Genomic DNA, 110,369 nt, shown 5'->3' on the forward strand with positions numbered 1-110,369 from the left:
GGCCAGTCCGGATCGAACGATTGGATTCGGATGGCAGTTGGAATTAGCCCACAGGTGGAATTAGCCCACAGATCGGCCAGAGACGAGACACCATGACGTCTGCGAGACGAGATTCCGCGACGAATGACTGGGCGGGATGTCGAGAGAAACAAATTGTTAAATTGAGAGGTGATTCTCGAATCGCGACGACTGCAGTGTCTCGGATTCACATCGACGAGAGGAGGTGACACTGGAGCACTCGCCACGACAGAGTGGTGAGTGTGACACATGGTCACGGTAGAAATCCCCAACCCCCGCATTTCGGGTCGAACTCGACCCGCCGTGACCACCCCCACCCCTTTGTTTCGAGTGGAACGGCGAAAACCCCGTGTCCACGCGATCGGCCGAACGTCTAGTGTGACCCGCCGATTTAGCCGATTTCGCGGGGAATAAACGGATGAGGATAAAGATATAGGCAATTCAGCTATCGAAGTCAATGATCGGTCAGCCGCGGTCGATCATCCTGGAACCTCTCACGAAACCAGCGCTAGAATCCTGGTCTTCTAGAGTCTAGATCCGATCGACTAGCGTGCTCTAGATAACAGTCCGCTGTCCGGGAGTAGCTCTGCAACTACTCCCCATTACGGGTTTGGTCTGAGTTGTGTCTGTATAAACCCATCGCTCTAAAAAACCACCTTCGCTTCGAGTGGATGCGCGACCACGCCGAATACACGTTCCACTCGAAATGAAGGGGTGGGGGTGTTGGCGGGTTCGTCGACAGTCGGGGTCCCCGCCGGTGAGTCTCGATCGAGCCGACGCTAGCGATGGACGGCCGATTCGACTTGTATCCATCTCCTCGCGACTATTCCACTGTGCGAGGGTCTCTCAGACATCGCCTACCGAACAGAAATCATCATCCGGACCTGACGGTGACGATCGTTCCAGTTGAAACAGGGGGGTTCGGGGTTGTGAGGCCCTCTCCAATTATATTTTTCGATCGTTTCTATGGAATTATCTCGTCTCCCTGTGGCGGGCGGACCTCGTCGAGACACACACTGCGTCGTCACCCCTGTGGGAGCGGTCGGAGCATCTATCCCGACCCGAACAGGGAGCGACGAAATAGCGTGATATGGTGGAGTAGTAGCCTCGAACCGATCGATCTCTCCGGTGGGTCGGCGTCGGTCGACCGAATCTGTCGCCGTGTGGGTGACAATTCGTCGTGTCGGTGACGAACGTCGGATTCATCTCCACGATATAATGTTGACACTACATTTCGGTTTGACCGGTGGTGGGGTGGCAGTCGCTGACCGCAACTATTAAGTGATTCACACGCCCCGTTTCGGGTGCTTCAACTGGAATCGGTCACGACCACTTTCCGCCCATATCCGCCTCTCTGAGGCTCAATACGGCAGGAAATTAGTTGTGGTGGCCCGATTCCACTCGAAAATGAGGGGTAATCTATGGACAGGGACGACCACACTTCAATCGACGAAACGGACCAGAGCGCGAGCGACGAGCCGTCCGATCCGGTCCGGCCCGGAGGGATGACAGTCATCGAAAGCGTTGGCGACGCCGAGGACGAGTCCGACGGGTTGTTCGACGATCTGATCAGCGGCGAGCCGATCTTCGACACGAAAGACGTCCTGCAACCATCCTACACGCCGAAGACGTTGCCCCATCGCGAAGAACAGATCAACACCATGGCGACCATCCTGGTGACGGCGCTCCGGGGGGATACGCCGTCGAACATATTGATCTACGGGAAGACGGGCACGGGCAAGACCGCGAGCGCGAAGTTCGTCAGCGACGAACTGGAGACGACCTCCCAGAAGTACGAGGTGCCGTGTGAGGTCGAGTACATCAACTGCGAGGTGACCGACACGCAGTACCGCGTTCTCGCCCAGCTCGCGAACAAGTTCATCCGGAAAAACCAGGCCGTCGTTGCCGACCGGATCGACCGACTCGACGCTCATCGCGACGCCGTCGCTGCTGGAGAGGATGTTCCCGAGGACGTCCCACAGACGATGTCGGAGTTCGAGGCCAAGATCGACCGTCTCGAAGCCGATCAGGAGCGCTTCGAGGAAGTGCCGATGACCGGGTGGCCGACCGATCGGGTGTACGACGCCTTCTTCGAGGCCGTCGACTACACCGAACGCGTCGTCATCATCATGCTCGACGAGATCGACAAACTCGTCGAGAAGTCGGGCGACGACACGCTGTACAATCTCTCGCGGATGAACTCCGAACTCGAACGCTCCCGGGTGTCGATCATGGGCATCTCGAACGATCTAAAGTTCACCGACTTCCTCGACCCCCGCGTGAAATCCAGTCTCGGTGAAGAAGAGATCGTCTTTCCACCGTACGACGCCACCCAACTCCGGGACATCCTCGAAGCGCGCGCCCGCGAAGCGTTCGTCGAGAGCGCGCTGAGCGACGACGTGATCCCGTTGTGTGCGGCGTTCGCTGCCCAGGAACACGGCGACGCCCGGCGGGCGCTCGACCTCCTCCGGACGGCGGGCGAACTCGCAGAACGAGACAAGACCGATCGCGTCACCGAAGACCACGTCCGTCAGGCCCAGGAGAAGATCGAACTCGATCGCGTCATCGAGGTGGTCCGAACGCTCCCCACACAGTCGAAGATCGTGCTCTTTGCGATCACCCTCCTCGATCGGAACAACGTCAACAACATCAACACCGGCGAGGTCTACAACATCTACAAGCGGTTGTGCGAGGAGATCGACGCCGACATTCTCACACAGCGACGCGTCACCGATCTCATCAGCGAACTCGATATGCTCGGTATCGTCAACGCCGTCGTCGTCTCGAAGGGTCGGTACGGTCGCACCAAGGAGATCAACCTCTCGGTCCCGCGTGAAGAGACCGAGGCCGTCCTGCAGTCCGACTCTCGACTGGGCGACATCGAAGACGCCCAACCGTTCGTGCAGGCGCGATTCGATCAGTAGACCGTGCACTGCGGCACTGAGCGAACGACCACGAGTCTCCGCGCCGGTCCACACACGGCTCCCCGCCAGTCTACGCTACGCTCCAACGAACTCGCGTCCGAGGGCGTTCGCGCGAAGTCGAATCTTTCCGAGGTGTGGAATTTTCCCCATCGCACGGCCGACGACCCATTCGGGCTTGACGACCGTACTGAGGCTGCTCGGTGATTTCTGATCGTAATACCCGTTGCTGTCGCCCCCCGTGATGAATCCGTCGTGCGGTGCCGGACAGGTCGAGAGGTCTTCACACCCGTCGGCGCCTCCAATCCAGGATCCGTTGGCCCGGTCGTACCAGTTCTCACCCTCCTCGACATACATCATCGCTCGGTGGATGATCGGTGTCTTCTCGGCGTTGCCGTTGGGCTGGTAGACGATCACGTCTCCCGATCGCTGGAACGACCGGTAGTCGCCCTCCTGGCCGGTCTCGTGGGTGACGACGCCGGTCCCGGCGACGGCGTTCTCACCGGGGAAGCGACTCTCTTCCATGACGAAAGCGAGATCACCTTTCTGAATGTGTGGGCTCATGCTCCCGCTCTCGATGGCCACCAACGGTGGCCAGATGCCGCTGATCGCGAGCAAAAAGGCCACGACGAACACGACGATCCCGACTGCACTGAAGAGATCGTAAACCAAGAGTGCCGTTTCCTTCAACAGACTATGATCGTCGGAGTCGCCCTCTGTCATCGACAAAGTAGTTGGGGGCGGGTGGATTTAATAGATTCGCCCCGGCGCTCGATCGGGTTCGAATCCAAAATACCACAGAGCACAGTGGAACCGCCCGGATTCGAACCGGAGGAAACCTCGCGCTGCTCGGTTTCCAGGGCTCGAATCCGACAACCGCACAACACAGTGGGGCCGCCCGGATTCGAACCGTAATCGACCGTGCTCGCGATGCTGCGCGCTCGATAGGGTTCGAATCCGACAACCGCACAACACAGTGGGGCCGCCCGGATTCGAACCGGGGTTACGGCCACCCAAAGGCCGAAGGATACCAGGCTACCCCACGGCCCCACAGGACTCGCTTCGAGAGGGCTTGGTGAAACTCTTTCGGGACGACCGGACCGATCGGCCCACTTTTCCTGATGGGTCTCCCAGTTCGGCACACGATGACGCTCGCACTCGAATCCGACGCGCCCGGGGTCGCCACCCGTGGCGTGTGGCTCACCTGTATCGACTGTGGGGAACAGTTCGCCCCGTTCGAAGCCGTGCGGTACACCTGTGACGACTGTGGGAGCCTGCTCGAAGTCCGCTACGACGAGTATCCGACGTTCGATGCCTTCGAGGGATCGGGCGTCTGGCGCTATTCCGCGGCGCTGCCTTTCGAGGAAGGCGTCACGCTCCCCGAGGGGTCGACGCCGCTGCACGCAGTCCCGCGTCTCGAAGCGGAGATCGGGGTGAACAACCTCCGAGTGAAACACGAGGGCATGAATCCGACGGGCAGTTTCAAGGATCGCGGCATGACCGTCGGCGTGCGGGTCGCCCAGGAGATCGGCGTCGACCGCCTGGCGTGTGCCTCGACGGGCAACACCTCGGCGGCGCTGTCGGCGTACGGCGCGCGCGCAGACATGGAGACGCTCGTGCTCCTCCCCGCGGGGAAGGTCGCGGCGGGGAAAGTCGCCCAGGCGAGTCTCCACGGCGCGCGCATCCTCGAAGTCGACGGCAACTTCGATCGCTGTCTCGACATCGTCCAGGACCTGACCGATCGCGGCGAGGCGTACCTGCTCAACTCGCTCAATCCGTTCCGTCTGGAGGGCCAGAAGACGATCGGCCTGGAGATGTTCGAGCAGTTCGAACGCGAAGAGGGGACGCTGCCCGATCGGATCGTCCTCCCGGTCGGCAACGCGGGCAACACCGCGGCGCTGTACAAGTGCGTCCGGGAGTTGCGCCGGAGCGGCGCGATCGCAGAGCACGAGGTCCCGAAACTCACGGGCGTCCAGGCCGAAGGCTCCGCGCCAATGGTCGAGGCCATCGAGAACGGCTGGGACCACATCGAGCGCTGGGACGACGTCGAGACGATCGCGACCGCGATCCGCATCGGCAATCCCGTCAACGCCCCGAAGGCGTTGCCGGGGATTCGCGAGACCGGCGGGACGGCGGTCGCGGTCTCGGACGAACAGATCACGACCGCCCAGCGCGATCTCGCGGAGGAGGGCATCGGCGTCGAACCCGCTTCGGCGGCGTCGATCGCGGGCCTGCGAAAACTCCGCCGCGAGGGCGTCGTGAGCGACGACGAGGACGTGGCCTGCCTGACGACCGGCCACCTGCTCAAAGACCCGGATGCGGCCGCCGCGGCGGGCAGCGACCCCGAACCGGTCCCCGCCGACACCGAGGCCGTGCTGGATCATCTCGGGGCCTGATCAGGGCCTGCCAGAAAATCACGGCTGATAGTGCCCCGTCACGTTGATTTTCTCTCCGGGCCTATCTCGACGTCCGATGTATCGCGAGGATTTCTCGGTCCGAACGCGGACGGGCGACCGGGGCCGACCCGTCGTCGCGATCGAGTACGACGGCCCCCGCGAGCGACTGCTCGCCCGCGTCGAGGGCGTGACCGCCACGCCGATCGGGCCGGACGACCTCGAAGTTGCGATCCGGCCCGCGCCCGCGACGAAAGGCGCTGCCGTCCTCGCGATCACAGGCACCACGACCGGGGCCTACCTGCTCGAAACGCCGGTCGATCTCGACGCGATCGTGGCCGTGACGACGTCCGCGCGCGAGCGCGGAGTCGAGACCGTCGCGGTCGTCGTCAGGCCGATCGAGGGAGATCCGATCGAGTTCGACACCCGGACGATCCTGTTGTACGACGAATCGGGCCAGATTCGACGCGATCGGAGCCTCGTCCCCGGTGGCGTCCAGCCCTGAACCCGTCCGGCGAGCGCTCGCCCCGGCGGTGGTCGCCGCGGGCGGGGATTTTATGCGCGCGGCCGGCGACCCAGGCGGTATGCGACTGCACGAGTACCAGGCCAAAGACCAGTTCGCGGACGCCGGCATTCCCGTCCCGGACGGTCGACTGGCCGAGACACCGGCGGCGGCGCGCGAGGCCGCCGAATCGATCGGCGGGCGCGTCGCCGTCAAAGCACAGGTCCACGTCGGGGGGCGCGGGAAAGCGGGCGGGATCGAGGTCGTCGACGACCCTGCGGCCGCCGAAGACGCCGCCGAGACCATCCTCGGCATGGATCTCAAGGGCCACCACGTCGAGAGCGTCCTCGTCGAGGCCGCCGTCGACTTCACGAACGAACTGTACGTCGGCGTGACGATGGATCGCTCCCGGAAGCGCCCGGTGATCATGGTCTCGACGCGCGGCGGTGTCGACATCGAGGCTGTCGCCGCCGAGGAGCCCGACGCGATCGCGCGCGAACACGTCGACCCGCATCTCGGCGTCTACCCCTACCAGGCCCGCCGCGTCGTCGAGCGCGCGGGCGTCGACCCCGCGGTCGCGGGCGAGGTCGCGAGCGTCGTCGCCACGCTGTACGATCTGTGGGCCGACAGCGACGCCAGCGAGGTCGAGATCAACCCGCTGATGGTCACCGAGTCGGGTGTCGTCGCCGCCGACGCGGTGTTCAACGTCGAGGACGACGCCCTGTTCCGCCAGGACGCGCTGGCCGCCCTCGACACCGAGGAGAGCGACGATTCGCTGGAATCGCAGGCGGACGCGGCGGGACTTGACTACGTCCGCCTGGAGGGGTCGGTCGGCATCATCGGCAACGGCGCGGGCCTGGTGATGGCGACACTGGATCTGGTCGATCACTTCGGGGGCGCGCCCGCGAACTTCCTCGACATCGGTGGTGGGGCCGACGCCGAGCGCGTCCGGGCCGCTCTGGAACTGCTCTTTGCCGACGACAACGTCGAAGCGGTCGTGTTCAACGTCTTCGGCGGGATCACCCGCGGTGACGAAGTCGCCCAGGGGATCGTCGACGCGCTGGACGCGCTGGGCGAGGTGCCCAAACCCGTCGTCGTCCGACTCGCGGGCACGAACGCGAGCGAGGGGATGGCGATTCTGGGTGATCGCGTCGAGACCCAGTCCACGCTCGAAGACGCCGTGCGTCGTGGGGTCGAGTTCGCGGAGGGGTCGGCATGAGTGTCCTCGTCGATGCGGACACGCGCGTGCTCGTCCAGGGCCTGACCGGCGACGAGGGCCGGTTCCACGCCAGACTCATGGACGAATACGGGACTCGCGTCGTCGGTGGCGTCGTCCCCGGCCGCGGCGGCGAATCGGTCGAGGGCCTGCCCGTCTACGGCACGGTCGACCGCGCGGTCGCAGAGACCGGTGCCGACGCCTCGGTCGTGTTCGTCCCGCCAGCCTTTGCCGAGGACGCGCTGATGGAGGCGCTCGATTCCGATCTCGACCTCGTCGTCGCGATCACCGAGGGGATCCCCGTCCAGGACATGAGTCGGGTGTACGCCCGCGCGCGACGCGTCGACACCACGCTCGTCGGGCCGAACTGCCCCGGCGTGATCACGCCGGGCGAAGCGAAACTCGGCATCCTCCCGGGAGACATCTTCGCGGCCGGATCGGTCGGCCTGGTCTCCCGATCCGGAACGCTGACCTACCAGATCGTCGATTCGCTCACCGAGCGCGGTCTGGGCCAGTCGACGGCGATCGGCATCGGTGGCGATCCGATCGTCGGCACCTCGTTCGTCGACGCGCTCGACGCGTTCGAACGCGATCCCGACACGGAGATCGCCGTCCTGACCGGTGAGATCGGTGGCGAAGACGAACAGCGCGCCGCCGAGTTCGTCGCCAGCGAGATGGACACGCCCGTCGTCGCCTTCATCGCGGGGCGGACCGCGCCCGAGGGAACCCGGATGGGCCACGCGGGCGCGATCGTCTCGGGTGACGGTGCGGGCACCGCGAGCGCGAAGATCGCGGCGTTCGAGGACCGGGGCGTCCCGGTCGGGGAGACCCCTGGTGAGGTCGCCCGCCTCGTCGACGAGCAGCTCTGATCGGCCCACGACGCTCTCCCGCCGGTCGTGTGAGACTGCGTCAAACGTGATACCGAATAAATAGCTATTTGGTGATCCACGGTGATGGTGAGCCGTGAGCGATCGAATCGACGGGGTGCCTATCGGGCACCTCGACATCGACGGGGGGATCGTCCAGTCGGCGGACGATCGGGCGACTGCGTTGTTGGGGACGGAGCCGACAGGGACGGCGTTCGCGGCGACGATTCACGAGACTGACCGTGGGGCGATCGACGCCCTGCTCGACGCCGAGTTGGCGCGCGCGGTCGCCGTGGACTGTCGACCTGCCGCCGACGACGGTGTCGAGTGGATGCGGTGCTGGCTCGCGCCCGCGGCGGCGGGCGTCGAGGCCGTGATCGTCGACCGGACTCGCGACCACCGGGCCGACGTGCTGGCCGAGTACGACAGCGCGATGGCCCACGACCTCCGCAACCCGCTGAACGTCATCGACGGGCGACTCGAACTGCTCGACGCGTCGGGTGAACACCGCGACGCGATCGAACGGTCGACGACCGGGATTGCCGACCGCATCACGGCGTTGCGCGAACTCGCGGCGGCGGCCCGGCCGGTCGTCGGGCCCGACCTCCTCGCCGTCTCGGACCTGATCGCTGAGGCGGCGGCGCGCGGGCCGATTACCGTCGATATACCCGACACCGACCGTCACGTCGTCGGAGATGCCGATCGGCTGACAGCAGCGCTACTCGAACTGTTCGAGAACGCGGCCACCCACGGCGACGCCGACTGCGTCGTCGTCACGGTCGAGGGGTCGACGCTGCGCGTCGAAGACGACGGATCGGGCGCGTTCGACCCGGATCGCGTGCTCGACGCGGGCTACACGACCGACCCCGACCGGCCGGGCTATGGGCTGACGGCGGTCGACTGGACGGCGCGCGCCCACGGCTGGTCGGTCGACGTCGCGGAGAATGCGGGGTTGGCGGTCGACATCTCGATCGGTGCGCCACTGCTCGCGTGAGTGACGCGTCGGTGACGCGGCCGACCTACATGTAGCCCAGATCGCGCAGGCGCTCCATCAGGTCCTCTTTGTCCTGGGCGCGGCCCGCGCGCTCGGTCGTGTTCGCCATGTCCTGCAGCCAGGCGGGTTCGTCGGCCGATTTGTCGGTCGAGACCTGGCTGCCGAGCGAACGGAATCCCGCGAAGTACTTCGGTGAGACCGGAACGTCCTCCATGTCGAGGCCCTCGGGCAGGTCCTCGGTGCTCTCGGGGACGTAGCCCTCGTCGGGATAGGCCTCGACCGTGTCCGGCACCGCGAAGTTCCAGTAGGCGTCCCAGACGGCGGCCTCCTCGAACTGCAGAATCGGCTGGACGCGGTCGTGGGGCGGGTAGATGTCGGGATCGTGCCGCGGCGAGAAGAAGGTCTCGTCCGCGCGAGCCTCCTGTTCGTCCCACCGCACGCCACTGATTACGCCGTCGATGTCGTGTGCTTCGAGGGCGTCGTTGAGCGCGACGGTCTTCAGCAGGTGGTTGCCCACGTAGGTATCCAGCAGGAACGGGAACGTGTCCTCCTCGTATTCGAGGATCTCTCGAATGTGGTGTTGGTTGTGCTCGGAGAGTGCGTCGACGGGGATGTCGTCGCCGGGTTCGAGGCCCTCGCGGTCGACGTAGTCGCCCACGTCCGTGTTGCGCGCCCAGATGACCTCCAGGTCCCACTCGTCGGCCCAGTGCTCGACGAACTCGATCAGTTCGTCGAAGTGCTGGTAGTGGTCGATAAAGACGACCGGGGGCACCTCCAGGTCGAACTGCTCTGCGACCTGCTTGACGACATAGAGCGTGAGCGTCGAGTCTTTCCCGCCGGTCCACATCACCGCGGGCGTGTCGTACTGTTCGAGACCCTCGCGGGTGACCTCGATGGCCTTTTCGAGTTTCTGGTCGACACTCGGGTAGTCGGCGGGGTCCTCACCCGATCCGTCGTCGTAGTCCACCGCAACGTACTCGGGGAAGTTCTCTGTCGCTGGCATGGTAATGAGATATAATTACCCCTCGGTCCGAAAGCGTTTCGGTGCCGGCCAGTCCCATCCGGGGCGGAGCGTGGGCCGGTCGGTGTCGACGAGCGATTAGATGAACTCGTTGTTCCGCCAGTTCACCCCGTCTTCGTCGTCGTGGTCGGGCGGGTCCTCGTCGACGCTGATCGAGGCGGGTTTGCGCTCGCTGTCCTCGACGCGGATGGCCTGGAGGTCGCCGTCGCTCGCGATGATCGCGGTCAACTGGCCTTTCTCGGCTTCCAGTGCGATGTCGACGAGCACCTCGAACATCGGGAACTGCAGCGCGGAGTTCTGGAGGACGGTCTCCCGATCCCCCTTGAAGCAGGCGTACTCGACGAGTTCGGACTCGATCTCCTCTTCTTCGTCTTCGAGGGCCCCCCACTGTGGGCCGCCCCCCATGCGATTCGGTGGGTGCTCGTCGGGGTCTTCCTCGTACACCCGATTTTCGGTGACGCTGGCTTTCAGTTGTGCCGTCGGGGTGTACTTGCTGATGCTGTCGGTCGCCGGTTCCGCGCTCAAAATGAGCGTGTTGTTCCGGCGTGTGATGTCCACGGCAGCGATGTCCTCGGGGAGGTCCGGATCGTCGAAGTGATCGTACACGTCCTCGAGGGGCAGTTCGAGCGTCGAGTGGAGTCTGTATACACGGCGTGACATGGTTCGGAGATGGCCGGCGGACCGGCGGGCGTACGGCAAAGTAGGGCCCCCACTCATTTAGGGCCTACTTTTCGTGCACCTGTGTCACGAACGATGTCCTGACGACGACGGTGGCCGCCGCTCGGACGGGATGAGCGTCGCTGCTCCCCGATCACCCGGTCGCGTTCTCGGTCAGACAGGACCCTTCGGGGATCGGTCGCTCGTGGGCGATCCGGTGCCACTCGTCGCGGTCGAGGGCCCCCGACCCGTCGGAGTAGTTCGTCGTCTCGTAGAGGCCGTTGTAGTTCATCACGCTGGGATACTCGTCGATCGCGAAGGTGTGATCGTCGACGCCGGGTTCGTCCTCGTCGATGCCGAACATGTGCCCGAGTTCGTGGGCGATCAGCGACGCGGTCTCGTTGGGGTCGTCGTAGGCTTCGACCGCGCCCACGCCGGACCGGGCCACCCCCGAGAAGTACGGATCGCCCCGGGCCTGCACCTCGTCGGTCACCACCAGGTAGTAGTACCGATCGTCGTCGTGATCCATGAACTGCCGGCGGTAGTCGTGAACGTCGTTCAACTCGCCCGGTCGCGAATCGCCAGAGATCGGGCCCTCGACCGGCAGGGCCGCGTCGCTGCGCCGGAGGTGCAGATCGATCCCGCGGTAGCCGACGGGGTCTCGGATCTCCGCCGACGCGTACGTCGACTCGACGGCCCGGAGCGCCTCCTCGCTGACGGTGACGCCCTCGACCGAATCGACCTCGACGTAGATGTCGTGTTCGAGGAGGTCCGCCTCGGGATAGGTCTCCGAACAGACCAACTCTTCGACGTCTCCGAGGCCGTCACCGTCGATGTCGCTCGTCGAGGCCTGCCACTCGACCGACTGGACGGTCGGATCCCTCCCGGGGTCGCTCGGTGCTCGAATCCGCTCGGTCGGATCGAACACGTGAATCGACCCCGGGCCGACGTCGGCCTCCATCCCCACCCGCCGATCGGGTGTCGTCTGCTGGCCCGTCGGCAGGGGAACGTACTCCACGGCGATCGGCGCGAGCGCGACCGTGATCACGACGGCGACGATCACCAGCACGCGTCGCCGGCGCGTCCGTCTCGGTGGCCCGGATCGATCCCCAGTGGGGGATGTTCCCATCGAGCAGTCTCTACCGAGGCCGACACCATAATTTTACTCACTTCGATCGCGAATCGCCCGACGGGAACGCGATCAGTCGTCCGCCGCGGCGACCGTCTCGGTCGCGTCCCCTTCGATACTCGGGGGGTATTTCCCGCGGTCGAGGACGAGATCCGAGGCGGGGCGGGCCATACAGGTAAGCGCGTACTCCCCGCGCTCCTCGTCGGTGAGCCCACGGGCGGCCGGCTGTTCGACCTCGCCCTCGACGATCTTGGCGGTACAGGCCAGGCACATCCCCACCCGACAGGAGTACTCCTGGGCGATGCCCTCGTCGATACAGCGCTGGAGGATGGTGTCTGTGTCCTCGACTTCGATCGTCTCACCGCTGGCGAACTCGACGGTGTAAGTGGCCATAGCACGCGTTCGAGCGGTCTCCCCAAAGGTCTTTCCGAGTGCGAACCCCGGTGTCAGTCCGTCCGTCGCCCCGTTCGGAACTCCTAACAGCGACGCCCTCACACGAACGATAATGAGTGACCGATCGACGGCACGTGAGGTCGTCGTCGTGGGGGCCGGCACCGCCGGCTGTTACGCCGCGGCGACACTCGCCCGCGAGGGCGTCGACGTGGTCGTCCTCGATCGCAAGTCCGCCGAGGAGGCGGGCCACATCGCCTGTGGCGACGCGATCAAGGGCGCGGCCGAACTGCCCGACGCGATCCCGAAATCCGACCTCGAAGGAGCGATCACCAACCAGACCGTCGACCACGGGCGCTTCGAGATCCCGACCGAGGACACCGTCCTCGACATCCCCGTCCCGGGCGAACTCGGCGTGCTCGACCGGTTCGCGTACGGCCGACGACTGATCGAGGCCGCCGAGAACGCCGGCGTGGCGTTCCACTACGACACCGTCGTCCAGGACGTCGTCCAGGACGGATCGCGCGTCACGGGCGTCCGGGCGATCAGTTCGGGCGAGCCAGTCACCTACGAGGCCGAGGTCGTCGTCGACGCCGCGGGCGCACTGTCGATCCTCCAGCAGGAGGCCGACCTCACCGAGACGAGTTTCGACACGTCGGTCCGATACTCGCAGTTCTGCTCGGCGTATCGCGAGATCATCACCGTCGACGAACCGGTCGAGTGGTCCGACGCGCTGGTCTTCAAGCCGACCGAGCGCGCGGCGGGCTATCTGTGGTATTTCCCCCGCACCCCGACCGAGATCAACGCCGGCGTCGGCTTCCAGATGACCGAAGAACCGATGCAACTCGTCGACGCGCTGAAACGCGATCTGCGATCCCGACCGGAGTTCGAGGGGGCGACCGTCGAGGACAAACTCGGCGCGGCGCTGCCCACCCGGCGACCCTACGACTCGGCGGTCGCGCCGGGCTTCGTCGCCGTCGGTGACGCCGCCGGTCACGTCAACCCGACCACGGGCGGCGGCATCGCGGGCGCCGCCTACGGCGGGGCGTACGCCGCCGAGTCGGTCCTGGAGGCCCTCGACACGGGCCGAGTCGACGAGTCGACGCTCTGGGAATACAATCGGCAGGTGATGGATCACTTCGGCGCGCGCTACGCCGCCCTCGACGTGTACAACATCTTCACGACCGGTGCGGACGTCGACGATCTGATGGCGCTGCTGGCGCGCCTGCCGGTCGAACCGGTCTCGGAGGCACTCTACTCGGGGTCGGCGGACCTGGGCTGGGGGCTGAAAGCCAAGATGGCTCTCAAGAGCGTCGGCCACTGGCGGACGGTGCTCGACGCCTACCGGACGAAAGGCTGTGCGGAAGACCTCCTCGACCACTACGAGACGTATCCCGAAACTCCGGACGGCCTCGCGGCCTGGCAGACCGAGCGCGATCGGATCCTCGACCGCGTCTATCAGGTCACCGGCGCGGACCCGAAATACTAGTCCGCCGGCGACCACTCGTCGTCGACGGTGCCACAGGTCGTCCCCGCCGTGGGCCCGCCGACCACGCGGTCGGTGAAGTTCTCGAAGATCCGGGTCGCCCGCTGGGCGCGCTCGTAGTTCGATCGCGTGATCGAGTCGAGCGCGGCCTGGCGCTTTGCGGCTGGCAACTCGTCTTTCTGTCGGGTGACGAGCGCGGCGGTCCGTGGGTCGTACTCGGGGTGGAACTGCACCGTCCGGGCCGACCCGCACGCGAACCCGTGGTTGCCGTAGTCGTTTTCGGCGATCGGGTGTGCGCCAGGGGGGAGTTCGGTCACGCGATCGCTGTGGGTCGTAAAGACCAGGAACTCGCTGTCGAGGCCCGCGAGCAGGTCCGACTCCTCGATACGCTCGACCGTCCGGTAGCCGATCTCGTACTCGCCGATCGGTTCGACCCGACCGCCGAGAGCGTCCGCGACGATCTGGTGGCCGAAACAGACGCCGAGCGTCGGGAGGCCGCTCGCGACGGCGTCGGCGATCCAGTCGGCCAGCGGGTCGATCCAGGGCTCGTCCCAGTACACCGAGGCGCGCGATCCCGTGACGACACAGCCGTCGATCCCGTCGGTCGCAGGCAACTCCTGATCGGTGACCTGGTACTCCAGGATCTCACCGGGCAGTTCACGTCGGAAGTTCCGACTCGTGTGCGTGCCGGTGTCGGCAGCGTTGAGCACGGCGATGCGCGGCGCGGTCATGACTAATTTTCAGGCGGTCGAGGGCCTTAAGTCTGGCAGTCCACCTCAGAAATCGCCCGAACGACGGTCGGACTCGCGATCGCTGTGTGCGGTCAGCCAGTCGACCGCGACGTCAGCCACCGCCCGCCCGCGGGCGACCGGAAACAGGTGGCCACCGGCGAATTCGCGGTACTCGCCACGCGGCAGATCCGCCGCGAGATCGCCGACGGCGTCGGCGGGGGCGACCCGATCGGCCACCGCACCGCCGAGCAGCGCCGGCGTCGTGATCTCGTAGGGATCGGCGAGTGTCGCCGCCTCCCAGGCCTCGCGATACTGGTCGGCGGCCCCTTCCTCGGCGTCGTCCGCGGCCCGCCACGCGACGATGCGGTCGAGCCAGTCTGCGGGTGGGTCGGTCCCGAGGTGCGCCCGCGTCGCCGCCGCGAGCGCCTCGGGGTCGTCCGGCGGGGCCCAGAGGTCGTCGAGGTTCGGATCGAGTGCCGTCCCGAGCGCGATCACCGACTGGACGCGATCCTCTCGCCGGGCGGCCTCCAGGGCGACGACACCGCCGAGGCCAGCGCCGATCAGGTGGGCCTGCTCGGCCCCGCTCTCGCGCAGCACGGTCGCGAGGTCCTTTCGCAACGTCGCGATCGAGATCGGGCCCACGTCGCTCTCTCCGACGCCCGGCCCGTCCCAGACGACGGTCTGGTAGGGCCCGGTCAGTTTCCCCTGGACCGCACTCCAGAGCCACGCACCCAGCCCCGCATCACCGACGAACGCGACCGTCGGCCCCGCTCCCGCGGTGGCGAAGCGGATCGTGCGTCCGTCGCGTGTCGTCGTCGGCACAGTCGAATTAGGAGAGACAGTCTCAAGCGCGTTATGGTCGAATCGTGAGTCGTGGTGTCAAATTCCACTCGCGGTCCGTCGCCTGCCGACAGCCGTCGCTGGCAGGCGATCGAATCCTGTCGAGCGAGACGCTGGGTGGTCAGTCCGGTGACTGGGCAGCGATCTGCTCGTCGAGAATGTCGGGCACCGAATCCAGCGCGTCGTCCAGCGCGTCGGCGTCGGGGCCGCCGCCCTGTGCGAACGCGGGCGGGCCACCGCCACCGCCGCCGACGCGGTCGGCCAGCGCGCCGACGACGCTGCCCGCGTCGATCGCACTCCCCTCGGGCCGCGCGACGACGAACTGTGCGCCGTCGGCCCCGGAGCCCACCACCGCCACGTCGCCGTCGTCGACGATGGCGTTCGCCGTCGCGCGGAGTGCGTCCATGTCGGCGTCCATCCGCCGGACGACCGCGCGTTCGTCACCGACCTCGACGATATCGCCCTCCGATCCGCCGCTCGCTCGTGCGGTCGCGAGGTCTTCTTTCAGGCGGTCGATCTCCTTGCCGCGCTGTTTCCACTCCTCGAAGAACCGTTCGGCCGTCTCGGGAACGCTCTCGGGGGCGACGTCGAACGTGTCGGCGGCGTCCCGCAGCGCCCGATCTGCGTCCTGGTGCGCGTCGATCGCCGCCCGGCCGGCCGAGAACGTCACCCGGACGACGCCGTCCTGGACGCGCTCGGTCGACCGGATGACGATCGCGCCGACGTCGCCGGTGCGGGCGACGTGCGTGCCGCCACACGCCTGGACGTCCTCACAGACCTGGACGGTCCGGATCTCCTCGCCCGCGGGGATCCCGCCCTGGTAGAGGTCGAACCCGTGTTCGTCCTCGGCGGCGTGGCGGTCGACCCAGTTGATCTCGACGATCGCGTTCTCCCGGACGATCTCGTTGGCGCGGTGTTCGATCGCGCGCCGATCGTCGGCGTCGACGGCCTCGTAGTGCCGCAGGTCGATCCGCGAGGATTCGACGCCTTTCTGGGCGCCGGCCTGGCGGACGTGTTCGCCCAGCACGTCACGCGCGGCGTGGATGATCGCGTGGGTCGCGGTGTGATGGGCCATCAGCGCCTCGCGGCGGTCGCGTTCGACCTGCCCGCGGACGAACTCACCCGTCCCGGGGTCGGCGTCGCAGGTGTGCACGACGACGCCGTCCTGGATCTGGACGTCGGTGACCGAGACGGTCCGGTCGTCGGTCGCGAGCGTGCCGTGATCGGCGGGCTGGCCACCGCCCTCGGGGTAAAACCGGGTCTGATCGAGGACGACGTCGAACCGATCTTCGTCTGCGTCGTCCTCGTGTTCGAAGACTTCCAGGACGACCGCCTCGAACTCCAGGCGCTGCTGGTCCTCGTAGTACAGCCGATCGGTGTCGGGCAGTTCCCCGAGTCGGTCGGCGTACGGCAGGCCCGACTCCTGGCGGTCGGCGGTGGCCTGTTCGTGCCGATCCGCGACGCGCGCGTAGAAGTCCTCGGGCACGTCGACGGCGACATCCAGCTCGGCGGCGATCGCCTCGACGGTGTCGGGCTGGATGCCGTGGCTGTCGTACAACTCGATCAGTTCGCCGGCGGGGATCGGCTCGTCGCGGTCGGCGTACTCCTCGGCAATCTGGCGCACCCGTCGGCCGCCACGGTCGAGTGTCTCGCGATACTTCCCGACCTCGCTGGTCACCATCTCACGGATGGTCTCGCGATCGCTGTAGCCCAGGCGGCGGGCCTGCTGAGCCACGAGATCGTCCAGATCCGCCGCGAGGTCGATCTCGTCGGCCAGGCGGACGGTGCGCCGGAGCACCATCCGCGCGAGATAGCCCGTCCCGACGTTCGAGGGGACGATTCCGTCACCGAACATGTAGGCGAGCGTCCGGCAGTGGTCGGCGATGGCGTACGCCGCCTCCAGGGGTTCGAGCAGGTCACGCAGACGCTCGACGTCGACGCCGATCTCCGCGGCGATGTCCGCCCGCGCCGCTTCGATGTCTTCGGCCTCGTCGATGTCCATCTCGCCCGCGAGCGCCGCCGCCCGGTGGACGATCCGTTCCTCGTCGTCGCTCATCTCGATCGCCGCCGCGTCGCGAATCGTCGCGATGGCGTCGGGGTAGATCGCTTCGTAGACGGTCGGTGTGCCCTGGCTCATCCAGGTCCACCGTTCGAGCCCGTAGCCCGTGTCGACGACGTAGGTGTCCATCGGGCTGTAGGAGTTCCCGTCTTTCATCTCGACATCGCCGTCGGGGTCTTGCTCGAACTGCATGAAGACGAGCGTCGCCAGCTCCGCGCCCTGGTAGATCACCTCGAAGGCGGGCCCGGCGTTGCCCCCGCCGACCCAGGGGTCCTCGATGAGCGTGACCTCGTCCATGTCTGCGCCCAACTCCTCCAGCAACTCCACGCAGTACCGGACGGTGTCCTCTTTCCAGTAGACTTCGCCCGAATAGGCGTACTGCTCGCCGACCTCCTCGCGAGCGTTGAACGCGTGGTGGGCCATCATCTCGAAGGCCATCGTGTGCCGGCCCGTCACGCCGACGTTGTCGATGTCCTGCATCCGAATGCAGGGCTGGGAGATCGTCAGCGGGTTCGCCGGCGGCGGCGTCTCACCCGACGTGACCAGCGGCTGGAAGTCGTAGATCGACGCCTGGGTGAGCAGGACGTCGTCGCGCCAGCGATTCGCCGCGACGGGATACGGGTCGATGCGATCGTGATCGCGCTCTTCGAAAAAGGCGAGGAAGCGCTCGCGCATCTCGTTCAGTTCGAACGATTCGTCGAATCCGGGGTCGTCGATGAAGCTGTAGGCGTCACACGGCGGCTCCCCACAGGTCTCGCGGTCGTCGTCGAGCGTCCAGAAGTGGGCCCCACACTCCGTACACTCCCGCCGGACGAACCCCCGATCCTCGAAGTACGACAGTCGATACTCTTCTTCGAGGTCACTCATTGCCATGACGTGGCCGAGGATCGACCAAAACAGTTCCGAAGGGGGGATCGACGGTGCGCAGGCGTCCAACAGCGTCTCTCCGGCCCGCTGGGCCGATCTGGGCGGTCAGCCGGCGGCGGCCGGCCCACCCATCACTCCCGATCGAGCCACCGGTCGAGTGTTACCCCGACGACCGACCCGACGAGGACCTGACCGAGCACGTAGATCGCGATCGTCAGGAGCATCTCGGGCGGAACGGCCGCGATCGGCCCCTGGAAGACGACGATCATGGCGATCCAGGCCAGGACCGTGGCGATTCCGCCCCCGAGAACTCCGATTCCGACCGCATAGCCGTACGATCCCGAGCGCCAGCCACCGACGAGGCCGCCGACGACCGGCCCACCCGGGGCCACGGAGAGCACCGTCGTGATCAGGGCGACCAGCGCCGTCGGCCCCGCGATACGCGGCGGTGAGGACGGTCGACGCTCGTCGGTGGCCGCTCGCTCGCTCATATGGCCGGTCTCGATCGTGTCGAACAACTGTATTCTGGTTCGCTCGCGGTCGAGGGCCCGTCAGTCCGCGCCGCTCGCCGTGATCGATCGCACCGCTCGCGCGGCGACCAGCGCGATCAGGACTTCCAGGCCGCCCGCGACGAGGAAGGCCGGGACGTAACCCGCTGCGGCGGTGACGACCCCACCGATCAGAAAGCCCGCGAGCATGCCCAGACTGCCGAAGACGTTGAACCCGCCCATCGCCGCGCCGCGCTCGCTCGCGGGCACGACGTCGGTGACGAGCGCCATCGTCGTCGGCGCGACGAGCGCGCCACACCCGCCGACGAGCACGAGCGCGAGCACGGCGATCGGGAACGTGGGGGCGAGCAACACGCCCACGATCGCGACCCCATAGAGGAGCGATCCGCCGACGACCGGGCGATACCGGCCGATCCGATCGGAGAGTGCTCCGACGGGGTACTGGAAGACGGCGAAGGGGACGAAAAACGCCGCGAGCGCGAGGCCAGCGGTGCCGGCGTCGACCTCGAAGGTGTCCCGGAGGTAGGCGACGCCGGTGAGCGCGAAAAAGCCCGCCGTCAGGCGGTCGACGAAGCCGAAGGCGTACGGCGCGAGCAGTTGCGGACGCGTGCGGACGCCCGCGAGGACGTCTCCGGCAGGAAGCCCGCCCGCGCTCCGATCGGGGACCGTCGCGGCGAGTACGCCGGCGGCGGTGAGGAGGGCGGCCCCGCCGACCAGCGGCGCGAGGGGGTCGACGGTCGCGAGGCGGCCGCCGACGACCGCGCCGAGCGCCGCGCCCAGGCCGATCGCCGTCCCCGCCGCGCCCATGTTCGTGCCGTGGCCGCCCGCGAGGTCCATGAGTTGCGTGATCGCCAGCGAAAAGGCGCCGATCGTCGCCGCGCCGCCGAGGACGCGGATCGCGAGGACGGCCCCGAACGGGAGGCCGAGCGTGGGCGCGGCCGCGACGAGTCCGTAGGTCGCCGCGCCGCCGAGCGCGCCGGCGACGACCAAGGGGGTGCGCCGCCCGAGCGCGTCGCTCGCGACGCCCCACGCGACGGCAAAGGTGACGAACGCGCCGAACTCCGCGACCAGAAACCACATCCCGTCGAGGACGCCGCTGCCACCGAGCGCCGTGACGGTCTCCGCGAGGCCGGGATACAGAAACACCTGCGAGACGAGGACGCTCCAGACGACGAGCGCCAACCGGGCCCGCTCACCGGGGATCACCGATCGATACGCTGTGGCCACACCCGATCGCTGGGGGCCCGCGCCCGTATACCCACCGCCCGCGTCACCGTCCGATCGACCTTCGCCGCTCGCGATCAGTGGTCGTCCTCGCGCCACTTGTGCCCACACTCGGTGCAGGTGAAAAATCGCGTCTCGCTCTCGTCGGCCGCACGGATCTGTTTCAACTCCCAGCGCGCGCGATCGTTGTCACACTCGGGACACTGAGCGTCGGTCGTCGGGCCGACTTCCTCGTCGATCTCGCTGGTGTCGACGATCTCGCTGTCCTCCTGGTCGGTAGTCGTGACCATCCCCTCGTCGTCACCCCGGGCCTGTTCGGCCCCGCAACTCGAACAGACCCAGACACCGTCCTCGGATTTCATCATCGACCCGCAATCGTCACAGAACTGCATGTCCGCGGGTGAGTCGATCCCGAAACTTAAGTCTCTGGGTCGGGCGGGCGGTAGTGTTCAGATAAGGGTTCGAATTTGCTGGATCTTCTCTGAAAGCCCTCGCCAGTTCCGGTCCCGCGACTCGCTGCGCGCTTCGGGCGCCATGCGCCCTGCAGTGCTTACTTCGTCGGGGTTCCCGGAACTGGCTCGCCCTTTCGATCCACCAGGATTTGGCCTATTTGCGGCGTGAAACAAGCCCTTTGGACGGTGCTTATCTGAACACCGCCGGGCGGGCCGAGTCGACCGCTCCGACGCCGGACTCCGACCGCGAACGAGCGCGGTGGGGCCCCAACGGTCGGACCGCCGGGAATATTTCGCCCTCGAATCCCACGAATAATACGGCTGGAGAGCGTACTGCGGGTCATGCAGGTGGACTCTCTCGCCGTGGGAACGCTCCTGATCACGCTGGGGGCGGTGGGATCGGTCGCCCGGGCCGTCGAGGCCGTGGGCCCGGTCACACTCGCGGTCGGGACCGCGGCGCTGACGGTGGGGATCCTCCTCGTCGCGCTCTCGGATCGCGGGGCTCAGTCGGTCTGACCGGCGAGGTCGCGGAGTCGATCGGCGCCCGATCGCGTTCCTTTCGCGAGGAGGACGTCGCCGGCGACAAGCGGCGTGTCCGCGTCCGGTGAGACGACCCAGTCCGGTTCGTCGTCGGTCCCCCGAGCGCCGGCCGTCCGGACCGCGATGACGCGCATGCCGGTCTCGGTTTTCACCTCGCGGTCTCCGAGTGTCGTCCCGTCGAGTGCGCTGTCGGGGCCGACGACGACGCGCGCGATCACCTCGTCGGAATCCTCGACCGCGGCGGCGACGACCGGGTGGGCGTCGATCCCACGCAGGACGCCCTCGCTGATCTGGAGGGCGGCGTCGCTGATCGCCTCGCTCGAATTGGCGATCTGGACCAACCCCCGGAGTTCGATCGGATTCTCGACCCGGGCGGCGGCCCGGAGCGTCCAGGCCACCAGGCGGGACTGTAGCGCGTCCACCTCGGCTTCGAGTTCGAGCACCTCGCGGGCGACTTCCTCGTCGTCGAAGAGGACGGCGCCGTACGCCAGGTCGACGGCGAGTTCGCTGACGTTTTTCATGAGGACGAGCGTGTCCATCGCCCGCTGGAGGTCCTCGGTCGTCTGGTCGTCGACGACGGGCGGGGCGTAGGCCTCGCCGGTCGCCTCGGGGTAGACCGCGTCGAGTCCGTCTTCGGGCCCGCGGAAGAGGACGGCGTCGCCCGGCCGCAGTCGGGTCTCGGCACCGGGGTCGAGATGCCAGGAGCCGTCGCGTTCGAGCGCAATCACGCGAACGCCCGCGTCTGTTTCGAGGTTGCGCTCACCGAGTGTCGGCCCGACGAGCGCGGCCCCGGGCGCGATCTCGGCGCGGACGATCGACTCGACGGCCTCGGGGAGTGATCCGCGCATGCCCGGCGGGAGGCCCACCTCTTCGAGGACGACGCTCGCGATGTCGCCCGCGGCGTTCGCGATGGTCTCGGTCGCGCCGACGACGCCGAGCACGGGCGCGAGTTGCCGGGCGTCCTCGGGGTTGCGCGCCGCGACGAGCAGGCTCATCCGGGCTTGCATCCCGAGCACGTCGAGTTCGTCTTCCAGATCGAGGACGACGCCTGCGATCGCCTCGCTGTCCAGCAAGACTGCCGAGTAGGACAGATCGATCAGTAGCTCCGCGGTGTCTTTGAGCTCCGTGAGCACCTCCCGGACGCTGATCGGTTCGTAGGCGACGCCCTCGTCGGCCATGACCGGGGTTCGCTGGCCCGCCTCAAAAGCGTTCGGCAGAGCGCCCCGGGGCGCAGGTCGCGACGCGGGCGACCGTCCGACGGGCGTCGGACACGGCGGGTGGCTTTTTGAGTGTCCCGGGCGTAGGCCCACATATGAAATCCGTCCGGAAGGGCCTGCGGGCCGGCGAAATCGAGAAAGACACCTACGAGCGCCTGACCTGTACGGCCTGTGAGGAACAACTCGCGACCGAGAACGACCCCGACGAGGTCGGTGCCGTCCGGGTCTGTCCCGAGTGTGGCCGGAAGTGGAAGAAAGTCGGCTAGCGGGGGCGGGCGGCACTCACTCCACGTCGAGTTCGAACTGATCGTGTTCTTTGACGGGGTTGAGCACCACACTGGTATTCGACTCCACGATGGCGGGGTCGGTCAACAGCCCCTTGATCTGCTCGTTCATGTCGTCGGTGTCTTCGAACTTCCCGATCGCGATCACGTCGTAGTCGCCGGTCACCTCGTAGACGCTGATGACCTGTTCGAGATCCGAGAGCGTCTCGGTCACCTCGGGGATGGCCGACCCCTCGGTTTTCAACTGCAAGATTGCGGTCACGTCGTACCCCAGTTCGTCGTAGTCGAGTTTCGGGGTGTATCGGCGGACGACGCCGCGGTCTTCGAGTTCCGAGAGGTGATTCGAGACCGTCGTCACCGACACGTCGAGGTCTTCGGCCAGGCTTCGGAGGGAGGCCCGCCCGTCACCGAGCAGGGCGTTGATCAGTTTTTCGTCCAGATGTTCGTACGTCATTGCGGATCGGTTTGGGTCCCTCAAATTAGTGCTTTACGAATATCCAATTCCGACCCCGATCGGTACAATTGCGTATAGCGGCAAGGTTTTTGTACCCCAGTTCCACGCTTTGGCTGTCGAAGAATATGACAAACTCAAACGCTACAGACGGCGGCCTGTCGGCGGAGGCACAGGACGTGCTGGACGAAATCGACGCGAAGAACGTCGATTTCCTCCGACTCCAGTTCACTGACATTCTCGGGACAGTCAAGAACGTCTCCATCACGGCCGATCAGGCCGAGAAGGCCTTCACCGAGGGCATCTATTTCGACGGGTCCTCGATCGACGGGTTCGTGCGCATCCAGGAATCGGACATGCGCCTCGATCCGGACCCCTCGACGTTCGCAGTCCTCCCCTGGCGGAACAGCGACGAGAGCGCCGCCGCTCGCCTCATCTGTGACGTGATCAACACCTCGACCGGCGAACCGTTCGAGGGCGACCCGCGCGGCATTCTGAAAGACGCCATCGACCGCGCCAACGATCTGGGCTACGAGGTCAACGTCGCGCCCGAACCCGAGTTCTTCCTGTTCGAGGAAGACGAGGACGGCCGCGCGACGACGACGACCAACGACGTCGGCGGGTACTTCGATCTCGCGCCGAAAGACCTCGCGAGCGACGTGCGTCGTGACATCATCTTTGGCCTCGAAGACATGGGCTTCGACATCGAGGCCTCCCACCACGAGGTCGCAGAGGGCCAACACGAGATCAACTTCACGTACGACGACGCGCTGTCGACGGCCGACAACGTCGCGACCTTCCGGTCGGTCGTCCGTGCGATCGCGGCCGAACACGACCTGCACGCGACGTTCATGCCCAAGCCCATCCCGAAGATCAACGGGTCGGGCATGCACACCCACATCTCGCTGTTCACCGAGGGCGGCGAGAACGCGTTCCACGACGGCGACGACGAGTTCGACCTCTCGGAGACGGCCAAGCAGTTCCTCGCGGGCGTTCTGGAGCACGCCCCGGCGATCACGGCCATCACGAACCCGACCGTCAACAGCTACAAGCGCCTGGTCCCCGGCTACGAGGCGCCCGTCTACGTCGCCTGGTCGGACCGCAACCGCTCGGCGCTGATCCGCAAGCCCGCCGCGCGCGTGCCCGCCGCGAGTCGGATCGAAGCGCGGTTCCCCGACCCGTCGTGTAACCCGTATCTCGCCTTCGCGGCCCTCTTGCACGCCGGTCTGGAGGGCGTCGAGAAGGGCCTCGACAGCCCCGATCCCGTCCGGGAGAACATCTACGAGTTCGACGAACAGAAGCGCGAGGAGTACGGCATCGACACGCTCCCCGAGAACCTCGGCCAGGCACTCGACGCGCTGGAAGACGACGACGTCGTCCTCGACGCGCTGGGTCCCCACACCGGCGAGAAGTTCCTCGAAGCGAAACGCCAGGAACACAAAGAGTACCTGGTCGACGTCTCCCAGTGGGAACTCGACCGCTACCTCGAAACGTTCTAACCCGCTTCGAGAGCGTCTTCGACGGCTTCGACCCGCCCCCCACCGGCCGCACGGTGGCCGCCGTCCTGATCGTCGCGGCCCTTTTCGAGCGTCGATCTGGTTTCTCGCGCCGTCCAGCCCCAGGGTCGATCAGTAGACGCTCAACTTCCGGTAGTGGTCGTCGTAGCGATCGTTCTCGGGGTGGGTGTCCTCGCGGCCCCCCAGGAGAATGCGATCGGCCTTTTTCACGCTGTTCTCCCAGCCCAGATGGGCGAACTCCAGCCGTCGACGGCCCCAGGCTCGCGCGCCCGTCCGGTGGCCGATCGACGACGGGCCCTCCTCGATCGCGGCGCGCAACTCCGCTGCGGAGTCGATCGATCGCTCGAATTCGACCCAGGCGGCCCCGATCGTCCCGGGAAGGTGGGCGTACGAACTCGCGACCGTCGGCAGGTCCACGTCGGCGGCGATCGCCCGGGCCCGGCGGCGATCCCAGGGCCAGAGCTTCGGATTCCGCACCTCGACGGCGTCGATGACGTCGTCGTAGGCGGCGATTTCGGCCCCCGAGAGGCTAACCGTCAGGAACTCGGGATGGGGGGCGATCACGGTCGCATTGCGATCCCGGAGTTCGGTCATCGTCGAATGGAGCGGGAGGAAATCGGGCAACGGCTCCTCGGGGTCGACGGCGAGGACGTGCGTCCGATTCGACCAGTGGCCCGTGAAGTACTCGCGGCCGGGCACGACGAGTAGTTCGTCGGTCGAAAACCGGGCGGCCCGCTCGCGGGCGTCGTCGATGTGCGTGAAATGCGGGGCATAGACCAGCACGTCGAGGCCGGCGTCGATCGCGTGGGAGACGACCTGTTCGTCGAGCACCTTCACGTGAGGGTCGACGCGCGTGCGGTCGCCGGTCATCGTCTGAACCAGTGTGAGCGCGATGGAAGGCGTTTCGATTAGCGAGTCCGTTCGATGGCGCTGCGGGCGGCCCCGAGCCACGCGGTCGTCGTCAGGCCCCACCCGACGATCAACATGAGCGCGTACAGGCCGAGGGTCGACAGCCAGACGACGATCATCGCGAGGATCGTCCAGCCGTTGTACAGATGTGGCGTCTGAAACGCGGCGAGCGTCAGGATCATGCCGTAGAGCAGCACCAGATACGGCCCCCAGTTGCGGGCGTACCCGCGGCGCTGGCGCCAGCGGACGTATCGCTCCAGGCGCCCCTCCAGATCCTCTCGGTCGACGCTCTTGCGGTCGACCCGATCTTCGAGGTCCCGGAGCTGTTCGCGCAGGCGGTGAATCTCCTCGCGCTGATCGCGGATCACCGACTGCCGATCGACGGGCTCGTCGGCTCGGTCGGACCCTGGAGGCGTGTCCGGCTGTTCCGAGTGGTCGTTCGGCCCGTCGTCGGGCGATCCCGTTCCGGTCGATCCGTCGGCGTCTGACTCCTCGCCGGGGCGGTCTCCGGCCGGTTCGTCGTCGGGCCCGTCGCCGTCCGAGGTGGGGTCGCGGTCGCCGTTCTCCGGCGGTGGGTCGTCCTCGGGGTCCCCGCCGTCGGTTCTGATCGGCCACGGGGGCGATCGACCGATGGCGGACGGCCCACTGTGGGACTGACGACCTCCGTTCACGGGCGATCGAACGACGGGGTCCGTGTTGTAACTGCCGATTACGACCGACCGACCGCTCCATGCCCCTTCCCCCATTTTCACGATAGATATTTCTATCGGGTGGGAACGCTGCTCGATCCCCATCGCTGTCAGGCGGTTACAACGGTTCTAGCTCGGATAATAGCGGCGCTGGCGTTTCAGGCCGTGATAGGCGGGGCCAACACGTTATCGCTATCGGTAATTCAAATCCTGAAAGAGCCCGACAAACGCTTTCGGGTCATTCCCGTAGAACACGATGGTACGAATGCACTCCCTCCTCGACGCTGGAGCCGACGACAGCGCTTCCCGCCGTGAGTCGGCGCGTCGAGCACTTTCGCCCGTCATGGGGACGGTGATGATCTTCGCGTTCGTGCTGGTGGCCGTGATGGTGGTGGCGGGGCTGGGGACCAACGCTATGGAGCTGTCCCGTGATGAGGCCGAGACCCAGCAGGTCAGGCTGTCGTTGCAGGAACTGGCCGACAGGAGTGCGTCGGTCGCGGGTGACCCCGGCCGAAGCGCGCAGGTCGCACTGTCGGCGGAGGGCCGTACCGTCGACCCGGAGGCCGGCACCGTTCGGGTGGACGTCAGATCGTCGAGCGGGAACTCCCAGACCGAGCGGACACTCGGGGCGGTGCGGTACGATCGCGACGGTGCAATCGTCGCCTACCAGGGTGGCGGCGTCTGGCAGTCCGAGACCGGGAGCGACAGCGTGAGCGTCGTCTCGGCCCCGCCGGTCGAGTACCGCAATCGGACCGCGCCCACGCTGACGATACCGATCCTCCGGATCGCGGGTGACTCGGGCGTCGGTGACTCGCTGACCGTCGCGTCGTCGGGGTCGGCCACGTCGCTGATCCCGGCGTCGATGGTGCCGCTCCCCCCGGATTCGTCGGTGAACATCACCGTCGAGAGCGAGTTCTATCGCGGCTGGGGGCAGGTGTTCGAAGACCAGCTGCCCAGCGCCTCTGTCTCGTACGATCACACCGCAAACGCAGTGACGATCCGGCTGCTCGGGCCCGAGAGCGCCCCCGCGGCGACGAACGCCGCCCGTGTCGACGGGGCCGTGGTCTCGACCACCGGTGGCCACTTCTCGAACAACGCGACGGTGAACAGCTACAACCCCGCCGGGGTGAGTGGCGGTCCGCTCGGGACGGTCCGGGTCTCAGACGCGATGAACTCCACGCAGTGGACGAGGATCAACGGGCCGCTGCACGTGGACAACGACCTCCGGAGCGACCTGCACTTCTCCGTCGCGGGCGAGACCCGGGTCGCGGGCGATGCGAACTTCACGAACAACAACAGCTACCGCGGCCCGGTTTCAGTCGGTGGAAACCTCGGGAGTGACGCTTCTGACGGCGCAGAGCACATTTCCCTGCACTCGGATTTGCGCGTCGGCGGGTTCGCGGGCTACGAACCGGACGGGCTTCGCCACCTCCAGGTCGACGGCGATTTCGATGTCGGGACCGACGCCGATCTGGGCAGCGAGACGATCGTCGGTGGCACGCTCACGGCGGGCGATTCGGTCCGACTCCAGCACGACAGCACGACCGTCCACGGCGACATCGTCGCCGGTGAGACGGTCAGGGTGGTGAAAGGGCACGTCGAGGGCGACATCGTCGCCGGCGGTGACGTGATCGTCTTCCACAGCGCGACGGTCGAGGGGACGATCGAGGCCGACGGCGACGTGATCGTCCGCCACCGTGATGGGTACACCGCGTCGGCGGTCACGCCCGAGCGCGTCGTGGCCGGCGGCGACATTCGCGTCGAAGACGGCACCTCCCTGCGCCCCGCGGACAACACGCCCGGCGTGAACGAGCGGATGGCGATCGCCGGCGACGACGTGATCGTCGAGGAGGACGGCCTCCTGCAGGCCGCGACGTACGCGAGCAACGGCGACGGCGGCGACGCGGTCGTCCTGCAGGGAAACACCTCGAAACTCGACGGCCACGTCGTCGTGCCGTCGGCGGATCGGGTCGTCGTCGAGAACACTGCCGCCGAGTACACGTGCTCGGACCGCGGCGGCCCGAGCGATCCGACGGATCAGCCGACGGGCGATTCCGGCCGGATCACCGGCTGTGTCGAGGAACAGTCCCCGCCGAGTGAACAGCCGACGATCCCCGAGCCGTCGGCCCCCGCGACGCCGCTCGCCCCGATCATGAACGACGACCGGCCTGCCGCCGCCGACATCGTCGAAGACCACCGTCATCTGCAGGACGATCCCGACAGCTCGCCGCTGATCTCCGACGGCGGGAAGATGCCTGCCTGGGGGACCTGTGACCCCTCGTGTACGCTCGGGGCCGGTAACTACTCGATGAGTCAGATCAGCGTCGGGCCCGACACCGAACTGACATTCGACACCTCCGAGGGCGACATCAACGTCTTCCTGACCGGGTCGTTCGACGTGCTGGACTGGGGTGGATCGATGGCAGATGCCGGTGAGGTCCACGTCGCCGGCGACGGCCGCGTCTCGATCTACCAGACCGGCCGTCCGGCGACCATCCAGATGGGCGGGACGCTCACCACCGAGACCGGCAGTGCCGACCAGTTCTGGCTCTACCAGAAACCCGATCCGTCCGCGTTGGGCCCAGGGTTCACCGTCGGGTCGGGGTCCTCCGAGCAGTACCCTTCGACGTTCACGGGCGTGTTCTACGGCTACGACTCCGACGGGCCGGGTGTCTCCTACCGGGTCGACTCTCACTCCGAGGTCAACGGCGCGCTGGTCGGATCGGTCGACGGCGTCACGAACCACGCGGTGATCTCGTACGACGAGTCGCTGACGAGAGACCCACCCGCCGACGATGAGGACGACGACTCTGGCCCCGGTCTGGCACACGTCGTCTACGTTCAGACCGAAGATCGGTCCGTGACGGTCGGGGCCGGATGAGACGGACGGATCCAGTGGGTCCGGGCGATCGACCACGCGGGGACAGTCGGTTGACTGGCCCCTTTCGCAGCGTTATTAGAACCAAAATCTAGAATACATCGCGGTATACCGTCCATACCCCCTCCTCGATCAGACACGAAGATGGCTTAATTCAACTATATTGCCGATCTAGCGGCGTTTCTCCCCGGTTCAATCGGTGATAACTATATTATTTCGTTATTGATCGTGGGAATACCGGCGGCGAACTTATTCGCTCTGGCCCCCTAGATTTGATCACGCGTGGGGACATGAATAACCATTATAAATTCGCGAGCGGGGACCGCGCCGTTTCGCCAGTTCTCGGCACGGTGTTCGTCTTCGCGTTCGTCGTTCTCGTCGCGGGTGGGATCGTGCTGGCGGGGGCGAGTGCGGTGGACCTCTCGAAAGAGCAGGCCGAGACCAAGCAGGTCCGCCTCTCGATGCAGGAACTCGCGGATTCGGCTTCCTCGGTGGCGGGTGAAGACGGCCGGAGCAGACAGATCGACCTCTCGCGCGCGGGGAGTCGCATCGACGCCACGGACGGGGCGATCCGGATCGCGATCGACAACGGGACCGAAACCTGGTCGGCCGAGCGCACGCTCGGATCGGTCGGCTACGAGCGTTCCGAGACGACGATCGCCTACCAGGGCGGTGGCGTCTGGGAGAAAGCGCCAGACAGCGATAGCGTGAGTGTGGTCTCGCCGCCGCCGATCGACTACCGGACGCGTGGCGAACCGACGCTCTCGGTCCCGGTAATCCGTGTCGTCGGCGGGTCACAGGCCGGCGACTCGCTGACGGTCGAATCCGCGGGGTCGGCGGCCGCGCTGATTCCGTCCTCGAAAGTGCCCCTCGAACCCGGCTCGACGGTGAATTTGACCGTCGAAAGTGCATACTACCGCGGCTGGGGGCAGGTCTTCGAACGCCAACTCGGCAGCGCGCCGGTCAGCTACAACGCGACCGCGAAGACGGTCACGGTCTCGCTCGTCCGCGGTGACGACGTGGCCGATTCCACGATCCGGAGTAGCGTGTACTCCCAGAACGTCACCTCGCTCGGCGGCGTCTCGAATCACGGGGCGGTCGGGAGTTACGACTCTACGGGCGCCACCGGTTCGAACGGCGCAGCCCGCTTCGAGGACGACATCAGCCTGACGAACAACGCACGGATCGGCGGTGAACTCCACATCGACGGCAATCTGACCACCGACAAGGAGTTCTCGGTGACCGGGCCGGCCCGCGTCGGCGGGACCGCACACGTGCAAAACGAGAACACCTTCGAGGACTCGCTGTCGGTCGGTGAGGATCTGATCGTCAGCGGCGGTGGCGCGAACGATCCCCGTGAGTTCCAGGGCCCCGTTCGCGTCGGTGGGACGTTCACCGGCCTGAGCGGTCGGCCGATCACGGACACGCACGCCCACGACGACGTTTCGGTCGCCGCCGGGATGGAGGTCGGCAGTAGCGCCCGGATCGGGGGCACGCTCACCGCCGACGGGACGGTCAGGCTGCTGGCCACCCCGACCTTTGCGGGCGAGACGGTCGGCGGCGACGTGATCGGCGGCAGTGAGGTGTACGTCGACGGCGGGTCGGTCGGCGGGAGCGTCTTCACCGACGGCGACGCCCACGTCGTCGACGGCACCGTCAAGGGAAGCGTCGAGGCGGGCGGTACCGTCCACCTCCACAAGTCCGGGACGGTCGACGGCCCGATCCGGGCCGCTGGCGACGTGATCGTCTACGGTGGCCAGCACAGCACGCTCGACCGGATCGAGGCCGGCGGTGACGTCGTCCTCCACCCGGGCGCGAGCGTGACGCCCAAGGGTGACGAAGTCGGTGTCGAGCGCATCGTCGTGGCCGACAAGGACGTCGTGTTGAAAGAGTCGAGCTCGTACTACGGGACGCGATCCGCGTCGCTGCAAGCCGACGTCTACGCTGCCAACGCCGACGGCTCCTACGCCGTCCACCTCGAAGGGTCGAAGACCCAGATCAAGGGTGACGTCTACGTCCACGACGCCACCAACGTGAAGGTCGGCTACAGCTACGACGACTACCGGTGTACGTCGACGGAGACCACCGACAAGCGGATCACCGGCTGTATTGCCGAGGAAGAGCCCCTGGGCGAGCAGGTCAGCCCCCCGCCGAGTCTGCCCGCCGAGGCGCCCGCCGCGCCCCAGTCACCGACGATCTACTCCGAGAAGCGCTCGGTGAACGACATCGTCGCGGCCCACGAACACCTCCAGACCAACCCCGACACCTCCCCGATCATCCAGGACGGCGAGATCGCGAGCACGAACGGCTGTTCGGGGACCTGTACGCTCACTGCGGGCCAGTACGCCCTGGACCGGATCGACATCGCTGAGGGTGACGAACTCGTGATGGACACGTCCGGGGGCCCGATCGAGATCTACGTCACCGAGGAGATCCAGGTCGGGGCCGGCGACCCCGGTCGCATCCACGTCGCGGGGAACGATCGCGTCACGATCTACCACGAGGGCCACGAGACCCGCCTCCAGGCCAACTCGCGCGTGACGACCGAGTCCGGGAGCGCCCGACAGCTCTGGATCTACCAGACGCCCGATCCCATCGACAACGATCCCGACTTCATGGTCGGCAGTGAGGGCACGAACGCACCCAGTTTCACGGGGGTGTTCTACGGCTACAACCCCGACGGGCCCGACACGCGCTTCCGTCTCGACGACGATGGGACGGTCTACGGCGCGGTGCTCGGAGAGATGGCCGGTATCGTCGAACACGGCGCCGTGTACTACGACGAGACGCTCGCGAGTGCGACCGTCGAGGACGACAGCGACTCCACCAGCGCGGAGGTCGTCTACCTCCAGAGCGAGGACCGGTCGGTCACCGTCGGCTGACGCTCGCGACGAGAGTTTCGACCCCACCGCTGGCGAGAATTCAGGGGTCGACTACAGCAACACGGCGCCGTAGATGATTCCCGACCCGATCATCAAGGCCACGAAAAACAGCGCGATGATCTGTTGACGGTCCATACCGATTCTTCGGGGTCCATTCGGAAGACTGTACCGCCTCGGAGTGCGCCCGTCCCCCGTCCTGCGTTTCGACTGCAGACAGCCACGCAGAACGGCGCCAACCGTAGATTCATCGTTCGTTTTCAGAAAACAATCGGGGTGTGTCGCGCCCTTCGTTTCACCTGGACACCCACTATCTTTATGCACGCGCGGGCGTTAGTTGTCCATAATTAGTTCCTACCATGTACACCCTATTCCGTGATACAATCGGTGGTGATCGCCGCGGGGTCTCTCACGTCCTGGGAGTCGTGCTCCTCGTCGGTATCGTGATGGCCGCAGTGGGGATGATCGCGATGGTGGGGGCGAGTACGATCAACAGCTCCCAGGATCAAGTCGAGTACGAGCGGGCGAAACTCGCGATGGGCGAACTCGCCGACTCGGCCAAAGCCACCGGTGGCGGCGTCAACGGCAGCGTGGACTTCGGGCCACAGGCCGCGAGCAAACTCTCTATCGACGAGTCCGCGGGCACGTTCAACGTCACGAACGTCTACGAGAACGGGTCGGTCAACGAGGCGACGACGAACGGCAAGACCACCCGGACGCTCGGGAAGGTCGTCTACCAGCAGGGGAATCGCGAGGTCGCGATGCAGGGTGGCGGCGTCTTCGTGAAGAGTAGCGATTCGGACGCGTCGGTGTTCGATCAGCGCCCGGCGGTGTCCTACCGATCGAACGTGGGCCAGTACCCCACGCTGTCGATGTCCGTGATTCAGGTCCGGGGTGAGACCCGCAGTGGGAACGTCCGGCTCTCGGGCGGGACCAACATGAGCAACATGCTCGAAGACGCCGAACTGCCCGGTGGGTCGACGCTCAAGATCAACGTCACCAGCGAGTACTACCAGGCGTGGGGCGCGGTGTTCAACGAATCGGCGGGGATTCCCGAGGACCACATCACCTACCACGACGCTGCAAAGACCGTCGAGATCGACCTGACGATTCAGCGGCCCCAGTACACGCCTGTGAGTGGGGCGATCGTTTCCCCGACGGGCGGACTGAATGGCAATTTTGATGGGGATAATATTGTTGGTGCGTATCCCGACGACATGGATGGCAACCCGACGGTTGTGATTGGGCCAGACCCGACCAAAGGCCACGGTTACATATCCTCTGGAGTGATAAAGGGGAACCTTCGGGTCAATGGATCCCTCCAAATTGGTAATCCCTTTGAGGTCAAAAATGAAACTTACGTCGATGGTTATTTGAGCGATGGGGGTGGCGCAACGTTCAATGAGACGGTATACGTATCTGGAAATATATCTGAAATTCAATCAGATTCCACCATGTTCGAGCAGGACTTAGTAGTCGGTGGAGATTTATCGATGGGTGATGACATTACCGAATCGGAGCTGAAAGGAGATCTATATGTACATGGTGATACGAATGGGAATCTTGGTCCTAATGTAACGAATTTAGGAGATGCTAAGGGGGTCAAAACTCCACCTACCGACCCGGAAGATGCGAATTCTGGTCGCCATTTCGTAGAAAAATACTCTCACATCAAAGACCCGGCGAACAACAACAATTCTGACAATTGTCTGGACGCAAGTGGCGAATGGGTTGCTTCTTCAAGTTGCACCTTGGATGCTGGGGACTACTATATGCATGAATCTAATATGATCGATGACGACATTTTGCTCAACACGAGCAATGGCAGCATAAATATCTACATAGAAAATAAAGATTCAAAGACCATTAAGTTCAAAAATAATATCAAACATATAGATGGTGACTCCCCGGTGCACATTTATTACGATGCCTCAACTGCTACCGGAAATAAAGGGATCAATTTCATGAAGCCGACCCACCACCCCGAATCGTTCGTAGGGACTATATCACGAGATGCCCGGTTATTCAAGTTGTATGTTAATGGTTCTGGCGAGTCCAACGCTGATATTCGGTTCAACAATCACAATAACTTCACTGGCCTACTCTATGGCCTTGGTGGGGGTGATGCCAATCCAGCCAATGTCGAAATCGGGGATGATACCGTGATCAACGGAGCAGTATTGGGTAAAGTGACTAAGTATGATTCTGATACTGAACTCCACTACGACCGCCGCCTCGGTGATCTCGGGTTCGGCACACGAGACGCGAGTAGCGGGTCGATCCCGAAGGGCGAAGTGCGGTACGTGTACATCTCCGACGTGCAAGCGTCGGCCTGAGCACTGGGGGCTGTCGAAGCACCACACTCCAGCGCAGATCACGAACCATCGACCCGCTCTGCTGGACGCTCTCGCTTTCGGTCGGGCCAGGAACCGCACCCGAACCGGATCTCCCTTCTGTCGCGAACTGAACTCACGATCCATCGCTTCGGATCGCCTCGGTGACATGGGGCCAGCAGCGGCCCAACAGATTGTGTGCCGGCCCCACCTCGATTCGTCTGGCGACCGACGCTCGTTCGCTGGGTGACGATCACCGCGTCGAACAGCCGACCCTCCACTCGCTGACGATGGCCGACTCCGCGGCGGTCTCCACACCTGGTCATCGTCACCAAAATCGACCCCGGTCGGTGGGCGACACCGAGTGACGAGGCCAGACTCGGTACGAGTGGCTACTGGCCTGGTGGCGTGAATGGCTCTCGATCGGCGGTCATCACGACGTGGCGAAGGAGGTCATCTGAGTACGCGCAACGACGACCGATCACACCGACAGCGAGATGTCGAGCACCACTTCACGGACGATAGCATTCGATGTGCTGATCGTACAATCGACGGTCTCGCCACTCACCGAACAGGAGGCGTCTTCATTGAGCATGCGCCGCCACGCCTCAGCCCGCGCCTCACTCACGGTGTCGATCTCTACCGTGACGCTGCTGGCCGACCCGTTGTGCAGGACCTGGCTGTTCGTCCGGTACAGTTCCACGATGGCCGAGGAGCCACTCACCGAACTCGACCCCGAGGCCGTGGTTTGGACGATCGGGAGGATTACCGGCCCGTCGAGTTTCCACCCGGGCCCACGGAGCATCGACGCGCCGCCGCCACCCTCGTACAGTAGCGCCCCGCCGACGTAGACGTACGTCGCGCCGTTGCCCTCGTAGACTAGCGGCGTCGTCGATGCGTTGATGACCTCGTCGTCCGGATCGGTTCCGTCCACGCTGACTGTGAACGTCACTTCCTCACCGCTCCGCAACGTCCCACCCGCCGTCGAGAGCGGGACGGTCCGCCCTGGGGCCTGGCCCTGGTGGACCTGCTCGCCGGCGTTGGCGACCAGTTCCATGCTCGTCCGGGCGTTGGCCGCGCTGGCCGAGTCCCGCGAGGCTTCGAGACTCCCGACGCCGGCGATCGCGACCGTGCTGATCGTGACGATCACGATCGCGAAGACCAGGATGTACCCCAGCGTCTCGCTGACGGCGCGGTTATCCATTGGTCACCTCCAGGTCGCCACCGCTGTTACTGACCGTGATCGGCCCGCCGGGCAGTTCGTACTCGGCGGCGAGCGAGACGGTCGGTCCGAGGTCGATCGTCGGTGAACGGGGGACTCGGTCCGAGCGGAGGGTGATACTTGCGGGTGAGGTCTCGATATCGATCGTGTAGCTCGTCCCCGCGATGCGGCGGGGCAGGTCACAGGTCTTCTCGTAGGTGGGAGCACTTGCCGAGTCGACCGTCCGCTGGGCGGACTGGAGACAGCCGGCGACTCGCTCGTTGACGACCTCCAGTTGCGTGTTGACCACGCGGTCGCGCTCGTTGTCGAGATACGTCGTCGCGGCGGTAAAGGCCACGACGAGGAGGATCAGCGCGATGGCGATGACCAACGCGTGGGCGAACACCGTCGAGGCCGCACGGTCGTCCATCATGGTTCCTCCACGTTAATCGTGGCCTCGTAGTGGGTCTGTGGGGAGTCGTAGGTGAGTGTTATATCTGCTTCAGAGGGGGTGGCTGTGAAATCGACAGAATCGACATCAAGCCGAATGAATCGGTCACCATGGGCGTACTGCGTCCGGAGTGACGATTCGAGGTCGCCCATTATACTCCCGAACTCTCCTGGAGTTCCTGCCTCCACGATCGCTTCCTGAACCCCGTGCCGGACCTCCTGTTGAATCTGCAAAGCGTCGTCGTCCCGCACGTCGTCGATCCCGTCGATGGAGACGGTATCGGTCGAAATCGCGGCGTTGACGACGAACGCCAGCGAGACGAAGATCACCGCGACGAGCACGGCCGCGAGCAGGATGACCTGCCCGCGCGAATCACTCACCATAGCGTCACCTCCACGGTCACCGTGTTGTAGAAGGCACTTGATCCTGCGCCCGACGCCGCGTCCGGTGCGTAAAACGAGTCGTCGACGCTTTTGACGGTCATGGCACCGGCGCTTCCGTTCGCGTGGATGATCTCGTCGTTGTCCATCAACGCGACGGTCGTGCTCGCGCTCACCGCGCCGGAGGCCGGGGCGCCCTGGTAGACCATGCGCTGGAGTTCGCGCTCACCACCCTCCATGTAGTAGAGGTTGACGTTCACCCGGGCGTTGCCGCTATACTCGTCCAGTATCTCGCCGAGGGCGATTTCCGGAGGCGAGATGTCCTCGTTCGGGTGTGTGTTTCGCCCACCGGCGTAGAAATCTTCGTTCGGCGGGACATAGGGGAAGTTCTCGTCGCTCTCGTTCCAGAACAGCGTCGCCTCTTTCAGCGCGCCCTCTTCTTGAGCGACGTCGAGGATGCCCTCGGCGGTCGCGCGCCGGTCCTCTGCGACCTGTTGGCTACCGAGCGATCCCGACTGGGGCGACACCGAGACGGCCTGCATCGCGAAGATGATCGCGAGGACGATCAGCGCCGCGCCGAACACGCCTTCGAGCGTGTACGTCTGGGCTCGATCCATCTCAGTAGACCTCCACGACGAGGGTGAGTCGTTCGAACGTCGATGAGCCGGTCTGCAGTCGAACCGGTCGCGAGGCGTAGCCTGATCCGGAGACGCTCGCGTCGGGGCCGACGGCGTTCCCGTCGTAGATACTTCCGTCAGGTGACCGAAGTGTGACGTTTACCCGGGTGTTCGGGCCCTCGGTGATGATCTCGTCCCAACTTGGGTCTGCTACGTTTTTCGTGGTGTAACAACTGTCTGTAATGTCTCCACTGCCACTGAAGAATTGATTTGTGCAGTCCTCGTTCAGCGCCGAGACGTGTTCACTATCCTCTTGCAGTTGCCAGGCGAGATTGCTCGCGATGCGTTCGGCGGCGATGTCGTTGGCCTGTCCGCCGCCGGCGATGAAGGGGCTGATCAGCGTCGGGATGAAGATGGCCGCGAAGACGAGCGCCAACAGGAACAGACTCGCGCCGATGGCGAAATCCAGCGCGATCTGCCCGCGCTCGTCGCTCACGGGCGATCACCGTGGAACGTGGCCCCTTCCCATCGCGTCGGTGACTCGATCATGACTGTGTGAGCCCCACTCACTGTCCCCTACGTTGGTGCGGGGCCCCTATGAGTCCACCGCTCAGGACGCGACCGCGCTTTCGAGGTTCAGGCGTGGCGCGATGCCGAGGGCTTTCATCTCGTCGAGCAGGAGTTTGAACGCGTAACTCATCTCGATTTCGTGGACGTCGGTCTCTTCGCCGCAGTTCGGGCAGTAAACCCGATTCTGGTTGATGTCCTCGACGGCGGTCATGCCACACTCCTCGCAGACGTAGAGGAACTCCCGGTCGGACTCGTCGAGCAGGCGCTCTTTGAGCGCGAGCGCCGCGCCGTGCCCGATGAGCACGTCGCGTTCCATCTCGCCCAGGCGCAGGCCACCCTCGCGGGCGCGCCCCTCGGTGGGCTGGCGGGTCAGCACCTGGACGGGGCCGCGCGAGCGCGCGTGAAGTTTGTTCGAGACCATGTGGTACAGCTTGTTGTAGAAGATGTCTCCGACGAAGATCTCGGCCTCGATCTTCTCGCCGCTGACGCCCGAGTACATGACCTCCTTGCCCGAGGACTTGAAGCCGTGCTCTTCGAGGCCCTCGCGCAGACGCTCCTCGTCCTCGCCCGTGAACGGCGTCCCGTCGACGCGTCGTCCTTCGAGAGCGCCGACCTTCCCGCCGAGCATCTCCAGGATGTGCCCGACGGTCATCCGTGAGGGGAGGGCGTGGGGGTTGAGCACCAGGTCCGCGGTGACGCCTTCCTGGGTGAACGGCATGTCTTCCTGGGGGGCGATGTGGCCCAGGATTCCTTTCTGGCCGTGCCGGGAGGCGAACTTGTCGCCGAGTTCGGGTTGGCGCTCGTCGCGCACTTTGACTTTCGCGAGTTTCGAGCCGTCCTCGCTTTCCATCAGCATGACCGTGTCGACGATGCCGTCCTCGCCCGAGCGCATCGTCACGCTGGTCTCGCGGCGCTTCTGGGGGCTGAGCCCGCCCATGTCGTCGGGCTCTTCGAGGAAGCGCGGCGGGGAGGTCTTCCCGAGCAACACGGCGTTGTCGCCGACGCGCTCTTCGGGGTTGATCAGGCCGTCCTCGTCGAGGTGGGTGTAGGCGTCTTCACCGCGCGCGCCACGCACCTCGTCGTCGGGGATCTCGAAGCGGTCCTCCTGTCCACCGGGATAGCGTCGCTCCTCGCCCTCGTAGGTCCGGAAGAAATGCGAGCGGGCGAGCGCGCGCTCGACCGACCCCTGGTTCATGACGAGCGCGTCCTCGATGTTGAACCCCTCGTAGCTCATCACCGCGACGGTGAAGTTCTGGCCCGCGGGGCGCTCGTCGTACCCGATCTGGGTGGTCGATTGGGTCGTGACCATCGACAACTGCGGGTAGTGAAACAGGTGCTGGCGCGTGTCCGGCCGGACGCGGTAGTTCGCGGCGGGCAGGCCCAGCGACTGGCGGAGCATGCGCGACCCCATCGTAATCCGGGGGCTCGCGTTGTGCTCGGGGTAGGGGACCATCCCCGCGCTGATCCCGAAGATCAACTGCGGGTCGATCTCCATGTGGGTGTGATCCTCGGTCAGATCCTCTGGCTCGACGGCGACGAGGATGTCCTCTTCCTCTTCGGCGTCGATGAACTCGACGTAGCCCTGGTCGACGAGGTCCTCGAAATCGACCTCGCCCTCGTGGAGCGCCTCGATCGCTTCCTCGGGGAGCAGCACCTCGCCGTCCTCGACGATCAGCAGGGGTCGCCGCGCCCGACCGGCGTCGGCGTTGATGATCACCTCGTCCGTGCGCTGATCCACGGAGACGTTGACCATCTCGCTGATCTCGCCGGTACGGCGGGAATCGCGGATCTGGTCGGCGAGTTGTTCGGGGTCGGGATGGGTCCCGACCAGGCTACCGTTGACGTACACTTTGGCGTCGCGTCCTTGACTCATTGTTGAAAGGCGGGGGTCCGTCCGAAATCGGCCGGACGGTCAGAGACCGGTGATTCGCGGTCGATGTCAGGGCAACGCGGGCGAGCACCAAATGACTGTCGGGATCGGTCGAACGGGATTCTGTCGCCCCGAACCTCGTCGATCGGAGCGCCGGACCAACATTCACAGTTCAGCACGTTCAACGCGAAACGAAATGCGTCACGCGCCAGTGCAGTGCTCGGGCGACCGCGGACCGAGACCCCTCGCCAATCTTCACCCCCGTGAGCACCGATGAGTGCCGATCGACACGCGCGGTGGCTGATCACCGCGCTCGTCGTGATCGTCACTGTCGGTGCGAGCGGTGCGGTCGCAACGACGGCGACGACAGGGGACGGTCCCGACGCGAACCTCACCTCGGGAGCCACGTACGCGTCGGACACCACGCTGGCCATCACGACCAACGCCTCGGAGACCACCTGGGGAATCTATCGGCTCCCCGAGGGCGAGTCGATCCTGACGCCCGTCGGGGAGGTCTCTATCGGGGCCGACGGGACGGCGGTGATCGATCTCGGGGCGCTCGATTGCCCACCGGGGTCGTACGTCGTCGGCCCGTCGGTGTACCACCACCGGCACTTCGAGGACGGCGTCGCGCGCCCGCTGGGAGGTAACCAGCGCGCGGCCTTCGGGGTCGTCGACCAGTCACTCGACGCCCAGATCGAGACCCAGCGCGTCGACGGGGCGGAGCGCCGCGTTCTGACGGTGCGCTCGAACGTGGCGACGTCAGACATCGTCCTCGCGTCCGAGACGCTGTCGCCCGCACAACTCCACGCGGCGTTCGGTGGGGCCCGGACGGAGGAGGGCGTGGTGCTCGGCGGTGAGCCCAATCGGTCGGTCGTGGCGGATCTCGCGGGGCTCGAACCGGGGCGACACACGATTCGGGTGACGTCGACGGTCGGGCCGGCGACCGACACCGCCGTCCTCGTGATGGACCCGTCGGCGGGTGTCGCGACGTATCGCGCCATCGATCCTCCCACCGACGCGCTCTCGCCCTCGGAAGTCATGGCGGCCCAGGGCGACTATCTCGCCGACGAGATCGATCTCGCGACGGTCGTCGCCGTCCTCCGGACGTACGTTTTCGGATGAGCCGATCAGCTGGTGACCGGTGGTCGGACTCCCGCCCAATGGCGACGTTCGCGCCAGTTGGCAAAAACATCATATAAAGTTTGTGCCGAACAGGCAAGACTCCCTACTTTCACGATTCCGTGATAGGCCACGAAAACGCGTATAGCGGGCGTGATACGCCTGTCTGACTTCCCGGTCGCTGAGAATGCGGTGATCGTTTAGGTCAAACCCGATCGTTTTTTCACTGGGAGGACGGAGACCTCAGACATCATGGACGAGAACGGAACGGACGGCTGGAATATCGTCGTCTGCGTGAAGCAGGTCCCCGACGCGGCCGACGTGTCGATCGACCCCGACACGGGGCGGTTGAATCGCTCGGACGCCGAGGCGGTCATGAACGATCCCGACTACAACTCCGTCGAGGCGGCCCTGGAGTTGCGTGAACAGGTCGGCGGCACCGTGACGGCGCTCTGTATGGGCCCGCCGAACGCCGAGGAGGTGCTCGCGGAGGCGGTCGCGATGGGTGCTGACGACGGCGTCCTCATGACCGACCGGGCCTTTGGCGGATCGGACACCTGGCCGACGAGTCTCGCGCTGGCGAGCGGGGCCGCCGAACTCGACGCCGACGTCGTGCTCGCGGGCGAGGAGACGACCGACTCATCGACGGGGCAGGTCCCGCCCGGGATCGCCGCCCACAACGAGTGGGCCCAACTCACCTACGTCGAGGAGCTGGAGCCCGACCCCGAGAACGACCGCCTGATCGCCCGGCGCGACATCGAGGGCGGGTACGAACGCGTCGCTGCCGACCTGCCGGTGTCGGTCGCGATGAGCTACGGCGAGAACGTGCCCCGGACGGCGGGGCTCCACCGCAAGATCTACGCCGAGACGGAGTTCGACCCCGAGGAGTGGTCGGCCGAAAAGCTGGGCATCGAAGACGAGGTCGGCCTGGCGGTCTCGCCCACGCAGGTCGGCGGGATGGACACCGCCGAGCCCGTGCCACGCGAACAGGAGACCGTCGACAGTGCCGACGAACTCGCCGATCGGATCGCGGAGGTGCTCTAGATGGCCGCCGTTGGCGAGCCAGACGTCGATCTCGACGCCCACACCGACGTCTGGGTCTTCATCGAACAGCACGACGGCGAGGTCGCGGCGGTCTCCTGGGAACTGCTCGGGAAGGGCCGTGACCTGGCCGATCAGAAAGGCGAGGATCTGGTCGCGCTCGTCCTCGGCGAGGACCTCGAGGAGTCGGGCATTCCCGACGAGGCGATCGACCGCGGGGCCGACCGCGTGCTCGTCGCCGACGATCCGGTGTTCGCGCCGTATCGTGCGGACGCCTACGGCCAGCAGTTCCGCCACCTCGTCGAGCAGCGAAAACCCGACATCGTCCTGATCGGCGGGACCCACACCGGGCGGGACTTCGCCGGGCGCGTCGCGGTGCCGACCCACGCGGGTCTGACCGCCGACACGACCGAACTGGAGATCACGCCCGACCAGTACGAGATGCGCCGGCCCGCGTTCGGCGGGGACGCACTCGCGACGATCATCTGTCCGAACCACCGCCCGCAGATGTCGACCGTCCGGCCGGGCGTGTTCGACGAGCCATCGCGTGGTGACGGCGACGGTGCGATCGAGCAGGTCGAGGTCGTCGTCGAGGAGAACGATACGAAAAGCGAGGTGCTCGAACGCGAAGTGGGCGACGTCGCGGACATCACCGACGCCGAAGTGATCGTCGCGGGCGGCATGGGCGTCGAGGGCGAGTTCGGCCCGCTCGAACGCCTCGCAGAGTTGCTCGACGCCGAACTCGCGGGCACGCGCGACGCCGTCGAGGCGGGCTGGATCGATCCGGCCCGGCAGGTCGGCCAGACCGGCAAGACCGTCCGTCCGAAACTGTACGTCGCGGTCGGGATTTCGGGCGCGATCCAGCACGTCGAGGGCATGGACGATAGCGAAACGGTCATCGCGATCAACAACGATCCGAACGCACCGATCTTCGAGAACGCGGACTACGGCATCGTCGGCGACTGTGACGAGGTCCTGCCGCAGTTGATCGAAGCGCTCGAACGACAGGAGGTGGCGGCATGACCGAGACGCCGAACTACGACGACTCGTTCGACGCCATCGTCGTCGGCGGCGGGCTCGCGGGCTCGTCCGCGGCGATCACGCTCGCTCAGCGGGGCTACGACCCGATCGTGATCGAGCGCGGCGACACCCCCGGTGCGAAAAACGTCTTCGGCGGCGTGATGTACACGCCGACGATCCGCGATCTCGTGGACATCGACGACGCGCCCAAAGAGCGCTACGTCGCCCAGAAGGCCTACAGCCTGCTCAGCGAGGAAGGCGACGAGACCCGCCTCACGATGCAACCCCACGACTGGCGCGAGCCACCGCACAACGACTCGTGGATGGTGCTCCGCCGGGATTTCGACGAGTGGTTCGCCCAGCAGGCCGTCGAGGCGGGCGCGACGCTGATCACCGACACGACCGTCACCGACCTGATCGTCGAGGGCGGACAGATCGTCGGCGTCGAGACCGACCGGCCGGACGGCGACCTGCGCGCGCCCGCGGTCGTCCTTGCGGAGGGGGCGAATTCGCTGGTCAGCGAGGCTGCCGGCCTGAAAGAGCCGGATGCACGCGACGACGTCGCCGTCTCCGTCAAGGAGGTTCGCACGTACGACCGCGAGACGATCGAGGAACGCTTCAACCTCGACGGTGAGGCCGGCGCGGCCTACCACTACTTCGGTGACGGCGCGTGTGGCGACACCGTCGGCGGCGGCTTCCTCTACACCAACAAGCGTACGATCGCACTCGGTGTGGTCTACCGGATCGCCGACGCCAACGACGACGAAACCGGGCCCGAGGCCGTCCTCAACCGGTTCAAGTCCCACCCCGCGGTCGCGCCGCTGATCGAGGGCGGCCGGATGGTCGAGTACGCCGCTCACGCCGTCCCCGAGGGCGGGCCCGACGCGGTCCCGGATCTCGTCCACGACGGCGCGGTGATCGCGGGCGACGCCGCGAGCCTCGTCCTCAATTCGGGACTGCACCTCGAAGGGACGAACATGGCGACCGAGAGCGGCCACCTCGCGGGCCGGGCGATCGCCGACGCGCTGGATCAGGGCCGGACCGACGCCGCCGCGCTCCAGCCGTATGCCGACGCGCTCGCCGAGTCGTACGTCATGGAGAACCTCGAAGAGTACGGCTGGGCGATGGAGGCCGCCGCCGACGAACGCGAGTTCGTCTTCGACGACCTGCCGCGAGCGGTCGCCTCGGCCAGCGCCGAGTACTTCCGTGTCGACCGCGTACCGAAAGCCGACCACCTCAAGGCCGCCAAGCAACGGATCCTGCACGCCACCGGTGGCTACACCGGTGCGATCCGGAAGGCCTGGAAGTTCCGTAAAATGTTCTACTAACCATGTCAGCAACCCCTGACGTTCCCGACAGTCCAGATGTCGAGACTCCCTCGATGGAGGACCGCCTGTACACGATCAAATACGAGGACGCGGGCGAATCCCACCTCGACGTGAAGCGGGCGGGCGTCTGCGAGGAGCAATGCACCACCTACGACTGCATCTCGGTCTGTCCCGCCGACGTCTGGCGGACCGAGGGTGACGCCGCGATCCCGTCGATCGCCTACGAGAACTGCCTCGAATGCGGCAGTTGTCGCTGGGCGTGTACGTACGACAACGTCATCTGGGAGTACCCCGAGACCGGCGCGGGCGTCTCGTATAAGTTCGGGTGACGCCACCGCGCGGTGCGACCGTTCTCAGGCCGGACCGAGCAGGCCCGGAAACTCCGCGTCGAGAATCATCACGATCGAATCGACGACCCGTTGGTCGAAACTGATCAGCACCTCGTAGTCGTCGCCGTCGGGGCGGGCGAGAAAGACCGCCCCGGCCGCCCGGGACCCACCGTCGAAACAGACGAAGGCGATGTCGTCGAACGCGCCGTCCGTGTCGACGTACCGGTGTCCGGCCGGGACCGACGTGTCCCGACGCTCGACGACGGTCGTGACGGTGAGTCCGTCCGCGACGAGGCGGTCGGTGGCGCGCCCGATAGCGGCCTCGAACGCGCCCATCTCGGGGAGCAGGGCCGCACAGACCCGCCCGTCGCCCGTGTGGGACGCCCGCCGTCCCACCTCCATCGTCAGCGTGACGAGATCCTCTGGCGATCGGTGGCGGATCAGGCTCACCGGGGCATCGAGCAGTTTTGCGACCTGGGCGTCGGCCGCGGATTCCACCGCCGGCCGGTCGGCCCCCTGGATCCAGGCGTCGTTCAGGCGCTCGACGATCAGTTCGATCGGGATCGTCTCCTCCCGATCGGGCCCCTCCAGTCGACCGACGCCCTCGGCCACCGACCGATCGGTCTCGACGACGACGTGGTGGGCGAGCAGGGTCCCGACGACGGGGTCGATCCGCGATCGATCTGCCGGGCGGATCGTGAGGGACCGACGCGTGCGCTGGAGACATTGGAGGAGGGCATTCATGTGCCGGTCCGGGAGTGCCACTCGCCGGTCCGTTCGTCGTCACGAACCTGAAACTCGCGGCGACCGTCCTCGGTGATACGCGTCTCGACGACGACCGAGGCCAGGCCCAGCAGGCGATTCCGGTCCGGATCGTCCAGGGCGTCGGTGTTCAGCGTCGAAATCGTCACGCCCGCGCCGCCCCGGGTCTGGGTCCGAACGCTCTCCGCGAACTGATAGACCGTCTCGGCGTCGTTGTACATCAACAGGGCCGAGAGGCTGTCGATCAGGACTGGTGGGGCCGGATCCTCGACCGCATCGGTCGCCTGCGCGATGGCGATGCCGATGCCGGTCAGATCGCCCGGCGTCGAGACCGAGTACACCTCCTCAGATCGGTTCGTGACGCCCGCAGTCGCGTCGACGACGCTCAACGCGTCGACCGCGCCGCCCGCCGCGTCGTACTCGGCCTGGACCTGGTCGGCGGGGTCGGTCGTCGAGACAGAGATCGCGTCGCCGTCCTGGGCGACGGCCGCGAGCAGTTCGAGGCCGACATCGAGTTTTCCCGACAACGCCGGGCCGACGATCAGGACGTGCGATCGCTTCTCGCGAAGCGTCGCCGGAGAGAGAAGCGTCTCCAGGCGAACCCCGGATTCGGCCGTCTGCTGTCCTGGTTCAACTGACACGATCGCTCACGACGCAGTGTTCGGCGCGGTCTCATAAGTACCTTCTCGCAGATACACTCGGGACGGACGACGCTCCGGGGGCCGGACGCCCTACAGGCGGTCCTCACCCTCGCGGGTCCACTCCCGTTCGACCGTCCGGTTGTCGGTCCGGACCCGGTCACCGATCCCGACGGCCGCGACCGCGTCGATCGTCGATTCGTCGTCCAGACGGTGCCGGTGACCATGCCCGAGTCCGCGCCCACCAGTCACAAAGCGATTGTGCCGTCCGCGACCGACCGAGCGGCCCGGGCGTTTATGGCGATTTCCGTCCAAGGCCCGACATGGTTCGCGTGCTCGTGGCTGGCGAGGCCCTGATCGACATGTACCCGGCCGAGGAGGCCGACCGCCTCGCTGACGTGGAGCGCTACGCTCGCCGCGCAGGTGGCGCGCCCGCGAACGTCGCCGTCGGACTCGCCGCGCTCGACGAACGCCCCTGGCTCTGGACCCGCGTCGGTGCGGATCCGTTCGGTGAGCACCTCCGTGAGACGCTCGCCGCGTTCGACGTGCCCGACCGGTTCGTGTCGGTCGATCCCGATCGGTCGACCGCCCACACCATCGTCGGCACCGACGAGTCCGGCGATCCGGTCTTCCAGTTCTATCAGGCCGAGACGGCGACGATGTGCCCCGATCCGGCGACCGTCACCGACGCGGCGCTCGCAGAAATCGAGTGGCTCCACGTCGGTGGCGTCTGGCTGGCCGACGAGACGGCGCGAGCGGCACTCCTGGACGTCATCGACCGGGCCGACTGCCCGATCTCGTTCGATCCCAACACGCGGCCGGACCTCTGGGATTCGGAGGCCGAGATCGAACCGACGGTCTCGGCGGCCCTCGAAGCCGTCGACGTGGTGAAAATCGGCGCGGGCGATCTGCCCTGGCTGGCCGCCGAGGACCCGATCCGGGTGGCCGAGCGCGTCCGTGGGTACGGCCCACACACGGTGTTCGTCACCCGCGGGGCCGAGGAGGCGATCGCCGCGAGCGACGGCCGTGCGCCCTGGGGGCCCGCCGAGCACCGCGTGACGCCACCGACCGTCGAGGCCGTCGATCCGACGGGCGCGGGCGACGCGTTCACGGCGGGCGCGATCGCCCATCTCGTCGCCGGAGACGACCTGGCGAGCGCACTCCAATACGGCGCGACCGTCGGCGCGCTCGCGACGACCGAACAGGGCGCGATGGCCGCCATTCCCGACCGCGAGACCGTCGCACAGTATCTGGAGTGAGGCGACGGCGCGCGTCGATTCAGAGTGCGCCCTGGTCGACCCGATAGATCGTCACCGCGTCGAACTGCCCGACCGGTTCCACCGCGTCGAGGCGCTGAATCGTGATCTGTGAGTACTGCTCGCGTTCTTTCGGGCCGACGTAGACGTATTCGACGTCGTACTGCCGGAGGAGTTCGCGCTGGCGGTCCACACCGCCGGTGAACATCACATCGACGTGGCCGGCACGCTCGTAGTAGGCGTCCGGGCCGTGATACCCCGTCTCGTGGACCCAGCCCGCGACCGTCGGGATCCCGGTCAGACTCGACGGGGCGTTGCGCCACTGATAGGGGTCGCGTCCGGGCCGACTCAGCAGTGTCGGCTGGCCCTCGCGCCGATCGAGCCAGGCGATCGCCCTCGCCTCGTCGGGGTGGTCGGTCTCGACGAACGCGAGCGCGTCGAGAGAGGGGTCGTCCGTGCGGTGAGTGGGCGACCCGAAGTGCGCGGGCACCGCGAGCGCGGCGTAGATCGACGTCGAGACCACCAACAGCGCCGCGAGGATTTTGAACCGGCGTCGCCAGGCTGGCCCCGAGAGGCCGAGTCCGGGGCGCTGCTCCGCGATCAGGACGGCGAGCGCGGTGCCCGCGCCGGTCGCGAACAGCACCCAGATCTGCATGTACAGTTTGAACACGGTGTTGTACCGCCCGCCGCCGGCGTTCTCTTCGAGGAAGACGAACTCCGCGAGGACGATCAGGCCCGCGCTCGCGACGACCAACACCGATTCGAACCCCGGGCTGGGCCGGTCGCGAACACTGCCGTCGCGGGCGAGCAGCCAGCCTGCCCCGACCAGCGGCGCGACCACCAGGAGTGCGGACACCCGGAACCGAATCGCCAGGAACCCCGCGACGGCGAGCGCGAGGGCCGCGATCACGGCGTCGGTCGCGCCGATCCGATCGGTGGTTGTCCCGAGTCGACCGACGGCGTATCGCGAATAGTGGAGCCCTGCGATCACCAAAAACGCGCCGTGGACGAGGACGAGCGGCACGATCGGGCTCCGATCGGGGAGGAACCCCATTCCTTCCGAACCGCTCGACACCACCAGCCAGTACGGGAGGACGATCACGACCGAGAGCAGTGCGATCAGCGTCGCACTCCCGAGTGCGACGCCCAACCGCCCGAGTTCGCGATCGATCCAGCCTTGCTGCGGCGGGCGGACCCGATCGGGCAACAGCTCTATCGGGTCGGCCGGCGCGAGCACGATCGTCACGGCGGCGAGGCCGGCGATCGTCGGCATCGACCAGGTGTTGGTCACCGAGACGATCGCTCCGACCGCGGGGAGGCCCACGAACAGGAGTGCGCGCCGCCGCCAGCGCTGGGCGGCGGGCGTCCGATAGTACCCGAAGAGCACGGTCGCGCCCAGCAGGAGAAACGGCGTGCTCATCATGTGGGCGTGAAGGTCGCCGTTGAGCCACGCGAACAGCGGGAACTCGTTGATCGTCCCCCCGATCACTCGGCTCGCCGACCAGTAGCCGAAGCTGCCGATCCCGGTCGCGAGCCCGTCGAGCGGGACGCCGAGGTCGCTCGCGATCGTCTCGACTGTCACCCCGAAGAACGGCACGCGCGCCCCGGTGATCGCGCCGGGTGTCACCAGCCAGAGCAACTGGGCGGCGGGCATGAGGTTGCTCGCGAGGCCGACGAAAAACGCCGCGAACGCCCCCGCGAGCCGGTCGTCGTGGCCGTGAGCCGTCGCGATGTTCCGCGCGAGGCCGACCGCGGCCGTGACGACCATCGCATAAAAGCCCGCGAGCGCGAGATTGTAGGCATATCGCGGGGCCGTCCCCGTCAGCCGGGCGAACAGCGCGGCCAGGAGGTGGCCGCCGTAGTAGTACCGGACGGTCTCGCCCGCGAACCAGACGTCCTGGGGCGGGAGGACCCCACTCCGCAGGAGCGATCGCAACAGTCCGAAATCGAGGAACTTCTCGCCACCGCCGGGGTGGACGGCGGGGTCGACCGCACGGATCGCGATCAGAAATAGGAACGCGGCGGTGAACACCGCGGCGGTCTCCGCGAATGCCCGGCGATCGATCGGGCCCGTTCGGCGGTGAGCGAGCAGCGCCGCGGCGACGACGACGCCGACGCCCAGCCACAGCCCCGCGGTGATCGAGACGCGCCCGACCCAGTAGACGACCAGCCAGATCACCCCCGCCGCGATCGGGAGGCCGACGCCAGCGCCCTCGTCGGAAAGCTGGGGGAGGAGGCTCTTGGCGATCGCCTGTCCGGCCGCCAGGAGTGCGAGGTAGGTCACCAGCCAGACGGCGACGAGACCGAACTCCATTCGGCGCAACGAACGGGACACGCCCATTTAGACCCGTTGGACTGGATCACCGGACAGCCACGCGAGGATCGCCCGTCGCCGCCACGCGACGAGCACTGCACCGACGGCGAGCACGCCCGCGAGCACCGCTGCGCCGCCGTAGTCGGCCCGCGCGGCCCGCGACCCCGCGATCGCGAGCAGGAGATAGCCGGGGAGTCGCCCGACGACGGCGATCGCGACGATGTGGCTGACCGGAATCCGCGTCAGGCCGGCGAGCAGACAGAGCACGTCGTCGGGCAGGCCCGGCAGGACGAACAGAACAAAGAGCGTCACCCGTCCGCGTCGGTCGAGAAGCGAGTCGTACCGGTCGAGCGTCGCTGTAGGGACCGACCGCTCGACGAACGGCCGGCCGACCTGACGGACGATCCCCACCGCGAGCGCCGTTCCGATCGCCCCGCCGAGCAGGCTGAGCGCCGTCCCCCAGACCGGCCCGAACAGATAGCCGCCGACGAACGCGACGACCTGGCCCGGGATCGGCGCGATCAGGACCTGGGTGGCCTGGACGCCGACGTACGCGACTGGAGCGAGCGGGCCGAGGCCAGCGAGCCACTCGCGTAGCGCGGTCGGGTCGATCGCCGCGGGGACCGGGACCAGCACCGCCGCGCTCACGAGCACGCCGACGAGCGCGACCAGCGCGACGATCTGGACGGTCCGCGTCGTCGTCACCGCACGCGCGTTCCGCTTCACGATCGGGCGATCGGTGCGCGCGCTCAAAAACGTTTCACGGCCGGGCGCTGCTTGGAGCAGCGCGCCCACCCCGTCGATCACTCGGCGTCCAACTCGAACTCGTGGCCACACTCGGGACAACTCGCCCGGTCGTGCCGGAGCGCGGTCGAGGACTCGCGGACGTCGCGCATCACCGAGGAGATCCGCTCTTCGGTGTCGAGTTCGTCCTCGACCGAGAGTTCGACGCCCTCGACTTCGAGGAGGAACTTCGCGACCTCGGTCGATTCGTACATCAGATCGTCGAGTTCGTCGGCCGTGAAGAACCCGCTCATCGCGCCGTAGAGGAAGGTCGCACCCGCCGTGCGGACTTTCTTCTCGAAGGAGGCCCGCGCTTCGTTGACCGCCTGCGGGCTGTAGGTGTCGGTCATGAAGGGGACCAACTCGGGCAGGTGCTCACCGATCTTGGTCATCTCGACGCCGGTCTCGGTCCGGAAGTCCGCACAGAGACGGGCGAGCGCCCACTCGCGAGCGGTGATGTACGTTCGATCGCGGAGGAACTCGTTGGCGCGCTCGTAGGTCCCGCCGTCGATCTTCTCGAAGCGGTCGTATTCGGCGACGTCCTCGGGGACGAATTCGGTGGGCTGGTCGGGAGCGTCGACCGACTGGGCGGGCGGGTCCGGGGCCGCACCAGCGTCGTTGGCGTCGTCGCTCTCCTCTGCAGCGGCGTCGCTGGACGGATCGGACGCTGTATCGTCGGAGCGGTCGTCGGACGCGTCCGTGCCGACCCGGTCGAGGTCGACCTGCTCGTGGGGCGAACGCACCGTCTCGCTATCCTCGGACTCGTCGCGATCCTCGGTCATGTCTTCGGGTGCGGTCGGACCGCGAAAAAGCGTGTCGTCGGCCGGGCAGCCCCTCAGGACACGCATGGTTGTCGAACGACCAGCGCTCAAAGCCCCGATCGACCGCCTGCGGATGCCCGGAGACCGACCGCAGGGGGATACCCGGGCATCACCCGTTCCTGGCCGGGTGCTGATCGGTCGTAACGACCGGATCGATTAGTCGTAGAACTCGTCGGTGGCCGCCCGGTCGGCAATGCCGGTGGCACTCACCACCCGCCCGTCGACCGAGACGGAGACGTCGGCCATGCGAGCGAGTTTGGGCCATTTCGTGGCCCAGGCCTCGGCCGTCGACTCTGAGATCGACGCGTCCGACTCGAGGATCCGCAGGAAGGTGGCGGTCGTCTCCTCCCCCGTGAGATCCAGCGCCCGGGCCCGGGCGATCTGGCCGTCGAAGCGCCCCTTCGCCGGCGCGGTCTCTAAATGGGAGGAGTGTTCGCGGCCCGCGATGAACGTCTGCTTGCCGAGCCGTTCGGTGATCAGGGCCACCGGGTCGCTGACCTCGGGGTAGTGCTTCCCGGACCCGGTTTTCGCATCGATAACTCCTTTAAGGCGGTTCCGGGGGTTGCTCCAGCCGTACATCCCGCTTTGGCCGTAGGCCACGGCGCCGTCCCGCACGCCGAATGCAACCTCCTGCTCGTCCTCCAGGTAGACGGTGAACCCGCCGTACTCGCTGGCCTCCTCGAAGTCGCCTTCTTCCTCCAGGGCCCCGGTCAGGTACTCGGCGTCGAGGTCGGTCTCCGCGACGCCTGCCATGTTCATGTCGACGAACGCCTGTACGTCGTCGAAGTCCACGTCCGGCTCGGAGAACGTACCCTCGATGTCGTCTTTAACGTACAGGTAGAAGTACTCCTCGAGGCGGTCCTTGTTGTTGGAAAACGTTTCTCCGTCGATGTAGGCGAAGGGATAGAACTCTCCTACTCCGATGGCCGAGGGTGTCGGCATCCAGTTCGTGTACCCCGGTCTCCCGATACCGCCACCGGGAATGGCGTTCGTGAGGCTCGAACAGCCCGCCAGCGCGGACGCACCGAGCGCGCTTGCCCCGATCAATACCTTACGCCGCGAAATGGATGGTTGAGCCATATGTTCTGTCCCCCGGACGCTCTCGCGTCTTGGGTAGAACACCCCTGGCTGCTGGAAAAAGCGTTACCATATTCGCGAACTGGCCCCAATCGGTCACCCTTGTCGGTGCGGTGTGGGAAAAGTGGGCCGGCGCATATTCGAACCTGACCGAGACTCGCGTCGCTCGCGAGGACGCGGTTACGGCCACCCGAAGGCCGAAGATACAGCTCACCGTCGTTGCGAAGTGGGGTGAAAATGGGCCGGCGCGAATTCGAATCGCGGTTACGGCCACCCGAAGGCCGAAGGATACCAAGCTACCCCACCGGCCCGCGTGTGAACGATAGCGGGCAAGCGAATTTAACCGTTCCGGATGGCGATCAGTAGCGCTCGTAGCCCTCGGTGTCGCCGTAGTTGTGGGCGATCGTGATCGCCTGATCGGCGTGGAGCGCGCGTGGCCCGACGCTCACTCGGGGCGCGTCACCGATCGCGTCGAGATCCGCCTCGGTGAACGAGCGGTGGTCCGAACAGACGATCACGGGGTCGGCGGGCCACTCCACGTCGACGATCGGATCGCCCGATTCGTGACAGACGAGCAGCGTCCCCGCCGCACGGGCGTGATCGAGCGCCGTCGCGCGACCGCCGCGTTCGAGCGTCAGGCCGGGTGCTGGCTCGACCGGGCGCTGGCCGATCAACTGGTCGCGCTCCGCCAGGGCGGTCCGGATCAACGCCGCCGTCGAGCGCTCGTCCGGCCGGAGGTTCCGGACTGCCGATCCGTCGACGGTCAGACAGAGGTCGTCCGCGAGGCTGACCCAGACGGTCGCGTCCTCGCGGATGTCGTGTGAGAGGAGCAACGACGCCGTGATCGCCCGACAGACCAGGTCGAGTCGGCCCGTCCCGGGCAGATCGTCGAGCGCGAAGTCGGGATCGGTCGGGGCGTCGTGAGCGAGCAGGCAGACACCGCGCATGGCCGTCGGTCGGCCGGGCGGGACAAGGCGGCGTCGGTTTGGAGCGCTCGATCGGGGCCCGAACGCGGGGGCACGATCGACTGCACTCGTCCCTCGACCGATCCCGCCGCATCCGCGCGACCACAACCCACTTCGCCGGGGCCACCCGACCGCCGGACGTGGACCCTGGGACCTACACGCTGATCGTCGAACTGGCCCGCGATCGCACGATCACGGTCGGTGCACTCGGTGAGCGACCGTTCCCGGCCGGCGCGTACGCCTACACCGGGAGCGCGTTCGGCCCCGGCGGGTTGGCCCGCGTCGATCGCCACCGTGAGATCGCCAGCGGCGAGCGCGAGACCCGCCACTGGCACGTCGACTACCTGCTGGGCGATGCCGCTGCGACCATCGAGAGCGTCGTCACGGCCCCCGAGGCGGACATCGAGTGTGCGGTCGCACGGTCGATCGACGCCGGCGTCCAGGGGTTCGGCGCGAGTGACTGTGACTGTGAGAGCCACCTCGCGCACGCGGGCGACGTGAGCGCCCTCCGGCGGACGGTCGACGACGCCCACGCCGCTCACCGCTGATATGGCGGCGTTCTCGTCCCGGAAGCGGCGTTTTTATCCGGTGGGAACGCTCCGCCCGGTTAAGTCCCGCTGTGTGTAACGTCCACTGGAGGATTCAGAATGCCCGAAGTCGATCAAAACATCTGCACTGGCTGTCAGATCTGTGCGCAAACTGCCCCCGAAGTCTTCGAGATGAAAGACGACGGTCTCGCTCACGCGATCAGCGACGAGTCCACGCCGGAGGCCGAGCAGGCGGCTCAGCAGTGTCCGGTCGACGCCATCTCGCTGTAGGCGTCTCGCGGTTTCCGATGGGCTCCGGACAGTTCGCTCAGCGGCGCGTCCGTCCCGAGCGGACGTATTCGAGCGCCGTCGAGAGCTGTCCGGGGTCGACGTTCTCGCCCACGACGTGCGCGAAACGGGGGTGGGGCTGGTCGTCCATACAGTTCTACATTGTTTTTCGTGTGTATTATGTGTGGTGGTCGGTACCACGGGCGGGGGGAGGGGAACGTCAGCCGGCACGCTGACGACACCACGATCGCAGCCTCCAAGGTGGCTCCCGCCCGCCCACCGGTATGTACGCCGTCGTCGGCTGTCGGGACTGTGGGGCGTTCTGGGTGATCGAGGAGCGCCCCGAGAGCACCGAGTGCCCCCGGTGTGGGACACGGCACCCGACCGATCGGCTGAAGCGGTTCGTCGAGACCACCGACGCCGACGCCGCCCGGGAGGCCCGCGGCGCGATGCTCGCCGCCGACGCGGGCTTCGAGGAACTGTACGACCGCCTGGCGTCGTTCGACCGCCTCGACGCGGCCGCCGACGCGGCGGGGCCCGACCCGGACGAACTCCTCGCGGCCGCGGGGATCGACCCCGCGACCGCTGCCGACGCCGCGTCGCGCGATCGCTCCTCGCTGGGCCGCCTGGAAGTCGTACAGCGGGCGATCGAGCGGGCCGACCCCGCGACGGAGGCGGCGATCGTCGAGCGCGCGACCGATCACGGCCTCGACGCCGAGACGGTCCACGAGGCGCTGGCGGCGCTGCGCGAACAGGGGACGGTCGTCGTCGCGGACGGTAGCTATCGACTGGTCTGATGGCGGGGCCAGGTCTCTGTGGTCGGGGTCCGACCGGTCGATCGGCCGTGAACCTTGAAATGGGTGCCCGTCGAACGTAGTGCCATGCCAGCGGATCCCGCGGACGAACACCTCGACAAGGTACTCGGCGTCGGCCTGGGCGTGGTCGCGATCGTCTCCGCGTTCCTCGCGCTCGGCTTCGCGATCTGGGGCCTGCCCTCCGGTGATGGCCTGTCGGTCGTGTTGGTCACGACGGGCCTCCTCTCGATCGCGTATCTCGTCGCCGGCGTCTACGATACGGCGTACGCCAAACCCCGACGGGGTGTCTCGAATCTCACCGCGTCCGCGGGGATGGTGTTATCGTTCCTCGCGACGTTTGCGGCCGCTCCACAGCAGTTCATGGCCGCCGGCTTCGTGTTCATGATCGTCGCTGGCGGCGCGCTGATGATCTGTGGATTCCGTCTGAACGTCCTCGACCGTCTCCCGCAGGCGTGAGTCTGCACGTTTATATGTCGACCTCGCCTTTGGGCGAGCGATGACGCTGTCAGTTCGTCGCGGCCTCGCCACGCTCGGGCGGACGGCGACGATCGTCGGCCGGCTCCTCGGGATTCGAGACTCGCCAGTGCCCGACGAGTGGACCCACGTGACGAAGATCGACCCAGAGCGCGGCAAGGACCTCCCGCTGTGCTTTCCGCTGTATCTCCAGCACACCAGTGCCGTCGAGGTCGGCGGGTCGACCGACGTCACCGACGCCAATACCGAGGAGACGCTGGAACTGGTCGCGAACCGTCCGCGTCCGGCGATCCAGGAGCCCTCGGGGGTCAAACAGATCACCGAGCGCACGCGCAGTCTCGCCTCGTTCATGGCGATCCCGGAGGTGCTCAACGGCGACGTCGAGAGTTTGATCGGCACGCTCGGGGCCGGCGTCGAGTACCTCGACGAGGAACTCGCGCCCGAGGCCGTCGAGTCGGCCGCGGGGTGGCTCCCGCCCTGGCTCGCCGATCCCCTCACCGAGGCCGCGGTCGACTGGATCCTCGCGAGTGCGGCCTTCGAGGCGTATATCGTGATGAACCCCGACAGCGCCGCCGCGCGGGAGTCCGGGGTCACCGCCGACGACCTGCTCGACCCCCGGACGGCCAAACGACGTGCGATGGCCGCCGAGCGACACCTCGACAGCGAGATCGTCTATCTCGAATACTCGGGGACGTTCGGTGGGACCGAAGCGACGGCGATCCTCGAAGCCATCTCCGAGGGTGTGAGTCGCCCCCAGATCTGGTACGGTGGCGGCCTGGGCAACCGGGAGGATGCCCGCGCGGTCCTCGATGCGGGGGCGGACGCCGTCGTCGTCGGCAACGTCTTCCACGAGATCGCTGACGAACAGCGCTCGACCGTCCGGCGCGCGCTCACCGCGCTGGATCACGACGCCGACCGCGCGGCGATCGCGTCCTGGATCGACGACGCCGTCGACGTCTCCGCATCGAGTGCCGCGAGCTACCTCTCGACGAATCTGGACGTCGCCCGCCCCACCGAGCGCGCTCGTGAGTACCTGATCACGACGATCGCGACCGCGCTGGCGCTGGAGGCGGTCCGGGCGGAGTTGCCCGCCGATCCGGATCTGGCGGCCGTTGCCGACGCGGTCGCGCGGGCGGACCCGCCGGTACTGGACGAACTCGACGGGGTGGTGGATCGCGACTGGGCCCGCGGCCTGCTGGTCGCGGCGCTGGCCGACAGCCTCGGCATCGAGACCGACCGCCCGGTCCAGCACCTCGCGGCGCCGATCGCGCACTCCTGACGGGGAGAACCCTTTTTGCCCGACCGCGCGAATCTATCCCAATGAGTTCCCTCCGGTCGATTTTCGAGTCGATCACCGCCGACGTCGACGGGGTCTTGCTTTTCTCACCGAGTCAGGATCAGTACGAGGAGGTGACCGCCGATGGAGACGACCCGCCGATCGTCGTCGGCCCCTCCAACGAGGTCGACGCCGCAACCTTTGTCGAACTCCCGCTGGATTTCTCCGATCCGACCGAGCGGATCCGCTTCGGCCTCGAGGGCGCGATCGCGACCGATCTGCTCGCCGGCGACGCCGTGGTGGTCTGTGTCATGGGGATGTTCACCGCCGCTCCGGACACCATCGTGCGCGTGCGCGCCGACGAGTTCAGCCGCTCGGGGGTGTACGACCTGTTCGCGAACTCCCGGGCCGACCCGAGCGTGATTCGCGACGTCTTCGAGGTCGCCGTCGAACTCGGGCGGAAAGGCCAGAAAGGCAAGCCCGTCGGGGCCCTGTTCGTCGTCGGCGACGCCGGCACGGTGATGAACAAGTCTCGCCCACTCTCCTACAACCCCTTCGAGAAGTCCCACGTCCACGTCGGTGACCCCATCGTGAACGTCATGCTCAAGGAGTTCTCCCGCCTGGACGGGGCCTTTGTCATCTCGGATTCGGGCAAAATCGTCTCCGCGTACCGGTATCTCGAACCCGCCGCCGAGGGCGTCGACATCCCGAAAGGATTGGGTGCGCGTCACATGGCCGCGGGCGCGATCACGCGCGACACGGGGTCGATCGCGGTCGTGTTGAGCGAGAGCGACGGCATGGTTCGGGCGTTCAAGGCGGGTGAACTCGTCCTCGAACTGGATCCGGAGGCATACTGATGGCCGCCGTCGGTGTCGCCCTCCCCGACCTGGCGCCGATCGGCGCGGACCTGCTGGTGGTCGCGGTCGCCGCCGCGATCGTCGGGCCGGCGGCGGCGCTGATCGTCCGCTACGTCGCCCGGCGGATCCTGGAGGAGGCGGGGATCGAACAGAGCGTCGAGGGGACGGTCTTCGACCGGTCGATCCGTCGCCTGGGGCTGTCGACGATCGGCTTTTTCGCGCTCCTGCCCGCCCTGTTCATCTACGCGCTGACGGTGCTGGTCGCGTTGAACACCACCCAACTCCTCCGGACGGAACTGTCCGCGAGCGCGACCGCCCTGTTCCCGAACGTCTTCGTCGCCATCGTGTTCGTCGTCGTCGGCCTGATCGCCGGTGACAAGGCCGGGTTGATGCTCGAAGAACGTCTGAAGGGCGTCAAACTCCCGCAGGTTCGGATCGTCGCTGACGGCGTCAAGTGGTCGATTTTCTTCCTCGCGGCACTGCTCGGGTTGACCCAGATCGGTATCGCGACGCTCCCGCTGGTGGTCGTCCTCGCGGGCTATCTGTTCGCCCTCGTCGTCTTCGGCGCGGTCGCCTTTCGCGTGCCGCTGTCGGCGGCCGCCGCCGGCGCGTACCTCCTCTTGAGCGAACCGTACAGTATCGGGGACGAGGTCGTCGTCGACGACCACCGCGGGATCGTCCAGGAGGTCGACCTGTTCGTCACGCACATCGAACGGGACACCGAGGAGTACATCGTCCCGAACCACCGCGTCCTCCGGTCTGGCATCGTTCGCGTTCGGGAGTGAGTCGCCGCGGGGACGCTGAGGGACTCGACCGGCCAGCGCCGGCGACGTCTCGTTCCCGGTGGCGGAACCGAACGCTTATCATTTGTCGTGTGCAGAATTGGGTATACCAAACACAACTATGTCGACACAGACTGGATCCATCTGGAAGGGCTCTCCGAGGCTGGAACGGGTCGTCGAACAGTTCGGTCCGCAGTGGTTCGGATCGACGATGGGGACGGGCGCGCTCGGCGTCGCGCTCTCGATGGTGGCCGCGGCGACCGGCGTGGGGGCCGTGCAGGTCGTCGCCCGGGCGTTCGTCGTGCTGACGGCGCTGTTGACGGTCGCGTTCACGATCCCCTGGCTCGTCCGGACGGTCACGCATCCCGAGCAGGTTCGGGCGGACCTCGCGCATCCGATCCGGAGTCAGTTCTTCCCGACGATGCCGATCACGCTGATCGTCCTGGGACTGGGTATCGCGCGCACGATGGGCGGCGTCCTCTCTCAGGCGATCTTGCGCCCGGCGCTGACACTACTATTCGTGCTGGGGAGCGCCGGGATCGTGGCCTTCGGCTTTCTGTTGGTCGTCTTGCTCTTCACCAACGACGACATCGCGATCGATCACGGCGTGTTCGCGTGGTACATCCCGCCGGTGAGCCACCTCGTCATCCCGCTGTTGGGCTTCTGGCTGGTCGAACAGTATTACGCCGGGACGGCGACCGGGGCGCTCTTTTTCGCCGTCTCGACGATGGCGATCGGGGTGGGAACGTTCATGTTCCTGTTCGTCGGGTCGATCGTCTTCCACCGGTACGCCTACGGGAGTCTCCCGCCGGAGAAACTCGCCCCAACCTTTGTGATCGGCCTCGCGCCGACCGCGATCCTGGTCGTCGCGATCGGTCGCCTGATCGGCGCGCTGGAGGCGGGGGTCGGTCTCTCGATCGCCGTCGAGCCACTCGTCCCCTTCCTGAAACTGCTCGCACTCGGACTCTGGGGGTTCACCGCGTGGTGGTTCGTGTTGACGCTGTCGCTGGTCGCCCACTACGTCGCCCGGCGTGACCACCCGTTCTTTTTCACGTGGTGGGCGTACACGTTCCCCACGGCGGCGGTCGCCATCGCCTCGGGCGTGATGGCCCACCTGTTCGGGACGGTGGTCTTCGAGGCCGCGCTGATCGCGATCACCACGCTGTTGACGGCCGTCTGGATCGTCACCGCGACGCTCACGGGTCGGATGATCCTCCGCGGGCAGGCGTTCCGCCCCGAGGATTAGGGAGCGAGCGTCGGGCAGTCGCTCGCCGTGGTCGCCTCACAGGCTGTCTGGCAGGTCCGGTCGATCTCTCCGTGCATCGCCTCGATCGCCGCGGCGGGCAGCGACCGCCCGACGCGATAGGCCCGCTGGACCGCCATCTCGACGTCGAGGTGGCGCTCGAAATACTGTTCGACGGTACAGCGCCGCCAGAGGATCTCCCGGGCGATTCGCTCGCCGCGATCGGTGAGTTCGACGCCCTCGTAGGGGGTGTACGCGACGAAGCCGCGATCCGCGAACGCCTCGACCATCTCGGTGACGCTCGCCGCACTCACGCCGAGAGAGTCCGCGAGCGCGCCGTTGCTGATCGGCGGGTCGGACCGCAACTGGCGGTCGAGAATCCCGCAGAGGTACCGTCCTTCCCCCGGACTGACGGGCCGATCGTCTGCGTCGAGTGTGGACTTACTCATCGGTGCGCCAGTAGACGATCGTCCGGCCGGTCTTGCGACACTCGCAGTCACCCCGATCGACCAGCGCGTCGAGTTTACTCCGGGCCGACTGGGTGGTGACATCCAGTCGCTGAGCGACGTCGCTGGTCGTCACGGCCGGGCCGTCCACGGCGTCGAACACCGCTCGCACTGCGTCGAGGGTGAGTTCCTCGGTGTATCGGCCCTTTCCGTCGCGCGAGCGCCGACCGCCCCCGCCTCGGTCACCGTGGGGGCCCGTCCCGTCGCAGTTGCCGTCCCGTGGTCCGCCGCGCTTTCGACCGGCAGGCCCCCGGTTCGACGATGGCGATCCGTGGGCGGGTCCACTGGCCACCTTTCCGCCACGCGACTTGCCGGTCCGCGCGCTCGATCGGCCGGTGTCGTGATCGGACATGCCCGATCGTTCACGCCCGACCAGCAAAATCCTTCTGGTGGTGCGGTATTGGTACTGCCAACTGGCTCGGTCGCGTCGAGCGCCCCTCAGAGGTCGATTCGCGATCCCGCACCGACCCGGACGAAGGCCTCCCCGAACCGATCGTCGAGGGCGCGCCGGGCGACCTGCCCGGTGCAGTGGGTCGGCGCGATCCGTTCGATCCGGCCGTCGAGCCAGTCGACGATCGGCGCGATCGCCTCGCGGGAGTCTGCTCGAAGGTGGGTCCCGCCGACGACGGTCCGGACGGGCCGATCGAAGACCGATTCGGCGTACGCGATCGTGTTCCGCAGACCGGCGTGACAGCAGCCCAGTACGAGGCTGACGCCATCGGAACTCTCGACGGCGAGCGACTGGTCGTCACGCACGGGATCGTCGACCAGTTCGCCGTCCTCGCGGATCTCGCCCGTCCGACTGTCGGGGTACTCGCGGGGAATCTCCCCGAGTGCGTGGATTCCGGGCCGGAGTTCGACGGGGTCGGTGTGGGTCTTCACGTCGATCCGCGATTCGAGCCACTCGCGGTCGTAGCGCATCCCGATCGGCTCGTCGCCGTGATATTTACCCTCGAACGCAGCCGGGTGACAGTAGAGGTCGTCGGCGTCGTCGAGGAAGTCGGGCAGTGCGGTCGTGTGGTCGTAGTGCCCGTGGCTCAAGACGATCGTCTCGAACGGGCCCTCGTCGAGCAGTGCGGCGTTGTGGGCCGCGACGCCGGTCTGGCCCGTATCATAGAGGAGGTCGTCGATCGCCGCGGAAAAGCCCCACTCGGCGCGCAGGCCTTTCGGTCGAGAGCCTTTCACTTCGTTGTCCGCGAGGATGGTGACGGTGGGCATGGTGGTGACTTATCTCTCAGTGGGAGTGTCCGTCGCCGTGGTCGTGGTCGTGATCGTGACCGCCGCCGTCGCCATGACCACCGTCGCCGTGGCCCGAACAGTGCGACCCGTCGGGGGTCGCCCGGTCGAGATCGTCGTCCTCGAACGCCTCTACCGCGTCGCGGACGCTTCCCTCGGCTCCACAGTAGACCTCGATGTCGAGCGCGTCGAATCGCTCGACGGCTTTCTGGCCGAGATTCCCACAGACGAGTGCGTCTGCGCCCGTATCGGCCACGATCTGGGGCGGTGAGCCACTCCCGCCGTGGTGGCGCCCGTCGTTGTCGATCACCTCGACGCTGTCGCTGTCGGTGTCGACCAGCGAGTAGTTCGGGGCCCGCCCGAAGTGGCCCGAGACTGGCGCGTCGAGTCCGCCGTCGTCGAGACTCGGCACACAGATCAGCATGGATCGCAACAATCTCCGCTTCCCAGTCGCTTGATGGTTCCGGTCGTCGGGAGTGGACGGCCGGTGAGACGTGATTGATCGGACACTGTGGACAAATCGCTGACTCGGTGTTCGGATCGACCCAACGCTCACCGCTGCGCTGCGAGTGCGACGAACGACCCCTCTCCGTGGCCCGCCTCGACCGGGTCTGGGCCGTCAGCGTCGGCGTCCTCGAACAGCGTCTGCGCGGTCGCCTGCTCGGTGAAGCCAGCATCTTCGAGCGCGTCCAGAATATTTGCCGTCGAGTGAAAAATAGCCTCGCGATAGAACGAGTCGGCCGCCGCTCGCTCTCGATAGCGCCGTCCGAGCGGGCTCTCGCGGTCGATATGGCCGACGAGGATCGTCGCGCCGGGCCGGAGCACCCGGCCGGCTTCGGCGAGCGCCCGATCGAGGTCGTCCAGAAAACAGACCGTCGTCACTACGAGCGCGGTGTCGAACCGATCGCTGGCGACCGGTAGCGACTCGGCGACGCCGACGAGGGGCCGAACGCCGCGCTCGCGGGCCCTCGCGAGCATCGCGACGGACGGATCGACGCCGACGCTCACGCGAAGCGGCGCGGCGAATCGCCCGGTCCCGACGCCGATCGCGAGTCCACGACCGATCGTCGAGGGCGCGACGCGACGGAGCGCGGCGAGTTCGGACCGGTAGACGGCCGCGTGTGTGTCGAACCACGCGTCGTACTCGGCCGCCCGCCGATCGAACGGGTTCTTCGACACGATCGTCCGTTCGGCGTGGGGAACCACCAGCCTTCTGCCGGGGGCACCGACAGCCGAGACGACCGATCGATTGAGGGCGATCCCGCCCCGAGGGTGGGCATGGACCTCGCGTACGGCCCTGTGCCGTCGCGTCGCCTGCACAAGAGTCTCGGGATCAACACGATTCCGCCGACGACCTGTCCGTACGCCTGCGTGTACTGCCAACTCGGACCGACGACGACCAGCGGGACCGACCGGCGGGAGTTCCACTCGCCCGACGAGATCGCGGCGGCGGTCCGCGAGCGCCTCGACGCGGTCCGGTCGGCCGGCGAGTCAGTCGACTACCTCTCGATCGTCCCCGACGGCGAACCGACGCTCGACGCGAACCTCGGCGGGACGATCGACCGCCTGCAGGACTTCGACGTGGACGTGGCGGTCATCTCGAACGGATCTCTGCTCGCGGATCCGGAGGTGCGGGCCGACCTGGCACGCGCGGACTGGGTGTCGATCAAAGTCGACGCGGGCACGGCGACGACCTGGCGACAGGTCGACCGGCCGAACGGCCGGCTGGATTTCGAGGCGATCCAGCGCGGCAAAGAGGCGTTCGCGGCCGATTTCGACGGGACGCTCACGACCGAGACGATGCTCGTCGACGGCGTCAACGACGAGGCCCACCACCTCGATGCGACCGTCGATCGCGTCGCGGCGATCGACCCCGACACGGCCTACATCGCCGTTCCGACGCGTCCACCCGACGAGGACTGGGTTGACCCCGCAACGGAGGCGGCACTCGCCCGTGCGTATTCGATCTTCGACGAGCGGTTGGACACCGTCGAGTACCTCATCGGGGCTGAAGGGCCGGCGTTTGCAGCGACCGGCGATATCCGAGCCGACCTGCTCGGCGTGACGGCGGTCCACCCGATGCGCGAAGCAGATGTCCGGGAGATGCTCGACCGGGACGACGCCGATTGGGCGGTCGTCGAGGACCTCATCGCATCGGGCGCATTGCTCGAACGGGAGTACGGCGGGACGACCTACTATCTCCGCGCGATCCAGACGGAGTGACCGAGGCCAGTCTCACCGATCGCACACGATCGCCGGGCGCTTTTCGCGGTCCTGCCCCTATCACCGCCGATGACCACACCGCGTGTCGCGCTGGTCGACGCCTCGCTTGGCTCGACGCCCGCCGAGCGGAATTTCCGCCGCGAGATCGATCTGCCGATCCGGGTCTGGCCGGTCAGCGAGGGCGATCTCCCGCCGCCGGTCGAGGACTGGGACGGCGACGCCGTGGTCGTGTCTGGCTCCCAGACGGCGGTCGACGACGATCGCGCGTGGATCGATCGCACGGCCGCGTGGGTGGCCGACGCGGTCGCCCGCGACGTGCCCGTTCTGGGCGTCTGCTGGGGCCACCAACTGCTCGCTCGCGCGCTCGGCGGGCGGGTCGAACCGATGGGCGAGTACGAACTCGGGTATACGACGATCGACCGCGTGGCCACGGATCCAGTCCTCGACCTGCCCGACGAGTTCTGTGCGTTCGAGAGTCACAGCGATCGGGTGGTCGATCTCCCGCCGGACGCGGCCGTCGTCGCGACGTCCGACCGCTCGATCCAGGCGTTTCGTGCCGGGTCGGCGCTCGGCGTGCAGTTCCACCCCGAGTACGATATCGAGACGGCCCGCTGGGTCGTCGAGAACAAACGCGAGGAGTTGTCCGACGAGCGCGTGGACGCGCTTCTCGCCGGGATCACGCCCGAGCGTCACGCCGAGACCCAGGCCGCGAAGCAGGTCTTCGAGGGGTTCGAGGAACTCGTTTCCCGCCGCGCTTGAATCAAACGGCCCGCGCCAGCGGATCCGGTCGACGGTTTCGTCGGTCGAGTCGGTCCCCCTGCGGCGGTCCTCGAATACGACAGACTGGGGCAAAATAATAACAATTTTAACGATTCCTTCGAACGATGATGTATGCGACGACGAAGGCTGCTAAAAGGAACGGCGATCGCTGCGACAGGGTCTATTGGCGCTCTCGCCGGGTGTTCCACCGGCACGAGCGGTGAGGTTGTGACGAACGAGTTTGACAACCTCGACGTGAAATCGCACCGCCTCGAAAACACGACTATTCTCGGAACTGAGGCCGTCAACTGCATCGTGACCGCAGAGAACACCGGGAATGAACCCATTGCTCTCGCGCTGAACGTGACGTTGTACGATGGTGATACGATCGTGGCATCCGACGAACCCACCGTTGACGAGACGGTCAGGCCCGGCAATTCCAAGGAAATCTCGGAGGCTCACGAGGGCCGGAAAGAAAACGTGACGCGGTACGAGATAAGTATTACTGAGCAGTCGTTCGGTTTCTGAACTGTCGTCGGTGTCGCGCTTGTGACTACTCGTCTACGAGCGTGAACCACCAGTCGTACTGCTCGTAGCCCTCGCTATCGGCCTCGCTCTCGCGCTCGGCCACGGCCTCGCGACTGCCCGGTGGCGGGAGAAGGACGCGATCACCGAAGCGCTCGTTGTCGGGCCAGTTCGCGGGCGTCGCGACGCCCTCGCTGTCGCTGTGCTGGAGTGCGTCCAGCGACCGCAGGATCTCGTCGACGTTGCGCCCGATCTCCTCGGGATAGTACAGCACCTGCCGGACGATCCCCTCGGGGTCGACGAGGAAGACCGCCCGGACCGTGCTCGTCCCCGAGGCGGACTGGAGCATGCCCAGCCGACCGGCCATCTGGCCGCCCTCGTCGGCGACGATCGGGAACCCGATCTCCACGTCGAGTTCCTCGTCGATCCAGTCGGTCCACTTCAGATGGGAGTGGACGCGATCGACCGAGAGGCCCAGCAGGCTGGCGTTGCGCTCTTCGAAGGCCTCGCGGCGATCCTCGAAGGCGACGAACTCGCTGGTACAGACCGGCGTGAAATCGCCCGGGTGGCTGAACACGACGAGCCACTCGCCCGCGTAGTCGTCGGGCAGCGATCGGTCGCCGTGGGTCGTCTCGACGGTGATCTCGGGAAAGTCGTCGCCGATCAGCGGCATCGACGTCGTGGGGTCGCGCTCTGATACCATTGCATAGTAGGGTGGTAGTTGCACAATATTAAATCGAACGATCCATTCCAGGCAAGATTTGTTTCGGGTGTCGAAATCAAGATTTGATTCGACAGAGACGACCGGATCGATCAGACCATCGCGGCGACGTGCCAGAGGGCGACGATCGCGCCCGCGCCGGCGACCGTACTCGCCACGGCGTGGCGGCGGAGTCGGTCGGCGTCTCGCGAGCACTCGACGCTGCCGTGGCCCGACTCGCTGTGGCTGCCCACGTGAGAACACTCGGGGAGCATGTCGACGGCGACGTGGGCGAACACGCCCGTCGAGACGCCGTAGAAGATCGCCTGCACGACCTCCGAGAGGTCCGGCATCACGAGCGAGACGGGGATCGCCGCGAGTGCGACCGCGGCGGCGGGGACGACCATTACGGTCCGGGGCAGTCCGGCGGTCCGGAGCGATTCGGACCCCGTGAAGCCAGCGGGGAACTTGTGGGCGAGGACGCCGAACCCGAACAGCGCCGAGAGGCCCGGGAGCGACCCGTAGACCACGCCCATGATCGTCCCCGCCGCCAGCGCGTGGACGGTGAGTTCGCTTACCGTCGCGTTCAGCGGCAGGTCGTGGTGGGTCAGGAGGTGCCCGAGTTCGTGGCCCGCGTACCCGAGCAGATAGCCCGCCGCGATGGCGAACCCGCCGTAGGTGGCCGTTTGCGTGGCGAACGCGCCCTGCGGGGCGATGGCCTTCGGCGCGAGCAGGGCCGCCGCGCTCGCGAGCATCGCACCACTCGCCAGACCGTAGGCCCATATCTGTCGCCTGGGCCGGTCGAACTCACCGACGACGCTGATGGCCACGCCAGCGACCATCGCGACGAACCCGAAGGCGACGACGCCGACCAGCGTCGTCCGGCCTCCCCAGAGTCCTACCGCGAGGACCGCCGCGAACGCTATCGCGGTTAGCACACTCACACCGGTCGCGAGTCGCGTGGAGTCGTCGTGCATCGTTCTATCGTTGCCACCGAACAGTATTGTTTGTTTTGGACACAGCTATCACCGGAAGACCGTGCCGAGTTCCGCACTCGACTCGCGGGCGTCGCGGTCGCGTTTGGCCTGTCGGTAGAGTTCGTACCCCCCGGCGACGTTCGTCGCGTCGAACCCGTGCTGGGTGAGGATGCGCGTCGTGATGTACGATCGCAGGCCGGCCTTGCAGTGCGGGACGATCGTCGAGTCCTCGGGCAGTTCGTCGAGTCGTTCGCGCAACTCGCCGAGCGGGATCGTCGTCGCGTTCACGAACGCGCCGTCGTCGTGTCGTTCCTCGATCGGCCGGCAGTCGAGCAGGGTGTACGCGTCGGGATCGAGGTCTTCGAGGTCGTCCCAGTGGAGCACGTCGACGACGCCGGTGACGACGTTCCCGGCGACGAAGCCCGCCATGTTGACGGGGTCTTTGCCCGATCCGTACGGCGGCGCGTAGGCCAGATCCAGTTCCTGGAGGTCGAACACTGTCGCGTCGAAGGCGATCGCGGTCGCGAGCACGTCGATGCGCTTGTCGACGCCTTCGCCGCCGACGATCTGCGCACCGTAGAGGTCGCCCTCGGTGGGATCGAACAGGACCTTGATCCACATCGGCTCCGCGCCGGGGTAGTAACTCGCGTGCGAGTGCGAGTAGGTCACCGAGGTCTCATAGCGGATGTCGGCCGCCCTGAGCGCGTCCTCGTTCGCCCCGGTCGCGGCGACCGTCCGGTCGAACACCTTCGCGATCGCGGTCGCGAGGACGCGCTCCTGGCTGTCCGGTGGCCCGGCGATGACGTTCGCGACGGTGCGGCCCTGCTTGTTCGCGGGGCCGGCCAGCGGGACGTGTGCTGGCTGGCCGGTCACTCGATCGGTCACCTCGATCGCGTCGCCGATGGCGTAGATATCGTCGGCAGCGGTCTCCAGCTGGTCGTCGACGACGATCCCGCCGCGGTCGCCAATCTGCAGGTCGGCGGCCGCCGCGAGATCGGTCCGTGGGCGCACGCCCGTCGCGAGCACGATCACGTCCGCCGGAATCGCGGTCCCGTCGGCCAACTCGACCGTCGTCGGGTCGATCAGGTCGACCGATTCCGCGCGGGCGTTGAGATGCAGGTCGACGCCCTGTTCCCGGAGATGGTTGTTGACCTGGGCGGCCATCTCGTAGTCCAGGGCCTGCATGACGTGGTCTTCCATCTCGACCAGCGAGACGTCCACGCCCGCCTCGGTCAGGCTCTCGGTCACCTCCAGGCCGATGTACCCGCCGCCGACGACGACCGCGCGCTCGGCCCCCTGTTCGACCCGCTCGCGGATCGACCGGGCGTCCGCGAGCGACTGGAGCGTGTGGACGCACTCGCAGGCCTCGATGCCGTCGATCGGCGGGACGATCGGCTCCGCGCCCGGCGAGAGGATCAGCGAATCGTACGATTCGACGGACTCGCGGTCGTCGTGAGCGACCGTCACCCGTTTCGCGTCGGGATCGATATCGAGTACTTCGTGGCCCGTCCGCACGTCCAGATCGAAGCGGCGTTCGAGCGATGCGGGCGTCTGGACGAGCAGGTCCTCGATGTCGTCGATCGTCTCACCGACGTAGTACGGCATGCCACAGGTCCCGATCGAGACGTGATCGGTGCGCTCGAAGACGACGATCTCGCGGGACTCGTCCAGCCGACGGAGGCGGGCCGCGGCGCTGGCCCCGCCGGCGTTGCCGCCGACGATGAGGGTTCGGGTCATCGCCGATCACCGTCGAGGGCGACGGGGGCTCTTGGTCCAGTCGCGTGGTCGGCTGTCGGTTCGGCCGTGTGGGCGAACTCGGACATACCCCGGGTAGGCCACCCGGGACCGTCCGCTCGCGGCACAACACGTTGCAGGCTTTATATAGTCCACCGCGACCATGCCGGGGGATCTCACCCGAACAGCCTGGTCCAGCCCCGGAGCGTCAGGGGTAAGATCGTCACCGTCGTGACGTAGGAGAACAGCGTGCTGATCCCGGTCAAGAGGCCGAACTCCCCGAGGATCGGGTTCACGGCGAGCGTCATACAGAGCACGCTCCCAGAGGTGGTCACCACGCTCGCGGTGATTCCCCCGCCGGTCCCGCCGAGCGTGACGAGCAGCGCCTCGTGGGTGGTTCCCCGGCGGTCGTACTCCTCGACGAATCGGTGGACGACGTGGACCGAGTAGTCGATGCCGAGGCCGATCGAAATCGAGAGGATCGTCGCCGTCAGCGCGTTGAACGCGATCCCGAGGGCGGGCATCGCGCCGACGAGCAACACGATGGCGACGGTGATCGGCACCATCGTGACGACGCCCAGCGAGGGCCGGTCCTCGATGAGCCAGAAGACCGCCACCAGGAAGACGCCCGACAGTCCGTAGGCGAGCAGGAAACTCGACGCGGCCGACGCGAGCAGCGCCTCGGTCAGAGCCCGGAAGACGACTGTGTTGCCGGTGGCGACCGCGTCGTGGCGGGCGTCGGCGGCGAGAGCGCGGGTGTCCTCGGTCACGGCCTTCTGCCCCGCGCTCGCTTTCACCTGATAGACTACTCTGGTCGCCCGGCGATCTGCGGTGAGGTACTCGCGGGCCCGATCGCCGTACTCGGAGGCGAACAGCGCGTCGTAGATCGGGTCGAGGTTTCGGTCGGGGACGCCGTTGCCCGAGAGGTCGTTGCGCTCGACGCGCGCCGCGAACTCGGGGTTCTCGCGGGCGTAGGCGTCGATCACGTCGAGGATGCTCTCGGAGACTGCGTGGCCGTCCTCGCGGACGAACGACTCGGGCGGATCGGACCCGGCACGGTGGACGGCTTCGAGGGCGTGATCGTCTTGCATGGGCCCCTCGACATAGAGGGTGACCTGTTCGGAGTTCGTGGTTTCGAAGGTCTCTGTGATGTATTGTGAGGTCGCCGTAATCTCGAACTCCGAGGGGGCGATCGCGTCGGGCAGGAGTGCGATCTGTGGCGGGTGATCGGCGTAGGGCAGGAAATCGTCACTTTCGAACTTGGACTCGACGTTGGTCGCCGAACTCGCTGCTGCGGTGGTGACGAGCAAGACGATGGCGACGAGCACGAGCGGGTGGCGTTTCGCGACGACCGCACTCGCTCTCAGCACGTCGCCCAGTCGGGACTGTTCGCCACCGATCGGCGTGATCGAGAACTGGCGGACGCCGAACCGCTCGCGGCCCCGATCGGCGAGCACCTTCGCAGCCGGCAAGAAGACACCGAACACGAGCAGGGTGAAGATCATCCCCACCGCGACGACGAGGCCGAACTCCTGGACGGGCGCGAGCGCACTGGAGACGTTCGCGAAAAACCCGATCACGTTCGTCACCGCGACGACGAAAAACGCCACCAGCAGACTGCGGACCGCGTCACGCATGCTCGGATCGATCGCCCGCCCGGCGACGCGCTCCTCGCGGTAGCGATTGATCGCGTGGATGCCGAAATCGATGCCGACGCCGAGCAACAACACTGGGACGGCGATCATCATCAAACTGAACGGGATGCCGACCAGGCCCATGAACCCGAACGTCCAGACGATGGCGACGATCAGACTCACCAGCGCGAGCGCGAGGTCGATCGGGTCGCGGTAGGCCACGCTCAAAAAGAGCAAGATGAGGACGACCACGATCGGGACGATCAATCCGAGCGACTCACTGATCGCTCGATCGAAGCCCGCCGACTGGATCGCCGATCCGAACACGCGAACGTCGCCGTCGCCGCTCTCGGCGGTCGCCTTTACGCGCTCCTGGACGGTCCGGAGGTGGGCGTCGTCACCCTCGGGGACCGTATGGGAGACCAACAAGAGCGTCGCCGACGCCCGTGGCTCGTCGAGATTGCGCTCCTCACTGAGCAGCCGCGTGATCTCGGGGCGGCGATCGATCAGCGTCCGGGTCGCCGAGCGGACCTCTGCGGGTGAGGCCGTCTCGATCGCCCGGCGCTGGGCGTCGGTCGTCGTCGCCCATGGCTCGAGCACCCGGGCGGTGGCGCTGGCGATCCCCGTGACCGATCGGACGCGAAGCGACGGATCGGCCTCCAGTTGGGCCTGCACATCGAGCATGCGGAGCAACGCCCGCTTCGAGAGGACGTTTTCGTCGGTCACGACCACCTGCGTCGAGGAGTCGTCGGGGTCGAACTGCGAGCCGAACTGGTCGTCGACGGTCTCCAGCGTGTCGTGTTCGGGGACGCTCTCGAAGAATCGCCCCGTCCCGGACTCGACGCCGACGCCGCCGAGTCCGCTCGCGAACACCGCGGTGAGGACGACGAACAGGACGACGATGCGGCCGGGCCGGTCGACGATCTGGTGGTCGACCGCCCTCACCACTCGCTCGGGGTCGACGATCGGGGCCATGTCACTCGGTGTCGTCTGGCGTTTCGGCCGATTCTGGCGCGTCAGTGGACTCCGCCGTTCCGGCCGACGCTGACGTGTCGGCCGACTCTGCCCCGGTCGGCGGTCGATCGACGAGACTCGTCAGGCGGTCGCGCCCCATGTGCCAGCCCACGACGCTGGCGCCCCCGAGCAGGCCCATCGGGACGAGCCACAGCGGCAGGCCGCCCGACGATTCGCGTTCGACCCGGACGGGCACGCGGTAGGTATCGGAGAGTTCGCTGTCGCCGCGCGAATCGTCGAACCGGAAGTCCATCGACGCGGCGTAGGTCTTCGCACTCGCCCCGCTCGCGACCGAGAGATCCAGTCGGAGCGTCGCCGACTCGCCCGGCGCGAGTTCGGTCACGAACGCCGAGTCGTCGCCGCTGCCCAGCGGATCGTCGGTGAACAGTTTCGCCTGCACGTTCGAGAGCGTCTCGTTGCGTCGGTTGGTGATCGTCACCGCGAACGGGCCGGACTCGCCGGGCGCGAACGACCCGTTGGCCACCGCGACGTCGAACGCGTCGCGCTCGGCCCCGACATCGACCAGCAGGTCGCGGGCGTCGGTCTCGTGACGGTCGTCCCGCGAGCCACGATACCGGGCGGAGAGTTCGAACACGCGCGTCCCGCGTTCGGCCTCGGCGGTGATCCCGACGCGATACCGGACGGTCGCCGACTCGCCGGCGGCCAGCTCGCCGACCGTCGAGCGGGCGTTGTAGAAGTTTACGTTCTGGTCCTGACTCGCGGCGGTGACGACCAGGCCGTCGACGGTCCGGTTGGCGCGATTGGTCACGTTTGCGACGAGTGTCCCTTCCTCGCCGACGTGGAGGTCGCTCTCGACGCGGTCGTAGGCGAACTGCTGGGCGGGCAGGGGTCGAATGCCGACCGAGCGGGTGCGCTGTGGCATCGCGTCGCCACGAGCGTTCTCGTAGTCGATCGACAGGCTGGTGACGTAGTTGCGGACGATCGCACTCTCGCCAAAGCCTGCCCGGAGCGTGACCGTGCGGTTCTCGCCGACGGGCCAGTCGCCGACGTACGCCTGGGCGGTCGGCGAGCCCTGCTCGGGGGGATCCAGCGAGACGCCCTGGACCTCGACGGGTTCGGACCCGCCGGTGCCGACGAACATCGCGTCGCTCTCGGCGCTCGCGGTCAGGATGGCCTCCGAGGCGTCGACCGGGCCGTCGTTACGGAGCGTGAGCTGGACCCGTCCCGTCGATCCGATCGCCACGTCGTGATCGACCGACTCGACGACGAATCGAGGGTCACTCTGGGGCCGGATCGCGGCGTCGGCGGTGTACGTGCCCGCGCTGTTCTCGGCGTCGGTGTACTCGAAGGAAATGTCGAACGGGTACTCGCGGTCGACCGCGGCCCCACTCGTGCCCACCCGGTAGGTGAACCGCCGGGTCGCACTTTCCTCCCACTCGGCGGCGCTCGCCGCCCCAGAGCGTGACCCCTCGGCACCGACGAAGAAGGCCGATTCCGCGGTCGATAGCGTCACCGTCACGTCGTCGAGGTCCTCGCCGGCGGTGTTCTCGGCGACGACGGTGACCGTCCCGATGCCGTCGCGTGGCACGTCGTGGTCGATCGACTCGATGGCGAACTGCTCGCGGTCGCCCGGCCCGAACTGCAGCGTCTCGGTCTGGGTGTTCACGTCGTTGTCGGCGTCGGTGTAGCGCACCTCGACGGTCAGCGGGTAGTCCCGATCGATGGCGTCGGCGCTGGTCGCCACGCGGACGGGCACCGACTCGCGTTCGCCACCCGTGAGCGATCCGAGCGCACTGCTGGCCGCCGTGGATCCGTCACCGCCGACCGACACCGCCCCGTCGTCGGCGGTGACCCGCACCGAGACGTCCGAGACGCCCGTCGATCGCTGATTTTCGAGGGAAAGGGTGGCCGTCCCCGCCCCGGCCTCGGGCACGTCGTGGTCGGCGAGGTCGATCGCGAACCGCTCGGGATCGGCGGGCGTGAACGCGAGCACCTCGGTCACGCTGTTCGCGTTGTCGTCGCGGTCGGTGTACTCGATGCCGAGTTCGACGGGGTAGGGTCGCTCGACCGCGCCCCCATCCGTCTGAACCCGGAACGTGAACTCGCGGGTCTCGTTGGGGGCCCATGCGGCGACTGCGGTCGTCCCCTGTGGCGAGTCGCCGATCGTCACCGTCGAGTCGGGGGCCGACGCCGTCACGCCGACCTCCGTGATGGTCGTGGGGGCGCCATTGGTCAGCGAGACCGTCAGCGTCCCCTCGCCCCCGCGGGGCACGTCGTGGTCGAGCGCGACGACCGGAAACTCCGTGCGATCGATCGGTTCGAGACCGATCTGCTCGCCGTCGCTCTGGCGAGCGCCGTCGCCGTCGGTGTACTCGACGGTGGCGTCGAGGGGATACTCGCGCTGGACGGCGCTGTCGGCGGTGCTGGCCCGGTAGGTCAGCGTCTTCGTCTCGTTGGCGGCCCACGATCCGACGTTCGCCGACGAACTCGCACCGCCGGAGCCAACGCTGAGATCGGCGTCGCCCGACGCGAGCGACACCGTCGCCTCGGAGACGTTTGCCGACCCCACGTTGGTCACCGACAGCGCGACGGTGCCCTCCCCACCCAGGGGGACGTCGTGGGTCAGGTTCGTCACCGCGAACTGGGCCTGCGGTTCGATCTCGACGGTCACCGTGTCGGTCTCGGTCCGGGTGACGACCGACTCGTTGTAGGCGTACTCGCCGTCGGCGACTGACTCGTAGGTGACGCGTTCGGCGTGGCGATACTCCGTCTCGACGGTCAGATCGTACGTCCCGGCGGGGGCGTCCTCGTCGACCACCACGTCGAACGCCTGGGTCGCGGTCTCGCCGTCGGCGATCGTCCCGGCCGATCGATTGCCGGTCTCGACGGTCAGCGGTGCGCTCTCGTCGTCGAGCGCGACCGACACCGATCGTGCCTCGCCCGCCCGCTCGCGCGCTTCGGGCGGGTGCGTGGTCCCGTTGTCGTCGTAGGTCGCGTCGTTGGTCAGCGTGACCGTCACCGTGCCAGTCGCGCCCGGATCGAGACGGGCGTCGGGGGCCGACGCGTTGAGGTGGGGCGTGCCCTCGATCGTCGTCGCACTCGCGCCCTCGGCCGTCCCGACGCCCAACGGACCGGTCGACATCGCACTCGTGACGACGAGAACGACCGCGAGTGCCACGATCTGCTGGCTCGACACGGGACGGTCTGGAGCGCCCATACGATATCGAGGCCCCCCGTCTCAAAAACTGTTATCAAACATAAAACAACTTACTACCAGTTTATTTATGTTAAAATCGGGGGTATTTCCGGGGGATACGTGCCCGGTCGCCGTGTTCGTCCGACGCTGGAGCCCCACCGATCAATGCTATCGAAGTGTATACCACGATTCGGGACGTATCGTGGCCATGGTCGACCTGCGCGACCTGGGGCTATCGAGTTACGAGGACCGGGCCTATCGGAGTCTGTTGGGCCTCGGGCCGGTGTCGGCGATGGACCTCGCCGCGGCGAGCGAGGTCCCCGAGGGGCGGATCTACGACGTGCTCGACGACCTCGAAACCAGAGGGCTCGTGCGCTCGCACAGTCACAGCCGGCCGAAGAAGTTCCTCGCCGTCGAACCGGAGGTGGCGATCGATCGCCTCGTCGACACACAGACCAGAGAGTTGCGCGCAGAGATCGATCGGTTCGAGGTGCTCGCCGATCGGTTGATCGACGACCTCTCCGCGGAGGCGACCGTCGAGGAGCGCTTTCTGACGACGGCGATCGGAACGGCCGACGCGACCGAACTCCTGCTCGAACGCATCGCCGTCGCAAACGAGCAGGTGGCGATGGTCGCCGACGTTCTCACGACGGAGTTCGACGTCGCCGAGCGGGGTCCAGACGTGCTGGATCACCTCGCCGACGCCATCGAGCGCGGCGTCTCGGTCTCGATGCTCGTGCCACACGATCTGGTCGCGGCCGTTCCTGGCGGGTTGGTCGACCGCGTCGAGGCGGAACCGTTCGACGCCGACGAGTTCGCCGTCCGGACGACCGAGGACGTCTATGGGGCCTTCTTCCTGGTCGATCACGTCGAACTCTGTTTCCAGGTGGTCAATCCGATGGAGCGGGCGGACGTGATCGGCCTGATCAACGTCAAGGATCCGTCGCTGACACACGAACTCGAAGCGCAGTTCCACAAGCACTGGGAAGAGTCCGAACCGTTTCGACCGGGCGAGTGACGACCGGCGAAATGTCACCGTCGAAGGTATCTACGACGTCACTCATTCACCGTCGTCGGCGTCTCCGAACGCTGCCCGCATCACCGTGGCTTCGGCCGCTCGGAGGCGTCGCGAGACCGCCGATTTCGAAATGTCGAGATCGGCCGCCAGTGCGTCCAGCGTGACGCCTTTCTCGGCGTCGTAATAGCCCGCCTCGAGGGCCGCCTCGACCGCAGCGCGCTGTTTGTCGGTCAGCCGCGATCGATCGATCAGCGCCAGCGATCCCGGTTTGCCCTCCTCGTCAGATCCGGTGAGGTCCCGGATCTGTCGGGTCTGCACGTCGTAGCCCGCCGCCCGGAGGTCGGCGATCAGCGCGGCGATCCGGTCTCGGTCCGGCGGGTAGACGGCGATCCGAACGGTCGCTCCGTCGACGGCGGTGATCGTCGGCACGCAGTCGTGGCGGTGGACGATGTCGGCCACACAGTCGGGCCCGCGTTCGCGAGTCAGACGCACGACATCGTCGTCGACGACGACCTCACACTCGCAGATGTCGTCGATCTGCTGGGCGCGAATCCCCGCGATCGACCCGTCGATATCGGTCAGCGGGCAGGCGTCACCGACCCGAACGTCGAGGACGACGCGCAACGGGCGCTCGGATCGATGTGCCGGGTCGCTCGCGTCCGCACTCATCGACCCAGATTGGCGCTCCGGGCTGAAAGGACCGCCGATCGTGTCGGTGGCGGCCGGCCCAGCCCCGTCTGTCTTGTCCATGTGAGACAAAACTGTCTTCAATCTGTACCGCCGAGACCGCGTCATGGCCGATGATCTCACCGCCGCGCGCGTCGAGGATGCCATCGCCGACGCCACGCATCCCGAGATCGACGCGACGCTCGTCGAGTTGGGCATGATCGACGACGTTCGCGTCGCCAGCGATGAGGTGACCGTCGACGTGGCGATCCCGATGGCGGGGATCCCCGATCAGATCAAAGAACTGCTCGCCCACCGTCTCGCGGACGAACTCGACGCGTTCGACGTGTCGATCACCGTCCAGTTCGTCCTGATGGACGACGAGACTCGAACCCGGTTTTTCGAGATGGAAGAGCAGAACTGGAGCGGTCTCGACGGCGAGGACGGCCCCGACGGGCCTGCCGCCGGTGACCCTGACGCGCCAGCGGGGACCGAGGACACCGACGCGCCGTTCTGAGTGCGGTCGGCCGCGCGTCTCCAGCCACGCCACTCCGCCCCGAAGGGCAGCGCCGCGGTTCAGTTGGTCTTGGGCAATATCCGAACTATTATTGCCGGCGATCTCCGCGTCCCGGTATGAGCACCCACGTCGCGGTGATCGGTGCCTACGGGTCGGCGGGTGGCGCGGTCGCCCGCAGACTCGCCGGTGAATCGGAGATCGAACTCACACTGATCGACGACGGCGACCCCGGAGGGGGCCTCTGCATCCAGGCGGGCTGTATGCCCTCGAAGGAACTCATCTCGGCGGCCGAGCATCGGTTCGCCGCACGGCACGACGACCGCCTGGACGGCGTCTCGACGGTGGAGTTCGATCGGGTCGTCGATCGGAAAGACGATCACACCTCGAACTGGGCGTCGCGTCGGCGGACGGCGATCGAGGGCCTGGCCGATCGCGATGGCGTCGAGTTCGTTCACGACACGGCGCAGTTCGTCGACGACCGGACGATTCAGGTCGGGGATCGGACGATCGAAGCCGACTCCGTCGTGATCGCGACGGGGTCGACGCTGGATCTGCCGCCGATTCCGGGCATCGAGGACGTGCCGGTCCAGACCAGCGCGGACGTGTTCGACGCGACAGAGTTCGCGGACAGCGCGGTCGTTCTGGGTCTGGGCTACGTCGGCCTCGAACTCGCGCCGTATCTGAGCGAGGCGGCCGAGATGGACGTGACGGCGCTGGAACTCCAGGCCGAATTGCTCCCCGAGGCCGATCCGGGTTTCGGGGAGGACCTGGCCGGGTACTATCGGGACGCCTTCGACATGGACGTGCGCCTCGACGCCGCGGCTCAGTCGATCGAACCGACCGCCGACGGTGGGGTTCGCGTGACGGTCGAACAGGACGGTGAGCGCGAGACGATGACGGCCGATGAACTGTTCGTCTTTACGGGTCGCGCACCGAACCTCGACGGCCTGAACCTTTCAGCGACGACGCTCGATCCGGGCGAGGACTGGGTTCGAGACACCATGCAGGCGACGAGCGACGACCGGGTCTTCGTCGTCGGTGACGCTAACGGGCGTGAACCCATTCTCCACGTCGGCAAGGAACAGGCCGAAACGGCGGCCGAGAACGTCCTCGCCCACCGCGCGGGCGACAGTCTCGCCAGCTATCGGTCGACCCATCACCACGTCATCTTCTCGGGGCTCGGCCGATTGCCCTACGTCCGGGTGGGTCACTCCGCCGAATCGGCCGACGAGGCGGGGATCGATCACGTCACGGTCGACGCCGAGGCGGCCGCCGACGGCGTGTTCAAGGCCAAAGATGCGCCCGAGGGCCGCGCGCGGTTGGTCGTCGGCACCGACGGGACCGTGCTGGGCTATCAGGGCCTGCACTATCACGCCGACGTGATGGCCAAGACCGCTCAGATCGCCGTCGAGATGGGCCTGGACGTGCGCAAGCTCCCAGACCGGGCCTACCACCCGACGACGCCAGAGATTCTCGACAGACTGATCGCCGCGGCGAGCGAGCGACTCGACGCTCGCGAGGAACGCGCCGCCCCGGCGCAGTGACCCGGAAGCCAACGATTAACCTTCGGGCCGACTGCGTGTTCGTATGCCCATCGTGAGCGTCTCGATGCCCGACGGCCTGGTCGAACGACTCGACCAGTTTGCCGCCGAGCACGGGTACAGCGGGCGGAGCGAGGTGATCCGTGACGCCAGCCGCGAGTTGCTCGACGAGTTCGACGACCAGTCCCTCGAGGGTCGGGACCTGATGGCGACGGTGACGGTCCTGTTCGACTACCAGGCCGGCGAGGTCGAACGCGAGATGATGGACATCCGCCACGAGTTCGACGGCGTCGTCGCGTCGAACTTTCATACCCACGTCGGTGACCGGTCCTGTCTCGAGCTGTTCGTCCTCGAGGGCTCGCTCGAAGCGATTTCGACGGTCGTCGGCGCGATTCGCGCGACCAGCGACGTCCAGACGGTCAGCTATTCGGTCCTCCCGATGGACGACGGCAACATTCTCGTGGAGTGATTCGTTGATCTACTCGTTCACCCAGTCGCGCCAGTCGTCGGTCTCGGGGTCGATTTCCACCGTCGTTTCCGGCATGGAGAAGTCCGGATTGATACGGCGGAGATAGAATTGGATCAGGGCAACGGCTGTTCGATGGTTGGCGTTCGGTAACGCGTGTGTGAGAATCAAATTCGACGCGAGGCATCCAGCGACCCCCGCTGCAGACCCTTGCCACGACGCCTCGTCAAACGCCTCGGACAGAGTTTCGGCATCCGCCCGCTTGTACGCTTTCACTGACGTTCCCTCTTCGTTCTCGTTCTGCGAAAGAAGTGCTTGGTAGATCTCGAAGAGTCTGACAACGATTGTCGCGTTGTCGTCGTCCATCTCGGCGAGGGCTTCCGTCAGGTCGAACTCGATATCACCCGAATGCTCCGGAAACGGCCTGACCGATCGATTTTCCCGGGAGTCGACGCGATCGACCCCCGTTATTATCACTGCCATCTCTATTGGGCCAAGATTAATAAAATAAGGATACAAATTACTAAACACGGATGGCACACATACACCTCGGCGAGGGGGCCTTTCCGCTGTGGGCCCTCGTGGTCTGGTCGCTGGTCGGCGGCGGGTTGATCGCGGTCGTCGTCTACCGGATTCGGCGCAGTGGAATCGATTCGCGACGGATCGCACTCGCGGGCATCGCCGCCGCAGCGAGTTTCGCGGTCTTTCAGCTGAACATCCCGATCTGGGGCGGGATCCACCTGAACTTCACCGCGCTGGTCGGGATCCTCGCGGGCCCGCTGCTCGGCCCGATCGTCGCGCTCGTCGTCAACGTCTTCTCGGCGGCGCTCGGCCACGGCGCGATCGGACTACTCGGCGCGAACACGCTCGTCAACGCCACCGAAGCGGTCGGCGCATTCTACGGGTTCTGCCTGCTACGCGGGGCCGACTGGGATCCATTCCCGGCGGGGACCGCCGCCGCCACACTCGGTCTCGCGGCGGGGGCCGTGCTCATGGGCGTGATCGTCGTCGTGAGCGGCGTCAACGGGAGCGCACTCGGGCGCTCTGATCTGACGATCGCCGTCGCGGGGATGGTCGCGCTGAATCTCGGCGTCGCGGTCGTCGAGGGCCTGCTCACGGGGCTAATCGTCCGATTCATCGCGTCGATCCGGCCCGACCTGATCGACGTGGGGGTCGATCGGCTGGCGGAGGTGCGTGCCTGATGGATCGCACGCGACAGTACGGCGTGCTCTCGGCCCTGCTCGCGGTCTTCGCGGGATTGGGCTACGCTGGCTTCGTCGCGACCGGTGGCGCGGTGCCCTACGGCAAGCGATTCGCGACCTCGATTCAGCGCGGCGTCGAGTCAGGTGGCGGATCGCTGGTCGATCTCGGACGGGGCGTCATCCTCGCAGGCCCGATCCAGTCGAGTGTCGTAGAGTTCGTCTCCGTCCTCGGCGTGCTGACGGCCGCCGGGGTCGTGCTGTACCGCTACGCCGACCGACTGGCCGAGAGGGGTCGCTGATGGCGGCCCTGTCGAGTCACGTCCCCGACCCGCGACTGATGACGGCGATGGCCGAACACGGCGACGGCCTGCTCCACCGCGTGAACCCCTGGACGAAAGTCGCGATCCTCGGTGCGCTCGTCCTCGCGGTGACGATCATCGACGGCGTCGCCCTGCTGGTGGGGCTGTACGCCGCCGTGTTCGTCGCGTATCTCACGGCAGGGTTGCCCGTTCGACGACTGCTCGGGTGGTATAGCCTGCCCGTGCTGTTCGTCGTCTCGATCGGTGGGCCGCTGCTCGTGATGGAGCCAGGCACGCCGATCGGGCCAGTACTCGCGACGCCGCTGGGCGGCCTGTCGGTCACCATCGAGGGCGCACGACTCGTCGTCGAACTCGCTGCGCGGTCGATGGCGGTCGTTACGTTCGTCCTCGCGACGACGATGACGACGCCCTACGCCGACGTCGCGACGGTCGTCGACCGACTCCTGCCGCGGCCGGTCGATCAGGTCGCACTCCTGACCTATCGGTTCACGTTCGTCATGCTCGAAACGCTCGAAGATCTGGTCGATGCGGCCCGATCGCGCGGGGCGACGCTGTCGGCGTTCTGGTCGAACCGGCGGGTGTACGCCCGGATGCTCGGGATGACGATGATCACGGCGATCGAGCGCTCGGAGCGACTGGTCGCCGCGATGGAGGCCCGGGGCTACGACGGGTCGATCGCGATGACCAGCGAGATCCCTCGCCCGCCGCTCGCCGAACTCGTCGTCGTCGCCGCGACCTACCTGCTCGTGGGTGGCTACGCAGTCGCCACGGGTGCGTTCCTATGAGCGAATCGACCGACCCGCTGATCGATCTCGAATGCCAGTCACACACCTACCCCGACGGGACCGTCGGCGTCCACGACATCGAGTTCGGCGTCGTTCCCGACGAGATCGTCGCCGTCGTCGGGCCCAATGGCTCGGGGAAATCCACCTGTCTCGAACACCTGAACGCGACACTCGTCCCCGACGATGGCGAACTCGTCGTGCGGGGCACCGCGATTACGGCCGACAATCGCGAATACGCCCGCTCGGAGGTCGGCTTCGTCTTTCAGGACCCCGACACCCAACTGGTCGCGCCGACCGTCATCGACGACGTGAGCTTCGGGCTGACCAACCGCGGCGTGACCGGCGCGGCGGCCAGAGCGCGCGCACGCGATGCGCTCGATTCTGTCGGGGCCAAACACCTCGAAGACCGCGTTCCGCACTATCTCAGCGGCGGCGAGAAACGACTGGTCGGCCTGGCTGGCGTCCTCGTTCTCGACCCGAGCGTGATCGTGCTGGACGAACCGTTCGCTGGACTCGACCCTGCACGATCGGCGATGGTCGCCGACCGTTTGCGGGAGATCCGCGCGTCGGGCATTAGCGTTGTGCTCTCGACGCACGACCTCGACGTGGCTGCGGACCTCGCGGACCGGGTCTGTGTGATGGACGACGGCAACGCGATCGGTGGCGGGACGCCTCGGGAGGTGTTCTACGACGCGGCCCTGCTCGATCGCGCGAATCTCACACCTCCGTCAGCGGTCCGGATCGCTCGCGAACTGGGCCTCGACGCGAGCGAGCGCCCGCCGGTCACCGAGCGCGACCTCGTCGATCGGCTCGATGGCGTCGCTGGCTCTCCCCGGAACATTGCCGCATCAGACGACTGACCGATCAGAGCTGCCGGGTCCACGCGTCGGTGCCGAACTGCTCGTCGACGAGCGCTTGGGCGCGCTTGAGTTCGTCGTCGGTAAGCTTGCGCTCGGTCGCGCCGTGTCGCTCGCGAATCCCGTCGATCAGTGCGTCGATGACGGCCGATCGCGACACCTCAGTGTGATCGGTGATCCGTGCGACCCGGCGGTCGGCCGACTCGATCGCCGTCTCGGAGACGGTCTCTGCACCGACCCGGAGGACCCGCAGCATCGCCTCGATATCGAGGGCGTAACTCATCGTCGTGTGATGCAAGATCGCGTCGTCGGTGCGGCGCTGAGCCGACCCGCCGATCTTGCCTTCCTCGTGAGCAATGTCGTTCAACGGCTCGTGAAACGCGTCGAGGCCCAACTCCTGGAGCGTCTCGATCGCCCACCGATCGAGGTCGCTATAGCTCTGTCTGATGTCGTCGGTCACCCGGTCGGCGGGCAGGTACAGCGAGTAGGTGATCACCCGCTCTGGCTGGACGAACATCGCGCCACCGCCGGTGATTCGCCGGACGACGCTGATCCCCTCGCTGGCGACGTAGTCGGCGGCAACCTCGTCGGCGTACGCCTGGTATCGTCCGAGCGCGACCGCGGGCCGATCGCGATACCAGATCCGCAGCGTCGGCCCGATCGCGCCGTCTGCGACCCGATCGAGCAGGACGCGTTCGAGAGCCTGCTGGGTTGCCTCGTCGTACGTCCCCGAATCGACGATCGTCCACTCAGCCATCGAGCGCCTCCCGTGTCACGTCCGCGAGGTCGTCGATCGAGAAGCCGATCGGCGTCGCCTCGACCGCGGCGAGCGCGTCGAGGAGGCGGTCACGATCGACCGTGCGCGGGTGGCCCTCGATCGCGGTCTCGAAGGCGGCGCGGGCGCTGGGCGGTTCGACGAAGAAGTCGCCGGTGATGGTCGCCCGATCGATGCGGTCGCTCACGTCGAGGTCGACGCGAACGAGTTTGCCGTCTGGGATCTTTCGTGAAGCGCGTGGTGACATTGGTAGACCGAAGCGGTGAGCGTCAGTTCGCGGTGTGGATCGCCTCGCCGCGGGCGTTCGCGGCGGCCTCCATGACCGCCTCCGAGAGCGTCGGATGCGTGTGGACGGTCTCCGCGAGGTCGGCCAGGCGGGCGTCCATCTCGATCGCGAGCGCGAGTTCTGCGATCAACTCCGAGGCCTCGGGGGCGACGATCTGTGCACCGACGACGAGTTCGGTCCGACGGTCGGCGACGATTCTGACGAACCCGGACGTATCGCCCAGCGTGAGCGCACGGCCGTTGCCCGAGAGTGGCATCTGCCCGACGACCGGATCGTAGCCCGCCTCGCGGGCGTCCTGTTCGGTCAGTCCGACGGTCGCGACCTCGGGGTCGGTGAACACGACCGCCGGCATCGCCTCGTGATCCAGCACGGCCGGCTCGCCGGCGATCGCGGCGGCGGCGACCTCGCCCTCGCGACTGGCGTTGTGCGCCAACATCGGCTCGCCGGCGACGTCACCGATCGCGAAGATCTGCTCGCAGGTCGTCCGGCCCTGGGCGTCGGTCTCGACGAACCCGTCCGCGTCGAGTTCGATCCCGGCCGCGTCGAGATTCGCGGTGTCGGTGACCGGTTCACGCCCGGCGACGACGAACACCTTCTCGGCCGTGATCGACTCGTGGTCGCCGTCGGTGTGGACGAGGACGCCGTCCGCGGTCGCCGCCCAGTCGGTGGCCGTCTCACCGAACCGGAAGTCGATCCCGAGCGATTCCGCGCGCTCGCGAACGATCCGCGAGATATCGTCCTCGTAGCCGTCGAGGACATCGTCGAACAACTCGACGACCGTCACGTCGGTCCCGAGCTTCTGGTAGACCGTCGACAGCTCCATTCCGATGTAGCCCGCGCCGATGACGACCAGCGAATCGGGCCGCTCGTCGAGTGCGAGTGCGTCCCGAGAGTCGAGGACGTGATCGCTGTCGAACCCGAAGTCGGGAATCTCGATCGGTCGGGATCCGGTCGCGACGATCGCGTTCTCGAAGTCGATGGCCGTCTCGCCTGTGTCGGTCTGGACTCGTGCGCGGCGGGTGTTGACGAACGCCGCCATGCCCTCGACGACCGTGACGCCGGCCGCCCGGCACAGCTGTTCGACGCCGCCGGTCAACTGCTCGACCACGCCGTCTTTCCAGTCGGTCAGCTGTCCGACGTCCACACTCGGGTCGGCGCTGATACCGAGGGCCTCGGCGGTTGCGGCCTCGTGGGCGATGTCCGCGCCGTGAATGAGTGCCTTCGAAGGAATACAACCGTGGTTCAGACAGGTGCCGCCGATCGCGTCGGCTTCGACGAGCGTCACGTCGAGTCCCAGTTGGCCCGCGCGGATCGCCGCGACGTAGCCGCCGGGGCCGCCGCCGATCACGAGCACGTCCGTCCGCTCGGGAATGCCGTCGACGGAACCTGGTTCTGGGACGTTCCCCGCCACGTCCCCGCCGACGGGTCGGACTCTCCGCTCGGGGCTGTCCGCAGTGGCGGACGCGTCATCCGCGTCGTCCGCCGTCGTCCCCTCCTCCGCCGTCGTCTCGTCCGCTTCGCCGGGCGTCTCGTCCGCCCCGGCGCGCGTCTCGCGCATGGCACCGTCGGCCGCATCGGACTGGTCGACCTCGCTGGTCTCGTATCGAACCAACGGGTCGCCGACCGCACACTCGTCACCCTCGTCTGCGAGCCAGGCCTCGACGGTCATCGCCTCGGGCGCGGTCACCTCGACGATCGACTTGTCGGTCTCGACTGCGGCGAGCGTCTCGCCGTCGGTGACCGTCTCGCCGGGCGCAGCGCGGCGCTCGACCAGGCGGCCCTCCTCGGCGCCGTCACCCAGGTCTGGGACCTCGAACAGTAGTGTCATTGAAATACTGTCGTCCTGCTGGCGTCAGTCGTCGCCGGCGTCGTCGAGCATCTGGTAGGCCTCGATGGCGGAGGTCATCGCTGGCCCACCGCCCATCATCGTGGCGACTTCCAGAGTCTCGATGATCTCCTCGCGAGTCGCCCCCGCTTCGAGCGCGGCGTCGAGGTGCCACTGGACACAGCCATCGCACGGCGTTGCCGCCCCGATCGCGAGGGCCATGAGTTCCGTCGTCTTCGTATCGAGCGCCCCGTCACTCTCGACGCCCTCGACGAAGCCCGCGTACCGTTTCATGGTGTCGGCCTCTCCGACGAGTTGCTGGAGACTCTGCTTCATCGCGGTGAGTTCGCTGTCGGTCGACATCGTGTGAGACTTGCACTATTCGTGCATAAATGTGCTGATGTGGGATTTACGTGAAATACTCTGGAAAATGGTGCGCTGGACGCCCTCAGTCCAGTTCGGCGGTTCCACTCAGTCAGACGCGGCCGGCACGGGCGTGTGCTCTCCCGGCAGTTCGACGTCCCGGGCGAGCAAGTCTGGCGACTGGCGCTGGACGCGTTGCCCGCTGGCGACGACGTCGCTGAGGGTCCCCATCGGAGCCAGGTCACCGATCAGGACGCCGCCGACGAGTTTCCCGTCGCGGAAGGCGAGGCGGCGCCACTCTCGGTCGTCGTACTGACGCTCCCGATAGGTCTCCCCGAGGGCCGGGTGCCCGAAGGAGGCCATCGGGAACTCGAAGTGCGTGACGGTATAGGAGGGGACGAACGCGAAGGCCTCGCGGTCGCCCCGGCCGGCGAGGAGGTTCTGCGCGACGAGGTCGCCCTGTGCGGCCGCCGACCCCCAGGAGCCGTTCTGCACGCGGCGATCGAGGCGGCGGTCGTGATAGCGTGCGACGTCGCCCGCCGCCCAGACACCTGGCACGTCGGTGCGGAGGAATTCGTCGACGCGGACGCCGCCCTCGGCGGCGATCGGCGTCTCCGCGAGAAAGTCCACGTTCGGTTCGGTCCCGATCGCGACGCCCACGCAGTCGCTGTCGTAGATCTGGCCGTCGTCGTCGACCGTCGCGCTGACCTGTCCCGTGCCGTCGGTCTCGAAGCGCTCGACTTCGGTCTCGAAGACGGGCGTGACACCACGCTCGCGGAGCGCGTCGTGGACGATCGCGGCCCCGGTCTCGGACATCGCCCGCGAGAACCAGCGGTCCTCCCGGATGAGATAGTGGGCGTCGACGTCCTGGGTGCTCGCGATCGCGGCGTAGTCGATCCCGAGCAGGCCCCCACCGACGATCACGCCGCTGTCGGCGCTCGCCGCCTGCTCGCGGATCCGCGCCGCGTCCTCGATCGTCCAAAACGAGGTCACTCCGTCGGCGTCGGCGTTCGGGACCGGCAGGCGGCGGGGCGACCCACCGGTCGCGATCACCAGTTCGTCGGAGGCGATCTGCTCGCCGTCGTCGGTCTGGACCACGCCCGCCCTGGTGTCGAGGTCCACCACGCGCGTCGAGAGTCGCAGGTCGATCCCTCGATCCTCGTACCAGTCTCGATCGTGGATCTGGACGGCGCTCTCGGGGAGAGTCCCTTTCGCGAACTCCTTGATCATCACACGATTGTACAGCGGTTCGGATTCGGCGGTGAGCACCGTAATCTGGGCGTCGGTCTCCGCGGCGAGAGTTTCGGCCGCCGAACTGCCGGCGATGCCGTCACCGACGATCACGTACCGGTCCTGAGTCGATGGAAGTGTGTCCTGAGTCATGGGAGCGAACCGGACACGACGCCGAGCGATCGTGTCCGTTCTGTGCAGTATTGGGGACTACACACACTTATAGTTGTGTAATTCATCTTATATGAACGATCACTACTGATCGACGTTGATGATATATGGCGAACAGTCATCCACGACTGGTCGGGGAACTCACCCGGACGATTCGTCGGTCGACCCGCCGAGCAGTCGACGGGCCTCACACGAGGGCAGCGCCAGATAGAGCACGGCGGCGAACCCGGTGAGCGCGGCGAGCACCAATATTCCGCCGTCGAATCGGCCGATGTCCGCGAGGATCCCGACCATCGTGGAGGCGAGCGAACTCACGACGAACAGCGCGGAGCGAACCCCGCCCCAGGCCGTGCCTTCGATCTCGGCGGGCAGACAGTCGATGATGAAGGCGTTCGACACCGGGGCGAAGCCCATCCGGATTCCGATCAGGAGGACGCTCGCCCCGATCAGCAGGCGGTGATCGAAGACGACCAGTCCGATCAAGGGAAAAACGCTGACCGCGGCGATCCCGGCGAGGACGCGTGCGGACCGCCGGTCCGTGGCGATCCACCCGGCCAGCCACTGCGAGAGCGCGCCGACGACGAACAGGCCGCCAAAGAGGACGCCCGCCTCGCCCTGGGTGAACAGTGCGCGCTCGTCGACCAGATAGATCGTCACGAGCGCGGTGATCCCCTGAAAGCCGAAGTACATCACGATCGCCGCGACGATCGCCAGACCCGCTCTGCGGTTCCGGACCGATCCGGCCGCCGCGCGGATCGCCGCCGGGATCGAGGGCGACGGTTCGCCACCCCCCTCGGTCGGCGTCGACTCCGGGTCGCCGCCGTCCGGTCTGGGCGTGGCGGTCTCGCGGCCGTCGTCGGTCCGGCGTGCGGCGATGTGAACGGCGACCGCGGCGATCGCGAACCCGGGGGCAGCGAGGCCGAGCGTCACGCGCCAGCCCAGGCCGTCGACGACGAGTGCCGCGATCGCGGGGAGGGCGGCGGCCCCGAGGCTCCCGGCGGCGAGCGTGAGTCCGATCGCGCGGTCGGCCCGGTCGGAGAAGACCCGTGCCAGCAGGGTTCCGCGGGGCGGCCCGTAGAGCCCGGTCGCCGCGCCGAACAGGCCGGTCACGACGACGAACAGCGAGAACACCGGGGTGAACGTAAACGCGAGCAGACTGGCCGCGGCGAGCACGAGACTCGCGACGAGCACGCGCGCTTCGCCCACCCGGTCGGCCGCGATCCCGGCGGGGAACTGCGTCAGGCCGTAGGTCGCCCACAGCATCGTGATGGCGATGCCGGCCTGGGTTTCGGTCGCGTGCGGGAAGGATTCCCTGATCGTCGGGAGGATGCCCGGCAGGACGAATCGAAGTCCGAGCGCGAAAAACCAGCCGATGGCGACGCTCGCGAGCAGCAGGCCTCGCCCGGAATCGTCCCGGGTCACGGCCTGCCCACCCCGCGACCGGCGGTCGATCGGGCGGCCGTCACGCGACGACCACGCTCCCCTCGGGCGCGCCGATGTCGTCGGCGACGACGCCGCATTTCACCAACAGCAGGAAGTAGATCGATGCGTCGCAATCGCTGAACAACTCGTAGTTGCCCTGGCCCTTGCTGATCACGACGTCGGCCGCCCGCAGGCGGTCAGCGAACCCGTCGGTGATCGTCCCCACGCCGTCCGTGCCGCGCGTCTCGACGGTGGCCACCTCGTCGATCCCGGCCGCAAACGCGTCCGCGGCGGTGACGTCGTTCAAAAACGGGTCGGCCTTCGCGACGGCAGTCACGTCCGCGTCGATCGATTCGATCAGGAGTCGATCGAGGACGACCTCGCCCGCATTGTCCAGCAGGTAGAGGACATCGTCGGCGTCGGCGAGATCGGCCCGGAGCGCGTCCAGCCGATCGATCGCGAACGATCGGTCGAGCACGTCGTCGATCGTCGCCTCGATGTCGACCTCGTGGCCCGGACCGACGTCGATGACGTTGCCCGCGATCGCCAGGCGAACCGCGCGCTCGAACCGGTCTGCCGCGCCGTCGAGGCGATCGACGAGTGCCGGGCGCATGTCCGCGACGGTCTCGGTCGCCAGTCGCTTCCGGTCGCCGAACGGATCGTCGATTCCGGTCTCCTCGCGGACGATCGCTTGGGCCCGCGCGGCGATCGTCATCGGTGTTCGATCGAACGACATCTCGCCGATCGCCGTCGCGGTCCGCCGGACTGCGCGCCGTTCGGTCGCCACGTCGGCGTCGGTCTCGCGGACGGTGTCGAGGGCTTGCCGCAGCACACAGGGTCCACACTCCACGTGGGCGTCCATCGATCGAGTCTAGCGACTTCAACGCGAAAACGGCAACGATCACCGCAAACTGAATGATCTTACATGTCCTTCAGCGTCGGGATCAGCGTCTGGCGGGTCTCCTCCGAGACGGCCTTGATCGATTCGATCTGATCGGCGCTGAAGGGGACGTCCACGAACTCCGTCGAGACGTCGACCGACGCCGAGGACTCGCCGCGCAGTCTGAGTCGGCCGTCGTCCATCGCGCTGACCAACACCGTGTCGGCGGCGGCCTCGATGCGCTCGATCTCGTCTTCGAACGCCGACGTGCTGACTGCGAACAGCCGTGTGAGGTCGTCGTCGCGTTCGACCGCGTCGAGCAGCGTATCGATCGCCTCCTCGCGGTAGGTCTCCGAGAACAACAGCAGGTTCAGCGCCGAGGCGACGACCAGCGTTCCGGGTCCGTCACCGTCGACCCTGGCGACGGCCCGGTCGATCGACGCCCGCCAGACGTCGTCGGCGAGCAGGTTCGCCCGGATCGGGCCGTCGGCGGGTGACTCCATCGCCGTGACCGACGGGTCCATCTCGGGATCGAAGTCGACGAACGCGACCTGGTCGTCCCCGGTCACGTCGAGTCCGTACAGCCGATCGATCGTCTCGACGACGAACTCGGGCCCGGAGTTGGTCGCCACCACGACGACGCTCCCGCCGGCCCGGAGCCAGGATTCGACGACGGCGAACCCGATCAGCGGCTTGCCGGACCCGCCCGCCCCAGCGATGACCGTCGTCTCACCGACGGGTACGCCGTCGGGGGCGACCTCGCGGACCCACGCGTGCGCCGGTTCGAACTGTGTCGGTGCCATTGGCTAAACGATACAATACCGATGCACTAATCTCCACCGATTCGGTCGGCGCTGTGGCCGAAAAACTCTGAATAGGCGCCTTTCAGGCGACTCTATCCGAATCGGGTGCGGGTTCGATGGCCGCGTCGGCCAAGCAGTCTTGTGGGGATCGACAACAGCCGGTCAGTCACCCACCGGGGCGTCGAGGTCCTGGCGGTCGCGCAGGACGGTCCTGATCGTCGCCATCCCCTCGGCGATACGCGGATCGGCCAGTCGATACCGGTTGTAGACGCCTTCGGAGCGGCGTTCGACGACGCCACGCTCGCGCATCATGCCGAGGTGTCGCGAGACGCTCGACTGTGGGATGTCGGTCGCGGCCTGGATCTCCGAGACGGCGTGCTCCTTGCCGTCGGTCAGCACGTCGAGAATCCGGAGGCGCTTGGGATTCGAGAACACACTGCAGAACTCGGCCTGGCGGTCGTAGACGTCCCGGCCCATACGACTCGTTAGGGGGGCACCTGCAAGTGCGTTCGGAAACGTGCATATTCGGATAACCAGATATATGGCGAACGGCCCACTAGATCGCCTCGACCGTGAGCCTCACCGAACAGATCCGCTCCGAGACGACGCCCGAACGCGCCCTGGAGGCGGTGTTCGATCTCACGCAGACCGAACGGCGGAGCTACGCAGCGATCGTAGACGCCGACCGCCCGGTGACGGCCCCGCGTCTCGCGGCGGCCATCGACTGCGCCGAGACCTCGGCCTACCGGCACCTGTCCGCGCTCGACGAGTGCGGTCTGGTCCAGCGTGCGACCGCCGATTTCGAGGGCACGGGCCGGTCGGCCTACGTCGCGACGCCACCCGATGAGGTCGCCGATCGGATGGCCGACCGCGTCGAGGAGACCTACGAGGAGTGCCGGGAGACCATCGACGCGTGCCGGCCCGCGTTCGCGGGCGAGAGCACCGATCGATCGGCTTGACGCCCGATCGATCGGTCTGAGTCTCGATCTAACTCGATCTAACTCGATCCGACTCGATCCGACTCGATCCACGAACAGCCACGCCCGTCGAGTTGGTGATACTCCGCGCCGGCACAGGCCCGACAGAAGCGCTCGGCGTCGCGTTCGACGGTCTTCGGCGCCATCACCGACTCGCCACAGGCTGCACAGATCGCATCCTCGTAGATCGGGGCGGGATCGGGCAGATCGACCGCGACGCCCGTCTGGATGTCACACAACTCGCCGATCGGCCGGTCGAGCAGGTCGAACGCGACCTCGGCCCAGCGCTCGGCGAGTCGCTCGCGGTCGGCGTCGGTGCCCTCGCCGTCCGCGATCACGCGCTCGAACAGCGCGTTGGCCTCCGGATAGTCGCGCTCGACGATCGCCTCGCGTTCTTTGACGTGAACGCGCACGCCCGCGTCGGGGGCCGACCGCCTGACGAGCGTCATCGCGGTCTTCCCGAGGTCGCGATAGACCAGGGCGTTGTTCCCGACCGTACAGCCGGTCGCGACCTGCACCCCGTCGGCGAAACAGCTGTTCGTCTCCGTGACGGCGATCAGGTCCTCGAACCCGTCGCTGGTCGCGCCGAGTTCGCGCATGGCGTGGACGCCCGCCATCACCCCGAGCGCGAGATACGGGCAGTAGTGGCCGTGGATCCCGCCCGCCTCCAGGAGGACGGCCTCGCGATCACGGTCGGCGATCGCGCGCTCGACGTGCCCGCGCGGGTCTGCGCGCCGGTCGGTCTCGCGCGTTGGCCGGTCGAGACTCGGCGCGTAGGGCTTGAGATCCAGCACGGGCGTCCCGTCGATGGCGTCCAGGCCGCGAACGAGCAGTTCACGGCCGTCGCGCTCCAGCAACTCGACGGTCGTCGTCCCGATCGGACTCGGGCGGTGCGGACTCCGCGACGCGAACGTGCCGCGTTCGACGCCGTAGCGCCGTGGCCCCCGAAGCGTGGGCGCGTCGGCCTCGTGGATGTAGAACACGACCACGAGGTGATCGCTGTCCTCGATCCGATACAGCCCGTCGCTGTAGGCCTCGTCGATCACGATCGTACTCTCCCGCTCACGCATCGTCTCGGGATCGCTTGGCTCGTCGAACGCACTGTGCACGGTCCCGATCTGTGTAATCGCCTCGAACATGAGTCAGTCCTGAGTCGTTGGCTCGGCGTGGTCGGTCGTCGGTCGGGGTCGATCCGGGTCGTCGCCCGGATCGGTCGCTCCGCGGTCGCCTGCGGCGGCACTCGGGACGGGCGCGTCGGGCACGATCACCCGTCGATCGCGATGGGTCAGGACGCTCGCTTCGACGCCGTAGACGGCCTCGATGCGCTCGGGCGTGAGGATCTCCGGCCCGCCGACGGCGTGGACCTGCCCGTCGGCGAGCAAGGCGACGCGATCGCAGGAGCGCGCGGCGAGGGTGAGGTCGTGGATCGCGACGATCCCCGCCACGTCGTCGCCGACCTGCCTGCGAATCTCATCGATCACGCGGAGGCGGTGCTGTAAATCGAGCGCGCTCGTCGGTTCGTCGAGGACGAGCACCTCGGGATCACCGACGAGCGCGCGACCCAGCCGTACTTTCTGGCGCTGCCCACCCGAGAGATCCGCTATCTTCCGGGTCGCGAGGTCCGCCAGGCCGAGGCGGTCGATCGTCTCACGGACCGCCGCGCGGTCGCGCGCGCTCGGTGCCCACCCGCCGTGGGGGCGCCGGCCCTGCAGGATCGTCTCGAACACCGTCGCGGGGAACGCTCGCGACTCGGACTGGGGGACGTAGCCGACCCGCCGGGCGCGCTCGTCGCTCGCGAGGTGGTCGATCGGCGTGCCGTCGAGGGTAATCGACCCGGCGTCGGGGTCGAGCAGGCCGACGACACACTGCAGCAGGGTGGACTTGCCCGACCCGTTCGGGCCGAGCACGCCGAGGAGTTCGCCTGCCTCGACGCGCAGGCTGAGGCCGTCGAGGACGCGCTCGTCGTAGCCAACGTGTAGGTCGTCGATCTGGAGGGTCACCAGTACGCACCGCCCCGAACGACGAGATAGAGAAAGAGTGGCGCGCCGAGCAGCGAGGTCAAAATTCCGACCGGGAGGACGACCGGTGCGAGCACCGTCCGGGCGGCGGTGTCGGCAGCCACCAGCAGCGTCGCCCCCGTCAGGATCGACCCGGGGAGGAGAGACCGCTCGGTCCCGCCGATCACCATCCGGACGAGGTGCGGGGCGACGAGGCCGACGAACCCGATGATGCCGACGAAGGAGACGACCAGCGCAGTCACGAGCGACGCGACGGCCATCCCGCCGATCCGGAGGCGTGTCACGTTCACCCCGAGACTCCGTGCGGTCGCGGTGCCGGCGTCGAGCACGTCGTAGTCCCAGCCGTGCCGCAAAAAGTACAGGCTCGCGAGGCCGACGACCGCCGCCAGCAGGCCCACCTGCCACCACCCCGCCCGGCCCAGATCACCGAACGTCCAGTAGACGATCGCGGCGGTCTCGGTGTCGCTCGCGAGATACTGGATTAGCGTCAGGCCGGCCGAGAACAGCGATCCGAGCGCGACGCCGGTGAGGATCATCGTCTCCGGGGTGGCCTCGCGATAGGTGACCAGCGCGAGGATGACGCCCGTCGAGACGAGGCCGCCCGCGAACGCTGCGATCGGGGTCTGGAGCGTGCCGAGTGGGCCGTCCGTGATTCCGGCGACGATCGCGATCGCCGCGCCGAACGCCGCCGCCTGTGAGATCCCCAGTGTGTAGGGCGCACCCAGCGGGTTTCGGAGGACGGTCTGCATCACCGCGCCCGCGACGGCGAGTCCCCCGCCCGCCAGCAGCGCCGCGAGCACGCGCGGGACGCGCACCTGCCAGACGATCGTCCGGGCCGTCGCGGTCCCACCGCCCACGAGAGCGGCGAGCACCGCGCTCGCGGACAGGTCCGCCGATCCGATCGCGAGCGCGCCGAGCGTGGCGAATAGCGCCAGGCCGACGCCGCCGAACAGGCCGACGCGCTCGCGAAGCCTCGATCGCTGAGTGATCGTTTCGGTCATGGATCGATGCGCTCGATGGCAGGATACGCTTCGCGGAGGTCGTCGATCAGCGGTGCCCCGAGCATCGCCTCGAAGATCTCGTCCGCCCGGGCGGCGACACGCACGTCCGCGAACCGGTCGGGATAGACGGTTTTGCCGACGAAAGTCGCGTTCGCGAGGATCGAACCGTAGTTGTGGTGATAGCTGGCGTGGGGCAACAACGTGTAGAGTTCCCCGGTCTCGATCGCGTCGTTCGAGGCGTACGTGGAGTCGTCGAGATCCGCACGCGCCCGGTCGAGGTTGTCGGCGGCGAGAAACAGCGTCGCGGGATCCCACGCCAGCAGGCGCTCGGGGTCGATCTGGACCGACGGCGCGTCGGTGTCGATGTCGCTGGCGACGTTGTCGACTCCGGTCCAGCGAAAGGGGGCGAACCGCTTGCGCGTCGTCGCGAGGCCGTGCGCGCCCTTGTAGCTGATCGCGCCCGCGTACGCGTCCTCGCGCTCGGCGTCGGGGATCGACGCGGTCCGTTCGGCCAGGTCGTCGATCGTCTCCTCGACGAACGCGATGAGCGTCTCGGCGCGATCACCGCGGTCGAGGACCGCTCCCAGCAGTCGCCAGGTCTCGAACATCGTCGCACGCGACTCCCGATCGACGATGTCGACGATGTCGAGGGCGAGGACGGGCGTGTCGGTCTGGGACTGCAGGGTCTCCGCACGGGATGGGTCGCCGTAGAAGACGATCAGATCGGGGTCCACCCCGAGGATCGCCTCGGTGTTCCCGCCGGCGTTCGGGCCCGCCGATCCGATCACCGGCCGGTCGGCCAGATCGGGATTCGCCAGGCGATAGGGGGTGACGCCGACCCCCACTTCGGACTCGACGCCCACCACGCGGTCGGTCGCCCCGAGGTAGGCGATCTGTCTGAGTGCGCCCGGCCCGACGCCGACGAGGCGCTCGACCCGGTCGGGGACGGCGACCGTCCGACCCATCCCGTCGGTGACGGTCCGCTCGGCCGCTCCCGCCCCATCGCCGCTCGAACACCCCGCGAGCGCGACCGTCGCGCCCGCCCCCAGCGTCTGCAGGACCTCGCGTCGTCGTGCCATTCCGTCGCGGTACTGGCCCTCGAAATATTACGGTTTCGAAACTCAGTAATACTCTCTGTCGACCGGACTCGATCGCGCGTTCGGCAGTCGGGGCACGCGGGCGATCCGCAACGACTTTCGATATCGGCAATCCTTTCGTCACACATGGTATCGGTTCGCGCCGTCGGGGTGGCCGTCGTGATCGTGCTTTTCGCGGCCGTCGCTGTCGGCGGCGCACTGGCCTCTCCAGGCCACGGGAACGGGGCCGCGGTGGGTGTCGACACGAGCGACTCGCTTTCACCGGCCGAAACGCACGCGGCCCAGCACCCGGCGACCGAGAACGCGACCGTCGAGATCGTCTTCTTCCATCTGCCAACCTGTCCGCACTGTGCGAACGTCGAGGCGTATCTCGACGAACAGCGTAGCGAGTACGACTTTCGAGTCGAGAAGTACAACGCTCGGGACAACTCCGAACGGTTCACGGAGTATCTGCAGGAGTACGACGTTCCACGGGACGACTGGGGGGCCGTCCCGGCGGTCTTCGTCGACGACGAGTACGCCATCGGAGACCGACCGTCGATCGATCTGATCGAGTCCAGGTTGGAGGCGGCGACCGAGGCGCCCACGGAGACGACCGACGGGGTGGCCGGCGACGCCTCGAACGCCGAATCGGATGGCGATCTCGAAGCGGTGACGCTGGTCGGCCTCGCGGGGATGGCGGCGACCGACGCGGTCAACCCGTGTGCGCTCGCGGTGTTGCTCGTCTTGTTGACGACGATCCTGACGCGCAACCCCGAGGATCACGGCCGCGTCCTCCGGGCGGGCCTGGCATTTTCGATCGCGGTCGCACTCACTTACGCCGCGATGGGTGCCCTGCTGGTGTTCGGACTCAAATCCGTCGCCTCGGTCGGATCGATCGATCTGCCGATCGTCCGGCGACTGTTCGGCGTGCTCGCGATCGGCCTCGGCCTCCTGAATCTCAAGGACGCGATCAGCCACGGTGCTGGCGGGTTCGCGATGGAGGTGCCAGAGCGCTGGCGCCCCGCGATGCAGCGGCGACTCACGGACCCGCTGTGGACTCGGGAGAGCGCCGTCGTTGGGTCGGCGCTCGCGGGCGTCGGCGTGAGTCTGTTCTTGTTGCCCTGCACGGCGGGCCCGTATCTCGTCGCGGGCGGCCTGCTCGCAAACCAGGCCTGGCCGACGGCGATCGCCCTGCTCGTGGTCTACAACCTGATCTTCGTCGCGCCGATGCTCGCGATCACCGTCGCCGTGTCGGGTGGGTTCGCGACCGCCGACGCGGTCGGGACCTGGCGCGAGCGACACGTCGAGGGACTGCACCTCGTCGCGGGCCTGTTGCTCGTCGCGATCGGTGTGGCGCTCGCAGTCGGCCTGCTCTGAGGCGGCCAGTGCGCGGATCCACAGCTATAGGGGCGGTCACGTCCCAGTCGCGTGCGTGACCGACGAATCGCGTTTCGCACCGATCGGTCGGATTCGGACGCCGTACGACTCCCTCGAAGGAATGCCGATCCAGCCCTCGATCGCTGACGACACGCCCGGGACCGTCGACCTCGACGAGGACTACGCCCCCGCGCTCGCCGATCTCGACGGCTTCTCGCATTGCATTTTGCTCTACCAGTTCCACGAGGCCGATGGGTACGAGCCAAGCGTCACCCCGTTTCTCGACGAGGAATCGCGGGGCCTGTTCGCGACGCGCGCGCCGACCCGCCCGAATCCGATCGGGCTCTCGGTGGTGGCGATCGAATCGGTCGAGGGCGCGAGCATCGCGGTTCGCGGGATCGACGTGCTCGACGGGACGCCGCTGCTCGACGTGAAACCGTTCGTGCCCGACTTCGACGTGCCCGAGGCGGCCGAGACTGGCTGGATGGCCGCGGTCGACGAGGACGACGGCCGCCGATACGCCGACGATCGGTTCGTGTGAGGCGAGCGTCCCGCTGGTCAGGACCACCCGATCGCTCCTGCTGCTCCGCGGCTCACTTTGCTCCACGGCTCCGTTCCGAGGTCGCTCGCTGGGCTCCGCGGTTCGCTGTGCTCCACGGCTCCGTTCCGAGGTCGTTCGCTCCACCCACGACCTCGCTACCGCTCGCCGTTTCGCTACGAGGTTGCTCCCGGTGGTCGCAACCTCGCTTCGCTCACCGCTCCGCTTCGAGATTCCTCGCTGACGCTCGGAATCTCGCCTACGGCGAAAGCCGTTGCCTGTCTCGCGGGAAGAGCACGGCTTCACGGATGTTGTCCAGGTCGAGCATCGTCATCACCAACCGCTCCGCACCCAGCCCCCACCCGGCGTGGGGCGGCATGCCGTACCGGAACATCTGGGTGTAGTAGTCGAACGCCTCGGGATCGAGGCCCTGCTGCTCGAACCCCTCGACGAGATGGTCGAAGCGGTGTTCACGCTGCCCGCCGGAGACCAACTCGAGGCGGGGGTGCATCATGTCGAAGCCCGTCGAGACCGTCGCGTCGTCGTCGCGATCCTTGATGTAGAAGGGCTTGATCTCGCTGGGCCAGTCGGTGATGAAGTAGTGCTCGCCCACGTCCTCGCCCAGCGCCTCCTCGGCGGGCGTCGAGAGGTCGTCGCCCCATTCGAGTGTCTCGTCGACTGCGCCGGTGGCGTTGATCCGATCGAGGGCCTCCTCGTAGGTGATCCGTGGGAAGCCCGCCTCTGGCACCGTGAAGTCCTCGGCCAGTCCGAGCGTTTCGAGTTCCGCTTCGCAGGTCTCCGCGACGGCCTCGTAGGCCCCGCGGACGATGGTCTCGCAGGCGTCCATCGCGTCGCTGGCGTCGGCAAACGCCGACTCGAAGTCGATCGAGGTCGCCTCGTTGAGGTGGCGGGGCGTGTTGTGCTCCTCGGCGCGGAAGATCGGGCCGATCTCGAAGACCCGTTCGAGCCCAGACCCGATCATGAGCTGTTTGAACAGCTGTGGGCTCTGATTCATGTAGGCTTCCTGGGCGAAGTAGCTCACGGGGAACAGTTCGGTCCCGCCCTCGGTGCCGGTCGCGACGATCTTCGGGGTCGTGATCTCCGTGCAGTCGAGATCGCGGAAACTCGCGCGGACGCCCGCGAGTGCCGCCGAGCGGATCTCGAAGACCGCCTTCACGGCGGGCTTGCGCACGTCGAGCGTGCGGTTGTCCAGCCGCGTATCGAGGCCGGCGTCGACTTTCCCCGAGGGGTCCAGCGGGAGTTCGGGGTCGGCCGCGGCGACGACCTCGATCGACTCGGGGACGACCTCGACGCCCGTGGGCGCGCGCTCCTCGTCTTCGACGGCGCCCGAGACCTGCAAGACGCTCTCGCGGTGGGCGTCGAGGCCGGTCTCCACCATCGCGTCGTCCATCTCGTCTTTTTCGAGTTTGACCTGGATCTTCCCGCTGCGATCCCGGAGGATCAGAAAGGCGATCCCGCCGAGATCGCGGGTCTCGTGGAGCCAGCCCGCGATCGTCGCGGACTCGCCCGGCTGTGCGTCGGTGGCGAGGGTTCGGTCGTCCATACTACTGCTGGCGGGCCCGGTGGTTGAAAGCCCACGGGTTTCGAATCGAACGACCCAGAGCATAGATCCAAAAGGCCCGGGCCAGAATGCCCGGTATGAATGCCGCGGTCGGGTCACGCCGCCTCACCGTTCGCATGCTCGCCACGCTGGTCGCCCTCGTCGTGCTGACGGGCACGTTGGCGGTGGGGATCTGGGCGATGGCGTGGGCGCTGTGTCGCGCCATGGAAATCCGTCCGCCCGCGCTCTGGGCGACCGTCGTGACGGCACTCGTCTTCGTGACGGTCGCCACCCTCGATTACCGTCGCGACCGCGAACAGGGCGCTGAACGCACGCCGGTCGAGCCCGGCGATCGCGTCCACCGCATCGCGACGCGGATCGCCCGGCAGTTCGATCTTCCGGTGCCGAGACTCGTGATCGCCGAACGGCCTGCGCCGGTGGCGATGGCGGTCGGCCACCGATCCGGCGATCCCGAACTCGTCGTCTCCCGGGGGACGCTCGACGCACTGGACGACGACGAACTCGAAGCCGTGATCGCCCACGAATTCGCGCACCTCGCGAATCGCGACGCGTGGGTCATGCGCGTCGCTGCGACCCCGGTGATGATTGCCGACGGCATCACCGATCGACTCCGCGTGCACTCGCCCCGCGATCTCATAACCGGGGTGATGAAACTGTTCGCGCTCACGACCGAGTGGTCCGGCCGGATCGTCGTCGCGATCTTCGGCCGCGAGCGCGAACGCGCGGCCGACCGGGCTGCCGCGCGCGTGACTGGGTCGCCCGCTGCGCTGGCGAGTGCGCTCGCGACACTCGACGCATCGGTCGCCGAGACGCCGGATCGCGATCTGCGCAGCGTCGCCGGCGAATCGACGATGTCGATCGTCGCGCTCGACGATCCGACCGAACCGCTGATGCTCGGCCCCGATGGCGAGCGCAGACCGGTGCTGTGGCCCGTTCGCAAGCGATTCCGGGTCTGGACGCGCTCGCACCCGCCGACCGCCGAGCGGATCGAACGCTTGCAGGCGATGGCGGCCGACCAGTCCTGACCGAGGCCTTCGTACGCCATCTTTCGGGAATCACAACGCTTGTCGCTCCCGCCGGCTATCGCCCGGTATGGACAACGGCCCGCCAGTGCGCCGTCTCGCCGACTGGGATCACGATCGGCTGGTCGCTTTCGCCGACCGGTTCGAAACCCCGCTGTACGTTCTCGATCGCGAGCGCGTCCGCGAGAACTACCGCCGGATCGACAGCGCGTTTCCCGACGCCGAGGTGATGTACGCCGCGAAGACCAACACCGGGCGGGCGGTCCTCGAAAGCGTCCTCGACGCGGGTGCGACCATCGAGGGGGCCGCCGCGGGCGAACTCCAGCGCGCGATCGACGCCGGGGCCGATCCCAACGATCTCCAGTACACCGCGGTCAACCCACCCGATCGCGAACTCGAATACGCCGTCGACCTCGCCGCCGAGGCCCCGGGGCTGACGATCACCGCCGGTGCACGGGACACCTTCGACCGCCTCGAAGCGCTGGGCTATTCGGGCCGGGTCGCGATCCGTGTCAACCCGGGCATCGGGACGGGCCACCACGACGACGTCGCGACGGGCAAACACGCGAAGTTCGGCATTCCCGGCGACGACCTGCCCGCCGTCGCCGACTCGGTCCGCGAGCGGTTCGACCTCGTCGGCGTCCATGCCCACGTGGGTAGTGGCGTTTTGGGCGACGAGATCGACGAGCACGCCCGCGCACTCGAAGTGGTCGCCGATCTCGCCAAAGGGGTCGAACCGATCGAGTTCCTGGACGTCGGCGGCGGGTTCGGCGTGCCCTATCGGGAGGATACCGACCCCCTCGACCTCGATCGGGTCGCCGACGCGATTCGCGATGCGGTCGCGGGCGTCGATGCGGACCTGAAACTCGAACCCGGGCGGTACGTCGTCGCCGACGCCGAGTGCATCGTGACGCGTGTCAACACGATCAAGGAGGTCGGATCGACGGTGGTCGGCGTCGACGCCTCGCTCGCGACGCTCGTCCGGCCGGCGATGTTCGGGGCGTACCACCCGATCCGGAACGTGAGCGCGCCCGATCGCGAGGCCACGCCCGTCTCGGTCGGCGGGCCCTGCTGTACCGGCGCGGACGTGTTCTGTACCGATCGGCCGATCGCCCGGCCCGAGCGCGGCGACGTGCTCGCGATCGGGATGGCCGGCGCGTACGGCTACGACCTCGCGAGCCAGTTCCACTCTCAACCCCGGCCCGCGGAGGTCGCCATCGACGGCGATCACGTCGCGGTCGTGCGTCGGCGGGAGACCATCGACGACGTGACGCGGGTCGAACGCAGCGGGTGAGCGTCGCTGGCTCCGATCGGGACTCAGGAATTGTCGAGACCGAGCTTTTCTCTGGCGTCCTCGGCCGAGACCGTCTCCCCTTGTTCTCGCTGGTCCCGACTCTCGACGAGGTCGTCGAGTGTCCCTTCCGAGAGTTGCGGCGAGGGGGTCACCCAGTCCCGCAGAGCGTCCCGGATCGCCGCCGATCGAGAGGCGTAGCCACGTCGGGGGTACTCCTCCTCGATAGCGTCGAGCAACGGCGCTGGCACCCGAACGTCGATCTTGGCCATCCGGTCGTCGCCGTCGTCGGTGTCCGTGCTCACACCGTGTGAGACGGTTGTCTCACAGATTCCGTCGGTGACGACGAGACTCGGGTCGAACGCGACGGGAAAGCGTCGCTGGCCTGCGATAGACGACCCGCTCGACGACCGCGACACTATTGGCCCGCCGGCCGGTAGGCCCGCCATGCCAATCGATCTCCACGGCTTCCATCGCGCGGCCGTCGAGACACCCTCACACGACTCTGTCGAGGCCATGCGTGATCTCCTCGTCGAGACGCTCGAATCGGCGGGTCTCGATCCCTGGATCGACGACTCGGGGACCGTCCGGGCCGAGCGGTCGGCCGGCGACGGCGGCCACCTCCTCCTCAATACGCACCTCGACACGGTCCCACCGCATCGCCCATATCGCCGCGACGGCGATCGGATCTACGGCCGGGGATCGTGCGACGCGAAAGGCCCGCTCGCGGCGATGATCCACGCGTTCGAGGCGGCGACGATCGAGTCCGGCCGGGTCACGCTCGCGATCACGCCCGACGAGGAGACCAGCCAGCACGGCGCGGCCCACCTCGCGGAAACGCTCGCCCCCGATCACGCGATCGTCGGCGAACCCACGGGGCTGGACGTCTGTGTGGGGGCACGGGGCCAGTTCGAGGGGACGATCACGCTCTCGGGCGCAAGTGCTCACGCCGCGGGCACCGACGGGATCAACGCGGTCGCCGCTGCGGGGCCCGTCCTCGACGCGATCGGGACCTTCGACCGCGAGCGCGGGCCCGCCCCGGACGACCGCCTCGGCCCCCCGTCGCTGACCGCGACCGAAATCGCCGGCGGGACCGCCCCGAATCGCGTGCCCGAGACCTGTACGATCACGTTCGATCGCCGCCCGGTTCCACCCGAGACGCCCGCCGCGTTCCGCGACGCGCTCACCGAGCATCTCGACGCGGCGCTCGACGACGCAGGGAATGCGGCCACGGTACGGGTCACACTCGCCGACCGCGAGGCCCCACAGCTCGGGGCGTTCCGGACGCCAGACGACGCGAGCGTGGTCACGGCGCTTCGGGCGGGGGGCGCGGGCTCGATCCGGGCGTTCGGCGCGGCGACGGAGGCGTCGCTGTTCGCGGATCGTGTGCCGACGGCGATCTACGGTCCGGGCGTGCTCGCGGATTCGGAGGGCCCGGTCGCACACGCCGATCGAGAGTACGTCGAGCGCGACGACCTGGACGAGGCAGCGAAAACGCTGACGACGGCGATCGAAACCCTGTGTTAGTCGATCGGGACGGCCTCGTCGCCGTCGACCAGAATGTCTGCGTTCGGTTCCGGTAGTGTGACCACGTCACCCGTTCCCAAATCGTACGTCCGATCGTCGACGCCGAAGATCTCGCCGACCTCGTCGGTCACCTGGACGGTCCGGCGATCGATGCGCCCGCCGTCGGCGGCGGGATCGCGCGGTTCGTCGGCGGTCTCGTCACCGCTCTTACCGCCGGGACCGTCCGGTGGGCTCGCCTCGTCGCCCGATTCGGCGGCCGGACCGGGCCGATCCGCGGTCGCCTCGGCGGGCGGGATCTGGTCGGGGGTGACGTCCGCGTCGATCCTGTCGGGCGCCTCGCCCGGTGCCGTCCCGCTGGACGCGTCCGCGTCGGCTCCCGCGGGCGATGCACCGCCGTCGCTCTGTGCCGGCTCCTCGGGCGGGACGGGTCGGCCGTCCGCCGCCGCGGCGTCGTCGCCCATCGCCGCCGCGGCCGACACGCCGTCCGCGTCGGAAGCGGGTGTCGCGTCGGTCGCGGTGGCCTCGCCGTCACCGCTCGCACTCCCCCCGTCGAGGACGTCCATGACGCGCCCGCGATTGGATTCGATGGCTGCGACGAGCGTCTCGAAGAGGTCCTGTTCCTCGTCGGTCAGCCCTTCGTCGTCGACGGCCATGTCCGCAGCGGCGAGCGACGCCAGCTTGACGATCTTGCCGACGCGGCGCTCGTAGATCGCTTCGACGGTCTGTTCGGCGGTCTCGATGTCGTGGCTGAGCCGCGAGACCTCGGGGTCGGAAAAGGGGTCGTCGGCGACCTCGGCGGCACGCGCGCGCCGGTCGCGCAACTCGCCGACGAACTCCGCGGTCGCTGTATAGAAGTCCGACTGCAGCGACTGCACGCTGTCGGTCTGTCGCTCGCGACTCTGGACCGACTGGAGGGTATCGAGATCCATGTTATTCGGGTGCTTTCGCGGCGTCGCCGCGAGCCATCAGCGAGACGCCGACTGGTTCCGGGACGGAACGAACGCCCGGGTCGAGTGTAAAGCTATCGCCGTCGAGTTCGATCGACGTCTCGTCGCTGACCTCGACGGTGATCTCCCGTCCGCGGAACGTCTCCGGGACGGCGTCGACCAGTGGGTCGAACGCGGCGATCTCCTTCCGATCGAGGGGCACGACTTCGAGGCCACTCCCGCCGTGGAGACTCCGCGGCAGTCGAATCAGGCGGTTCACGTCGGTCGTCACTGGCTCGTCGATCGGGGCCATCCGGTCAGCGAGCGCCTCGCTGATCACGTGTTTGGCGACCATCGTAAACCCGGGGTGGACGTCGACGTTGCCCGCGCGGATCGCGTCGCCGTTCGCCTCGATCGCGCGGTAGGCCGCCTCGGCGCGCGTCTGACCGATGCCGTCGTAGGACTGTAACCGTTCGATCGCCTCGTCTTCTGTGGCCGCTTCGAGCGATTCGACGACCTCCAGGAGGTACTCGTGGGCGCGTCGACTCCACCCGCCGTCGGTCGGGAGCGTCTGTTTCTGGGCGGGACTCTCTCTGCCGACCGACCCGCCGACGGCCTCCTCGCGGATCACCGCTTCGGGGTCGAGGCCGATCCCGCGGACGTAATCGACGATCTCGCGGCGCGCCTCGCTTTCGAGCGGTTGGATCGATTCGTCGCGAACGTGGACGTGATAGCCGCGCCCGCCAGAGAAGACGACCGAGCACTCCTCGAAGCCCAGATCGCGATCCAGAAAGTCGAGTAACCGCTGGAGCGCGTCCTTGCAGGCCGCGAGCATGTCCGCGTACGACGTCTCCGCCGGGTCGACGCTGGGGAGATGATCGGCGTCGAGATCGAAGACCACGTCCGACCCGCGCCAGCCTTTCGCGTCCATGCCGCGGGTCCCGGGGTCGTCGTACCGACCCGCCGAGAAGTAGACGTGACGGGGGCGCTCGCGGGCGAGAAACTCCTCCAGTCGCCCGATGTCCAGGAGTGTGCGATGGCGGACCATGCGCGTCCCGCCGTCGGTAAACGGCATGTAGCCCCACTCGCGGGCCTCGGCGCTCGGCGGCGGATCGATCGTCGTCCGGCGGTAGTGGTCGCCGAACCGACCACGGAGGTACGCGCGCGTCCGCTCGTCCATGCTGGCGATACGAGAACGCGAGGCCACAAGAGTGGTTCGGGACCGATCAGTTCGCGAACGCTGCGATCTCCGTTCGGAAGACGACCGCGTGAGCCAGTCCGACGAGCGCGATCGCGCCCACGAGATACCCCCATCCGGGGACCGACCCGAGCAGGTCGCCGAGCGTCGTCAGCGCGGCGGGGAGGCCACCGAGGATCGTGAACACCAGAAACACCGGGAGGACAGTCGCGATCAGGGCCAGCCAGGGCGTGGCGAGCGCGTCGGTAACCCGCCCGCCCCCGAGACGGAGTTCGTCGGTCGCCTCGTCGCGCAGGATCCACACCGCAAATAGCAGGAACGCCAGCAGGCCCGTCGCCAGGCCCAGATTCGCGAGGTTGTCCGCGAACAGCGCGAACACGTCGCTACTGAGCGCACAGACCGTCCCCGTCGCCGCGAACAATAGGGTGATCCCGACCGTGGCGCGTTCGCGAGCGATCGCGTGCTCGTCGACGAGGTACGCGACCAGCACCTCCATGATCGAGATGGCACTCGACAGCGCCGCGAGCGCGAGGACGAGATAGAAGATCGCTCCGATGACCCGCCCGGCGGGCAACTGACTGAACGCCTGGGCGAGGCTGACGAAGATCACGCCGGGCCCGCCCGATCCCGCCTCGATCGAGCCAAACGAGAAGACGATCGGGAAGACGACCAGCCCCGCGAGCAGGCCGATCGCGGTGTTCAACACGGCGATCGAGGCCCCGTCGACGAACAGTGACCGGTCTTCGTCGAGGTACGAGGCGTAGGTGAGCATCACGCCCGCCCCGACCGAGAGGGTAAACAGTGCCTGCCCGGCGGCGGCCTCGACGACACCGATCAGGTTCGCGGCGAGATAGTCGATATCGGGCGCGAGATAGAAGGCCAGCCCCTCGGCCGCCCCCTCCAGGGTAAACGCCCAGGCCGCGAGACCGATCAGCAAGAGGACGATCGCCGGCACCATGATCTTCGTCGCGCGTTCGATGCCGTCCGCGACGCCGAAGTAGACGATCGCGCCCGTCAGCCCGATGAAGACCAGGTGGGCGATCAGCGCCGCCGGCCCGACCGAGATCGCACCGAAGTGCGCGCCGGGTGATCCGAACGCGGTCGTGCTCGCGAGGCCGACCGACTGCAAGAGGACGTCTCCACCGGCGCTGTCGAAGAGATATCGCAGCACCCACCCGCCGGCGACGCTGTAGAATGTCAGCACGATCAGCGAGGTGAGCACGGCGATCCACCCGATGGGTCGCCAGGACGACGAGCCGAGCCGGGCGAACGTCCCGACGGGGTTGCGCTCGCCCCGGCGGCCGACGACGAACTCCCCGATCAGACCCGGCAGCGCGACCGCGAACACGATCGCGAGATAGACGACGAGGAACGCACTCCCGCCGTTGTCGGCGGTCATCCAGGGGAATCGCCAGACGTTGCCCAACCCGACCGCCGACCCGACCGCCGCGAGGATGAACCCCAGCCTGGTCGCCCAGGCGTCACGCTCACTCATCGGTGTCACCTCCGTCGCGGTCTTCGGAGTCGCCGGCAGCGCCGTAGCCACCCGACTGGAAGGCGATCCAGAGTGTGACCGCGAGGCCGCCGAACAGGAACGCAAAGCCGAAGATAGCCATCGCGAGCGCGCCGGGGTCGATCGCGGTCATGCCTCCTCACCCCCCGAAGCCGCTTCGACGGCGTCCGATCGGTGGGTCACGGAGGACGCGATCGCCGCCGAGACGATGATCACCAGCGGTGCGATGAGCCCGGTCTGGCCGTCTGCGAAGATCTTCGAGAGGATCGTATAGCCCAGCGCCGTCGGGACGACGATCTGGAGGACGACGGCGTACACCCGCGGCGGGATCGAGAAGTCGCTCACCGCGTTCGCGGCCGTTGCGATCCGCTGGCCGCCGCCGAAGGCCCCGACGCCGTAGACCCACCCGAAGATGAGCGTCTCGCCCAGCGCGATCATCGGCAGCGTGTAGGTCGCACTCGACGTGTCGAACATCCCGAGCAACTGGAGAGACTGCCCGACCGCCTCGCCCTCACCCAGCAGGCCCAGCGGGCCCTCCAGCGCGATGACGAGACTCAGGGCGACCCCCGCCAGCGCCACCGCGTTGACTGTCTCCGTGCGGCCGAGGTCCAGTTTCTGTCGGAGTGGGCCGACCTGGGCCTCCGCGAGCGACAGTGACGAAGAGAGGCCCGCAAGCGTCAAGAGGAGGAAAAAGATCGCGCCCACGATCGGCGTGAACGGAATCGTCTGGAACGCCTGTGGGAGCACGACGAACGCCAGGCCGATGCTGTCGGTCGCGGCCGCGTCCGCGGCGACCAGATACGGGAAGATCGCGAAGCCGGCGAGAAAGGCAAACCCGCAGTTCGCAAAGGCGATGATGAAGGCGTTGTTGGTGATGTCCTGGCCCTCCGGCTGATAGGACGCGTAGGTGATCATGATCCCCAGCGCGACACTGAGCGTGAAGTAGATCTGCCCGAACGCGGCGATCCAGATGCCGGGGTCGGTCAGCGCCCCGAAGTCGGGCGTGAGATAGAACTCCAGACCCTCCAGCCCGCTGGGCAACATCAGCCCCCGAACCGCGAGCAGGATGACGAGGACCCAGATGAACGGCACGAACAGTTTGTTCGCCCGTTCGAGGCCGTCTTCGACGCCCAACTGGAGGATGACGTAGTTCACCGCCCAGATGACGATCACGCCCGCGACGGGGTACCACGAGGTCAGAAACGCCTTGAACGCGGTGAACAGGTCGCCCGTCGGCAACTCCGACCCGTGGGTGACCGCGAACACGATAAAGGCGGCCGACCACCCCAGGATGACGACGTAGTAGGCGTTGACGATGAAGCCGTTCAGGACCGCCCACCACCCGAGGAACTCGCTCTCTTCGAACTTCTCGCGGATCGCCAGCGGCGTCGTCAATCCGGTCTCACTGCCGAGCCAGATTTCGACGAGGAGCACCGGGATGCCCGCCAGCACGAGCGCGGCGAAATAGGGTATCAGAAAGGCCCCGCCGCCGTTGGCGTGCACCTGGTAGGGGAACCGCCAGATGTTCCCGAGTCCGATTGCCGATCCAACTGCCGCGAGGATGAACCCGAGGCGAGTCGCCCAACCGCCACCCTCACTCATGCGTCGTCTTTCTTATCACAATCTCAAAAACGATTCGGAATGTCGATCGACGCTCCGAGCGGGTCGAACGCCCCGAAAATTCGGAGACGGCTCGCTGATGATTGCCGACGACTCGAGGATGTGTTAGAATTGCTGTCGGTCGTCTACCAGACCATTTTGCCGGAAATCGTCACCCGAACAGCCACTCGCGCAGTCGATCCACGGCGTCGCCGTTCTCCTCCTCGGGTCCGATCGCGTGCTCGCGCGGGCGGATCACCGTCCGCTCGCCCTCACTCTCGACGGTGATGAGATCGTCGCGATCGAGCGCCGCGAGCGCGTCTTCGAGGTCGTCGATCGGGTGATCGACGCGGGAGCGCAACTCGAAGACCGTCAGTCCCTCCTCCGCCCGCGCGGCGAGCGCGTCGAGCACCGCCACTTCGACGGCCGGCCGATCTCGATGCTCGGGGGTCGCGCGCATGGAGATCTATTGGTCGACCGTGAACTTCAGCGTTCCCGTCGGGGTGATCGCGTCCGGGCGGGGCGGTCCCACCCCGATCGATCGGGTGAGTTCGGGCCTGCGCACCCCGTTGAGCGTTGGATCATGGTAACCAATGCCGGGATAACACTATAACCATCGAGTCGTTATCCGGGACTGCCCATGAAGAAACAGGAGCTCATTCATCTTCACGGCCTGCTCGCGCAAGTACAGGACCACTACGAACACACTACGGGTGAGACCGTCGATCACGATCGATACACCGAACTCGGCGTCCGACCCACGTCCATTCACAAATCGAAGACCGACCACAAGCGCGCCGTCTTCGCGCTGTCTGGCGGGATCGTCGACGAGATGCGCTCGGAGACGACCGACGCAGTTTCTGCGACGGCCGACTGATCGGAACGCGGCGGGCCAGAGCTCCCACGCACGGGGGTGGGTGGGGCGGTGGGCCCTCGCACGATTGCTGACCGCCGAGCGGTGGCTCGGCTGGTCGACCCACGACCACGGAGAACAGTCAGCGGCGACGATCGCCAGTCACAGCCGATCGATCCGTTCGCCTTCGAATCGTTCGTCCACGATCCGCTCGCCTTCGACCCACTAATCTTCGATGAGTTCTTCGAACTCCGGAAGCACGTCGTCGCTCTCGCCGTCGTCGCTGGCCGCATTCTCGGCTGACGCCGGCGCGTCGTCACGCTCCGCTGTGAGGTCTTCGTCGTCCGCTTCGCTCGCATCACCCACCTCGCTCGCGTCCTCGCTGTCGATCGGCTCGCCGTCCGCGTCGAGTTCCTCGATTTCGAGGACTTCCAGGGGGATGTTTTCGAGGCGCTGGCCGATCTCTTTGCGGGCGATGCGCGCGGCGTGTTCGTCGCGTTCGACGTTGAAGACGGTCATCTCCAGTTCGAGCGCGACGAGACTCTCGTCGGCGGCGATGAAGGCCGAATCGAGCCCCTCGCCACAGTGCGGACAGGCCCGTTCGGCCATGTCGATCTCGACGTAGTTGAGATCGGGATTGAGCATCTCGCCGGTCTTCGAGATGGCGATCCGGACCGCCTCGTCGGGCGTTTCGACGTCATAGACGGGGACAGCGGCCTCGACGACGACTCTGCAGTCCATGGCTGAGGCTATTCGGGCCTCCGACAAGAAGGTTAGCCCGCACGAATTTCCCACTCGAAACGCCCAACACCACGCCGCGCGTGGCCACGCTATGCACACCGGGACGATCGACCCCGCGACGATTCCCGGCGGGATCGATCTGGGTCTCACGCTCGAAAGCGGCCAGTCGTATCTCTGGACGCGCGCCGACGGCGACGGGTATACGGGCGACCCGGACGGTAGCCAGTGGTACACGACCGTCACGCGGGCGGCCGGCGCCCCTCCCGGGGGCGAGTCCCGCGAGGGCGACCCCCGGGTCCTCCAGGTGCGCGAGCGCCCGGACGGCGGCCTCGACTGGCGGGCGACGATGCCCGCCGCTGCTCTCGTCCGTGAGCGACTCCGTCTGGACGACGACCTCGACGCCATCGCCGCTCGCGCGCCATCGGATCCCGTGATCGGGGCCGCGTTCGACGCCCACCGTGGCCTGCGACTGATCGACGATCCCGCGTATCCGACGCTGATCGCTTTCATCTGCTCGACCCAGATGCGCGTCGCGCGCATCCACGGCATGGTGACCGACCTCCGCCGCGACCTGGGCGATCCGGTCGAATTCGACGGCGCGACCGTTCACGCGTTCCCGACGCCCGAACGACTCGCGGCGGCGGGCGAAGACCGCCTGCGCGAACTCGGCCTGGGCTATCGCGCACCCTACGTCGCCGAGACCGCGCGGATGGTCGCCGACGGAACCCACCCCGCCGACGCTGCGGGGATGCAGTACGAGGACGCCCGCGAGTGGCTCACTCGCTTCGTGGGTGTCGGCGACAAGGTCGCGGACTGCGTCGCGCTGTTCGCACTCGGCTTCGACGAGGCGGTCCCGCTCGACACCTGGATCCAGACCGCCATCGAAGAGCGCTTTCCCGACTGCGATCGCGATTCCTATGCCGAAACGAGTCGGGCGCTTCGAGACCGGCTTGGCCCCGACGCGGGGTACGTCCAGACGTATCTGTTCCACCACCTCCGGACCGCCGAGGCCGCGACGGCGGATTGAGGCGATCGGAGACGGGATCGCCGCCCGTCGCAGTGCTCGGATCGACGGGAACGTATAATGCGGTGCCCGCCCCAGCCCCGACCATGAGCGAGCGACGGCGAGCGCACGTGTTCGTCTCGGGGCGCGTCCAGGGCGTCTACTTCCGGGCGACGACCCGCGATCGGGCCGAAGACGAGGGCGTCGACGGCTGGGTGCAGAACCTCTCGGACGGCCGCGTCGAGGCGGTCTTCGAGGGCGACTCTGACGCGGTCGAGACGATGGTCGCATTCTGTCAGGAGGGCCCCGAGCGCGCCCGGGTGGACGGCGTCGAGCGCCACGACGAGTCGCCCGAGGGACTCACGGGCTTCGAGATCCGACGATGAGCGCGTGGACCTGGGGCCTCGGTGAGACTCTCACGGGACAAGATATCGGGGTCGTGGACGCGAACACCGCCGCGCTCGGCGTCGCCCAGATGCAGTTGATGGAATCGAGTGGCCACGCCCTCGCCCGAGCGGTCCGCGCGGCGGCCGCCCCCGACGACCGGATCGCGATCGTCGCCGGCCGGGGCAACAACGGCGGCGACGCGTTCGTCACGGCGCGATTCCTCGACGATCTGGACGTTCGCGTCCACCTGCTCGGCCGACCCGAGACGATCGGGACCGAGATCGCGCGCGCGAACTGGGGCGCCCTCGCGACCGCGAGCGTCGAGCGACGGGCGGTCGGCGACTCTCGGGACCTCGCACTCGACGATCCGGACGTGATCGTCGACGCCATGCTCGGCACCGGGATCACGGGCGAGTTGCGCGAGCCAGTCGCGAGTGCCGCCCAGACGATCCAGGACACCGATGCGACGGTGATCGCCGCGGACGTCCCGTCGGGACTCGACGCCGCGACCGGCGACTGTGCGCCCGGGACGCCCGTTCCCGATCGTGTCGTCACCTTTCACCGGCCGAAGCCCGGACTTAGCGCGCTCGATGCGCCCGTCGAGACCGCGGACATCGGCGTGCCGGCAGAGGCCGAGCGCGCGCTCGGCCCGGGCGATCTGGGGCGGCTGGACCGTCCCGCGGACAGCCACAAGGGCGATGGTGGGCGGATCCTCGTCGTCGGCGGGGGCCCCTACGCCGGCGCGCCCGCACTGGCGGCACTCGCGGCGCTTCGGGCGGGCGCGGATCTGGTTCGCGTCGTCGCCCCCGAATCGGTCGCCGATTCGATCCAGGGGTACGCCCCCGATCTCATCGTCGAGTCGGTCCCTGGCGAGCGGATCGGGTCCGATCACGTCGATCGCCTCGTCGCGCTGGCGACGGAGCGCGACGCTGTGGTCGTCGGCCCGGGACTGGGCGGGGCCGAGGACTCGCGTGCGGCCGTCGCGGACCTTCTCGGGCGGATCGACGGCCGCGTCGTTGCCGATGCCGAGGCCATCGACGCCGCCGCGGCGGTCGAGACCGACGCCGATCTCGTCGTGACCCCTCACCGCGGGGAGTTCGCCCGCGTCGGCCGATCGGTCGACGGAGCGGACGAACCCGCCCTCGCCGACGCGGTCGCGACCGCCGCGAGCGACCTCGACGCGACGGTGCTCCTGAAGGGACCGACCGACGTGATCTCGAACGGCGAGCGCGTGCGGGTCAACCGGACGGGCAACGCGGGCATGACCGTCGGCGGGACCGGCGACGTGCTCGCGGGGACGGTCGGCGCACTGCTCGCCGTCGAGGATCCGATGGTCGCGGCGGGCCTGGGCGCGTTTCTGGTCGGC

The 110,369-nt window shown here is 67.2% G+C and carries 111 protein-coding genes, 2 tRNA genes and 1 pseudogene (1 of these 114 running past the window's edge); 48 read left to right on the forward strand and 66 right to left on the reverse strand.

What is annotated here, in order from left to right; all coding sequences use genetic code 11:
• Positions 1–1,439 precede the first annotated feature (1,439 nt).
• Positions 1,440–2,942 (forward strand): Cdc6/Cdc18 family protein, encoded by a 1,503-nt coding sequence (locus tag HARCEL1_RS00005; protein ID WP_108380583.1) that lies wholly within the window; start codon positions 1,440–1,442, stop codon positions 2,940–2,942.
• Between the two features lie 75 nt (positions 2,943–3,017).
• Here HARCEL1_RS00005 and HARCEL1_RS00010 read toward each other — a convergent pair whose 3' ends face one another.
• On the reverse strand, positions 3,018–3,611 hold the full coding sequence (locus HARCEL1_RS00010) for a S26 family signal peptidase (protein ID WP_233357360.1): 594 nt from the start codon (positions 3,609–3,611) through the stop codon (positions 3,018–3,020).
• 305 nt (positions 3,612–3,916) lie between these two features.
• Positions 3,917–3,989 (reverse strand) — tRNA-Pro (locus HARCEL1_RS00015).
• Positions 3,990–4,084: 95 nt separating this feature from the next.
• Here HARCEL1_RS00015 and thrC point away from each other — a divergent pair.
• The 5 genes from thrC to HARCEL1_RS13210 all read left to right on the forward strand — a co-directional run bounded on the left by thrC (position 4,085) and on the right by HARCEL1_RS13210 (position 8,910).
• Positions 4,085–5,335 (forward strand): threonine synthase, encoded by a 1,251-nt coding sequence (gene thrC, locus HARCEL1_RS00020; protein WP_108380585.1) that lies wholly within the window; start codon positions 4,085–4,087, stop codon positions 5,333–5,335.
• 76 nt (positions 5,336–5,411) lie between these two features.
• On the forward strand, positions 5,412–5,837 hold the full coding sequence (locus HARCEL1_RS00025) for a DUF5793 family protein (protein ID WP_108380586.1): 426 nt from the start codon (positions 5,412–5,414) through the stop codon (positions 5,835–5,837).
• Positions 5,838–5,916: 79 nt separating this feature from the next.
• Complete coding sequence (gene sucC / locus HARCEL1_RS00030; RefSeq protein WP_108380587.1) at positions 5,917–7,053, forward strand: ADP-forming succinate--CoA ligase subunit beta; 1,137 nt, start codon at positions 5,917–5,919, stop codon at positions 7,051–7,053.
• Entirely contained in the window at positions 7,050–7,919 is an 870-nt protein-coding gene (gene sucD / locus HARCEL1_RS00035) for a succinate--CoA ligase subunit alpha (RefSeq protein WP_108380588.1), read from the forward strand. Before sucC ends, sucD begins: the two co-directional genes overlap by 4 nt.
• A gap of 94 nt (positions 7,920–8,013) precedes the next feature.
• On the forward strand, positions 8,014–8,910 hold the full coding sequence (locus HARCEL1_RS13210) for a sensor histidine kinase (RefSeq protein WP_159076930.1): 897 nt from the start codon (positions 8,014–8,016) through the stop codon (positions 8,908–8,910).
• A gap of 25 nt (positions 8,911–8,935) precedes the next feature.
• Here HARCEL1_RS13210 and HARCEL1_RS00045 read toward each other — a convergent pair whose 3' ends face one another.
• From HARCEL1_RS00045 to HARCEL1_RS00060, 4 genes are all read right to left on the reverse strand, one after another.
• Entirely contained in the window at positions 8,936–9,913 is a 978-nt protein-coding gene (locus HARCEL1_RS00045; RefSeq protein ID WP_108380590.1) for a phosphoadenosine phosphosulfate reductase family protein, read from the reverse strand.
• 96 nt (positions 9,914–10,009) lie between these two features.
• Positions 10,010–10,591, reverse strand: coding sequence for a DUF7110 family protein (locus HARCEL1_RS00050; RefSeq protein ID WP_108380591.1), 582 nt, complete (start codon positions 10,589–10,591; stop codon positions 10,010–10,012).
• 151 nt (positions 10,592–10,742) lie between these two features.
• Positions 10,743–11,717 (reverse strand): zinc metalloprotease, encoded by a 975-nt coding sequence (locus tag HARCEL1_RS00055; protein WP_159076931.1) that lies wholly within the window; start codon positions 11,715–11,717, stop codon positions 10,743–10,745.
• 72 nt (positions 11,718–11,789) lie between these two features.
• A complete protein-coding gene (locus HARCEL1_RS00060; RefSeq protein WP_108380593.1) occupies positions 11,790–12,110 on the reverse strand; it encodes a 2Fe-2S iron-sulfur cluster-binding protein in 321 nt (106 codons plus the stop codon).
• A 112-nt stretch (positions 12,111–12,222) separates the two neighbouring features.
• Here HARCEL1_RS00060 and HARCEL1_RS00065 point away from each other — a divergent pair, with 112 nt between their 5' ends.
• The gene (locus HARCEL1_RS00065) at positions 12,223–13,596 is read left to right on the forward strand and encodes a geranylgeranyl reductase family protein (protein ID WP_108380594.1); all 1,374 of its coding nucleotides are present in this window, start codon (positions 12,223–12,225) and stop codon (positions 13,594–13,596) included.
• On the opposite strand, the gene HARCEL1_RS00070 is transcribed toward HARCEL1_RS00065, so the two are convergent.
• From HARCEL1_RS00070 to HARCEL1_RS00095, 6 genes are all read right to left on the reverse strand, one after another.
• A complete protein-coding gene (locus HARCEL1_RS00070; protein ID WP_108380595.1) occupies positions 13,593–14,324 on the reverse strand; it encodes a type 1 glutamine amidotransferase in 732 nt (243 codons plus the stop codon). The two genes, HARCEL1_RS00065 and HARCEL1_RS00070, sit on opposite strands and share 4 nt — an antisense overlap.
• A 45-nt stretch (positions 14,325–14,369) precedes the next feature.
• Complete coding sequence (locus tag HARCEL1_RS00075; protein WP_108380596.1) at positions 14,370–15,146, reverse strand: alpha/beta fold hydrolase; 777 nt, start codon at positions 15,144–15,146, stop codon at positions 14,370–14,372.
• Positions 15,147–15,285: 139 nt separating this feature from the next.
• Entirely contained in the window at positions 15,286–18,090 is a 2,805-nt protein-coding gene (gene alaS / locus HARCEL1_RS00080; protein ID WP_108380597.1) for an alanine--tRNA ligase, read from the reverse strand.
• Positions 18,091–18,221: 131 nt separating this feature from the next.
• Complete coding sequence (locus tag HARCEL1_RS00085; protein WP_159076932.1) at positions 18,222–18,581, reverse strand: hypothetical protein; 360 nt, start codon at positions 18,579–18,581, stop codon at positions 18,222–18,224.
• A gap of 60 nt (positions 18,582–18,641) precedes the next feature.
• Positions 18,642–19,805, reverse strand: coding sequence for an MFS transporter (locus HARCEL1_RS00090; RefSeq protein ID WP_108384017.1), 1,164 nt, complete (start codon positions 19,803–19,805; stop codon positions 18,642–18,644).
• Between the two features lie 95 nt (positions 19,806–19,900).
• Entirely contained in the window at positions 19,901–20,215 is a 315-nt protein-coding gene (locus HARCEL1_RS00095; RefSeq protein WP_108380599.1) for a transcription factor S, read from the reverse strand.
• Between the two features lie 402 nt (positions 20,216–20,617).
• On the opposite strand from HARCEL1_RS00095, the gene HARCEL1_RS13215 reads away from it, so the two are divergent.
• Positions 20,618–20,791, forward strand: a complete 174-nt coding sequence (locus HARCEL1_RS13215; RefSeq protein WP_159076933.1) for a hypothetical protein — start codon at positions 20,618–20,620, stop codon at positions 20,789–20,791.
• Here the strand turns inward: HARCEL1_RS13215 and HARCEL1_RS00100 are convergent.
• The gene (locus HARCEL1_RS00100; RefSeq protein ID WP_108380600.1) at positions 20,779–21,993 is read right to left on the reverse strand and encodes a potassium channel family protein; all 1,215 of its coding nucleotides are present in this window, start codon (positions 21,991–21,993) and stop codon (positions 20,779–20,781) included. The two genes, HARCEL1_RS13215 and HARCEL1_RS00100, sit on opposite strands and share 13 nt — an antisense overlap.
• Before the next feature lie 134 nt (positions 21,994–22,127).
• On the opposite strand from HARCEL1_RS00100, the gene HARCEL1_RS13575 reads away from it, so the two are divergent.
• Positions 22,128–22,298, forward strand: a complete 171-nt coding sequence (locus HARCEL1_RS13575; RefSeq protein ID WP_174182907.1) for an HVO_0758 family zinc finger protein — start codon at positions 22,128–22,130, stop codon at positions 22,296–22,298.
• A gap of 16 nt (positions 22,299–22,314) precedes the next feature.
• Here HARCEL1_RS13575 and lrp read toward each other — a convergent pair whose 3' ends face one another.
• Positions 22,315–22,770 carry an HTH-type transcriptional regulator Lrp gene (lrp, locus tag HARCEL1_RS00105; RefSeq protein WP_108380601.1) on the reverse strand — a complete coding sequence of 152 codons (456 nt, stop codon included), beginning with the start codon at positions 22,768–22,770 and terminating at the stop codon, positions 22,315–22,317.
• A gap of 125 nt (positions 22,771–22,895) precedes the next feature.
• Here lrp and glnA point away from each other — a divergent pair, with 125 nt between their 5' ends.
• Positions 22,896–24,266 carry a type I glutamate--ammonia ligase gene (gene glnA / locus HARCEL1_RS00110; protein ID WP_108380602.1) on the forward strand — a complete coding sequence of 457 codons (1,371 nt, stop codon included), beginning with the start codon at positions 22,896–22,898 and terminating at the stop codon, positions 24,264–24,266.
• Between the two features lie 129 nt (positions 24,267–24,395).
• Here glnA and HARCEL1_RS00115 read toward each other — a convergent pair whose 3' ends face one another.
• Together HARCEL1_RS00115 and HARCEL1_RS00120 are read right to left on the reverse strand one after the other, a co-directional pair.
• Positions 24,396–25,154 carry a PHP-associated domain-containing protein gene (locus HARCEL1_RS00115; RefSeq protein WP_108380603.1) on the reverse strand — a complete coding sequence of 253 codons (759 nt, stop codon included), beginning with the start codon at positions 25,152–25,154 and terminating at the stop codon, positions 24,396–24,398.
• Between the two features lie 38 nt (positions 25,155–25,192).
• Entirely contained in the window at positions 25,193–25,864 is a 672-nt protein-coding gene (locus tag HARCEL1_RS00120; RefSeq protein WP_159076934.1) for a hypothetical protein, read from the reverse strand.
• A 283-nt stretch (positions 25,865–26,147) separates the two neighbouring features.
• Here HARCEL1_RS00120 and HARCEL1_RS00125 point away from each other — a divergent pair, with 283 nt between their 5' ends.
• From HARCEL1_RS00125 to HARCEL1_RS00135, 3 genes are all read left to right on the forward strand, one after another.
• Positions 26,148–28,763, forward strand: a complete 2,616-nt coding sequence (locus HARCEL1_RS00125) for a DUF7289 family protein (protein WP_159076935.1) — start codon at positions 26,148–26,150, stop codon at positions 28,761–28,763.
• Positions 28,764–29,050: 287 nt separating this feature from the next.
• A complete protein-coding gene (locus HARCEL1_RS00130) occupies positions 29,051–31,642 on the forward strand; it encodes a bactofilin family protein (RefSeq protein ID WP_108380606.1) in 2,592 nt (863 codons plus the stop codon).
• 356 nt (positions 31,643–31,998) lie between these two features.
• On the forward strand, positions 31,999–33,975 hold the full coding sequence (locus HARCEL1_RS00135; protein WP_108380607.1) for a DUF7289 family protein: 1,977 nt from the start codon (positions 31,999–32,001) through the stop codon (positions 33,973–33,975).
• A 478-nt stretch (positions 33,976–34,453) separates the two neighbouring features.
• Here the strand turns inward: HARCEL1_RS00135 and HARCEL1_RS00140 are convergent, their stop codons facing one another.
• The 6 genes from HARCEL1_RS00140 to rpoB all read right to left on the reverse strand — a co-directional run bounded on the left by HARCEL1_RS00140 (position 34,454) and on the right by rpoB (position 39,064).
• The gene (locus HARCEL1_RS00140; RefSeq protein WP_108380608.1) at positions 34,454–35,176 is read right to left on the reverse strand and encodes a DUF7289 family protein; all 723 of its coding nucleotides are present in this window, start codon (positions 35,174–35,176) and stop codon (positions 34,454–34,456) included.
• Complete coding sequence (locus HARCEL1_RS00145) at positions 35,169–35,603, reverse strand: DUF7266 family protein (RefSeq protein ID WP_108380609.1); 435 nt, start codon at positions 35,601–35,603, stop codon at positions 35,169–35,171. Before HARCEL1_RS00145 ends, HARCEL1_RS00140 begins: the two co-directional genes overlap by 8 nt.
• Positions 35,603–36,007, reverse strand: coding sequence for a DUF7261 family protein (locus tag HARCEL1_RS00150; RefSeq protein WP_108380610.1), 405 nt, complete (start codon positions 36,005–36,007; stop codon positions 35,603–35,605). Before HARCEL1_RS00150 ends, HARCEL1_RS00145 begins: the two co-directional genes overlap by 1 nt.
• Positions 36,001–36,621, reverse strand: a complete 621-nt coding sequence (locus tag HARCEL1_RS00155) for a DUF7288 family protein (protein WP_108380611.1) — start codon at positions 36,619–36,621, stop codon at positions 36,001–36,003. Before HARCEL1_RS00155 ends, HARCEL1_RS00150 begins: the two co-directional genes overlap by 7 nt.
• Position 36,622: 1 nt before the next feature.
• The gene (locus tag HARCEL1_RS00160) at positions 36,623–37,117 is read right to left on the reverse strand and encodes a DUF7287 family protein (RefSeq protein WP_108380612.1); all 495 of its coding nucleotides are present in this window, start codon (positions 37,115–37,117) and stop codon (positions 36,623–36,625) included.
• A 114-nt stretch (positions 37,118–37,231) separates the two neighbouring features.
• Positions 37,232–39,064, reverse strand: coding sequence for a DNA-directed RNA polymerase subunit B (gene rpoB, locus HARCEL1_RS00165; RefSeq protein WP_108380613.1), 1,833 nt, complete (start codon positions 39,062–39,064; stop codon positions 37,232–37,234).
• 270 nt (positions 39,065–39,334) lie between these two features.
• On the opposite strand from rpoB, the gene HARCEL1_RS00170 reads away from it, so the two are divergent.
• From HARCEL1_RS00170 to HARCEL1_RS00190, 5 genes are all read left to right on the forward strand, one after another.
• Complete coding sequence (locus tag HARCEL1_RS00170) at positions 39,335–40,186, forward strand: hypothetical protein (RefSeq protein WP_108380614.1); 852 nt, start codon at positions 39,335–39,337, stop codon at positions 40,184–40,186.
• 249 nt (positions 40,187–40,435) lie between these two features.
• Entirely contained in the window at positions 40,436–41,227 is a 792-nt protein-coding gene (locus HARCEL1_RS00175; protein ID WP_108380615.1) for an electron transfer flavoprotein subunit beta/FixA family protein, read from the forward strand.
• Positions 41,228–42,247 carry an electron transfer flavoprotein subunit alpha/FixB family protein gene (locus HARCEL1_RS00180; protein WP_108380616.1) on the forward strand — a complete coding sequence of 340 codons (1,020 nt, stop codon included), beginning with the start codon at positions 41,228–41,230 and terminating at the stop codon, positions 42,245–42,247.
• A complete protein-coding gene (locus tag HARCEL1_RS00185) occupies positions 42,244–43,572 on the forward strand; it encodes an FAD-dependent oxidoreductase (protein WP_108380617.1) in 1,329 nt (442 codons plus the stop codon). Before HARCEL1_RS00180 ends, HARCEL1_RS00185 begins: the two co-directional genes overlap by 4 nt.
• Before the next feature lie 53 nt (positions 43,573–43,625).
• Positions 43,626–43,901 (forward strand): ferredoxin family protein, encoded by a 276-nt coding sequence (locus HARCEL1_RS00190; RefSeq protein WP_233357361.1) that lies wholly within the window; start codon positions 43,626–43,628, stop codon positions 43,899–43,901.
• A gap of 24 nt (positions 43,902–43,925) precedes the next feature.
• Here HARCEL1_RS00190 and HARCEL1_RS00195 read toward each other — a convergent pair whose 3' ends face one another.
• From HARCEL1_RS00195 to HARCEL1_RS13220, 3 genes are all read right to left on the reverse strand, one after another.
• Positions 43,926–44,666 carry a hypothetical protein gene (locus HARCEL1_RS00195; protein WP_159076937.1) on the reverse strand — a complete coding sequence of 247 codons (741 nt, stop codon included), beginning with the start codon at positions 44,664–44,666 and terminating at the stop codon, positions 43,926–43,928.
• Positions 44,642–45,304, reverse strand: coding sequence for a DUF7504 family protein (locus HARCEL1_RS00200; RefSeq protein ID WP_108380620.1), 663 nt, complete (start codon positions 45,302–45,304; stop codon positions 44,642–44,644). Before HARCEL1_RS00200 ends, HARCEL1_RS00195 begins: the two co-directional genes overlap by 25 nt.
• Positions 45,305–45,394: 90 nt before the next feature.
• Positions 45,395–45,553, reverse strand: a complete 159-nt coding sequence (locus tag HARCEL1_RS13220; RefSeq protein ID WP_159076938.1) for a hypothetical protein — start codon at positions 45,551–45,553, stop codon at positions 45,395–45,397.
• 71 nt (positions 45,554–45,624) lie between these two features.
• On the opposite strand from HARCEL1_RS13220, the gene HARCEL1_RS00205 reads away from it, so the two are divergent.
• Positions 45,625–46,560 (forward strand): carbohydrate kinase family protein, encoded by a 936-nt coding sequence (locus tag HARCEL1_RS00205; RefSeq protein ID WP_108380621.1) that lies wholly within the window; start codon positions 45,625–45,627, stop codon positions 46,558–46,560.
• A 19-nt stretch (positions 46,561–46,579) separates the two neighbouring features.
• Here the strand turns inward: HARCEL1_RS00205 and HARCEL1_RS00210 are convergent, their stop codons facing one another.
• The 6 genes from HARCEL1_RS00210 to HARCEL1_RS00235 all read right to left on the reverse strand — a co-directional run bounded on the left by HARCEL1_RS00210 (position 46,580) and on the right by HARCEL1_RS00235 (position 52,499).
• On the reverse strand, positions 46,580–48,871 hold the full coding sequence (locus HARCEL1_RS00210; protein WP_108380622.1) for a DUF2298 domain-containing protein: 2,292 nt from the start codon (positions 48,869–48,871) through the stop codon (positions 46,580–46,582).
• Positions 48,872–48,898: 27 nt separating this feature from the next.
• Entirely contained in the window at positions 48,899–49,597 is a 699-nt protein-coding gene (locus HARCEL1_RS00215) for a TVP38/TMEM64 family protein (RefSeq protein WP_159076939.1), read from the reverse strand.
• Positions 49,598–49,674: 77 nt separating this feature from the next.
• Positions 49,675–50,436 (reverse strand): DUF5806 family protein, encoded by a 762-nt coding sequence (locus tag HARCEL1_RS00220; RefSeq protein WP_233357362.1) that lies wholly within the window; start codon positions 50,434–50,436, stop codon positions 49,675–49,677.
• A 195-nt stretch (positions 50,437–50,631) separates the two neighbouring features.
• Entirely contained in the window at positions 50,632–51,555 is a 924-nt protein-coding gene (locus HARCEL1_RS00225; RefSeq protein ID WP_159076940.1) for a hypothetical protein, read from the reverse strand.
• Between the two features lie 235 nt (positions 51,556–51,790).
• A tRNA-Pro gene (locus HARCEL1_RS00230) sits at positions 51,791–51,863 on the reverse strand.
• Positions 51,864–51,911: 48 nt separating this feature from the next.
• A complete protein-coding gene (locus tag HARCEL1_RS00235; RefSeq protein ID WP_108380625.1) occupies positions 51,912–52,499 on the reverse strand; it encodes a tRNA (pseudouridine(54)-N(1))-methyltransferase TrmY in 588 nt (195 codons plus the stop codon).
• Between the two features lie 158 nt (positions 52,500–52,657).
• On the opposite strand from HARCEL1_RS00235, the gene HARCEL1_RS00240 reads away from it, so the two are divergent.
• The 8 genes from HARCEL1_RS00240 (at position 52,658) to HARCEL1_RS00275 (ending at position 58,782) form a co-directional block, all read left to right on the forward strand.
• Complete coding sequence (locus tag HARCEL1_RS00240) at positions 52,658–53,065, forward strand: GIY-YIG nuclease family protein (protein ID WP_108384019.1); 408 nt, start codon at positions 52,658–52,660, stop codon at positions 53,063–53,065.
• Between the two features lie 99 nt (positions 53,066–53,164).
• Positions 53,165–53,335, forward strand: a complete 171-nt coding sequence (locus HARCEL1_RS00245; protein WP_108380626.1) for a ferredoxin — start codon at positions 53,165–53,167, stop codon at positions 53,333–53,335.
• Between the two features lie 281 nt (positions 53,336–53,616).
• Positions 53,617–54,129 carry a DUF5817 domain-containing protein gene (locus tag HARCEL1_RS00250; RefSeq protein WP_108380627.1) on the forward strand — a complete coding sequence of 171 codons (513 nt, stop codon included), beginning with the start codon at positions 53,617–53,619 and terminating at the stop codon, positions 54,127–54,129.
• Positions 54,130–54,213: 84 nt separating this feature from the next.
• Complete coding sequence (locus tag HARCEL1_RS00255) at positions 54,214–54,603, forward strand: hypothetical protein (RefSeq protein ID WP_108380628.1); 390 nt, start codon at positions 54,214–54,216, stop codon at positions 54,601–54,603.
• A gap of 40 nt (positions 54,604–54,643) precedes the next feature.
• On the forward strand, positions 54,644–55,900 hold the full coding sequence (locus HARCEL1_RS00260) for a geranylgeranylglyceryl/heptaprenylglyceryl phosphate synthase (protein WP_108380629.1): 1,257 nt from the start codon (positions 54,644–54,646) through the stop codon (positions 55,898–55,900).
• Between the two features lie 41 nt (positions 55,901–55,941).
• Positions 55,942–56,754: a diadenylate cyclase DacZ gene (gene dacZ / locus HARCEL1_RS00265; RefSeq protein WP_108380630.1), complete on the forward strand. Its 813-nt coding sequence runs from the start codon at positions 55,942–55,944 to the stop codon at positions 56,752–56,754.
• Positions 56,754–57,539 carry a mechanosensitive ion channel domain-containing protein gene (locus HARCEL1_RS00270; RefSeq protein WP_108380631.1) on the forward strand — a complete coding sequence of 262 codons (786 nt, stop codon included), beginning with the start codon at positions 56,754–56,756 and terminating at the stop codon, positions 57,537–57,539. Before dacZ ends, HARCEL1_RS00270 begins: the two co-directional genes overlap by 1 nt.
• Before the next feature lie 118 nt (positions 57,540–57,657).
• Complete coding sequence (locus tag HARCEL1_RS00275; RefSeq protein WP_108380632.1) at positions 57,658–58,782, forward strand: TDT family transporter; 1,125 nt, start codon at positions 57,658–57,660, stop codon at positions 58,780–58,782.
• Here HARCEL1_RS00275 and HARCEL1_RS00280 read toward each other — a convergent pair.
• From HARCEL1_RS00280 to HARCEL1_RS00300, 5 genes are all read right to left on the reverse strand, one after another.
• Positions 58,779–59,228 (reverse strand): metal-dependent transcriptional regulator, encoded by a 450-nt coding sequence (locus HARCEL1_RS00280; protein WP_159076941.1) that lies wholly within the window; start codon positions 59,226–59,228, stop codon positions 58,779–58,781. The two genes, HARCEL1_RS00275 and HARCEL1_RS00280, sit on opposite strands and share 4 nt — an antisense overlap.
• Positions 59,221–59,637 carry a hypothetical protein gene (locus HARCEL1_RS13660; RefSeq protein ID WP_233357363.1) on the reverse strand — a complete coding sequence of 139 codons (417 nt, stop codon included), beginning with the start codon at positions 59,635–59,637 and terminating at the stop codon, positions 59,221–59,223. Before HARCEL1_RS13660 ends, HARCEL1_RS00280 begins: the two co-directional genes overlap by 8 nt.
• Positions 59,638–59,723: 86 nt before the next feature.
• Positions 59,724–60,503: an MBL fold metallo-hydrolase gene (locus tag HARCEL1_RS00290; protein ID WP_108380634.1), complete on the reverse strand. Its 780-nt coding sequence runs from the start codon at positions 60,501–60,503 to the stop codon at positions 59,724–59,726.
• A gap of 16 nt (positions 60,504–60,519) precedes the next feature.
• Positions 60,520–60,945, reverse strand: a complete 426-nt coding sequence (locus HARCEL1_RS00295) for a NifB/NifX family molybdenum-iron cluster-binding protein (RefSeq protein WP_108380635.1) — start codon at positions 60,943–60,945, stop codon at positions 60,520–60,522.
• A 128-nt stretch (positions 60,946–61,073) separates the two neighbouring features.
• Positions 61,074–61,700 carry a class I SAM-dependent methyltransferase gene (locus HARCEL1_RS00300; RefSeq protein ID WP_233357364.1) on the reverse strand — a complete coding sequence of 209 codons (627 nt, stop codon included), beginning with the start codon at positions 61,698–61,700 and terminating at the stop codon, positions 61,074–61,076.
• Positions 61,701–61,799: 99 nt separating this feature from the next.
• On the opposite strand from HARCEL1_RS00300, the gene HARCEL1_RS00305 reads away from it, so the two are divergent.
• The 3 genes from HARCEL1_RS00305 (at position 61,800) to HARCEL1_RS00315 (ending at position 64,031) form a co-directional block, all read left to right on the forward strand.
• Positions 61,800–62,744 (forward strand): radical SAM protein, encoded by a 945-nt coding sequence (locus HARCEL1_RS00305; RefSeq protein WP_108380636.1) that lies wholly within the window; start codon positions 61,800–61,802, stop codon positions 62,742–62,744.
• 69 nt (positions 62,745–62,813) lie between these two features.
• Complete coding sequence (locus tag HARCEL1_RS00310) at positions 62,814–63,503, forward strand: type 1 glutamine amidotransferase (RefSeq protein WP_108380637.1); 690 nt, start codon at positions 62,814–62,816, stop codon at positions 63,501–63,503.
• 132 nt (positions 63,504–63,635) lie between these two features.
• Complete coding sequence (locus HARCEL1_RS00315) at positions 63,636–64,031, forward strand: hypothetical protein (protein ID WP_159076942.1); 396 nt, start codon at positions 63,636–63,638, stop codon at positions 64,029–64,031.
• A gap of 25 nt (positions 64,032–64,056) precedes the next feature.
• Here the strand turns inward: HARCEL1_RS00315 and HARCEL1_RS00320 are convergent, their stop codons facing one another.
• From HARCEL1_RS00320 to HARCEL1_RS00340, 5 genes are all read right to left on the reverse strand, one after another.
• Complete coding sequence (locus tag HARCEL1_RS00320) at positions 64,057–64,731, reverse strand: peroxiredoxin (RefSeq protein WP_108380639.1); 675 nt, start codon at positions 64,729–64,731, stop codon at positions 64,057–64,059.
• Positions 64,732–64,841: 110 nt separating this feature from the next.
• Entirely contained in the window at positions 64,842–65,705 is an 864-nt protein-coding gene (locus HARCEL1_RS00325) for a ZIP family metal transporter (protein ID WP_108380640.1), read from the reverse strand.
• Positions 65,706–65,753: 48 nt separating this feature from the next.
• The gene (locus tag HARCEL1_RS00330; RefSeq protein WP_108380641.1) at positions 65,754–67,442 is read right to left on the reverse strand and encodes an FAD-dependent oxidoreductase; all 1,689 of its coding nucleotides are present in this window, start codon (positions 67,440–67,442) and stop codon (positions 65,754–65,756) included.
• A 173-nt stretch (positions 67,443–67,615) separates the two neighbouring features.
• Complete coding sequence (locus HARCEL1_RS00335; RefSeq protein ID WP_108380642.1) at positions 67,616–70,048, reverse strand: efflux RND transporter permease subunit; 2,433 nt, start codon at positions 70,046–70,048, stop codon at positions 67,616–67,618.
• Position 70,049: 1 nt separating this feature from the next.
• A complete protein-coding gene (locus HARCEL1_RS00340) occupies positions 70,050–73,265 on the reverse strand; it encodes a COG1361 S-layer family protein (protein WP_108380643.1) in 3,216 nt (1,071 codons plus the stop codon).
• Positions 73,266–73,452: 187 nt separating this feature from the next.
• Between HARCEL1_RS00340 and HARCEL1_RS00345 the strand changes: the two genes are divergently transcribed.
• Positions 73,453–74,262: a TrmB family transcriptional regulator gene (locus tag HARCEL1_RS00345; RefSeq protein ID WP_159076943.1), complete on the forward strand. Its 810-nt coding sequence runs from the start codon at positions 73,453–73,455 to the stop codon at positions 74,260–74,262.
• 42 nt (positions 74,263–74,304) lie between these two features.
• Here HARCEL1_RS00345 and HARCEL1_RS00350 read toward each other — a convergent pair whose 3' ends face one another.
• The gene (locus tag HARCEL1_RS00350) at positions 74,305–75,012 is read right to left on the reverse strand and encodes a helix-turn-helix domain-containing protein (RefSeq protein WP_159076944.1); all 708 of its coding nucleotides are present in this window, start codon (positions 75,010–75,012) and stop codon (positions 74,305–74,307) included.
• A gap of 43 nt (positions 75,013–75,055) precedes the next feature.
• On the opposite strand from HARCEL1_RS00350, the gene HARCEL1_RS00355 reads away from it, so the two are divergent.
• The 3 genes from HARCEL1_RS00355 to HARCEL1_RS00365 all read left to right on the forward strand — a co-directional run bounded on the left by HARCEL1_RS00355 (position 75,056) and on the right by HARCEL1_RS00365 (position 77,455).
• Positions 75,056–75,445, forward strand: coding sequence for an iron-sulfur cluster assembly protein (locus tag HARCEL1_RS00355; protein WP_108384022.1), 390 nt, complete (start codon positions 75,056–75,058; stop codon positions 75,443–75,445).
• Between the two features lie 116 nt (positions 75,446–75,561).
• The gene (locus HARCEL1_RS00360) at positions 75,562–76,989 is read left to right on the forward strand and encodes a dihydrolipoyl dehydrogenase family protein (protein ID WP_108380646.1); all 1,428 of its coding nucleotides are present in this window, start codon (positions 75,562–75,564) and stop codon (positions 76,987–76,989) included.
• A 43-nt stretch (positions 76,990–77,032) separates the two neighbouring features.
• Positions 77,033–77,455 (forward strand): CopG family ribbon-helix-helix protein, encoded by a 423-nt coding sequence (locus tag HARCEL1_RS00365; protein WP_108380647.1) that lies wholly within the window; start codon positions 77,033–77,035, stop codon positions 77,453–77,455.
• Between the two features lie 9 nt (positions 77,456–77,464).
• Here the strand turns inward: HARCEL1_RS00365 and HARCEL1_RS00370 are convergent, their stop codons facing one another.
• The gene (locus HARCEL1_RS00370; RefSeq protein WP_233357365.1) at positions 77,465–77,935 is read right to left on the reverse strand and encodes a hypothetical protein; all 471 of its coding nucleotides are present in this window, start codon (positions 77,933–77,935) and stop codon (positions 77,465–77,467) included.
• 50 nt (positions 77,936–77,985) lie between these two features.
• Between HARCEL1_RS00370 and HARCEL1_RS00375 the strand changes: the two genes are divergently transcribed.
• From HARCEL1_RS00375 to HARCEL1_RS00390, 4 genes are read left to right on the forward strand one after another with little or no spacing between them, the layout of a single operon-like run.
• Entirely contained in the window at positions 77,986–78,654 is a 669-nt protein-coding gene (locus HARCEL1_RS00375) for an energy-coupling factor ABC transporter permease (RefSeq protein ID WP_108380648.1), read from the forward strand.
• Positions 78,654–78,953: a cobalamin transport operon protein gene (locus HARCEL1_RS00380; RefSeq protein ID WP_108380649.1), complete on the forward strand. Its 300-nt coding sequence runs from the start codon at positions 78,654–78,656 to the stop codon at positions 78,951–78,953. The genes HARCEL1_RS00375 and HARCEL1_RS00380 overlap by 1 nt, the downstream gene beginning before the upstream one ends.
• Positions 78,953–79,759 (forward strand): cobalt ECF transporter T component CbiQ, encoded by an 807-nt coding sequence (cbiQ, locus tag HARCEL1_RS00385; RefSeq protein WP_108380650.1) that lies wholly within the window; start codon positions 78,953–78,955, stop codon positions 79,757–79,759. Before HARCEL1_RS00380 ends, cbiQ begins: the two co-directional genes overlap by 1 nt.
• Complete coding sequence (locus HARCEL1_RS00390) at positions 79,756–80,619, forward strand: energy-coupling factor ABC transporter ATP-binding protein (protein WP_108380651.1); 864 nt, start codon at positions 79,756–79,758, stop codon at positions 80,617–80,619. Before cbiQ ends, HARCEL1_RS00390 begins: the two co-directional genes overlap by 4 nt.
• Before the next feature lie 4 nt (positions 80,620–80,623).
• On the opposite strand, the gene HARCEL1_RS00395 is transcribed toward HARCEL1_RS00390, so the two are convergent.
• The 10 genes and pseudogenes from HARCEL1_RS00395 to HARCEL1_RS00435 all read right to left on the reverse strand — a co-directional run bounded on the left by HARCEL1_RS00395 (position 80,624) and on the right by HARCEL1_RS00435 (position 88,848).
• Positions 80,624–81,373 carry a lipoate--protein ligase family protein gene (locus tag HARCEL1_RS00395; protein ID WP_108380652.1) on the reverse strand — a complete coding sequence of 250 codons (750 nt, stop codon included), beginning with the start codon at positions 81,371–81,373 and terminating at the stop codon, positions 80,624–80,626.
• Positions 81,366–81,638: a hypothetical protein gene (locus HARCEL1_RS00400; protein WP_108380653.1), complete on the reverse strand. Its 273-nt coding sequence runs from the start codon at positions 81,636–81,638 to the stop codon at positions 81,366–81,368. The genes HARCEL1_RS00395 and HARCEL1_RS00400 overlap by 8 nt, the downstream gene beginning before the upstream one ends.
• Positions 81,639–81,660: 22 nt before the next feature.
• Positions 81,661–83,088, reverse strand: a complete 1,428-nt coding sequence (gene lpdA, locus HARCEL1_RS00405) for a dihydrolipoyl dehydrogenase (RefSeq protein ID WP_394337433.1) — start codon at positions 83,086–83,088, stop codon at positions 81,661–81,663.
• 204 nt (positions 83,089–83,292) lie between these two features.
• Positions 83,293–83,505 (reverse strand): annotated as a pseudogene (locus tag HARCEL1_RS13665) (biotin/lipoyl-containing protein); the annotation flags it as partial.
• A 24-nt stretch (positions 83,506–83,529) separates the two neighbouring features.
• Positions 83,530–83,865, reverse strand: coding sequence for a carboxymuconolactone decarboxylase family protein (locus HARCEL1_RS00410; protein WP_108380655.1), 336 nt, complete (start codon positions 83,863–83,865; stop codon positions 83,530–83,532).
• A 108-nt stretch (positions 83,866–83,973) separates the two neighbouring features.
• Complete coding sequence (locus tag HARCEL1_RS00415) at positions 83,974–85,248, reverse strand: NAD(P)/FAD-dependent oxidoreductase (protein WP_108380656.1); 1,275 nt, start codon at positions 85,246–85,248, stop codon at positions 83,974–83,976.
• A gap of 159 nt (positions 85,249–85,407) precedes the next feature.
• Positions 85,408–86,688, reverse strand: a complete 1,281-nt coding sequence (locus HARCEL1_RS00420; RefSeq protein ID WP_159076945.1) for an MFS transporter — start codon at positions 86,686–86,688, stop codon at positions 85,408–85,410.
• A 40-nt stretch (positions 86,689–86,728) separates the two neighbouring features.
• On the reverse strand, positions 86,729–87,550 hold the full coding sequence (locus tag HARCEL1_RS00425; RefSeq protein ID WP_108380658.1) for a damage-control phosphatase ARMT1 family protein: 822 nt from the start codon (positions 87,548–87,550) through the stop codon (positions 86,729–86,731).
• A 59-nt stretch (positions 87,551–87,609) separates the two neighbouring features.
• Complete coding sequence (locus HARCEL1_RS00430; RefSeq protein WP_108380659.1) at positions 87,610–88,371, reverse strand: hypothetical protein; 762 nt, start codon at positions 88,369–88,371, stop codon at positions 87,610–87,612.
• A gap of 162 nt (positions 88,372–88,533) precedes the next feature.
• Positions 88,534–88,848, reverse strand: a complete 315-nt coding sequence (locus HARCEL1_RS00435; protein ID WP_108380660.1) for an ArsR/SmtB family transcription factor — start codon at positions 88,846–88,848, stop codon at positions 88,534–88,536.
• Between the two features lie 95 nt (positions 88,849–88,943).
• Between HARCEL1_RS00435 and HARCEL1_RS00440 the strand changes: the two genes are divergently transcribed.
• Positions 88,944–89,330: a helix-turn-helix domain-containing protein gene (locus HARCEL1_RS00440; RefSeq protein ID WP_159076946.1), complete on the forward strand. Its 387-nt coding sequence runs from the start codon at positions 88,944–88,946 to the stop codon at positions 89,328–89,330.
• 38 nt (positions 89,331–89,368) lie between these two features.
• Here HARCEL1_RS00440 and tsaA (HARCEL1_RS00445) read toward each other — a convergent pair whose 3' ends face one another.
• The 4 genes from tsaA (HARCEL1_RS00445) to HARCEL1_RS00460 are packed head-to-tail and all read right to left on the reverse strand — an operon-like array spanning position 89,369 to position 93,446.
• Positions 89,369–90,487, reverse strand: coding sequence for a tRNA (N6-threonylcarbamoyladenosine(37)-N6)-methyltransferase TrmO (gene tsaA / locus HARCEL1_RS00445; protein ID WP_108380662.1), 1,119 nt, complete (start codon positions 90,485–90,487; stop codon positions 89,369–89,371).
• A 3-nt stretch (positions 90,488–90,490) separates the two neighbouring features.
• Positions 90,491–91,348 (reverse strand): ABC transporter ATP-binding protein, encoded by an 858-nt coding sequence (locus HARCEL1_RS00450; RefSeq protein ID WP_108380663.1) that lies wholly within the window; start codon positions 91,346–91,348, stop codon positions 90,491–90,493.
• A complete protein-coding gene (locus HARCEL1_RS00455) occupies positions 91,345–92,367 on the reverse strand; it encodes a FecCD family ABC transporter permease (RefSeq protein WP_108380664.1) in 1,023 nt (340 codons plus the stop codon). Before HARCEL1_RS00455 ends, HARCEL1_RS00450 begins: the two co-directional genes overlap by 4 nt.
• Positions 92,364–93,446 carry an ABC transporter substrate-binding protein gene (locus HARCEL1_RS00460; RefSeq protein ID WP_108380665.1) on the reverse strand — a complete coding sequence of 361 codons (1,083 nt, stop codon included), beginning with the start codon at positions 93,444–93,446 and terminating at the stop codon, positions 92,364–92,366. Before HARCEL1_RS00460 ends, HARCEL1_RS00455 begins: the two co-directional genes overlap by 4 nt.
• A 144-nt stretch (positions 93,447–93,590) precedes the next feature.
• Between HARCEL1_RS00460 and HARCEL1_RS00465 the strand changes: the two genes are divergently transcribed.
• Positions 93,591–94,823, forward strand: a complete 1,233-nt coding sequence (locus HARCEL1_RS00465) for a GAP family protein (RefSeq protein ID WP_108380666.1) — start codon at positions 93,591–93,593, stop codon at positions 94,821–94,823.
• 55 nt (positions 94,824–94,878) lie between these two features.
• A complete protein-coding gene (tsaA, locus tag HARCEL1_RS00470) occupies positions 94,879–95,364 on the forward strand; it encodes a tRNA (N6-threonylcarbamoyladenosine(37)-N6)-methyltransferase TrmO (protein WP_108380667.1) in 486 nt (161 codons plus the stop codon).
• Between the two features lie 256 nt (positions 95,365–95,620).
• On the opposite strand, the gene aspS is transcribed toward tsaA (HARCEL1_RS00470), so the two are convergent.
• Positions 95,621–96,925 (reverse strand): aspartate--tRNA(Asn) ligase, encoded by a 1,305-nt coding sequence (aspS, locus tag HARCEL1_RS00475; RefSeq protein WP_108380668.1) that lies wholly within the window; start codon positions 96,923–96,925, stop codon positions 95,621–95,623.
• 95 nt (positions 96,926–97,020) lie between these two features.
• Between aspS and HARCEL1_RS00480 the strand changes: the two genes are divergently transcribed.
• Both HARCEL1_RS00480 and lysA read left to right on the forward strand, forming a co-directional pair.
• On the forward strand, positions 97,021–97,968 hold the full coding sequence (locus HARCEL1_RS00480) for a M48 family metalloprotease (protein ID WP_159076947.1): 948 nt from the start codon (positions 97,021–97,023) through the stop codon (positions 97,966–97,968).
• Between the two features lie 67 nt (positions 97,969–98,035).
• A complete protein-coding gene (lysA, locus tag HARCEL1_RS00485; protein WP_108380670.1) occupies positions 98,036–99,259 on the forward strand; it encodes a diaminopimelate decarboxylase in 1,224 nt (407 codons plus the stop codon).
• A 23-nt stretch (positions 99,260–99,282) separates the two neighbouring features.
• On the opposite strand, the gene HARCEL1_RS00490 is transcribed toward lysA, so the two are convergent.
• Entirely contained in the window at positions 99,283–99,561 is a 279-nt protein-coding gene (locus HARCEL1_RS00490) for a ribbon-helix-helix protein, CopG family (protein WP_108384023.1), read from the reverse strand.
• A 142-nt stretch (positions 99,562–99,703) separates the two neighbouring features.
• Between HARCEL1_RS00490 and HARCEL1_RS00495 the strand changes: the two genes are divergently transcribed.
• Complete coding sequence (locus tag HARCEL1_RS00495) at positions 99,704–100,783, forward strand: M20/M25/M40 family metallo-hydrolase (protein ID WP_108380671.1); 1,080 nt, start codon at positions 99,704–99,706, stop codon at positions 100,781–100,783.
• Here HARCEL1_RS00495 and HARCEL1_RS00500 read toward each other — a convergent pair.
• The 6 genes from HARCEL1_RS00500 to HARCEL1_RS00520 form a co-directional block, all read right to left on the reverse strand.
• On the reverse strand, positions 100,780–101,712 hold the full coding sequence (locus tag HARCEL1_RS00500) for a hypothetical protein (RefSeq protein ID WP_108380672.1): 933 nt from the start codon (positions 101,710–101,712) through the stop codon (positions 100,780–100,782). The two genes, HARCEL1_RS00495 and HARCEL1_RS00500, sit on opposite strands and share 4 nt — an antisense overlap.
• 1 nt (position 101,713) lies before the next feature.
• Entirely contained in the window at positions 101,714–102,889 is a 1,176-nt protein-coding gene (priS, locus tag HARCEL1_RS00505) for a DNA primase small subunit PriS (protein WP_108380673.1), read from the reverse strand.
• Between the two features lie 46 nt (positions 102,890–102,935).
• Positions 102,936–104,402, reverse strand: coding sequence for a sodium-dependent transporter (locus HARCEL1_RS00510; RefSeq protein WP_108380674.1), 1,467 nt, complete (start codon positions 104,400–104,402; stop codon positions 102,936–102,938).
• Positions 104,395–104,553, reverse strand: coding sequence for a hypothetical protein (locus HARCEL1_RS13225; RefSeq protein WP_159076948.1), 159 nt, complete (start codon positions 104,551–104,553; stop codon positions 104,395–104,397). Before HARCEL1_RS13225 ends, HARCEL1_RS00510 begins: the two co-directional genes overlap by 8 nt.
• Positions 104,550–106,022 (reverse strand): sodium-dependent transporter, encoded by a 1,473-nt coding sequence (locus HARCEL1_RS00515; protein ID WP_108380675.1) that lies wholly within the window; start codon positions 106,020–106,022, stop codon positions 104,550–104,552. Before HARCEL1_RS00515 ends, HARCEL1_RS13225 begins: the two co-directional genes overlap by 4 nt.
• Positions 106,023–106,191: 169 nt before the next feature.
• Complete coding sequence (locus HARCEL1_RS00520) at positions 106,192–106,479, reverse strand: DUF6432 family protein (protein WP_108380676.1); 288 nt, start codon at positions 106,477–106,479, stop codon at positions 106,192–106,194.
• A gap of 180 nt (positions 106,480–106,659) precedes the next feature.
• Between HARCEL1_RS00520 and HARCEL1_RS00525 the strand changes: the two genes are divergently transcribed.
• Positions 106,660–106,896: a UPF0058 family protein gene (locus tag HARCEL1_RS00525; protein ID WP_108380677.1), complete on the forward strand. Its 237-nt coding sequence runs from the start codon at positions 106,660–106,662 to the stop codon at positions 106,894–106,896.
• A 201-nt stretch (positions 106,897–107,097) separates the two neighbouring features.
• Here HARCEL1_RS00525 and HARCEL1_RS00530 read toward each other — a convergent pair whose 3' ends face one another.
• Positions 107,098–107,613 (reverse strand): DUF555 domain-containing protein, encoded by a 516-nt coding sequence (locus HARCEL1_RS00530; protein WP_108380678.1) that lies wholly within the window; start codon positions 107,611–107,613, stop codon positions 107,098–107,100.
• A 91-nt stretch (positions 107,614–107,704) separates the two neighbouring features.
• Here HARCEL1_RS00530 and HARCEL1_RS00535 point away from each other — a divergent pair, with 91 nt between their 5' ends.
• The 3 genes from HARCEL1_RS00535 to HARCEL1_RS00545 form a co-directional block, all read left to right on the forward strand.
• Complete coding sequence (locus tag HARCEL1_RS00535) at positions 107,705–108,640, forward strand: DNA-3-methyladenine glycosylase family protein (RefSeq protein WP_108380679.1); 936 nt, start codon at positions 107,705–107,707, stop codon at positions 108,638–108,640.
• A gap of 83 nt (positions 108,641–108,723) precedes the next feature.
• A complete protein-coding gene (locus HARCEL1_RS00540) occupies positions 108,724–109,002 on the forward strand; it encodes an acylphosphatase (RefSeq protein WP_108380680.1) in 279 nt (92 codons plus the stop codon).
• Positions 108,999–110,369, forward strand: the 5' portion of a protein-coding gene (locus tag HARCEL1_RS00545; protein WP_108380681.1) for an NAD(P)H-hydrate dehydratase. 99 nt of this gene lie beyond the right edge of the window; only the first 1,371 of its 1,470 coding nucleotides appear in the window; the start codon lies at positions 108,999–109,001; its stop codon lies off the right edge, out of view. The genes HARCEL1_RS00540 and HARCEL1_RS00545 overlap by 4 nt, the downstream gene beginning before the upstream one ends.

It is taken from the genome of Halococcoides cellulosivorans, assembly GCF_003058365.1.
Lineage (GTDB): Archaea > Halobacteriota > Halobacteria > Halobacteriales > Haloarculaceae > Halococcoides > Halococcoides cellulosivorans.

Excerpts from the sequence above, each read along its gene's own strand:
- HARCEL1_RS00280 (WP_159076941.1), bottom strand. The coding sequence starts at position 59,228 with ATGAGTAAGTCCACACTCGACGCAGACGATCGGCCCGTCAGTCCGGGG.
- HARCEL1_RS00145 (WP_108380609.1), bottom strand. The coding sequence starts at position 35,603 with ATGGACGACCGTGCGGCCTCGACGGTGTTCGCCCACGCGTTGGTCATC.
- HARCEL1_RS00135 (WP_108380607.1), top strand. The coding sequence starts at position 31,999 with ATGTACACCCTATTCCGTGATACAATCGGTGGTGATCGCCGCGGGGTC.
- HARCEL1_RS00360 (WP_108380646.1), top strand. The coding sequence starts at position 75,562 with ATGAGCACCCACGTCGCGGTGATCGGTGCCTACGGGTCGGCGGGTGGC.
- HARCEL1_RS00535 (WP_108380679.1), top strand. The coding sequence starts at position 107,705 with ATGCACACCGGGACGATCGACCCCGCGACGATTCCCGGCGGGATCGAT.
- HARCEL1_RS00250 (WP_108380627.1), top strand. The coding sequence starts at position 53,617 with ATGTACGCCGTCGTCGGCTGTCGGGACTGTGGGGCGTTCTGGGTGATC.
- HARCEL1_RS00100 (WP_108380600.1), bottom strand. The coding sequence starts at position 21,993 with ATGGCCGACGAGGGCGTCGCCTACGAACCGATCAGCGTCCGGGAGGTG.
- HARCEL1_RS00515 (WP_108380675.1), bottom strand. The coding sequence starts at position 106,022 with ATGAGTGAGGGTGGCGGTTGGGCGACTCGCCTCGGGTTCATCCTCGCG.
- HARCEL1_RS00065 (WP_108380594.1), top strand. The coding sequence starts at position 12,223 with ATGAGTGACCGATCGACGGCACGTGAGGTCGTCGTCGTGGGGGCCGGC.
- HARCEL1_RS00290 (WP_108380634.1), bottom strand. The coding sequence starts at position 60,503 with ATGCCCACCGTCACCATCCTCGCGGACAACGAAGTGAAAGGCTCTCGA.
- HARCEL1_RS00085 (WP_159076932.1), bottom strand. The coding sequence starts at position 18,581 with ATGAGCGAGCGAGCGGCCACCGACGAGCGTCGACCGTCCTCACCGCCG.
- HARCEL1_RS00320 (WP_108380639.1), bottom strand. The coding sequence starts at position 64,731 with ATGGTATCAGAGCGCGACCCCACGACGTCGATGCCGCTGATCGGCGAC.
- HARCEL1_RS00340 (WP_108380643.1), bottom strand. The coding sequence starts at position 73,265 with ATGGGCGCTCCAGACCGTCCCGTGTCGAGCCAGCAGATCGTGGCACTC.
- HARCEL1_RS00060 (WP_108380593.1), bottom strand. The coding sequence starts at position 12,110 with ATGGCCACTTACACCGTCGAGTTCGCCAGCGGTGAGACGATCGAAGTC.
- HARCEL1_RS00365 (WP_108380647.1), top strand. The coding sequence starts at position 77,033 with ATGCCCATCGTGAGCGTCTCGATGCCCGACGGCCTGGTCGAACGACTC.
- HARCEL1_RS00235 (WP_108380625.1), bottom strand. The coding sequence starts at position 52,499 with ATGCGCGGTGTCTGCCTGCTCGCTCACGACGCCCCGACCGATCCCGAC.
- HARCEL1_RS13575 (WP_174182907.1), top strand. The coding sequence starts at position 22,128 with ATGAAATCCGTCCGGAAGGGCCTGCGGGCCGGCGAAATCGAGAAAGAC.
- HARCEL1_RS00185 (WP_108380617.1), top strand. The coding sequence starts at position 42,244 with ATGACCGAGACGCCGAACTACGACGACTCGTTCGACGCCATCGTCGTC.
- HARCEL1_RS00390 (WP_108380651.1), top strand. The coding sequence starts at position 79,756 with ATGAGCGAATCGACCGACCCGCTGATCGATCTCGAATGCCAGTCACAC.
- HARCEL1_RS00310 (WP_108380637.1), top strand. The coding sequence starts at position 62,814 with ATGACCACACCGCGTGTCGCGCTGGTCGACGCCTCGCTTGGCTCGACG.
- HARCEL1_RS00380 (WP_108380649.1), top strand. The coding sequence starts at position 78,654 with ATGGATCGCACGCGACAGTACGGCGTGCTCTCGGCCCTGCTCGCGGTC.
- HARCEL1_RS00005 (WP_108380583.1), top strand. The coding sequence starts at position 1,440 with ATGGACAGGGACGACCACACTTCAATCGACGAAACGGACCAGAGCGCG.
- HARCEL1_RS00045 (WP_108380590.1), bottom strand. The coding sequence starts at position 9,913 with ATGCCAGCGACAGAGAACTTCCCCGAGTACGTTGCGGTGGACTACGAC.
- HARCEL1_RS00370 (WP_233357365.1), bottom strand. The coding sequence starts at position 77,935 with ATGGCAGTGATAATAACGGGGGTCGATCGCGTCGACTCCCGGGAAAAT.
- HARCEL1_RS00260 (WP_108380629.1), top strand. The coding sequence starts at position 54,644 with ATGACGCTGTCAGTTCGTCGCGGCCTCGCCACGCTCGGGCGGACGGCG.
- HARCEL1_RS00305 (WP_108380636.1), top strand. The coding sequence starts at position 61,800 with ATGGACCTCGCGTACGGCCCTGTGCCGTCGCGTCGCCTGCACAAGAGT.
- thrC (WP_108380585.1), top strand. The coding sequence starts at position 4,085 with ATGACGCTCGCACTCGAATCCGACGCGCCCGGGGTCGCCACCCGTGGC.
- HARCEL1_RS00335 (WP_108380642.1), bottom strand. The coding sequence starts at position 70,048 with ATGGCCCCGATCGTCGACCCCGAGCGAGTGGTGAGGGCGGTCGACCAC.
- HARCEL1_RS00350 (WP_159076944.1), bottom strand. The coding sequence starts at position 75,012 with ATGGACAAGACAGACGGGGCTGGGCCGGCCGCCACCGACACGATCGGC.
- HARCEL1_RS00140 (WP_108380608.1), bottom strand. The coding sequence starts at position 35,176 with ATGGATAACCGCGCCGTCAGCGAGACGCTGGGGTACATCCTGGTCTTC.
- HARCEL1_RS00210 (WP_108380622.1), bottom strand. The coding sequence starts at position 48,871 with ATGGAGTTCGGTCTCGTCGCCGTCTGGCTGGTGACCTACCTCGCACTC.
- glnA (WP_108380602.1), top strand. The coding sequence starts at position 22,896 with ATGACAAACTCAAACGCTACAGACGGCGGCCTGTCGGCGGAGGCACAG.
- HARCEL1_RS00115 (WP_108380603.1), bottom strand. The coding sequence starts at position 25,154 with ATGACCGGCGACCGCACGCGCGTCGACCCTCACGTGAAGGTGCTCGAC.
- HARCEL1_RS00125 (WP_159076935.1), top strand. The coding sequence starts at position 26,148 with ATGCACTCCCTCCTCGACGCTGGAGCCGACGACAGCGCTTCCCGCCGT.
- HARCEL1_RS00525 (WP_108380677.1), top strand. The coding sequence starts at position 106,660 with ATGAAGAAACAGGAGCTCATTCATCTTCACGGCCTGCTCGCGCAAGTA.
- cbiQ (WP_108380650.1), top strand. The coding sequence starts at position 78,953 with ATGGCGGCCCTGTCGAGTCACGTCCCCGACCCGCGACTGATGACGGCG.
- HARCEL1_RS13215 (WP_159076933.1), top strand. The coding sequence starts at position 20,618 with ATGCAGGTGGACTCTCTCGCCGTGGGAACGCTCCTGATCACGCTGGGG.
- HARCEL1_RS00245 (WP_108380626.1), top strand. The coding sequence starts at position 53,165 with ATGCCCGAAGTCGATCAAAACATCTGCACTGGCTGTCAGATCTGTGCG.
- HARCEL1_RS00510 (WP_108380674.1), bottom strand. The coding sequence starts at position 104,402 with ATGAGTGAGCGTGACGCCTGGGCGACCAGGCTGGGGTTCATCCTCGCG.
- HARCEL1_RS00170 (WP_108380614.1), top strand. The coding sequence starts at position 39,335 with ATGAGTGCCGATCGACACGCGCGGTGGCTGATCACCGCGCTCGTCGTG.
- HARCEL1_RS00495 (WP_108380671.1), top strand. The coding sequence starts at position 99,704 with ATGCCAATCGATCTCCACGGCTTCCATCGCGCGGCCGTCGAGACACCC.
- lysA (WP_108380670.1), top strand. The coding sequence starts at position 98,036 with ATGGACAACGGCCCGCCAGTGCGCCGTCTCGCCGACTGGGATCACGAT.
- HARCEL1_RS00050 (WP_108380591.1), bottom strand. The coding sequence starts at position 10,591 with ATGTCACGCCGTGTATACAGACTCCACTCGACGCTCGAACTGCCCCTC.
- HARCEL1_RS13225 (WP_159076948.1), bottom strand. The coding sequence starts at position 104,553 with ATGACCGCGATCGACCCCGGCGCGCTCGCGATGGCTATCTTCGGCTTT.
- priS (WP_108380673.1), bottom strand. The coding sequence starts at position 102,889 with ATGGACGAGCGGACGCGCGCGTACCTCCGTGGTCGGTTCGGCGACCAC.
- sucD (WP_108380588.1), top strand. The coding sequence starts at position 7,050 with ATGAGTGTCCTCGTCGATGCGGACACGCGCGTGCTCGTCCAGGGCCTG.
- HARCEL1_RS00155 (WP_108380611.1), bottom strand. The coding sequence starts at position 36,621 with ATGGATCGAGCCCAGACGTACACGCTCGAAGGCGTGTTCGGCGCGGCG.
- HARCEL1_RS00225 (WP_159076940.1), bottom strand. The coding sequence starts at position 51,555 with ATGGCTCAACCATCCATTTCGCGGCGTAAGGTATTGATCGGGGCAAGC.
- HARCEL1_RS00220 (WP_233357362.1), bottom strand. The coding sequence starts at position 50,436 with ATGACCGAGGATCGCGACGAGTCCGAGGATAGCGAGACGGTGCGTTCG.
- HARCEL1_RS00130 (WP_108380606.1), top strand. The coding sequence starts at position 29,051 with ATGAATAACCATTATAAATTCGCGAGCGGGGACCGCGCCGTTTCGCCA.
- HARCEL1_RS00460 (WP_108380665.1), bottom strand. The coding sequence starts at position 93,446 with ATGGCACGACGACGCGAGGTCCTGCAGACGCTGGGGGCGGGCGCGACG.
- HARCEL1_RS13660 (WP_233357363.1), bottom strand. The coding sequence starts at position 59,637 with ATGTCCGATCACGACACCGGCCGATCGAGCGCGCGGACCGGCAAGTCG.
- HARCEL1_RS00175 (WP_108380615.1), top strand. The coding sequence starts at position 40,436 with ATGGACGAGAACGGAACGGACGGCTGGAATATCGTCGTCTGCGTGAAG.
- dacZ (WP_108380630.1), top strand. The coding sequence starts at position 55,942 with ATGAGTTCCCTCCGGTCGATTTTCGAGTCGATCACCGCCGACGTCGAC.
- alaS (WP_108380597.1), bottom strand. The coding sequence starts at position 18,090 with ATGAGTGACCTCGAAGAAGAGTATCGACTGTCGTACTTCGAGGATCGG.
- HARCEL1_RS00410 (WP_108380655.1), bottom strand. The coding sequence starts at position 83,865 with ATGTCGACCGACAGCGAACTCACCGCGATGAAGCAGAGTCTCCAGCAA.
- HARCEL1_RS00315 (WP_159076942.1), top strand. The coding sequence starts at position 63,636 with ATGCGACGACGAAGGCTGCTAAAAGGAACGGCGATCGCTGCGACAGGG.
- HARCEL1_RS00190 (WP_233357361.1), top strand. The coding sequence starts at position 43,626 with ATGGAGGACCGCCTGTACACGATCAAATACGAGGACGCGGGCGAATCC.
- HARCEL1_RS00480 (WP_159076947.1), top strand. The coding sequence starts at position 97,021 with ATGAATGCCGCGGTCGGGTCACGCCGCCTCACCGTTCGCATGCTCGCC.
- HARCEL1_RS00435 (WP_108380660.1), bottom strand. The coding sequence starts at position 88,848 with ATGGGCCGGGACGTCTACGACCGCCAGGCCGAGTTCTGCAGTGTGTTC.
- HARCEL1_RS00465 (WP_108380666.1), top strand. The coding sequence starts at position 93,591 with ATGGTATCGGTTCGCGCCGTCGGGGTGGCCGTCGTGATCGTGCTTTTC.
- aspS (WP_108380668.1), bottom strand. The coding sequence starts at position 96,925 with ATGGACGACCGAACCCTCGCCACCGACGCACAGCCGGGCGAGTCCGCG.
- HARCEL1_RS00530 (WP_108380678.1), bottom strand. The coding sequence starts at position 107,613 with ATGGACTGCAGAGTCGTCGTCGAGGCCGCTGTCCCCGTCTATGACGTC.
- HARCEL1_RS00425 (WP_108380658.1), bottom strand. The coding sequence starts at position 87,550 with ATGGACGCCCACGTGGAGTGTGGACCCTGTGTGCTGCGGCAAGCCCTC.
- HARCEL1_RS00540 (WP_108380680.1), top strand. The coding sequence starts at position 108,724 with ATGAGCGAGCGACGGCGAGCGCACGTGTTCGTCTCGGGGCGCGTCCAG.
- HARCEL1_RS00330 (WP_108380641.1), bottom strand. The coding sequence starts at position 67,442 with ATGACCCGAACCCTCATCGTCGGCGGCAACGCCGGCGGGGCCAGCGCC.
- sucC (WP_108380587.1), top strand. The coding sequence starts at position 5,917 with ATGCGACTGCACGAGTACCAGGCCAAAGACCAGTTCGCGGACGCCGGC.
- HARCEL1_RS00255 (WP_108380628.1), top strand. The coding sequence starts at position 54,214 with ATGCCAGCGGATCCCGCGGACGAACACCTCGACAAGGTACTCGGCGTC.
- HARCEL1_RS00095 (WP_108380599.1), bottom strand. The coding sequence starts at position 20,215 with ATGCAGTTCTGTGACGATTGCGGGTCGATGATGAAATCCGAGGACGGT.
- HARCEL1_RS00375 (WP_108380648.1), top strand. The coding sequence starts at position 77,986 with ATGGCACACATACACCTCGGCGAGGGGGCCTTTCCGCTGTGGGCCCTC.
- HARCEL1_RS00345 (WP_159076943.1), top strand. The coding sequence starts at position 73,453 with ATGGTCGACCTGCGCGACCTGGGGCTATCGAGTTACGAGGACCGGGCC.
- HARCEL1_RS00325 (WP_108380640.1), bottom strand. The coding sequence starts at position 65,705 with ATGCACGACGACTCCACGCGACTCGCGACCGGTGTGAGTGTGCTAACC.
- HARCEL1_RS00295 (WP_108380635.1), bottom strand. The coding sequence starts at position 60,945 with ATGCTGATCTGTGTGCCGAGTCTCGACGACGGCGGACTCGACGCGCCA.
- HARCEL1_RS00520 (WP_108380676.1), bottom strand. The coding sequence starts at position 106,479 with ATGCGCGCGACCCCCGAGCATCGAGATCGGCCGGCCGTCGAAGTGGCG.
- HARCEL1_RS00415 (WP_108380656.1), bottom strand. The coding sequence starts at position 85,248 with ATGACTCAGGACACACTTCCATCGACTCAGGACCGGTACGTGATCGTC.
- HARCEL1_RS00070 (WP_108380595.1), bottom strand. The coding sequence starts at position 14,324 with ATGACCGCGCCGCGCATCGCCGTGCTCAACGCTGCCGACACCGGCACG.
- rpoB (WP_108380613.1), bottom strand. The coding sequence starts at position 39,064 with ATGAGTCAAGGACGCGACGCCAAAGTGTACGTCAACGGTAGCCTGGTC.
- HARCEL1_RS00395 (WP_108380652.1), bottom strand. The coding sequence starts at position 81,373 with ATGGCTGAGTGGACGATCGTCGATTCGGGGACGTACGACGAGGCAACC.
- HARCEL1_RS00150 (WP_108380610.1), bottom strand. The coding sequence starts at position 36,007 with ATGGTGAGTGATTCGCGCGGGCAGGTCATCCTGCTCGCGGCCGTGCTC.
- tsaA (WP_108380662.1), bottom strand. The coding sequence starts at position 90,487 with ATGTTCGAGGCGATTACACAGATCGGGACCGTGCACAGTGCGTTCGAC.
- HARCEL1_RS00055 (WP_159076931.1), bottom strand. The coding sequence starts at position 11,717 with ATGGGAACATCCCCCACTGGGGATCGATCCGGGCCACCGAGACGGACG.
- HARCEL1_RS00500 (WP_108380672.1), bottom strand. The coding sequence starts at position 101,712 with ATGGATCTCGATACCCTCCAGTCGGTCCAGAGTCGCGAGCGACAGACC.
- HARCEL1_RS00025 (WP_108380586.1), top strand. The coding sequence starts at position 5,412 with ATGTATCGCGAGGATTTCTCGGTCCGAACGCGGACGGGCGACCGGGGC.
- HARCEL1_RS00270 (WP_108380631.1), top strand. The coding sequence starts at position 56,754 with ATGGCCGCCGTCGGTGTCGCCCTCCCCGACCTGGCGCCGATCGGCGCG.
- lrp (WP_108380601.1), bottom strand. The coding sequence starts at position 22,770 with ATGACGTACGAACATCTGGACGAAAAACTGATCAACGCCCTGCTCGGT.
- HARCEL1_RS00205 (WP_108380621.1), top strand. The coding sequence starts at position 45,625 with ATGGTTCGCGTGCTCGTGGCTGGCGAGGCCCTGATCGACATGTACCCG.
- HARCEL1_RS00430 (WP_108380659.1), bottom strand. The coding sequence starts at position 88,371 with ATGGCACCGACACAGTTCGAACCGGCGCACGCGTGGGTCCGCGAGGTC.
- HARCEL1_RS00275 (WP_108380632.1), top strand. The coding sequence starts at position 57,658 with ATGTCGACACAGACTGGATCCATCTGGAAGGGCTCTCCGAGGCTGGAA.
- HARCEL1_RS00455 (WP_108380664.1), bottom strand. The coding sequence starts at position 92,367 with ATGACCGAAACGATCACTCAGCGATCGAGGCTTCGCGAGCGCGTCGGC.
- HARCEL1_RS00400 (WP_108380653.1), bottom strand. The coding sequence starts at position 81,638 with ATGTCACCACGCGCTTCACGAAAGATCCCAGACGGCAAACTCGTTCGC.
- HARCEL1_RS00180 (WP_108380616.1), top strand. The coding sequence starts at position 41,228 with ATGGCCGCCGTTGGCGAGCCAGACGTCGATCTCGACGCCCACACCGAC.
- HARCEL1_RS00355 (WP_108384022.1), top strand. The coding sequence starts at position 75,056 with ATGGCCGATGATCTCACCGCCGCGCGCGTCGAGGATGCCATCGCCGAC.